This is a genomic window from Desulfohalovibrio reitneri (genome assembly GCF_000711295.1).
Classification (GTDB): domain Bacteria; phylum Desulfobacterota; class Desulfovibrionia; order Desulfovibrionales; family Desulfovibrionaceae; genus Desulfohalovibrio; species Desulfohalovibrio reitneri.
In genome coordinates this window covers 2370755-2480308 of sequence record NZ_JOMJ01000003.1, presented here as the reverse complement: position 1 = coordinate 2480308, position 109554 = coordinate 2370755, and the positions used below count along the sequence as shown (strand labels likewise).

113 protein-coding genes and 1 tRNA gene (2 of these 114 only partly in view) are annotated in these 109554 nt (G+C 65.4%); 46 read left to right on the top strand and 68 right to left on the bottom strand.

The annotated features are described in order from the left end of the window. Window positions 1-1056, bottom strand: partial view of a PP2C family protein-serine/threonine phosphatase gene (locus N911_RS17660; protein ID WP_138774400.1) — the 5' portion only. 261 nt of this gene lie to the left of the window's left edge; 1056 of the gene's 1317 nt are visible here — the first part of the coding sequence; the start codon lies at window positions 1054-1056; its stop codon lies beyond the left edge, outside the window. Window positions 1057-1200: 144 nt separating this feature from the next. Here N911_RS17660 and N911_RS0112355 point away from each other — a divergent pair, with 144 nt between their 5' ends. From N911_RS0112355 to N911_RS0112345, 3 genes are all read left to right on the top strand, one after another. After that, the gene (locus N911_RS0112355) at window positions 1201-2043 is read left to right on the top strand and encodes a DUF1848 domain-containing protein (RefSeq protein WP_029897565.1); all 843 of its coding nucleotides are present in this window, start codon (window positions 1201-1203) and stop codon (window positions 2041-2043) included. An 87-nt stretch (window positions 2044-2130) separates the two neighbouring features. Then, window positions 2131-2574 carry a DsrE/DsrF/DrsH-like family protein gene (locus tag N911_RS0112350; RefSeq protein ID WP_029897563.1) on the top strand — a complete coding sequence of 148 codons (444 nt, stop codon included), beginning with the start codon at window positions 2131-2133 and terminating at the stop codon, window positions 2572-2574. Window positions 2575-2590: 16 nt separating this feature from the next. After that, the gene (locus N911_RS0112345; protein WP_029897561.1) at window positions 2591-2935 is read left to right on the top strand and encodes a DsrE family protein; all 345 of its coding nucleotides are present in this window, start codon (window positions 2591-2593) and stop codon (window positions 2933-2935) included. A gap of 353 nt (window positions 2936-3288) precedes the next feature. Here N911_RS0112345 and cobM read toward each other — a convergent pair whose 3' ends face one another. From cobM to N911_RS0112325, 4 genes are all read right to left on the bottom strand, one after another. Then, window positions 3289-4041 carry a precorrin-4 C(11)-methyltransferase gene (gene cobM / locus N911_RS18895; RefSeq protein ID WP_029897559.1) on the bottom strand — a complete coding sequence of 251 codons (753 nt, stop codon included), beginning with the start codon at window positions 4039-4041 and terminating at the stop codon, window positions 3289-3291. Further along, window positions 4038-4688, bottom strand: a complete 651-nt coding sequence (locus tag N911_RS18890; protein ID WP_029897557.1) for a precorrin-8X methylmutase — start codon at window positions 4686-4688, stop codon at window positions 4038-4040. The genes cobM and N911_RS18890 overlap by 4 nt, the downstream gene beginning before the upstream one ends. A gap of 10 nt (window positions 4689-4698) precedes the next feature. Next, entirely contained in the window at window positions 4699-6168 is a 1470-nt protein-coding gene (locus N911_RS0112330) for a PAS domain-containing sensor histidine kinase (RefSeq protein ID WP_029897556.1), read from the bottom strand. Window positions 6169-6242: 74 nt separating this feature from the next. Next, window positions 6243-6635, bottom strand: coding sequence for a MerR family transcriptional regulator (locus tag N911_RS0112325; protein WP_081859191.1), 393 nt, complete (start codon window positions 6633-6635; stop codon window positions 6243-6245). 160 nt (window positions 6636-6795) lie between these two features. Here N911_RS0112325 and N911_RS0112320 point away from each other — a divergent pair, with 160 nt between their 5' ends. Then, a complete protein-coding gene (locus tag N911_RS0112320) occupies window positions 6796-7248 on the top strand; it encodes an arsenate reductase ArsC (RefSeq protein ID WP_029897551.1) in 453 nt (150 codons plus the stop codon). Window positions 7249-7544: 296 nt separating this feature from the next. Here the strand turns inward: N911_RS0112320 and pheT are convergent, their stop codons facing one another. From pheT to N911_RS18885, 15 genes are all read right to left on the bottom strand, one after another. Further along, window positions 7545-9944, bottom strand: coding sequence for a phenylalanine--tRNA ligase subunit beta (gene pheT / locus N911_RS0112315; RefSeq protein ID WP_029897549.1), 2400 nt, complete (start codon window positions 9942-9944; stop codon window positions 7545-7547). 51 nt (window positions 9945-9995) lie between these two features. Beyond that, a complete protein-coding gene (gene pheS / locus N911_RS0112310; protein WP_029897548.1) occupies window positions 9996-11045 on the bottom strand; it encodes a phenylalanine--tRNA ligase subunit alpha in 1050 nt (349 codons plus the stop codon). Between the two features lie 10 nt (window positions 11046-11055). After that, on the bottom strand, window positions 11056-11409 hold the full coding sequence (gene rplT, locus N911_RS0112305; protein WP_029897546.1) for a 50S ribosomal protein L20: 354 nt from the start codon (window positions 11407-11409) through the stop codon (window positions 11056-11058). A 97-nt stretch (window positions 11410-11506) separates the two neighbouring features. Beyond that, the gene (gene rpmI / locus N911_RS0112300) at window positions 11507-11704 is read right to left on the bottom strand and encodes a 50S ribosomal protein L35 (protein ID WP_029897544.1); all 198 of its coding nucleotides are present in this window, start codon (window positions 11702-11704) and stop codon (window positions 11507-11509) included. A 49-nt stretch (window positions 11705-11753) separates the two neighbouring features. After that, window positions 11754-12302 carry a translation initiation factor IF-3 gene (infC, locus tag N911_RS0112295; RefSeq protein WP_029897542.1) on the bottom strand — a complete coding sequence of 183 codons (549 nt, stop codon included), beginning with the start codon at window positions 12300-12302 and terminating at the stop codon, window positions 11754-11756. Then, window positions 12265-14232 (bottom strand): threonine--tRNA ligase, encoded by a 1968-nt coding sequence (gene thrS / locus N911_RS0112290; protein WP_029897540.1) that lies wholly within the window; start codon window positions 14230-14232, stop codon window positions 12265-12267. Before thrS ends, infC begins: the two co-directional genes overlap by 38 nt. Window positions 14233-14294: 62 nt before the next feature. Then, window positions 14295-14369 (bottom strand) — tRNA-Val (locus N911_RS0112285). Window positions 14370-14457: 88 nt separating this feature from the next. Next, a complete protein-coding gene (locus N911_RS0112280) occupies window positions 14458-15183 on the bottom strand; it encodes a tetratricopeptide repeat protein (RefSeq protein WP_029897538.1) in 726 nt (241 codons plus the stop codon). Between the two features lie 109 nt (window positions 15184-15292). After that, entirely contained in the window at window positions 15293-15982 is a 690-nt protein-coding gene (locus N911_RS0112275) for a tetratricopeptide repeat protein (RefSeq protein ID WP_029897536.1), read from the bottom strand. Between the two features lie 42 nt (window positions 15983-16024). Beyond that, window positions 16025-16696 (bottom strand): flagellar brake protein, encoded by a 672-nt coding sequence (locus N911_RS0112270; RefSeq protein WP_029897534.1) that lies wholly within the window; start codon window positions 16694-16696, stop codon window positions 16025-16027. Between the two features lie 152 nt (window positions 16697-16848). Continuing rightward, window positions 16849-17526 carry a PilZ domain-containing protein gene (locus N911_RS0112265; protein ID WP_029897532.1) on the bottom strand — a complete coding sequence of 226 codons (678 nt, stop codon included), beginning with the start codon at window positions 17524-17526 and terminating at the stop codon, window positions 16849-16851. A 117-nt stretch (window positions 17527-17643) separates the two neighbouring features. Continuing rightward, on the bottom strand, window positions 17644-18048 hold the full coding sequence (locus N911_RS0112260) for a hypothetical protein (protein WP_029897531.1): 405 nt from the start codon (window positions 18046-18048) through the stop codon (window positions 17644-17646). After that, a complete protein-coding gene (locus N911_RS0112255) occupies window positions 18045-18926 on the bottom strand; it encodes a hypothetical protein (RefSeq protein ID WP_029897529.1) in 882 nt (293 codons plus the stop codon). The genes N911_RS0112260 and N911_RS0112255 overlap by 4 nt, the downstream gene beginning before the upstream one ends. A gap of 46 nt (window positions 18927-18972) precedes the next feature. Continuing rightward, window positions 18973-19482: a tRNA (N6-threonylcarbamoyladenosine(37)-N6)-methyltransferase TrmO gene (gene tsaA, locus N911_RS0112250; RefSeq protein ID WP_029897527.1), complete on the bottom strand. Its 510-nt coding sequence runs from the start codon at window positions 19480-19482 to the stop codon at window positions 18973-18975. Then, window positions 19479-19751, bottom strand: a complete 273-nt coding sequence (locus N911_RS18885) for a hypothetical protein (RefSeq protein ID WP_029897525.1) — start codon at window positions 19749-19751, stop codon at window positions 19479-19481. The genes tsaA and N911_RS18885 overlap by 4 nt, the downstream gene beginning before the upstream one ends. A gap of 207 nt (window positions 19752-19958) precedes the next feature. Here N911_RS18885 and N911_RS0112240 point away from each other — a divergent pair, with 207 nt between their 5' ends. Both N911_RS0112240 and N911_RS0112235 read left to right on the top strand, forming a co-directional pair. Then, window positions 19959-22379, top strand: coding sequence for a tetratricopeptide repeat-containing diguanylate cyclase (locus N911_RS0112240; protein WP_029897523.1), 2421 nt, complete (start codon window positions 19959-19961; stop codon window positions 22377-22379). A gap of 46 nt (window positions 22380-22425) precedes the next feature. After that, window positions 22426-22689: a hypothetical protein gene (locus N911_RS0112235; protein WP_029897522.1), complete on the top strand. Its 264-nt coding sequence runs from the start codon at window positions 22426-22428 to the stop codon at window positions 22687-22689. Window positions 22690-23205: 516 nt separating this feature from the next. Here the strand turns inward: N911_RS0112235 and N911_RS0112230 are convergent. The 12 genes from N911_RS0112230 to N911_RS0112170 form a co-directional block, all read right to left on the bottom strand. Next, window positions 23206-24066 carry a choice-of-anchor L family PEP-CTERM protein gene (locus N911_RS0112230; protein WP_035104778.1) on the bottom strand — a complete coding sequence of 287 codons (861 nt, stop codon included), beginning with the start codon at window positions 24064-24066 and terminating at the stop codon, window positions 23206-23208. 752 nt (window positions 24067-24818) lie between these two features. Next, on the bottom strand, window positions 24819-25595 hold the full coding sequence (locus N911_RS0112225) for an IS3 family transposase (RefSeq protein ID WP_051693969.1): 777 nt from the start codon (window positions 25593-25595) through the stop codon (window positions 24819-24821). Then, on the bottom strand, window positions 25592-25864 hold the full coding sequence (locus N911_RS0112220; protein ID WP_029895442.1) for a transposase: 273 nt from the start codon (window positions 25862-25864) through the stop codon (window positions 25592-25594). Before N911_RS0112220 ends, N911_RS0112225 begins: the two co-directional genes overlap by 4 nt. Before the next feature lie 401 nt (window positions 25865-26265). Beyond that, a complete protein-coding gene (locus tag N911_RS0112215; protein WP_035104774.1) occupies window positions 26266-27096 on the bottom strand; it encodes a transposase in 831 nt (276 codons plus the stop codon). Between the two features lie 173 nt (window positions 27097-27269). Next, the gene (locus tag N911_RS0112210) at window positions 27270-27611 is read right to left on the bottom strand and encodes a winged helix-turn-helix domain-containing protein (protein ID WP_237559956.1); all 342 of its coding nucleotides are present in this window, start codon (window positions 27609-27611) and stop codon (window positions 27270-27272) included. A gap of 100 nt (window positions 27612-27711) precedes the next feature. Then, window positions 27712-29376: an FmdE family protein gene (locus tag N911_RS0112205; RefSeq protein ID WP_051694260.1), complete on the bottom strand. Its 1665-nt coding sequence runs from the start codon at window positions 29374-29376 to the stop codon at window positions 27712-27714. A 204-nt stretch (window positions 29377-29580) separates the two neighbouring features. Continuing rightward, window positions 29581-30342, bottom strand: coding sequence for a formate dehydrogenase accessory sulfurtransferase FdhD (locus tag N911_RS0112200; protein WP_035104771.1), 762 nt, complete (start codon window positions 30340-30342; stop codon window positions 29581-29583). Further along, window positions 30339-31289, bottom strand: coding sequence for a formate dehydrogenase accessory protein FdhE (locus tag N911_RS0112195; RefSeq protein WP_051694259.1), 951 nt, complete (start codon window positions 31287-31289; stop codon window positions 30339-30341). Before N911_RS0112195 ends, N911_RS0112200 begins: the two co-directional genes overlap by 4 nt. 106 nt (window positions 31290-31395) lie before the next feature. Next, on the bottom strand, window positions 31396-32142 hold the full coding sequence (locus N911_RS0112190) for a 4Fe-4S dicluster domain-containing protein (RefSeq protein ID WP_029897506.1): 747 nt from the start codon (window positions 32140-32142) through the stop codon (window positions 31396-31398). 56 nt (window positions 32143-32198) lie between these two features. Further along, window positions 32199-35243, bottom strand: a complete 3045-nt coding sequence (gene fdnG / locus N911_RS0112185; RefSeq protein WP_138774398.1) for a formate dehydrogenase-N subunit alpha — start codon at window positions 35241-35243, stop codon at window positions 32199-32201. A 569-nt stretch (window positions 35244-35812) separates the two neighbouring features. Further along, on the bottom strand, window positions 35813-37963 hold the full coding sequence (locus N911_RS0112175) for a mechanosensitive ion channel family protein (RefSeq protein ID WP_237559955.1): 2151 nt from the start codon (window positions 37961-37963) through the stop codon (window positions 35813-35815). A gap of 166 nt (window positions 37964-38129) precedes the next feature. Next, a complete protein-coding gene (locus N911_RS0112170) occupies window positions 38130-40562 on the bottom strand; it encodes an efflux RND transporter permease subunit (protein WP_051694258.1) in 2433 nt (810 codons plus the stop codon). A gap of 113 nt (window positions 40563-40675) precedes the next feature. Here N911_RS0112170 and N911_RS0112165 point away from each other — a divergent pair, with 113 nt between their 5' ends. After that, entirely contained in the window at window positions 40676-41971 is a 1296-nt protein-coding gene (locus N911_RS0112165; RefSeq protein ID WP_237559957.1) for an IS5 family transposase, read from the top strand. 1 nt (window position 41972) lies between these two features. Here the strand turns inward: N911_RS0112165 and N911_RS0112160 are convergent, their stop codons facing one another. After that, on the bottom strand, window positions 41973-42695 hold the full coding sequence (locus N911_RS0112160; RefSeq protein ID WP_029897496.1) for an efflux RND transporter permease subunit: 723 nt from the start codon (window positions 42693-42695) through the stop codon (window positions 41973-41975). A gap of 7 nt (window positions 42696-42702) precedes the next feature. After that, window positions 42703-43836 (bottom strand): efflux RND transporter periplasmic adaptor subunit, encoded by a 1134-nt coding sequence (locus N911_RS0112155; RefSeq protein ID WP_029897495.1) that lies wholly within the window; start codon window positions 43834-43836, stop codon window positions 42703-42705. Between the two features lie 827 nt (window positions 43837-44663). On the opposite strand from N911_RS0112155, the gene N911_RS0112150 reads away from it, so the two are divergent. Next, the gene (locus N911_RS0112150; protein ID WP_029897493.1) at window positions 44664-45071 is read left to right on the top strand and encodes a tyrosine-type recombinase/integrase; all 408 of its coding nucleotides are present in this window, start codon (window positions 44664-44666) and stop codon (window positions 45069-45071) included. Between the two features lie 241 nt (window positions 45072-45312). Here the strand turns inward: N911_RS0112150 and N911_RS0112145 are convergent, their stop codons facing one another. The 11 genes from N911_RS0112145 to N911_RS0112095 all read right to left on the bottom strand — a co-directional run bounded on the left by N911_RS0112145 (window position 45313) and on the right by N911_RS0112095 (window position 62713). Continuing rightward, a complete protein-coding gene (locus tag N911_RS0112145) occupies window positions 45313-48117 on the bottom strand; it encodes a M16 family metallopeptidase (protein ID WP_035104767.1) in 2805 nt (934 codons plus the stop codon). A gap of 117 nt (window positions 48118-48234) precedes the next feature. Further along, window positions 48235-48504, bottom strand: a complete 270-nt coding sequence (locus N911_RS0112140) for a hypothetical protein (protein WP_029897489.1) — start codon at window positions 48502-48504, stop codon at window positions 48235-48237. Window positions 48505-48596: 92 nt separating this feature from the next. Beyond that, entirely contained in the window at window positions 48597-51152 is a 2556-nt protein-coding gene (locus N911_RS0112135) for a TIGR03960 family B12-binding radical SAM protein (RefSeq protein WP_029897487.1), read from the bottom strand. Window positions 51153-51216: 64 nt separating this feature from the next. After that, on the bottom strand, window positions 51217-51582 hold the full coding sequence (locus tag N911_RS0112130) for a hypothetical protein (protein WP_029897486.1): 366 nt from the start codon (window positions 51580-51582) through the stop codon (window positions 51217-51219). 59 nt (window positions 51583-51641) lie between these two features. Then, window positions 51642-52859, bottom strand: coding sequence for an MFS transporter (locus N911_RS0112125; RefSeq protein ID WP_035104764.1), 1218 nt, complete (start codon window positions 52857-52859; stop codon window positions 51642-51644). Beyond that, window positions 52856-55774, bottom strand: coding sequence for a response regulator (locus N911_RS17015; RefSeq protein ID WP_035104761.1), 2919 nt, complete (start codon window positions 55772-55774; stop codon window positions 52856-52858). Before N911_RS17015 ends, N911_RS0112125 begins: the two co-directional genes overlap by 4 nt. A 78-nt stretch (window positions 55775-55852) precedes the next feature. Continuing rightward, on the bottom strand, window positions 55853-57802 hold the full coding sequence (locus tag N911_RS17655; protein WP_161781630.1) for an ATP-binding protein: 1950 nt from the start codon (window positions 57800-57802) through the stop codon (window positions 55853-55855). Between the two features lie 121 nt (window positions 57803-57923). Further along, window positions 57924-58589, bottom strand: coding sequence for a 3'-5' exonuclease (locus tag N911_RS0112110; RefSeq protein ID WP_237559954.1), 666 nt, complete (start codon window positions 58587-58589; stop codon window positions 57924-57926). Between the two features lie 85 nt (window positions 58590-58674). Continuing rightward, window positions 58675-60591 (bottom strand): putative nucleotidyltransferase substrate binding domain-containing protein, encoded by a 1917-nt coding sequence (locus tag N911_RS0112105; RefSeq protein WP_029897476.1) that lies wholly within the window; start codon window positions 60589-60591, stop codon window positions 58675-58677. Between the two features lie 79 nt (window positions 60592-60670). After that, a complete protein-coding gene (locus N911_RS0112100; protein WP_029897475.1) occupies window positions 60671-62449 on the bottom strand; it encodes a sodium:solute symporter family protein in 1779 nt (592 codons plus the stop codon). 12 nt (window positions 62450-62461) lie between these two features. After that, window positions 62462-62713: a DUF4212 domain-containing protein gene (locus N911_RS0112095; RefSeq protein ID WP_029897472.1), complete on the bottom strand. Its 252-nt coding sequence runs from the start codon at window positions 62711-62713 to the stop codon at window positions 62462-62464. Window positions 62714-62993: 280 nt separating this feature from the next. Here N911_RS0112095 and N911_RS0112090 point away from each other — a divergent pair, with 280 nt between their 5' ends. Next, a complete protein-coding gene (locus N911_RS0112090) occupies window positions 62994-63530 on the top strand; it encodes a CvpA family protein (protein WP_035104758.1) in 537 nt (178 codons plus the stop codon). A 172-nt stretch (window positions 63531-63702) separates the two neighbouring features. Here the strand turns inward: N911_RS0112090 and N911_RS18500 are convergent, their stop codons facing one another. Further along, entirely contained in the window at window positions 63703-63861 is a 159-nt protein-coding gene (locus N911_RS18500) for a hypothetical protein (protein WP_161781629.1), read from the bottom strand. On the opposite strand from N911_RS18500, the gene N911_RS0112080 reads away from it, so the two are divergent. The 3 genes from N911_RS0112080 to N911_RS0112070 all read left to right on the top strand — a co-directional run bounded on the left by N911_RS0112080 (window position 63850) and on the right by N911_RS0112070 (window position 65429). After that, window positions 63850-64227 (top strand): hypothetical protein, encoded by a 378-nt coding sequence (locus N911_RS0112080; protein WP_138774397.1) that lies wholly within the window; start codon window positions 63850-63852, stop codon window positions 64225-64227. The two genes, N911_RS18500 and N911_RS0112080, sit on opposite strands and share 12 nt — an antisense overlap. Window positions 64228-64248: 21 nt before the next feature. Beyond that, a complete protein-coding gene (gene mazG / locus N911_RS0112075; RefSeq protein ID WP_029897465.1) occupies window positions 64249-65049 on the top strand; it encodes a nucleoside triphosphate pyrophosphohydrolase in 801 nt (266 codons plus the stop codon). A gap of 71 nt (window positions 65050-65120) precedes the next feature. Next, window positions 65121-65429, top strand: a complete 309-nt coding sequence (locus N911_RS0112070) for a ferritin family protein (RefSeq protein ID WP_029897463.1) — start codon at window positions 65121-65123, stop codon at window positions 65427-65429. A gap of 61 nt (window positions 65430-65490) precedes the next feature. Here the strand turns inward: N911_RS0112070 and N911_RS0112065 are convergent, their stop codons facing one another. Beyond that, a complete protein-coding gene (locus N911_RS0112065) occupies window positions 65491-66456 on the bottom strand; it encodes a rhomboid family intramembrane serine protease (protein ID WP_138774396.1) in 966 nt (321 codons plus the stop codon). A gap of 60 nt (window positions 66457-66516) precedes the next feature. On the opposite strand from N911_RS0112065, the gene N911_RS0112060 reads away from it, so the two are divergent. Next, window positions 66517-66861 (top strand): hypothetical protein, encoded by a 345-nt coding sequence (locus N911_RS0112060; protein WP_029897458.1) that lies wholly within the window; start codon window positions 66517-66519, stop codon window positions 66859-66861. A 6-nt stretch (window positions 66862-66867) separates the two neighbouring features. On the opposite strand, the gene trmFO is transcribed toward N911_RS0112060, so the two are convergent. After that, a complete protein-coding gene (gene trmFO / locus N911_RS0112055) occupies window positions 66868-68229 on the bottom strand; it encodes a methylenetetrahydrofolate--tRNA-(uracil(54)-C(5))-methyltransferase (FADH(2)-oxidizing) TrmFO (protein ID WP_029897457.1) in 1362 nt (453 codons plus the stop codon). A gap of 52 nt (window positions 68230-68281) precedes the next feature. Here trmFO and N911_RS0112050 point away from each other — a divergent pair, with 52 nt between their 5' ends. Further along, on the top strand, window positions 68282-68671 hold the full coding sequence (locus N911_RS0112050) for a cytidine deaminase (RefSeq protein WP_029897455.1): 390 nt from the start codon (window positions 68282-68284) through the stop codon (window positions 68669-68671). A gap of 1 nt (window position 68672) precedes the next feature. On the opposite strand, the gene N911_RS0112045 is transcribed toward N911_RS0112050, so the two are convergent. From N911_RS0112045 to N911_RS0112020, 6 genes are read right to left on the bottom strand one after another with little or no spacing between them, the layout of a single operon-like run. Next, window positions 68673-69995, bottom strand: coding sequence for a thymidine phosphorylase (locus N911_RS0112045; protein ID WP_029897453.1), 1323 nt, complete (start codon window positions 69993-69995; stop codon window positions 68673-68675). 22 nt (window positions 69996-70017) lie between these two features. After that, window positions 70018-70974 (bottom strand): MlaA family lipoprotein, encoded by a 957-nt coding sequence (locus tag N911_RS0112040; RefSeq protein ID WP_051694252.1) that lies wholly within the window; start codon window positions 70972-70974, stop codon window positions 70018-70020. Continuing rightward, a complete protein-coding gene (locus N911_RS0112035) occupies window positions 70971-71612 on the bottom strand; it encodes an MlaC/ttg2D family ABC transporter substrate-binding protein (protein ID WP_138774395.1) in 642 nt (213 codons plus the stop codon). Before N911_RS0112035 ends, N911_RS0112040 begins: the two co-directional genes overlap by 4 nt. Beyond that, window positions 71609-72061 carry an outer membrane lipid asymmetry maintenance protein MlaD gene (mlaD, locus tag N911_RS0112030; protein WP_029897447.1) on the bottom strand — a complete coding sequence of 151 codons (453 nt, stop codon included), beginning with the start codon at window positions 72059-72061 and terminating at the stop codon, window positions 71609-71611. Before mlaD ends, N911_RS0112035 begins: the two co-directional genes overlap by 4 nt. Next, window positions 72058-73272, bottom strand: coding sequence for an ATP-binding cassette domain-containing protein (locus N911_RS18100; protein ID WP_081859184.1), 1215 nt, complete (start codon window positions 73270-73272; stop codon window positions 72058-72060). The genes mlaD and N911_RS18100 overlap by 4 nt, the downstream gene beginning before the upstream one ends. Before the next feature lie 2 nt (window positions 73273-73274). After that, a complete protein-coding gene (locus N911_RS0112020) occupies window positions 73275-74081 on the bottom strand; it encodes an MlaE family ABC transporter permease (RefSeq protein ID WP_029897443.1) in 807 nt (268 codons plus the stop codon). A 337-nt stretch (window positions 74082-74418) separates the two neighbouring features. On the opposite strand from N911_RS0112020, the gene thiM reads away from it, so the two are divergent. The 7 genes from thiM to N911_RS18495 all read left to right on the top strand — a co-directional run bounded on the left by thiM (window position 74419) and on the right by N911_RS18495 (window position 79929). Next, entirely contained in the window at window positions 74419-75240 is an 822-nt protein-coding gene (gene thiM, locus N911_RS0112015) for a hydroxyethylthiazole kinase (protein ID WP_029897441.1), read from the top strand. 79 nt (window positions 75241-75319) lie between these two features. Further along, window positions 75320-75766, top strand: a complete 447-nt coding sequence (locus tag N911_RS0112010; protein ID WP_029897439.1) for a flavodoxin — start codon at window positions 75320-75322, stop codon at window positions 75764-75766. 83 nt (window positions 75767-75849) lie between these two features. Further along, window positions 75850-76995: a DNA cytosine methyltransferase gene (locus tag N911_RS18095; protein ID WP_138774394.1), complete on the top strand. Its 1146-nt coding sequence runs from the start codon at window positions 75850-75852 to the stop codon at window positions 76993-76995. 4 nt (window positions 76996-76999) lie between these two features. Further along, window positions 77000-77932, top strand: a complete 933-nt coding sequence (locus N911_RS0112005) for a DUF4928 family protein (RefSeq protein WP_029897437.1) — start codon at window positions 77000-77002, stop codon at window positions 77930-77932. Then, complete coding sequence (locus tag N911_RS19200; protein WP_081859182.1) at window positions 77932-78333, top strand: very short patch repair endonuclease; 402 nt, start codon at window positions 77932-77934, stop codon at window positions 78331-78333. The genes N911_RS0112005 and N911_RS19200 overlap by 1 nt, the downstream gene beginning before the upstream one ends. Before the next feature lie 172 nt (window positions 78334-78505). Continuing rightward, a complete protein-coding gene (locus tag N911_RS0112000; protein ID WP_029893407.1) occupies window positions 78506-79756 on the top strand; it encodes an ISL3 family transposase in 1251 nt (416 codons plus the stop codon). Between the two features lie 26 nt (window positions 79757-79782). Continuing rightward, window positions 79783-79929 carry an NADPH-dependent FMN reductase family protein gene (locus N911_RS18495; RefSeq protein WP_161781628.1) on the top strand — a complete coding sequence of 49 codons (147 nt, stop codon included), beginning with the start codon at window positions 79783-79785 and terminating at the stop codon, window positions 79927-79929. Window positions 79930-80008: 79 nt separating this feature from the next. Here the strand turns inward: N911_RS18495 and N911_RS0111990 are convergent, their stop codons facing one another. Together N911_RS0111990 and N911_RS0111985 are read right to left on the bottom strand one after the other, a co-directional pair. Continuing rightward, a complete protein-coding gene (locus N911_RS0111990; RefSeq protein ID WP_161781627.1) occupies window positions 80009-80683 on the bottom strand; it encodes a DUF1194 domain-containing protein in 675 nt (224 codons plus the stop codon). A 357-nt stretch (window positions 80684-81040) separates the two neighbouring features. After that, window positions 81041-81778 carry a PEP-CTERM sorting domain-containing protein gene (locus N911_RS0111985; protein WP_029897433.1) on the bottom strand — a complete coding sequence of 246 codons (738 nt, stop codon included), beginning with the start codon at window positions 81776-81778 and terminating at the stop codon, window positions 81041-81043. Window positions 81779-82144: 366 nt separating this feature from the next. On the opposite strand from N911_RS0111985, the gene N911_RS0111980 reads away from it, so the two are divergent. Together N911_RS0111980 and N911_RS0111975 are read left to right on the top strand one after the other, a co-directional pair. Beyond that, complete coding sequence (locus N911_RS0111980; protein WP_029897432.1) at window positions 82145-82657, top strand: nitroreductase family protein; 513 nt, start codon at window positions 82145-82147, stop codon at window positions 82655-82657. Between the two features lie 22 nt (window positions 82658-82679). Continuing rightward, entirely contained in the window at window positions 82680-83252 is a 573-nt protein-coding gene (locus N911_RS0111975; RefSeq protein WP_029897430.1) for a flavin reductase family protein, read from the top strand. Window positions 83253-83308: 56 nt separating this feature from the next. Here the strand turns inward: N911_RS0111975 and N911_RS0111970 are convergent, their stop codons facing one another. The 3 genes from N911_RS0111970 to rnd all read right to left on the bottom strand — a co-directional run bounded on the left by N911_RS0111970 (window position 83309) and on the right by rnd (window position 86316). Next, entirely contained in the window at window positions 83309-83815 is a 507-nt protein-coding gene (locus N911_RS0111970; protein WP_029897428.1) for a hypothetical protein, read from the bottom strand. Window positions 83816-84304: 489 nt separating this feature from the next. Next, on the bottom strand, window positions 84305-85099 hold the full coding sequence (locus N911_RS0111960; protein ID WP_029897426.1) for a hypothetical protein: 795 nt from the start codon (window positions 85097-85099) through the stop codon (window positions 84305-84307). 83 nt (window positions 85100-85182) lie between these two features. After that, window positions 85183-86316 (bottom strand): ribonuclease D, encoded by a 1134-nt coding sequence (gene rnd, locus N911_RS0111955; RefSeq protein WP_051694354.1) that lies wholly within the window; start codon window positions 86314-86316, stop codon window positions 85183-85185. Window positions 86317-86489: 173 nt separating this feature from the next. On the opposite strand from rnd, the gene N911_RS0111950 reads away from it, so the two are divergent. From N911_RS0111950 to N911_RS0111915, 7 genes are all read left to right on the top strand, one after another. After that, complete coding sequence (locus N911_RS0111950; protein ID WP_029897423.1) at window positions 86490-87056, top strand: hypothetical protein; 567 nt, start codon at window positions 86490-86492, stop codon at window positions 87054-87056. 27 nt (window positions 87057-87083) lie between these two features. Beyond that, entirely contained in the window at window positions 87084-87212 is a 129-nt protein-coding gene (locus N911_RS19030; RefSeq protein ID WP_272913354.1) for a hypothetical protein, read from the top strand. 508 nt (window positions 87213-87720) lie between these two features. Continuing rightward, window positions 87721-88197 (top strand): hypothetical protein, encoded by a 477-nt coding sequence (locus tag N911_RS0111935; protein WP_029897420.1) that lies wholly within the window; start codon window positions 87721-87723, stop codon window positions 88195-88197. Continuing rightward, the gene (locus tag N911_RS0111930) at window positions 88197-88967 is read left to right on the top strand and encodes an MBL fold metallo-hydrolase (protein WP_237559953.1); all 771 of its coding nucleotides are present in this window, start codon (window positions 88197-88199) and stop codon (window positions 88965-88967) included. Before N911_RS0111935 ends, N911_RS0111930 begins: the two co-directional genes overlap by 1 nt. Next, entirely contained in the window at window positions 88964-89803 is an 840-nt protein-coding gene (locus N911_RS0111925; RefSeq protein WP_035104752.1) for an AraC family transcriptional regulator, read from the top strand. Before N911_RS0111930 ends, N911_RS0111925 begins: the two co-directional genes overlap by 4 nt. Before the next feature lie 9 nt (window positions 89804-89812). Next, a complete protein-coding gene (locus N911_RS0111920; RefSeq protein WP_035104750.1) occupies window positions 89813-90520 on the top strand; it encodes an AzlC family ABC transporter permease in 708 nt (235 codons plus the stop codon). Continuing rightward, window positions 90517-90819: an AzlD family protein gene (locus tag N911_RS0111915; protein ID WP_029897412.1), complete on the top strand. Its 303-nt coding sequence runs from the start codon at window positions 90517-90519 to the stop codon at window positions 90817-90819. Before N911_RS0111920 ends, N911_RS0111915 begins: the two co-directional genes overlap by 4 nt. Before the next feature lie 531 nt (window positions 90820-91350). Here the strand turns inward: N911_RS0111915 and uxx1 are convergent. After that, window positions 91351-91551, bottom strand: coding sequence for a UXX-star selenoprotein family 1 (gene uxx1 / locus N911_RS19025; protein ID WP_081859178.1), 201 nt, complete (start codon window positions 91549-91551; stop codon window positions 91351-91353). Between the two features lie 148 nt (window positions 91552-91699). Here uxx1 and N911_RS0111905 point away from each other — a divergent pair, with 148 nt between their 5' ends. Then, window positions 91700-92557 carry a tetratricopeptide repeat protein gene (locus N911_RS0111905; protein ID WP_029897410.1) on the top strand — a complete coding sequence of 286 codons (858 nt, stop codon included), beginning with the start codon at window positions 91700-91702 and terminating at the stop codon, window positions 92555-92557. Window positions 92558-92871: 314 nt separating this feature from the next. Here the strand turns inward: N911_RS0111905 and N911_RS0111900 are convergent, their stop codons facing one another. The 5 genes from N911_RS0111900 to N911_RS0111880 all read right to left on the bottom strand — a co-directional run bounded on the left by N911_RS0111900 (window position 92872) and on the right by N911_RS0111880 (window position 97021). Beyond that, window positions 92872-93438, bottom strand: coding sequence for a phosphate-starvation-inducible PsiE family protein (locus N911_RS0111900; RefSeq protein ID WP_081859177.1), 567 nt, complete (start codon window positions 93436-93438; stop codon window positions 92872-92874). 119 nt (window positions 93439-93557) lie between these two features. Further along, the gene (locus tag N911_RS0111895) at window positions 93558-94502 is read right to left on the bottom strand and encodes a UDP-glucose 4-epimerase family protein (protein WP_029897406.1); all 945 of its coding nucleotides are present in this window, start codon (window positions 94500-94502) and stop codon (window positions 93558-93560) included. Continuing rightward, window positions 94499-95629: a glycosyltransferase family 4 protein gene (locus N911_RS0111890; RefSeq protein WP_029897404.1), complete on the bottom strand. Its 1131-nt coding sequence runs from the start codon at window positions 95627-95629 to the stop codon at window positions 94499-94501. The genes N911_RS0111895 and N911_RS0111890 overlap by 4 nt, the downstream gene beginning before the upstream one ends. Next, window positions 95622-96344, bottom strand: coding sequence for a TIGR04282 family arsenosugar biosynthesis glycosyltransferase (locus N911_RS0111885; RefSeq protein ID WP_051694248.1), 723 nt, complete (start codon window positions 96342-96344; stop codon window positions 95622-95624). Before N911_RS0111885 ends, N911_RS0111890 begins: the two co-directional genes overlap by 8 nt. Then, window positions 96344-97021 (bottom strand): TIGR04283 family arsenosugar biosynthesis glycosyltransferase, encoded by a 678-nt coding sequence (locus tag N911_RS0111880; protein WP_029897402.1) that lies wholly within the window; start codon window positions 97019-97021, stop codon window positions 96344-96346. Before N911_RS0111880 ends, N911_RS0111885 begins: the two co-directional genes overlap by 1 nt. A 95-nt stretch (window positions 97022-97116) precedes the next feature. On the opposite strand from N911_RS0111880, the gene N911_RS0111875 reads away from it, so the two are divergent. Genes N911_RS0111875 through N911_RS0111860 form a run of 4 tightly spaced genes read left to right on the top strand, consistent with a single transcriptional unit; the run spans window position 97117 to window position 99879 of the window. After that, entirely contained in the window at window positions 97117-97596 is a 480-nt protein-coding gene (locus tag N911_RS0111875) for a pyridoxamine 5'-phosphate oxidase family protein (protein WP_029897401.1), read from the top strand. Between the two features lie 8 nt (window positions 97597-97604). Continuing rightward, window positions 97605-98231 (top strand): LysE family transporter, encoded by a 627-nt coding sequence (locus tag N911_RS0111870; RefSeq protein WP_237559951.1) that lies wholly within the window; start codon window positions 97605-97607, stop codon window positions 98229-98231. Window positions 98232-98249: 18 nt separating this feature from the next. After that, complete coding sequence (locus tag N911_RS0111865) at window positions 98250-98834, top strand: GDSL-type esterase/lipase family protein (protein WP_029897399.1); 585 nt, start codon at window positions 98250-98252, stop codon at window positions 98832-98834. 13 nt (window positions 98835-98847) lie between these two features. Beyond that, the gene (locus N911_RS0111860) at window positions 98848-99879 is read left to right on the top strand and encodes a threonine aldolase family protein (RefSeq protein ID WP_029897398.1); all 1032 of its coding nucleotides are present in this window, start codon (window positions 98848-98850) and stop codon (window positions 99877-99879) included. Here N911_RS0111860 and N911_RS0111855 read toward each other — a convergent pair. Next, on the bottom strand, window positions 99876-100931 hold the full coding sequence (locus N911_RS0111855) for a sigma 54-interacting transcriptional regulator (protein ID WP_029897397.1): 1056 nt from the start codon (window positions 100929-100931) through the stop codon (window positions 99876-99878). The genes N911_RS0111860 and N911_RS0111855 overlap by 4 nt on opposite strands. Before the next feature lie 148 nt (window positions 100932-101079). Between N911_RS0111855 and N911_RS0111850 the strand changes: the two genes are divergently transcribed. The 4 genes from N911_RS0111850 to N911_RS0111835 all read left to right on the top strand — a co-directional run bounded on the left by N911_RS0111850 (window position 101080) and on the right by N911_RS0111835 (window position 103521). Further along, window positions 101080-101742: a PspA/IM30 family protein gene (locus N911_RS0111850; protein ID WP_029897395.1), complete on the top strand. Its 663-nt coding sequence runs from the start codon at window positions 101080-101082 to the stop codon at window positions 101740-101742. Window positions 101743-101776: 34 nt separating this feature from the next. Beyond that, window positions 101777-102022, top strand: a complete 246-nt coding sequence (locus tag N911_RS0111845; protein WP_029897393.1) for a hypothetical protein — start codon at window positions 101777-101779, stop codon at window positions 102020-102022. After that, window positions 102019-102405 carry a PspC domain-containing protein gene (locus N911_RS0111840; RefSeq protein WP_029897391.1) on the top strand — a complete coding sequence of 129 codons (387 nt, stop codon included), beginning with the start codon at window positions 102019-102021 and terminating at the stop codon, window positions 102403-102405. The genes N911_RS0111845 and N911_RS0111840 overlap by 4 nt, the downstream gene beginning before the upstream one ends. Before the next feature lie 138 nt (window positions 102406-102543). Then, window positions 102544-103521 (top strand): chemotaxis protein, encoded by a 978-nt coding sequence (locus tag N911_RS0111835; RefSeq protein WP_029897390.1) that lies wholly within the window; start codon window positions 102544-102546, stop codon window positions 103519-103521. Window positions 103522-103572: 51 nt separating this feature from the next. On the opposite strand, the gene N911_RS0111830 is transcribed toward N911_RS0111835, so the two are convergent. Beyond that, window positions 103573-103836, bottom strand: a complete 264-nt coding sequence (locus tag N911_RS0111830) for a hypothetical protein (RefSeq protein WP_029897388.1) — start codon at window positions 103834-103836, stop codon at window positions 103573-103575. Window positions 103837-103991: 155 nt separating this feature from the next. Here N911_RS0111830 and N911_RS18490 point away from each other — a divergent pair, with 155 nt between their 5' ends. The 3 genes from N911_RS18490 to N911_RS0111815 all read left to right on the top strand — a co-directional run bounded on the left by N911_RS18490 (window position 103992) and on the right by N911_RS0111815 (window position 105405). Beyond that, the gene (locus tag N911_RS18490) at window positions 103992-104162 is read left to right on the top strand and encodes a hypothetical protein (RefSeq protein WP_161781626.1); all 171 of its coding nucleotides are present in this window, start codon (window positions 103992-103994) and stop codon (window positions 104160-104162) included. A 68-nt stretch (window positions 104163-104230) separates the two neighbouring features. Beyond that, window positions 104231-104689, top strand: a complete 459-nt coding sequence (locus N911_RS0111820) for a hypothetical protein (protein WP_029897386.1) — start codon at window positions 104231-104233, stop codon at window positions 104687-104689. Further along, a complete protein-coding gene (locus N911_RS0111815; protein WP_029897384.1) occupies window positions 104686-105405 on the top strand; it encodes an SIMPL domain-containing protein in 720 nt (239 codons plus the stop codon). Before N911_RS0111820 ends, N911_RS0111815 begins: the two co-directional genes overlap by 4 nt. Here N911_RS0111815 and N911_RS19020 read toward each other — a convergent pair. Continuing rightward, window positions 105390-105521 carry a hypothetical protein gene (locus tag N911_RS19020; RefSeq protein WP_272913353.1) on the bottom strand — a complete coding sequence of 44 codons (132 nt, stop codon included), beginning with the start codon at window positions 105519-105521 and terminating at the stop codon, window positions 105390-105392. The genes N911_RS0111815 and N911_RS19020 overlap by 16 nt on opposite strands. Window positions 105522-105644: 123 nt before the next feature. On the opposite strand from N911_RS19020, the gene N911_RS0111810 reads away from it, so the two are divergent. The 4 genes from N911_RS0111810 to N911_RS0111795 all read left to right on the top strand — a co-directional run. Further along, a complete protein-coding gene (locus N911_RS0111810) occupies window positions 105645-105911 on the top strand; it encodes a hypothetical protein (protein ID WP_029897383.1) in 267 nt (88 codons plus the stop codon). A gap of 23 nt (window positions 105912-105934) precedes the next feature. Beyond that, window positions 105935-108034: an acetate--CoA ligase alpha subunit gene (gene acs, locus N911_RS0111805; RefSeq protein ID WP_029897381.1), complete on the top strand. Its 2100-nt coding sequence runs from the start codon at window positions 105935-105937 to the stop codon at window positions 108032-108034. Between the two features lie 54 nt (window positions 108035-108088). Continuing rightward, complete coding sequence (locus N911_RS0111800) at window positions 108089-109150, top strand: phosphotransacetylase family protein (protein ID WP_029897379.1); 1062 nt, start codon at window positions 108089-108091, stop codon at window positions 109148-109150. A gap of 271 nt (window positions 109151-109421) precedes the next feature. Beyond that, window positions 109422-109554 carry the beginning of an IS5 family transposase gene (locus N911_RS0111795; RefSeq protein ID WP_237559856.1) on the top strand. Its footprint extends 1163 nt past the window's final position, so only the first 133 of its 1296 coding nucleotides appear in the window; its start codon is at window positions 109422-109424; its stop codon lies off the right edge, out of view.

Here is a 109554-nt window from a genome sequence, read left to right as displayed (position 1 = left end):
GTCCGTGCAGCAACCTATGGGCGGGTCCGAGCCGGACAATTCATGGAAGGAGCCTTCACCCGGGTCGAATACCAGCCCGTAGGGGTGGCCGGCGCTGGCCCAGCGCATGCACCCCTCGGCCGTGTCCAGGGTCAGGAAGGACAGGGTGCAGAAGTGGCCGCCCCGGTAGGTGTCCGAGGTGAAAAGGCGGTTGACCTCGCCGAGCAGCCGGTGCGGTTCGCAGGAGAGGTGCGCGTTGGCCCGCACGTAGGCGCGCAGGGTGGTCATGAGCAGGGCAGAGGCCGTGCCGTGGCCGGAAATGTCGCCCAGGGCCAGGCAATAGGCGGTTTCCGGCCCGCAAGGCGGGGGAAAAAGGTCCAGGTAGTCCCCGCCGATGGCCTCGCACGGCCGGGAATGGGTGGCCACGTCCAGTCCCGGCGGTTCGGGCCGTTCCCCGGGCAGCAGCATGCGCTGCACCTCCGAGGCCCGGTCCATCTCCAGCCGCATGCGCTGGTGGCGCAGTTCCGACTCGTGCAGGAAGGAAAGGTGGATGGCCGAAGCGGCCTGCCCGCAGACGAACTCGAACACCTCCACGTCCTCGGCGTCGAAGGGGCGGCCGTCGCGGCGGTTGGTTATCTTGGCCACGCCCAGGATCCTGCCCCGGTGGATGAGCGGCACGGCCAGCATAGAGACCACATCCTTCCGCGCAACCTCGGGCGAGGCCAGCTCCCCCCGGCCGATGTCCTCCGGCGAGAGCAGCAGGGAGCGCCCCTCGGACCAGGCGCGGCCGGGCACTTTCTCCCCCCTGGCCAGCAGCTTGTCCCGGGGGATGGTGGAGCCCAGCGGCCCGCGCGACATGGCCAGGGAAAGCCGCTCGCGCTGGTCGTCCACAAGGTACAGCGAACAGTTCTCCGCGCCCAGAATGTCCATGACCGATTCCATGAGCCGCTCCAGAATCTCCCCCAGCGACAAGGAGCCGGAGATGTCCCCCATAGCCCGGATGCAGGCACGCAGCCGCTCCAGTTGACCACGGGGCGGTCCAGCCTCGGAAGGCGCGCCGTTCCCTTCCCCGCTCACACGCGGCCTCCGCGCGATTCGGGAATGATCAGTATATCCCGTAATATTGCAGTGTGTTGTCCGCTCGGCATGCCGGTTCCTCGGGGTCCTCTTTCCAGTCAGCCCTATTATGGGTAGTCCAGGGAGACTCACGGAGCAACCCCCATGATCGTTTCCGCCTCCCGCCGCACCGATCTGCCCGCCTTCCACGCCCGCTGGTTCCTCGACCGCCTGGGCAACGGCTTCGTGGACGTGGCCAACCCCTTCAACGCTGCCCAGGTGTCCCGGGTGGACCTGCGGCCGGAAGCGGTGGACGCCCTGGTCTTTTGGACCCGGCTGCCGTCCAGAACCATGCTGGACGCCCTGCCCTCCCTTGAACGCGAGTACCGATCGGTGTGGATGGTCACCATCACGGGTATGAACCGCGTCATGGAGCCCGGCCTCCCCGGCCTGGCCGAGCAGTCGGCGCGATTTCGCGAATTGGCCCGCCTCCTGGGCCCGGAACGCGTCATCTGGCGGTTCGACCCTGTTATCGCCGTCCAAGGGCACCTGGAGCGGCCGCTGGAGCTGTTCCGGCGGGTGGCCGGGGAACTGCGCGGACACACCTTCCGGGTGATCGTCAGCCTGTTGGACCCGGGGCGCTACAAGCGGGCGGTGAAGCGCACCCGCGCCGCCCTGGACGAACGCGGCGTGACCGCCCCCCTGCTGGACCTGGCCGCGCCCGAACACGCCGGGAAACTGGCGCGGCTGGCGGACGGGCTGGTGGGGCTCGCCCGGGAGCACCATTTGGAAATCCAGTCCTGCGCATCGCCCGTTGACCTCGCCCCCCACGGCATCCCGTCCGGGGCCTGCATCGACCCCGCCCTGCTGAACCGCCTCTTCGGACTCACTCTCCCCGAGACCCCCGACCCCGGCCAGCGCACCCACTGCAACTGCGCGCCGAGCAAGGACATCGGCTCCTACAACACCTGCTCCTTCGGCTGCCGCTATTGCTACGCCACCCGCTGAACTTGCCGGGGGCACCCCTTCGGTCTACAAGGGACAATGAGGCGAAACCCCAACCATCCGCCCCGGACCGGCGGCAAGGGAGGCGGCATGGCCGAGAAACGCGAAAAGGCCGGCTTCATCTGCGTCAAGGACACCCTGGACGGCGGGTATCCCGCGCTGGTACTGGGCATCAACGCCGCCAGGCAGGGCATGGAGAGCAAGATCTTCTACTCCTTCATGGGGCTGAACCTGGTCATGGAGGGCGGCGCGGAGCGCGCCAAGTACATCCCGCCCGGCCTCATGGGGGCCGTTCCCGGCATGTCAACCATCGCCACGGGGATGATGAAGAAGAAGATCGAGAAGGCCAACATCCCGTCCCTGGCCGACCTGCAGGAGATGGCCCAGATCGAGGGGGTGGAGCTCATCGCCTGCAAGATGACCGTGGACATGATGGAAATCGACGAGGACAAGCTGATCGAGGGCGCTGTGGTCTGGACCGCCGAGGACTTCCTGACCTACGCCCGCAAGTGCTCGGTTTGCCTGTTCACCTGAGACGAAGGGGTTCTTTGTGAACGACGAGGGGAAGCTGTGCGTCGTGTGGAGCACGGCGGACAGGGAGGTGGCCGAGCGGCTGGTGCTGCTCTACGTCACCAACGGATTGCGCAAACAATGGTGGAAACGGGTCCGGCTCATGATTTGGGGCCCGTCCCAGGAACTGCTGTGCGTGGACAGGCGGCTGCGCGATGGTCTGGCTGAGGCCCAAGAGGCGGGTGTGGAGTGCATGGCCTGCCGGAACTGCTCGGACCACTACGGCCTGACCGGGCAGTTGCGCGACCTCGGCGTGGAAGTGCTCTACACCGGCCAGCCGCTCTCGGAAATGCTGCAGAGCGACTGGAAGGTGCTCACCTTCTGAAGCCGTGGGATAAAGGCGGGGACCAGAAAAATGCCTCTGGCGGCCAGGGGGCTGACTCGGGCCAGCTCTGCTCTCTTCATCCCTAAGACCGAGCACGCTCGGCCCAAGGACTGAAGGTTCCTAGCCCTCGCCCTTCGGGCCAAGCGCTCCGCGCTTGCTCCAAATCGGCCTCCGGGCCGATTTAGTCCGCGCCCCCTGGACCCTGCGGCAAACTCAGCTTGCATGGGTATCGCGTGCTGGCGCGCGGTGGGCTCGTGCGCGGGAGCACCCCGGCGCATCGGCGATTGTGGGGCGCGTAAAGCTGGGAACACGTGAGCGCATGAGCGCGGCCGGGTATGTTCAGGTCCAGCGCATCAGGAAAGCTTTCTGAAGCCGTGGGCGAAGTCCGGGTTGTAGAGGCTGGAGCGGGTTTCCCCGCCGGTTTCGCCCGGCAACACGAGAAAGAGGGTCTGCCGCGTGAACGGGGCGGCCGCCTCGGGAAGGTTCTCCAACGTGGTCCGAGAGGTCGCCTGCCCGGGCCAGCCCACCTTGTGGGCCACCACCACGGCCGTTTCCGGCGGCAGTCCGGCTGCCAGCAGCTCGTCCCGGATGCCCTCCGCCATGGGCGCTGAGAGGTAGATCGCCAGGCAGGCCCCGGTTGCGGCCAGTTGGCGAAGCGACTCCGGCACCGGAGTTCGGCCCCCCGCCCGGGTGAAAACCACGCTCTGCACGCGGCCGGGCACGGTCAGGCTGGCCCGGGCCTCAGCCGCCGCGGCGAAGGCGGCTGTCACGCCGGGCACCACGCCGTACTCCACGCCCTCCCCGTCCAGCAGGCGCATTTGCTCGCGCACCGCGCCGTACAGCGAAGGGTCGCCCGTGTGCAGGCGAACGGCCGTGCCGCCCGCCCGCACGCACTCCATGAGCAGGGCGTGGGTCTGCTGCAGGTCCAGCGGCGCGGAATCCTCCACCCGCGCCCCCTCCTTGGCCTCCTCGGCCAGTTCGCGCGGCACCAGGGAACCGGCGTACAGCACCAGGTCCGCCGAGCGGATGAGCCGCAGCCCCTTGACCGTGACCAACTCCGGGTCGCCCGGCCCGGCGCCGACGAACCAGACGCGCGGCTGGCTCACTCGCTCTCCAGGGCGGCCTGGGCCAGGGCGTTGACTACGCAGGCCGCCAGGGCGGAACCGCCTTTGCGGCCGGAGATGGTGACGTACGGCGCGGGGCAGTGGGACTCCAGCCAGGCCTTGGACTCGGCCGCGTTGACGAAGCCCACCGGCATGCCCACCACAAGGCGCGGTTCGGCCTGCCCGGCAAGCATGTGCTCCATGAGACGGATGAGGGCGGTGGGCGCGTTGCCGATGACCACCACGTCCAGCATCCCCCGGCCCAGGGCCACGTCCACGGCCGCGGCCGCGCGGGTGACGCCCAGCACCGAGGCCAGGCGGTAGGTCTCCGGGTCCTCCATGAGGCAGACTGCGTTGCAGCCCAATGGCTCCAACCGCCGGGAGGGAATGCCGCACAGGGCCATGCGGGTATCCGTGAGCACCGTGGCCCCGGAGGCCAGGGCGTTGCGCCCCGCCTCGGCCGCGCCGGGTGAGAAGCGTATCAGGTCCAGCAGTTCGAAGTCGGCCGTGGTGTGGACCATGCGCCGGGCCACCAGCCATTCCAGCCCCTGGAAGGGGCGCGGCTCGGGGACTTCGGCCTCGATGCGGGCCATGGACTCGCGCTCGATGGCCTGGGGATCGGAGATGAGAGTGAACGGTGGCTTGCCCATCCCCTCTTTGTTACCGGGGTTGGAGAGGAGAGGCAAGCGGGTCGTCCCCTTGCCACTGGGGAAGCTTCACCGTGACCCGGGTTCCCTGCTCGTCGCCTGTGTCCAGTTCGATGCCCCCGTGGTGGGCGTCGGCGATGAGCCTGGCCCAGTAGGTGCCCAGTCCAGTGCCGTGGCTCTTGCCGTAGGTGGCGTACTTGTCGAAGAAACAGTCGCGCAACGATTCCGGCACTGGTGTCGGGTTGGCCACTGTGACCAGCGCCAGCCCCTCCTCATCCCCGGCCTCCACCCGCACTTCCCTTCCAGGTTCCGAGGCCTCCACGGCGTTGCGCAGCAGGTTCTCGAACAGGCAGAACAGCAGGGTGCGGTCGCCGGACACGCTGAGCCGGCAATCTTCCGGCAGCTTGACCTCCACCCCGAAGCAGGACTCCGCGGCGCACTCGGCCGCCTCCCCCACCAGGTCGGAAAGGTCCACGGCCTCGCTATTCAACCGAAACTCGCCGCGCTCCATCTTGCCCACGTCCCTGGACAGATCCAGAAGCCGCAGCATCTGGTCGCAGTTGCGCTCCAGGTGATCCAGCACCTCGCCCTTGTCCAGGCGCGCGTCATCCGAGCGCAGAAGCCGCAGGCCAGCCTGGAAGGAGACTACCGGGCTGCGCAGGTCGTGACGGACGAGTCGGTCCACGTCCTCCCGCTGCCGCTCCAGTTCGCGGCGCTTGGTGACGTCCTGCACGAATCCCTTGAGCCGGGTTATGCGGCCGTTCTCCCGTATGGCCCGCACCGCCCGCTGGGCGATGAAGGTGGAGCCGTCGCGCCGTTTGGCCACGGACTCGAATTCCAGAACGGAGTCCTCCTCCTCCAGAATCTCCAGCATCTCAAGGCGCTGGGCGGGGTCTAAGTAAAGATTCTCGGCGTTCTTCACTTCCTCCAGCAGCTGCCGGGGAGAGGAGTAGCCGAACAACTCCGCGAACTTCGGGTTCACCAGCCGGTACTCCCCTTCGGGCGTGGACTGGTAGATGCCCAGTGGGGCGTAATCGAAGATGGCGTGGAAGCGTTCTTCGGACTCGCGCAAATCCGCCAGTGCCTGCTCGAGCTCGGTGACGTCCTCAATGGTGCCGATGAGGAAGGGCCGCCCATCCTCGTCCCGGCTCAGGGACAGATTGAGGTGGGCCTGGAAGCGGCTGCCGTCGCGGCGGCGGTAGACGTGGCTGAAGCGCGCGTGCTTGGGATTTTGCCGGACAGCTTCAACGACCCCCTCGCGGAGCGCTGGGTCGTCGTAGATATCCTCGGCGATGTTGGTGACGTTGGCGAGCACGGCGTCAGGGGAGTCGTAGCCGAATATTTCGGCAAGGGCGCGGTTGACCCAGAGAAAGCGTCCATCCGTTGTGGAAAGGAACATCCCCACCGGAGCGAGATCGGTGAAGAGCTTGTAGTCCTCGCTATGGGCCCCGGGCCCTTCCCGGACGAGTCTGCGTGGCGGCATAGCAGCACCTCCGGTTGCACTGTTGCCTCCTCCTTATTTATGACGCTACCCATGCCCATAGAAAATAGCAATGCTTATTTCCCCCCTGGACCGTTCCACAAGGTAAGCTGTCCGCCCTCGGCTGGGGTGCCCCCGGAAGCGTCCTCCCCTGGCGACTCCCCGGCCAGCATGGCCCGGATACCCCGCAGCTCGGCTTCCACCTCGGCCAGCACCCCGGCCCGGTCGTCCTCCTCCAGCCGCTTGCGCGCGCCTTCAATGGTAAGTCCTTCATCGTACAGCAGATATTTGACCCGGCGCACGACGTGCAGGGAGTCGTCGTCGTAGACGCGCTGGCCGGTGGAACTGCGGCGGGGCTGGATTTGCGGAAACTCCGACTCCCAGAAGCGCAGGACGTACGGCTTCACACCAAGCAGCTCCGCCGCCTGGCCTATCTTGTAATTGCCGCCGTGACCGCCGGAATCGGACATGCCCGGCATCCTAGCCGTGCCCGGGACGGGAGTAAACAGGCTGTTACGGCATGGTTGATTTCCGCTCTCGCTCCAGACGGCGGCGACCCGGTTTTCCTTGCCGGGTTCACATGCCGCGGGTACCATCCATCATCGCACTCCATCCCTTCGGAGGGATGCCATGACCCCCACACGCGTCCTTTTCGTGGGCTCGCGGCACGGTTCGCGATCCCGCATGGCCGAGGCCATCCTCTCGGCGCTCGCGCCGGGCGAATTCGAGGCGCAAAGCGCGGGATTCGAAACCGCGCCGCTCGACCCGCTGTGCGCCCTGGTCCTCGAGGAAACCGGGCTGCCGCCGCCCACCGTGGAGTCGGCCACCGCCTTCTCCCTGTTCTCCTCCGGCCGCATCTTCGACCACATCATCACCCTCTGCGACGACACCACAGGCGAACGCTGCCCCATCTACCCCGGCCATGCCAACTACCTCCACTGGCCCACCCCGGACCCGGACGCGGTGCAGGGCAACGAGGACACGCGCCTCACCGCCCTGCGAGCCTGCCGAGACCAGCTTGCGGGCCGCATCCGAGGATGGCTGCGGGAACAAAACAGCCTGAAAGAATCGGTTGAAGCGTAGCCCCGCACCGCAAATCATCTCCCGTGCACCCACCTCCCGCCTCGTTCCGGTTCCGCCCCTTCTCCCTTTTCCTCATGCCGCCCCCCCTGATTCGCCCCTTCGCCGTGGCGCTCCCTCCCCGCCACTCCACCACCTCCCATCCCGCGAAACACATGCAAAGTTAGTTTGCCGCGGGTCCAGGGCCGCGCAGGCCCTGGTCGCCCGCAGGGCGAAATCCTTCTTCTTTCCCCTTCTCCAAAATAAAAGGCCCGGACGCTTCAAGCGCCCGGGCCTTTTCATCGGTATCTGTTGCCCGCCTATTCCTGCGCCTTGACGGGCAGGGCGTTCAGGACGGCCTTGATGACGGCGTCGTGGGCCTTGTCCACTTCGGCGTCCTTGAGGGTCTTCTTGGGGGAGCGGTAGGTGAGGCGGAAGGAGAGGTTGCGCTCGGCCGCGCCTTCGGGGCGGTAGGCGTTGACCATGCGCACGGACTCCATGAGGGGGTGGTTGGCCCCGCGCATGGCTTCCTCGATGCCCCCGGCCTGGACGCCGTCCGGCACGACCAGGGTGACGTCGCGCCAGGAGGCCGGGTAGACGGGCAGCTGCTGGAAGTGGCGGGTGTCGGAGCGGTCCAGTTCGCGCAGGGCGGTGGCGTCCAGTTCGGCCAGCCAGGCGTCGGTGCGGGCCTTGGCCTCGGCCGCGGGGTCGGCCCGCAGGCGGCCCAGCGCGCCCAGGGGGCGACCGGCCAGGGAGACCTGGACGGCGGGCTCCATGAAGGGGTGGTCCTCCTCCAGCGTGAAGCACAGGGACGGCAGATTGAGGTAGCGGGCCAGATCCTCGACGATGCCCTTGAGGTCGGCGTAGCCCACGGGCTCGTCGCCGTACGGGAAACCGCCGGGATGGGCGCGGCCGTGCAGCAGGACGGCCAGCCGGGGCTCCTCGCGCACGGTGGTCTCGGAGTCCGGGTCGGCGAAGAAGGCCTTGGCCAGCTCGAAGAGGCGGAGGTCGGCCTGGCCATGGGCCAGGTTGTGGCCCAGGTTGCGCACCAGCCCGGAGCAGACCGCGGTGCGCATGGCCCCCTGCTCCTCGGAGAGGGGGTTGGCCACGTCCACGCGGTTGTCCGAGGGCAGGCCCAGCAGGTCCAGCTCGCGGTGGGAGAGGAAGGCGTAGTTGATGCACTCGCGCAACCCCGCGCCGCGCGCCCAGCGCTTGAGGCGCAGCTCGAAGTCGTACTCGCTCTCGGGCTTGGCCGCATCCTCCAGGGACTTGCGCACGCGCGGCAGGGTGGTGGGAATGTTGTCCATGCCGTAGACGCGGGCGACCTCTTCCACCAGATCGATCTCGCGCTCCAGGTCCAGCCGGTGGGAGGGCGGCACCACGGACCACTCGGCGGATTCGTCGCCGGAGACCTCGCAGCCCAGGCCGCGCAGGGTGTCGCGGCAAAAACCGTGGTCGAATTCGATGCCCACCACCTCGGAGGCGCGGGCGGGGCGGAAGCCCAGGGTGGGGGCTTGCCAGGGCTTGGGCTCGGAGCGGGCCACGCCGGAGAGCACCCTGCCCCCGGCCGTGGCCTGGATGAGCTGGGCGGCCCGGTCGCAGGCCTTGCGCGCCCCGGCCTGGTCCACGCCGCGCTCGAAGCGGTGGGAGGCCTCGGAGGGAAGGGCTTGGCGGCGGGCTGTGCGGCGGATGCTGGCGGGCTTGAACACGGCGCACTCCAGCAGCACGTTGGCGGACCGGCCGTGCATCTCGGTGTCCGCGCCGCCCATGACCCCGGCCAGGGCCACCGGCCGCTCGTTGTCCCAAATGAGCAGGTCGTCCGGCTCCAGGCGGCGGATCTGGCCGTCCAGGGTGGTGAAATCGCGCGGCTCGCCGGAAGGGGCCACGCGCACCACGCCGCCGCGCAGCAGGTCCTCGTCAAAGGCGTGCAGGGGGTGGCCCATTTCCAGAAGCACGTAGTTGGTCACGTCCACCACGTTGTTCACCGGCCGCTGCCCCACGGCCAGCAGCCGCTTGCGCAGCCACAGCGGGGAGGGGCCCACGGAGACGCCGCGAATGACGCGGGCCATGTAGAGGGGGCACAGCTCGGGGTCGTCGATGTCGATGCGCCAATCCGCGTCCGCTGCTTCGGAAATCTCCTCGGGAAAGGACAGGGGCGGGGTGAGGGGCAGGCCGAAGGCCAGGGCCGCCTCGCGGGCCACGCCAAGGTGGGAGAGGCAGTCGGCGCGGTTGGGCGTGAGGTCGATGTCGAGGACGGTGTCGTCCAGGCCCAGGGCGTCCATGAAGCGCTGGCCGGGGGTGAAATCGCCCTCAAGGGCCAGGATGCCCTCGTGGCCCTCGCCCAGGGACAGCTCCCGCTCGGAGCAGATCATGCCGTGGGAGGCCTGGCCGCGGATCTTGGCCTTCTTGATCTTCAGGCCGTCGGGGAGGGTGGTGCCCACCTTGGCCACGGCCACGGTCTGGCCCTTGGCCACGTTGGGCGCGCCGCAGACGATGTCCAGGGTCTCGTCGCCCACGTCCACGCGGGTCACGGAGAGCTTGTCCGCGTCCGGGTGGGGGCCGCACTCGACGACATGGCCGATGACCACGCCCTCCAGCCCGGCGAAGGGGCGGGCGATCTCGTCCACTTCCAGGCCGAGCATGGTCAGCTGGTCCGCCAACCGCTCGGGCGTGCCATCAAAGGGCGTCATTTCCCGAAGCCACTGCAAACTCACGCGCATAGGAAGCTGCTCCCGCGAATCATCGGCCCCCCGGGGGAGGCCCGGAGCCCCCTAGGCGAACTGGCCCAGGAAGCGGAGGTCGTTTTCGAAGTACATGCGGATGTCGCCGATGCCGTACTTGAGCATGGCCACCCGCTCGATGCCCAGGCCGAAGGCCCAGCCGGTGTACCGCTCGGGGTCGTAGCCCACGTGGCGGAACACCTCGGGGTCCACCATGCCCGCGCCCAGAATCTCGATCCAGCCCGACTCCTTGCAGGTGCGGCAGGGGTCCTGCCCCACGCCGCCGTGCCCGCCGCAGATGGAGCAGGAGATGTCCACCTCCACGCTGGGCTCGGTGAAGGGGAAGAAGGAGGGACGGAAGCGGAGCTTGGTGTCCGGGCCGAATAACTGGCGGCAGAGCGAGGAGAGGACGCCGCGCAGGTCGGCCAGGGAGGACGCGGTGTCCACCAAAAGCCCCTCGATCTGGTGGAACATGGGGGTGTGGGTCAGGTCCGAGTCGCGCCGGAAAACGCGGCCCGGGGCGATGACCGCCACCGGCGGCTCCGTGGCCAGCATGGAGCGGATCTGCAGGGGCGAGGTGTGGGTGCGCAGCACCACCGAGTCGGTCACGTAGAGGGTGTCCTGCATGTCGCGCGCCGGGTGGTCGGGCGGCATGTTCAGGGCCTCGAAGTTGTGCCAGTCGGTCTCGATCTCCGGGCCGGAGACCACGTCGAAACCCAGCCGCTGGAGCACGGAGCACAGCTCCTCCATGACAAGGGTGACCGGATGGAGGGAGCCGGGGGCCGGGGCGCGGCCGGGCATGGTGGGGTCGAACCCGGCGGAGGCGGCCTTGGCCTTTTCCCGGGCGAGGCGCTGCTTGGCCTCGTCCAGCAGGGTGTTCAGCTCGGCCTTGGCCTGGTTGGCGGCCTGCCCCACGGCCGGACGCTCGGAGGCGTCCAGCCCCGGCATGGCGGCCATGCACTGCGCCAAGCGGCCCTTGCGCCCCAGATAGCGGACGCGGGCCTCTTCCACCTCGTCTTCGGAGGTCGCCTTGGACAGGGCGTCCCTCGCCTCGATGGCCAGGGACGCCAGTTCGTCGCGGATCGCCTGGGCGTCGGCCATGGACGCCCCGCTAGGTCAGGGAGGACTTGGCCACTTCAGCCAGTTTGGCGAAGCTTTCCTTTTCCCGCACGGCCATGTCGGCCAGCATCTTGCGGTCGATGCCCACGCCGGCGTTCTTCAGTCCGGCCATCAGGCGGGAATAGCTCAGGCCGTGCTCGCGGGCGGCGGCGTTGATGCGCACGATCCACAGCTTGCGGAACTCGCGCTTCTTGTTCTTGCGGTCGCGGTAGGCATAGGCCATGGACCGTTCAACGGTCTCGCGGGCGGTGCGGTACAGCTTGGAGCGGGCGCCGTAGTAGCCCTTGGCCTGCTTGAGATACTTCTTGTGCTTCTTGTGGGCTGTTACGCCCCTTTTGACACGCATCGTTCACTCCTTGTTGTTTGGGGTCCGCCGGGGGCCATGCGTCCGCCGCCCGTACGCAACCCGTCCGCCCGGAAACGGGCGGGGGAAAACCTCTCCCCTACAGGTAGGGGCACATGCGCTTGACGCGCTTCACGTCGTCGCCGTCCAGGACCACTTCGCCGTTCAGGCGGCGCTGCCGCTTGGAGCTCATCTTGGTCAGGATGTGGCGCATGTTGCGCTGCCGGCGCATGAACTTGCCGGAACCGGTCTTCTTGAACCGCTTGGCCGCGGCCCGGTTGGTCTTGATCTTGGGCATATCCTCGACTCCTTGATCTCAATCCCCGCCCGGATGGCGGGGTAAACGCCTATTCGTTGGCACCCTGCTGCTTTTTTTCCGGCTGCTTCTTGTCCGGAGCCAGCAGGATGAACATGGTGCGGCCCTCGCTGCGGGCCGACTGTTCCACCTTGGCCTCGTCGGCCAGGTCCTCGGCCACGCGTTCCAGGATCATGTTGCCGCGATCCTTGTGCACGATCTCGCGTCCGCGGAAGAAGATTGTGACCTTGACGCGGTCTCCGCCGTCGAGAAAGCGGCGGATATGCTTCATCTTGGTCTGGTAGTCGTGCTCGTCCGTCTTCGGCCGGAACTTGATCTCTTTGATCTGGACCTGGGACTGCTTCTTGCGGGCCGACTGCTGCTTCTTCTGCTGCTCGTACTTGTACTTGCCGTAATCCATGATCCGGCAGACCGGCGGGTCGGCGTTGGGCGCCACCTCCACCAGGTCCAGGCCCTTTTCCTGGGCCATGGCCATCGCCTGGTCGGTGGGAATCACCCCGACCTGCTCGCCGTCCTCGGCGATGACTCTGACCTGCGGAACCCTAATCTGCCGGTTCGTTCGGGCATGCTTCGAAGCTATAGCTCATTCCTCCGCGTTTGAACGGTTCGGCCGCGTCGTCGCGGATGAGGCCGACTGCCTCCTCCACGCTCTTGAGCCCAAGGTTTTCGCCGCCGCGCAACCGCACGTTGACGCCGCCCTCCTCCATCTCCTTGTCTCCGATGACAAGCATGAAGGGGACCTTTTCCAACTGGGCCTCGCGCACCTTGTAGCCCAGCTTTTCGTTGCGCAGGTCCGCTTCAACGCGAACACCGGCGGCACCGAGCCGCCGTTCGACCTGCGCCGCGTATTCCGCCTGGTCGTCGGTCACGGTCAGGATCTTGGCCTGGACCGGAGCCAGCCAGGTGGGGAACTTCCCGGAGCAATGCTCGATGAGCACCCCCAGGAACCGTTCCAGCGATCCCAGGATGACCCGGTGCAGCATGACCGGGCGGTGCCGTTCCCCGTCCTCCCCCACATACGTGAGATCGAACCGTTCGGGCAACGTGAAATCGCATTGGCAGGTGGCGCACTGCCACCGGCGATCTAAGGCATCCTTGATAAGTATGTCAATCTTGGGGCCGTAGAAAGCGCCGTCGCCCTCGTTGACCCCGTAGTCGTAGCCCCCGGCCTCCAGGGCGCTCTTCAGCGCGTCGGTGGCCCGGTCCCAGTCCTCCTGGGAGCCGATGGACTTCTCCGGGCGGGTGGACAGCTCCGCCTCGAACTCGAAGCCGAAGAGGCGCATGACGTCGGTGACGAAGGTGATGACGCCGAGAATCTCGTCCTGCAGCTGGTCCGGGCGGCAGAGGATGTGGGCGTCGTCCTGGGTGAACTGGCGCACCCGGGTCAGCCCGTGCAGCACGCCGGACTTCTCGTGGCGGTGCACCTGGCCCAGCTCGAAGAGGCGCACGGGCAGGTCGCGGTAGGAGCGGATCCTGGAGCGGTACACGAGCATGTGCGAGAGGCAGTTCATGGGCTTGATGCCGTATTCCTGCTCCTCGATCTCGGTGAAGTACATGTTCTCGCGGTAGTTGTCGTAGTGCCCGCTCTTCTCCCACAGGTCGCGCTTGAGGATGAGGGGGCCCTGCACGATCTTGTAGCCGCGCTTGAGGTGCTCCTTGCGCTCGAAGTCCTCCAGGATGGTGCGCACCAGCGCGCCCTTGGGATGCCACAGGACCATGCCCGCCCCGATCTCGTCGTGGAAGGAGAACAGGTCCAGCTGGCGGCCCAGCTTGCGGTGGTCGCGCTTGGCGGCCTCTTCAAGGCGCTGCAGGTGCTTCTTGAGATCCTTGGGGTTGGCGTAGGCCGTGCCGTAGATGCGCGAGAGCATGCGGTTGTTCTCGTCCCCGCGCCAGTAGGCCCCGCCGGTGGAAAGCAGCTTGAAGGCCTTGATGCGGCCGGAGGAGGGAACGTGGGGACCCCGGCAGAGGTCGGTGAAGCCGCCCTGGGAGTAGACGGAGAAGCTCTCCTCCCCCAGGTCGCGCATGATCTCCAGCTTGTAGTCCTCGCCCTGCTCGCGGAAGAGGCGCTCGGCCTCCTCGCGGGGCATCACCCTGCACTCGAAGGGCTCGTCGCGGCCCGCCAGGCGGACCATCTCGGCCTCGATGGCTTCCAGGTCCTCGGGGGTGAAGGGGCGGTGGTAGTCGAAATCGTAGTAAAAGCCGGACTCGATGGCCGGGCCGATGGTCACCTTGGCCTCGGGGAAGAGGTTCTTGACCGCCTCGGCCATGAGGTGGGCGGCGGAGTGGCGGATGACCTCGAGCCCGTCCGGCTCGCTCTCCAGCACGGGGGCCACGCCGCCGTCGGAAAGGGCGCACTCCGGCACGGAAGCGGTCAGGTCGTGCACCCGCCCGCAGGCCCGGGCGGCCACCACCTGCTTCATCCGCTTCTTGGAAAGAGCCTGGCCCAGGACCTCGGCGAAGGTCGCCCCGGACTCGGCTTCCACTTCGACGCCGTCGACATCCAAACGCATGCTGTACCTTCCGGTGCCCCAAACAGGAAAGGGAGGCGAGGAGCCTCCCTTTCACGAAAATGTGGTAGGCGCGAGGAGATTTGAACTCCTGACCCCTTGCGCGTCAAGCAAGTGCTCTCCCCCTGAGCTACGCGCCTCCAGTGCTCGCAAAGGACGAACTATGTATCGGCGCGGCGGGGACTTGTCAACCCTCGATTCGCACTTTTTCCAGCAGCCCCGTCCGGCTCAGAAGGAGAAGGACTCGTCCGCCCTGAACCGCCCTCCCCGGCCGCCGTCCTGGATGTACTCCAGAAAGGCCCTGGCCTCGCGCAGGTCCGGGTTCAGCTTCAGCGCCCTGCGCAAACACTCCAGGCTCTTTTCCACGTCGCCCTGGAGGTGGTGGCAGCGGGCCATGTTGAAGTAGGCGTGGTCGTCGTGGGGGTTGAGCTTGAGCACCCGCTCGTACTGGCGCAGCGCCTCGGCCGGGTCGGCGTTGCGGCGGGCCTCTATGCCCGCCCTGCCCAGCCGGGCGGCCTGCTCCGCGATCCAGGCCGAGCCGCCGGGGCGGGCCGTGCGCAACAGCTCCAGCACCGTGCGCGGGGAGCTTTTGGCCGCCCCCTTGATGTTCACCCGCAGGGACTTGAAGAGGGACAGCTCCTTGCGGGTCAGCCCGGCGGGCAGCACCTCGCCGCCGGTCTCCTCCAGCTTGGCGCGGAGGCTGTTGGCCACAGGAGCCACGTTTTCCATGTAGGCGTCCGGCTCCGGGGTGAACTGTTCGTCGAAGTCCTCCTCGTCGCGAAACTCGCGCATGCCCGTGGGCAGTCCGTCCCCGCCCAGCGGCATGACCTGATAGGAGCTGCCGAGCCGCATCACGAACCACGACAGCCTTTCCTTGCGCCTGGTGGACGTGGTGCCCGCCCCCAGCCTGCGGGTTGATTCGGAGGAATAGATTCCCAGGATTTCCGCGTCCATCCGCTCGCCGTCCTCGTTGCCTGAATATGGCCGACCCCGCATTCCCTCTACCCCCGGGGGGCGGGCGATGGAAATGGGGAAAAACCCTACTTGCTGCGAAAAGCGCGGGTCAGTCCTGTCCCACGGCCTCCAGGAAGGCGAGAAACTCCCTGGAATGGCGCAACTCCGGATTGAGGCTGAGGGAGCGGCGCAAAGCCTGGCGGCAGGTGTCCATCTCGCCCATGTCGTACAGGGCGCGGGCCATGTTGAAATAGAGATGGTCGTCGTGCGGGTTGAGGCGCAGGGCCTCGCGGTAGTTCTTCACCGCGGCCACGGGGTCCGAGGACTTGCGGGCGGCCACGGCCATGCCGCTGAGCCGCATGGCCTGCTCGCTGCTCCAGGCGTGCCTCTCGCGCTCCGCCCGGCGCAGCAGCTCCCGGGCCACGGACATGCGCGAGGAGGAGCCGCCCTTGATGGATATCTGCAGCGCCTTGAACAGGCTGCGCTCCTCGCGGGTCATGCCCGGGAGGTCGGACTCCTCGTCCGTCTCGCCCAGCTTGTCCAGCACGCCGGGAAAATGGGGCCGGATGGACTCCAGGTAGACGTCTGGCTCGGGCCGGTAGGCCTCGAAGTCCTTCCCCGGCACCATCTTGCGGATGCCCGAGGGCATGCGGTTGTCCGCCAGGGCGCTGGTCTGGAAGGACTCGCCCACCCGGACCACGAACCACAGCAGACGCTCGTCCATGACCCTGGACGTGGTGCCGTCCCCCTGACGGCGCTCGCGCGACGTGGAGAATACTCCCTTGATTTCAGCGTCCATGCCTCACCCCCCTTGCTGCATCGGACGTTGCGGTGAAAAACGTTAGTTGACGTCGAGGAATCCGGCAAGCCTGTCGAGAAACTCGTTCAGAGCCTCGGTCTCCATCTCGTCCAGATCCTCGAACTCCAGTCCCAGTTTGACCTTCTCGCTGCCCACGTTCTCCATGCGGCGGACCTTGACCCCGGCCATGACCTCCCCGTGCTCGCCCAGGGAGAAGTTCAGAACCGCCGGGTCGCCGGACTGGAACTTGCGCAGGCTGGCGTCGTTTTCCAGGCGGCAGACCACGGAGGCCCCGTGCAGGCTGAGGTCGGTGAGCAGCCCGTCGTGCTCGCCGAAGCGGCCCTGCAGCAGGCAGGGCAGGCTGCACCGCACCCGCGTGGAGCGGCGGAACCCCTGGCAGGCGATGGTCTCCGGGTAGGAGATGAAAAAGAGCGGGCAGGGGGAGTGGACGTACTTGATGACGTGCGAATTGAAAAGGCAGACGTCGCCCTTCTGCTGGTAGCGGACGACCACCCCGTTGTCCCGCAGCAGCTTCTCCCGCACGCTCTGGATGTGCGGGATGCGGAGCAGGATGTACTGGTTGTCGATCTGCCCCACGTACTCCGCGCGGAAGTCCTGGTTCAGGGCAAGCAACCGCAGGCTGACCACGGCGTTGCTTTCTATGCCGAAATTGATTCCGGGTATGCGCCGGACGGATTTTTCCTCTGCTGCCATGGTGCCCCTTTCACCGCCGCTCCCCCCGGCGGGAGGACGAAGCTAGACCAGCTGGAATTCGCTGTGAATGGGGTGAAACCCTACCCCGTTCACGTAACATCTCGCAATGGTGAGCTATTTTCGTTTTGCGGGCTCGACCGGCCCCGGTCATGTCAGACAACGTCGGCGAAATCCAGCAGCTCGTCCAGAAAGCCCCCCACCGCCTCGGACTCCACCTCGCCCAGCTCCTCGAACTCCACGCCCAGGCGGATCTTGTCCGTGCCCAGATCGTCCTTCCGCCGGATGCGCACCCCGGCGGAAACGCTGCCGCGCCCGCCCAGGTCCAGCAGCAGGGTGGCGGCGTCGCCCGGCGCGGCGCGGCGCAGTTTGGCGTCGGTCTCCAGGCGGCAGACCACGGCCGCCCCGCTGCGGCTGAGGTCGGTGAGCAGCCCCCGGTACTCGCCGAACTCCCCGCGCAGCTTGCAGGGCAGGTTGCTGGCCACGCGCGTCTCCCCGCGCAGCCCCTGACAGGCGATGTTCACCGGAAACTCCGCCAGCAGAAGCGGCACCGGGCTGGGGAAATACTTCACCGCCTGGGAGGAGAAAACGCAGACCTCGCCCTGCTGGTGGTAGCGCAGCTCCAGGCCGTTGTCCCGCAGCAGCTTTTCCCGCATGCCCTGCAGCCTGGGGATGCGCAGCAGAATGTACTGGTTGTCCGCCTGGCCCACGTACTCGGCGTGCAGGTCCTCGCCCGTGGCCAAAAGCCGAAGCCAGACCGCGCTGCGGCCGTCCATGTCGAACAAGAACCCCGGGACCCTGCGCGCCTTTCCTCTGGTTCCCTTCTCCTGCATGGCTCCCCCTCTCACGTCGCCATATGCGGACGCGGAATGTTTCATTCCATGTTCGCATAGTGTTCCTTCGCCGCCGAGCTGTAAAGCAGAAATGGCGGCGAAAGGGACGCGGGAGGATCAGACGTAGAGGAAGTACCAGGTGAGCAGGCCAAGGAAGGCGGCCCAGCCTAGCAGGGCGAAGAGTTTCAGGGCGCAGGAGGCCCCCGGCTGCGGCGGCGGCCCGGCCAGAAAGACGGTGTTCACCGCGGGCGGGCCCTCGATGTCGTCGCGGTCCATGTCCAGGGAGAGGCGCACCTCCCCCTCCTTGTCCGCGATGGAGGCCAGGGTCTCGTACTCCAGCTCGATGGACAGGCCGCCCCCCCGCCCCAGAAGCCGCCGCACCACGCCCTGCTCCACGGTGATGGACAGGTCGCGCACGTGCCTGGGCACCTCGGCCACGGGCGCGGCATCCCCGGATTCCCCATGGGAATTCGCCTTGGCGCGCGCCTGCTTGCCGCTCTTCTTGCGCTTCTTGGCGCTCATCGCTCGCTCCTTGCGGCCAGGCCGCGCAGCTCCACGGCCAGCCATTCCAGTACCAGGGCGGGCCGGGCCATGGCGTCCAGGGCCTGCTTGGCCTGGTCCAGGGTCAGGTCCAGGGAGCGCAGGGCCGCCGGGTCCATCCCGGCCAGCAGCCGCGCCCCATCGCCCTCCGCCCGGCCGGACAGGGCCTGCGCCAGGTCGCGGGAAAGGACAACGGTGACCCGCTCCACCAGCCCCCGCTCCATCTTGCCCTTGCCGGTCAGGGGGAACAGCCCCCTGCCGCTGGAGGCGAAGCCGTAGACCGCCCGCGCCCAGCCCTCTGGGTCCTCGCCCTCCTCCCCTTCGGGGGTGGACAGCGCCTCCCCTCCCGGCTCGGGCCAGGGCAGGGTCAGGACCATGGAGCGGGAGACCAGGGTGGGCAGCACGCGCTCGCGCTGGGGGCTGGTGAGGACGAAATGGTTGCCCGCGCGGGGCTCCTCGATGGACTTGAGCAGGGTGTTGGCCTGCTCGGCGCGCATGCCGTGCGCCTCGAACAGGATGATGACCCGGGCCCGGCCGTCGCGCGGCGGCTCGCCCATTATCCGGCGGGCCTCGCGCAGCTCCTCCACAGAGCCCTTCCAGGGGCCGCCGCGCCAGTCGAAGCGCAGCACGTCCCGGCTGGCCCCCTCCTCGATGCGGCGGCAGGCGGCGCAGACCCCGCAGGGCCGCTCCTCCGGCGCGCCTTCGCAGTTCAGCAGCATGGCCCAGCGGGTGGCCATGCCCTCGCGGTCCGCCTCGCTCCCCCCTTCCAGCAGCAGGGAGCCGGGCGGGGCTTCGGCCAGGCGGCGCAGACGGGTCAGGACGGGATCGAAACGGCCGGACATGGGGCGGGTGTAGCGCATCCTTCAAACGCGCGCCACCCCCGGCGGGCAGTCCCGATCGGCCGCGTCAGGCGGAGCGTTTCACCCGGCGGCCGGACTCGCGGAAGCGGCCGTCCGCCCGCACGCTGTCCGCGTTGCCGCTCTTGCCGGCGAACCAGCCGATGCGGTCCGCGGGCCAGACGTCGAAATCCGGCACGTAGGGCTTGATGTCCAGCACCGGGGTGCGGTCCAGCATGTCCACCCGGCCCAGCCGCACCGTGTTGCCGCGCACCTGAAGCACCTCCAGCACGCTCAGGCCGATGGGCGCGGGGCGGCTGGGGGAGCGGGTGGCGAAGATGCCGTGCTCCGCGTCGTCCAGAAAGGGCTTCACCGTCAACTCGTACCCCTCGACCTTGTGCAGCAGGTAGATGAGGTGGACGTGGGAGAAGCCGTCCAGGTCGCGCAGCCCCTCGGCCAACTCGGGCCGCAGGTGCAGAGTGCCCTCGAACTCACCGGCTCCTGGCGGCTGGATGGGCATGCCCTCGATGTCCCGGTGCGGGGTGCGCATGATTCCGATGGGATTGAGCGACAGGCTCACGAGAAGCTCCCGTGGCTGATCTCCGGCCCGCGCAGAATGCGGCCCAAAAGCAACAGCGAGGCGGCCAGGAAGAGGCAGGCCGCGCCCTGGGCCGGATGGGCGGGGGCCAGGGGCAGCCCGGCCCCGGCCAGGGCCAGCGGAGCCAGCCGGAAGGCGAACTCCCTCGGCGGCAGGCGGCGGGAGGCCCGGCGGCCGGGCAACAGCCCCAGCAGGCATTCCAGCAGAAAATGCAGGGCCAGGGCGGCGATGAGCAGAATGGCGATGTGCATGGCGTGTCCTCCGTGCCTCTTCTTGAGCAAGGCGAGTGCCAAACACCATCCAATTGAAATCGCTGCGTTTCAACGCATTTCGGCCCTTTCGTTTTTGTAACTCCCCGCCCGATTGTCTACAAAAACGAAGACCCGGTGGATTTCCCCTCCCGGCCAGCCCGCGCCACGGATTGCGCCGCGCCCGCGCCTGTCGTATACCCCCGGCTCATGAACGAGGCCGATTCCCCGGCGCGACTCACTCCACGCGACTGCATCCTGCTGGAGGCGGAGATCGCCGAACAGCTTTCCCGCTTCCTCCGCTTCGGCGGACACTCCCTGTATTTCCCGGACACGCGCCAGCCCGGCGGGTTCGATCCCGAGTCCGGCGAGCCGCTGCACCTGCCCGACGAAAAGCGGCTGCTGCTGCCGCTCATCCACCACGGCCGCTGCCTGGCGGTCTTCGTGGCCAAGGACGTGCGCCTGCAGGCGCCCCGCACCCAGACGGAGGCGCTGCCCCAGGCCGCCTCCCTCATCCTGGACAACCTGGCCCTGGCCAAGGCCGCCCGGCGCGACCCGGCCACCGGCCTGCTGGCCGGGCACACCCTGGAGGCGGACCTCACCCGCGAGATCGAACAGGCCCAGTCCTGCCTGCTGCCCTCCTCCCAGGCCTGCCTGGACCCTGGACTGTCCAGCGTCTCCGGGCGGCTGGCCGTGCTCTCCTTCCGCCTGGAGGGGCTGGATGCCGCCGAGGAGCGGCACGGCGCGGACGCGGCCGAGGCCCTGTTGCGCGAGGCCGCCGACACCCTGCGCCGGGCCTGCCCAGAGCAGGTGGCCTGCGCCCAGGTGGGGGACAACCGGCTGGCAGCCCTGTGGCCCGGCGGATCGCGCAAGGAGGGGCTGAAGCTGGCCCGCTACTGCCGCCGCGCCCTGGTCAAGGCCCAGGTGCAGCCCAAGGGCGCCGCGCCCACCGACCCGCCCCTGACCCTGACCGCATCCGGCGGAGTGGCCGTCTTTCCCGCGGACCTCTCCGGACCGCAGATCACCCTCTCCCCGCGCGACATGGCCCGCACCCTGCTTTCCAAGGCCGCCCTGGCGGCGGACGCCGCGGCCGAGGACGCGGCCACGGCGGGCGAGGCCGACCCCGACGGCGTGACAGCCTTCGACGGCGTGCTTTCCGAAGGCGGACGGGTGCTGGAGTGCCTGCCCCTGTCCCGCTTCTCCTGCTCCCTGGGCAGGCGGGTGGACGCCCAGGAGGGCATGCGTTTCGCCGTCTCCCCGGCCAAGGCCCTGGCCGAGGCCGACTACAGGCCCGCCACGGGCCAGGGACGCTACCAGGGCCGCTACCCGGCCATGCCCAAGGGCGAGGCCGTGCTGGTGGAAGTGCAGGAGGAGATCGCCATCGCCGAGGTGCTGCACCTGGCCGACCCCGCCTGGACCATCGAGCCGGGCGACCGGCTGGTGCTGCTGGACGAGGCCGAGACCCCCATGGACCATGAGGAAAAAGCCGCCCCGCGCCGCGACATGGTCACCGGCCTCTACTCCTACCGCGACTTCCTCTCCCGCTTCGCCCGCGAGCGCGGCGGGCTGGACCGTTTCGGCCTGGTGCTGGCCCGGCTGCTCAACGGCTCCCGCCGGGCCGACGCCGGGGCGCGCAAGCTGGCCGAGCTGGCCCGCGAGACCCTGGGCCGCGACATCACCGGCGGCCGCTACTCCCTGGGCTCCCTCTGCCTGCTGGTGCCGGACGCCGATCCCGGCGACCTGCGCCAAGGCTGCCTGGAGCTGGCCGAGCGCGCCCGCGACGCCCTGGGGGCCTCCGTGGCCATCGGCGCGGCCGCCTATCCCTTTCTGGACGCCTCGCGGGCGGACCTGCTGGAGAACTGCCGCAAGGCCCTGGACCACGCCCAGCTCCTGGACGAGCCCAAGGTGGCCCTGTTCGACTCCGTCTCCCTGAACATCTCCGCCGACCGCCTCTTCACCCACGGCGACCACTACGGGGCCATGGAGGAGTACAAGCGCGCCCTGCTGGCGGACGAGAACAACAACCTGGCCCGCAACTCCCTGGCCGTGTGCCTGGCCCGCCTGGGACGCCTGGACCAGGCCCGCGCCCTCTTCCACCAGGTCTGCGAACTGGACCCGGACGACCTCTCCGCCCGCTACAACCTGGGCTGCGCCTGCCTGCGCCTGGGCGAACACCGCGAGGCGGCCGAGGCCTTCGCCGACTGCCTGCGCATCGACCCCGGCCACGTCTACTCCCTCATCCGGCTGGGCCAGCTGGCCGAACAGGCGGGCGAACCGGAACAGGCCGAGGACCTCTACCAGAAAGCCGCCGCCCGGCCCGGCGGGCTGCCCACGGCCCACCGCTTCCTGGCCCGGGCCGCCCTGGCCCGCGACGGCCGCGAGGAAGCCCGCCACCACCTGCACCAGGCCGTGACCCACAACCCCCACGACGCCGGAGCCATCGCCATGCTGGCCCGGCTCTACCTGGACGAGGGCGAGGACCCGGCCATCGCCACCACCCTGGCCCGGCAGGCGGCCGAGATAAAGCCCAAGGCCCGCTACCTCTCCCTGTGGGCCGAAGCCCTCGAACGCCAGGGCAAGTCCGCCGAGGCCCAGTCCGTCCGCGCCCGGGCCGAATCCGCCCGCGCTTGACATCCCCCACGCCAGGGGGCATCCCGACCCACCGGAGGTGCCGACAGTGAAAGACGACAAGGGACGCTTCTACTACCCCTTCCCGGAAAACAAGTCCGTGCGCATGTACGTCAAGAAAGACGAGGACACCATCTGGTTCCGCATGGACGACGCCAACGACCCCAGCCTCTGGGAACAACACGGCTGGGTGCCCTGGGGCGCGCTGCAAAAAGCCATTTCCATGCACAAGGAAGAAGGCAAAAACAAAGCCTTCGACCCCACCAAAGCCTACGACATCAACGTCGCCCGCAAGATTCTGGAAGAGAAATAGGCGGAACGGGTTTTTCTTTTTGAAGAGGCGGCCGCCTCTTCAAAAAGACCCTCTGCATGGGTTTGGGGGAATGAAAGGCGGTCGGTGGGGGTGATTGTTCAGGGCAGTGGGGAGGAAGGAGAAAACCCCTTTGTCGCCAGAAAAAAGGTTTTCTCCTTCCTCCCCACACCCCACCATCCTCTTTCCCCAAATTCGCTTACCGCTCGCTTCGCTCGGGGGCGTGGTACCGGCGCGTTGCAGCCGGGGGATTCCCGCTCAATTTCGCGTTCAATGCATGTGACCCCTTGCGGACGGTGCGGGATTATACCGAACGGCCCCCCAGAATTGAGGGTTCGCCGGGGTACTCCCTTCCCGCGATCCGCCGCGCGCTATCCCGCGAATACACATGCAAAGTTACTTTGCCGCAGGGTCCAGGGGGCGCGCAGCCCCCTGGTCGCCCGCCAGGGCGAAATCTTTCTCCCACGCAAAAAGGGGCGGCCTTAGCCGCCCCTTTTTGCGTGGTCGGTTGTTCTTCGCTCATCCGCGATTGCGGTTGCGGTAGCGGTTGAGACCGAGGAGTCCCAGGCCGCCGATCAGCAGGGCGAGGGTGCCGGGTTCGGGGATGGCGTTCTGGCCGTTGCTGGGATCCTGGCCGGAGAAGGAGCCGCCGGCGATGAACACGGCGGAGTCGAGGGTCGTGTCGCCGGCGTCGGCGATTTGCAGGGAGAGGGTGTGCGTTCCGGCGGAGAGGCCGAGTTGCTGGGCGGTGAGGACGGTGGTGAAGCCGTCGTACTCGATGGCGAAGGGAGTCGAGCCGCCGAAGTCGCCGAAGTCATTGTCATTGTAATAGGCCGAGTTGGCGCCGTTGTTGACGTTGTTGATGGACACGGGGTTGGACGTGCCGGGGATGAGGGCGATGTTGGTGCCGTCGAGGAAGAAGGCGAATACGTCGTTGAAGGAGGAGTTGACGTACTCGTTGTATTCTTCCGAGGCGAAGACGTACTGGAAGAAAATGTCGCCTGTGGTGGTGGTGAAGTCTATGTTGAGGATGTTGGCGTCGTTGGTGGACTGCGGAATGAGGGCGTCCAGGGCAGCCGACCCGGCGCTGCCGATGTTGGTGGCCGTGCCGTCGGAGTCGTTGGGCGTGGCCGCTCCGGCGGCGGAGCCGGAGGTGAGGATGATGCCGGTGTCGATGCCGATGCCCGCGCCCAGGCCGCCCGAGAAGAAGCCCTGCTGGGTGGACGTGCCGACGAGGCTGACGCTGTTGACGGTGATGCCGCTGCCCACCAGCGCTCCTGCCAGGGCGTTGGCGTCGGCGCTTGGTGTGACGGTGAAGCCGAAGGCTTGGGCCGGGAGCAAGGCGAGAACCAGAGCCAAAGCGAGAAAATGAGTCTTCATGGCTTTATCCCCTTCTAGATTGTCCTGCCCGCCTGGCTTGCCTCCAGATTCACGGCGGGCCCCATATCACCCCAATCCCGAAGCCCTTTCCACAAGCCATAGCAAAATCCATTCCCTATTTTTTACCTTTTTATGCCGAGCAATTATGAGCACCTCGTGAACACATGCCACGGAACATGTCAGGTCCGGCTACACACATGTGTAAAATTTGTTGACAGCGGCGCGTCACCCAGCAGGGCCACAGACAGACCAGGTAGCGCGACGCAGCCCACGCGCTCCGTCTCGCCCGCTGCGCCAATCAGCGGAGCGCGGCGTACCGGCCAAACGCACTCCCGATCGCAACAGCGCCGGGGCGCTCCCCGGCCGCGATTCCACCTCGCGCCTTCGCGCTAGTACACATGCAGATTATCTTGCCGCAGGGCCCAGGGGACGCGAGACGAAATCGGCCCGGAGGCCGATAACCAGAAAAACATGGCCGCCTAACCTACTTTTTCATTCGATTGAAAAATATTTGCTTCAGTCTCTCACTCAGGAATGAGGCACAAAGGATACGCAAGGGACGCGTTGGACGTTTGCAACATTCTACTATGAAAAAAGGAATAGACTAGCAGCAGTGCATCTTTCCGGCAAAAGGTTAAGTATGCCGGTGAACCGGGTGTGAACATTTTCCCATGGGAAGCATTTTTCCCTTTGGCAATAGCTAATTTGTTCATATTGTAGGTAATGGTGGTTCTGAATGTACTGCCCCCGGTTTAGCAAGCCTTTTTTAAGAGAGTCCGCGAGTTGATCAGTTCCTGCTCGGTTGTCACCGGGGTTTTATACCCCAGCGCCGAGTGCAGGTAGCCTTGGTTGTATTCTTCGATCCAGGAGCCCAAGGCTTGGCAAAAGGCCGTCGGGCTACGCCATTCATTAATCCAGACCAGCTCTTCCTTCATGGTGCGCATGAAGCGCTCGGTGTCGGCATTGCCTTTTGGGTTGTTGTAGCTGGTGAAGGCGAGTTTGATGTCCATGACGCGGCAAGCCTTCATGAAGCTCGCCGAGGTCGGCTGGCAGCCGTTGTCGGCCATGAGATGAAGACCGCCGTCGCGCACGCCTTCGGGGAACTGCCTGCCGACAGCCGCGTTGAGCGCCGAGAGCCAATGCCACGCCTTGGCCTGGTCGCCGGCGTAATGGCCGACGACCTTCTTGGTGCGCCAATCAAGCACAATGACCACGTACAGCCAGCCGTAGCCGTCAATCTTGATTTTGGTCATGTCGATACCCCACCACTCGTTGGGTCGCGTGGGCCGGGGCTTGACGCCGGTCGGCCTGCGTTTGGCCTTGAGTCGCAGGTTGGGCTTCACCGTGAGGTCATGCTCGCTCATGAGCCGGTAGACGCGATTTTTGCCGACGACTACGCCGTCCACGAAGCGCAGAAACGCCCAGACCCGACGGTATCCCCAGAACGGATGGTCGGCCTTGATGCCGCGAATGCGGGCCAGGAGGTCGGCGTTGCGCTCGGCGACCTTTGCATATGGTCCACGCTTCATCCGAACGGCCCGCTTTTTTTTAGCTCAATGGTCAACTCACCGATCAGGCTTTTGAGCTTCATGTTCTCGCGCTCAAGCTTGGCCGTACGCTGTGCGCCGTGCTCGGTCTCGAACGCTTTGTGCGCCTGGGCAAGGAATTGATCGCGCCACTTGTAGTACTGGTTCTGCGAGATGGCGTACTCGGCGCACACTTCGCCCACGGGTCGTCCTCGAAGGCCTTCGAGGACGACCCGAGTCTTCTGCTCCGGGGTCCACTTCCGTCGCTTCATGGCAAACCTCCTGCCTGTTGAGAAGCCACGGACTTCCACTTAAATCAAGGCTGTTTCAAACTGGGGGCAGGATATGAACATTTGAGCCTGTCCACCTTGCAAACGCCGCTCATTGGTCCGAAGAATCGAGGGCACCTCTGAGGGAGCTTTCCAAGTCGTCTATAGTCTAAGGAAGATCCGAGGAATGGACGGGGGATTACACCACTCGACAAAACACTACGCCGACGAATGGAAAAACACAGAGCCCTTGGCGACCAAAAACCAGCGAACGAAGTGAAAGCGGAAGGTCTCGCAGCTATGTGGGGGGCCCGCCTGGAACCTTCCACTTCGGTCGCCGTAACCGCGATAGTTTGAAAAAATGCGACAAGTCGTCTCCCTGTGATTCCATAGCAGTCTTCGATTTAACTTTTTGGCACGAAGCCGCACAGAGCGGCCGCCAAGACCGGGACGAGGCTCTCACCGCGGTTGTTGAACCGCAACTCCCACTCCTTGAGGTATAAGGGGAAGGTGGTCGGGTTAACCCCGCGCACAGAGCGCAGGCGCGCCTTGACGTCACGCCAAAAATCCGTTGCATCCACCGGGATGCGCGTGTCCCCGTGGCGTATGAAGTTCGTAGTCCATAGGTCCGGACCGCAGGCCGTCAGGGCGGTGTATTTCTGGTAGGGTGAGGTATATACCAGTTGCCCCAAATGCGATGTCTTCAAACAGAAATTGAGCTTGAAATGGAGTATGTTCTCCACGGTTAAGTCCGACATGAGGTCGCAGATGACGTACCCTCCCAGATCCAGCACGCCGAAGACTGGGGAGTTGCGCATGGTTGGCCGGCCCTTTCTCCGCCCCGAGCCTGGGCGAATGCCCAGGCGATAGTAACTATTTGCATCCAGAGCCTGCGCCAAGATGGCCCTGCGTGTGATGTCCCTTGCCTTGAGCACGGTGACGTAGGACACTTTGAGTTGCCTGGCCATCTCCTTGCTGGGCACGTTCAGCTCATACAGTTTCAGAAACCAAAGCCACTGCCGAAAGGTGAAGTTGCATCCTTTGATGAAACGTCTGCTAAAGTCGTGGAAAGTATACATGCAGCGAGAGCACCGCCTGCGGTCACCCACGCGGTAAAGCTTGCGCTCACGGCATCGCGGACAAAACCGTTGATGGTTTTTCCAGCAAAATCCCAAAAAGAATCTGCGCGCGCGATTCTCGCTGGATATCAATTGGTTGAAGCTGCTTACGTCCATACGCCTTTGTTTAGTTATGTCAAAACAGACATAAGAACAAAATAGAAAATTTTCCCTTTCCGCTTGGTCTCGCGGTCAACGGCTGCCGGACCTCCCAGGCCTCCGGGAGCTTGGGAGTGCGGCCGGAAAACTATTTGGAATCGAAAATGGTTACGAAGCGAGGGCGTAACGATTCATTCGACGCACAGAAATCTCGTGGGCCGCTGTTCCTGCTCAGCCTTAAGGGACGCGGAAGGAACCTGATCGCAATAGCTCCGCACACGCCATGGGAAAATCCGCGCGGCGTGGTCCAAAGCATCCCGCTCCACCGCGTCGAACCACTCCCTAAACATGTCGCGCAGCCTGCGTCCTTCCTCGGTCAGCCTACACCCCTTCCGCTTGCAGCTGCGCGTCTCCACCAACTGCGTGCCAAGAACCTTTTCCGTGGCCTTCAGTTTGCCCCAGGCTGCGCGGTAGGACATGCCCAGGTCGCTCGCGGCTTTCTTGAGGGAACCATGCCGTTCGATTCGGTCCAACAGAAGTACACGCCCGGTACCAAATACGACCTCCTGACCGTCCTGCAGCCAAAGTTTCAGCCGCACGGTGGGATAATGAGACTTCATGGCCTCCTCCAGGTCATTTAGCGAAGCCGCACTTGGGATAAGTGCAGTTCTTGCAGTTGTGGCAGAGGCCGCCGTGGCCCAGAGCGGCCAGATCGCTGCGGGTTATCTCCAGATCGGCCAGGACGCGCGGCAGCAGAACGTCGAAGCCCGTGGTGCGGAAATACAGAGCGCAGGCGGGTACGCCAATGATGCGGCTCTCCTCCACCTTGGCCACCAGGCTCATTGCGCCCGGCAACACCGGCAGTCCGTAGAGCATGTCCCTTGCACCGGCATCCTCCAGCCCCTTTCGTGTCACGTCTTCGGGATCCACAGACAGCCCCGCGGTGGTCACGATCAACTCCGCTCCCCGTTCCAGCATTGAGCGCACCGCGCCCGCGATGCAATTCCTGTCATCCGGGGCAATCTCGGTTGCCACCACCCTGCAGCCCATGGCTTCAACCTTGGCTCGCACGATGGGCGCGAACCTGTCGTTGACCAGCCCCTGAAAGACCTCGGTTCCCGTGACCAGCACTCCCACGCCGCGTGGTCGCAACGCGGCCACCCGCACAGCCGGACCGTCCAGACTCTCCACGGCTCGCTCCAACTGCTCGCGCTCCAGGTAGAGGGGAATGGCCCGGGCGGCCGCAACCTCCTGCCCGGCGTTCACCAAAGAGCCGGTCTGCCTGCTGGCGCATATGACCCCTGGGGTTCGGTTGAACCGTTCCAGTCCGACGACATCCACCAGCAACAGTCCATCCATCCCGGCTCGGAGCACAGCCTTGCCCTCGCGGACTTCTGGGGCTATGTCCACACCGTCTCCCGCCAACGTTCCGGCCATGGCACGGGCGGCCTCGTCCTCGTGAATCCAGTCCGGGTCCAGTCTCTGCCCTTCCTCCACATACACGCTGTATCGACCTAGCCGCTGCAGTTGGCAGACGTCCTCCACCTCCACTCGCTGCTTGCGCTTGAAAACAGCCCCTTTACTCCGCCCCGGCTCGATGCCGGTCATATCGTGGAGCAGGGTCTTGCCGATGGCTTCGCCGGCTTCCATGACGCGAAGCTTGGGGCCTTCGGGAAAACGCTCCTCCCGCGCGGCCAAAAAATCGTCGTATGGCGACTCCCCTTGGCAGGCGCGGCAGACCGCTCCGTCGCGACAGGGATAGGGCTGGCCGCAGTTGCGGCAGGTGCCTATGTGCCCCTTCCCCCGGGGCCGCATGACATCCGGCTTGACCGTGATGCGACGGAAGTCGCAGATGGTGTGCCCGGCCAAGCGCATCTCTTCGCGCAGCCTGGCGCTGTCCTGCTCCTTTTTGGGCTTGAGTTTGTATAACCACTCACCGATGGCCGGGTACGGACCAATTCTGGATGGGTCCACCGCGGCCCGCACGCCCTCTCCCGTGGCCTTGTCGTACAAGCAGAGAGCGTACAGGCCGAGGTTGAATACTTTCAGCCAGCCGTTGCCGATGGTGCAGGGGGTGAGCATCTGGATGGCGTCCGGCATGCACCAGGCGGTCTCTGAGATCGCGTCGTAGAGAATGCTCTCCGGCAGCCTACGCCGCACCTCGGCAACCATGAAGCCGCCCAGGATGAGTCCCGGGGCGGCGTAGCCGTGGAACTGTTCTGCCATGTGGATGTATTCCTCGAAGGCATGGGGACCGATGCGGGGTAGCGACGCGTGGTCATTTGTGATGGAATCCATGGGCGCTCCGTTTGATTCGTTCACGCCCGGGCCTTCCGTGATGGCGGCACCCCGGGCATTTCAGTCGTGTTGCCTGAACTTACCCAAAGGCGAATTCCGTGGACAATCACACTGCGGAGAACTGTTAAACGCTTTGGCAAAAAAATGCCGCCCCGGGCTACTGCCCGAGGCGGGGTAAGGGAGTGGAGGTGCCGGAAATGCAGGTCAGGAGGCGGAGTCGCAGAGTCGACCGCCGGGTTCGGCGTGCTGTTGCGGCCAAAGAACCCGTTCTCTGTGGGAGTAGACGTTCATGCGGCCGTCCCGAACCCTGCCAGCCAGGGTGATGCCCTTCTCCGCGGCAAGGTCCACGGCCAACCCTGTGGCCACGGAAAGGCCGCACAGGAAGGTCAGCCCAGCGGCCGCGGCCTTGCAAACAAGCTCGCAGCTTAGGCGGGAACTCATGGTGGCCACCAGCGCCCGGTCCAGTAGACCGTCGCGCAGCGCCGAGCCAATGACTTTGTCAAGGGCGTTGTGTCGTCCGATATCCTCGGCCATGGACAGGATGCGACCGCCCTTGTCAAAGAGCGCAGCGCAATGGGTCGCCCCAGTGCGACGAAAGACGGCCTGCATTGATTCCATCTTCCGCATCAGCCGAAATATCTCCCCGGCATCAAGACAGGCGCCACTTGGTAGCGAAACCGGTCGACCGTCACCAGCTTCCGGGGCCAGTTCCACCTCGGCAACCGTTCTCCCTTTGCCAGGGTAGTGGAAGCGCATGGAGCGCACGTCCCTGGGACGACGTATGCGTCCCTCTGTGAACAGATGACCGAGCACCAACTCCTCGTCCTCGCCCGGCGTACTCATGGTGCGCACTGACTCGGCATCATCAACCACGACCGCCAGGCAGTGCTCCTCGGCCAGGGTGTCCTCCACCGGCTCAACGGCGTTGCGGTAATGGCGCAACACGGTCCGTATGCACGTGGTCATGCCCCTTCCGCCTCCCTGGCGGGGAAGGTGTTCCAAGGGGCCGGGGCCAGGGGCCTATACCCTTTGCCCGAGGCGATGATATCAAGATGCATAAGAGCCAGGGGGGCGACGGACAGGTCAGGGTCCTCGGCATACTCCCGCAGGTCGATACACAGGAAGTAGGCACCGCACTTGGTGCAGGCCTCGATTCGTTCCTGCCGCGCCTTGACCGCGTGGTGCATCTCTCTTGTTCCCGGGTCGGCGTTTTCGCAGGCCGGACACGCGTCGCGGCGGTATCGCCAGTCGTGGCCGCACAGCGAACAGTGCAGGTACTTTTGTCCACCGCCGCCAACCAGGGAGTCCAGCTCCACCGTTTCCGGCCTGCCCAGGCAAGCCACTGAGGGGAAGGAACCGCAGACCGGACAGACGCCTTGCCGCCAAGAGGCCTCATGCAATTTCTCCTGAAGCTGGTCCGTCAGCGACGCCAATGGGGCCGCCAGGATTTCGGCCAGCGTGAACTCCAACATGGCCGGGGATACACCGAAGACTTCCGCCTCGCGCTCCAGGGAGGCGCGGTCGCCGTCCAGAAGCATGCGGCCGCAGGCCTTCAGGTCCAGGCCTTTCCCGGATGCGGCCTCGGCGATGCGGTCAAGCTCCTGGCTGTCCGGCATGGCACGCTGCAACAGCGGCAGCAGGGCCGAGGCCGAACGCTCGATCCATCTGGCGAGGAAAGCCAGATCCACCCCGGCCAAAAGCGGTGCGCCCGTATCGCCCCCTACCAGCCGGGAACAGTCGATGCCGGAGAGATCCAGGGAATCCCGAGCAAACTCTTCCCGTAACTTGGCGCGTTCGCGCAGAGGGGACTCGAAGGCACGCAGGATGGGCTCCATTTGCGGGCGTTGTGAAGCGTATCGTTCGATGGTTTGGCTGACGGTCTCGGGGCCGGAAATGACGGGGGTCTCGGTCATGGGGCGGCTGCCTCCCGTGGCTGGTGCGTTCGCGGCCCTGGGGGGCGCCGGGCCTGTTGCCCGGCGCTCCCTGGGCCAAGTGCGGACTTTTCCTTTCCTCAAGAACCTAGCCGCGCGAGGGGATCACCCTGCGTAGCGGTTCGGTCAGTCCGGCCAGGAATCGCTTGCGGTTCAAACCGCGCGGGGAGGCGCTGGCCACGCTGTTCTTCCAATAGTTCTCGGGCTTGTCCGTCAGCAGGAATATCACGTTCACATCCCTGGCGTCCGCCAGCATGGCTTCGGGATACTTCCTTCTGGCGATCTTCAGGCGTTCGTCCGCCAGGTCCAGCATCTTGTCGCGCTCACCGAAGTTCATGGCTCCGGTTGGACAAACCTTGACGCAAGCGGGCAGCATGCCGGCGCGTACCCGGTCGATGCACATGGTGCACTTGCTGAGCATGCCCGAGGCGATGTCGCGGCGGGGAATGTCGTAGGGGCAGGCGTCGCGCACCACCTCGTAAGCTTCGCGCGAGAGCATGGACGTTTTGCCGGTGAAGAGCACCGCGCCCGTCTTATCGTCCTTGATGATCGCCCCTTCCATGTACATGTCGGCCGCGTCCTTGCACGGGGGCATGACGCAATGGCGGCACTGGTCGGGGAAGAAATTCCACCGCACCACGCCGTCGCCGTCCATGTGCTCGATGAAGCGGACCAACTTGTAATTGTTGGGGTTGAGGTCCTTGGGATTCTGGTGGCTGCCCCAGCCGTACTGGTAGGTCGTATTCGGCTCGAGCTCGTGCCACTCCTTGCAGGCCAACTGGCACCCGCGGCAAGCGGTGCAGCGGGACGTGTCAATCAGGAACACCTTCGGCATGGGATCCTCCTTGCTTCACCCGCGAAGAGACCTATCCCCCCGCGGGTGGCGGGTCATCAGGTGGCAAGCTCGGTCAGCTTGTCCGCCTTGCGAATATTCACGCAACAGGCCTTGAACTCCGGAATGGTGGTGTTGGGATCAGCCACCGATGGCGTGAGCCTGTTGGTGGAGTCGCCGACTCCGGGGGTTTTCCAGCCGAAGCAGTAGGGCATCCCGATCTCATGGATGACCCGGCCGTGCACCTGCAGTGGACGCATGCGCACCGTAACCATGGCAATGGCTTCGACCTCGGCGCGCGCACTCTGCACGATGACGCCCTCGCCGTTCTTGATGCCTTTCTCCTTGGCCAGCTCGGGGCTGATTTCCACATAGAGCTGGGGTTCGGTCTCCAGCAGGTTGGGCACGTTGCGGGTCTCGCCACCACCGCACCAGTGCTCGCACACGTTGTAAGTGGTGAGTACGATGGGGTAATTGGGGTCACCCGCCTTGGCCAGCTTGTCCATGTCGCTGTTCACGGACTTGAACACCGGGCTGCTGAGTTGCTTGGAGAACGGATTGGAGTCCACCGGGGTCTCCACTGGCTCGTAGTGCTCGGGGAAGGGGCCGTCGGCCCGTCCCGGCCCGTATTGCTGCCCAAAGCCGTGCACAGTCATGATGAAGGGGTACCTGCCCTTGCCGGAGGCCATGGGCGGCCAACCGCCGTCGGGTACGTCGCCCGCCCAGGAGTCGCCGGTCCAGGAGATTGTGGGCTGTTCCTTGTTCAGCGGGTTGCCCTGCAGATCCACCGAGGCGCGGTTGTAGAGGATGCGCCGGTTAACAGGCCAGCACCAGCTCCAGTTGGGGAACAGGCCGATCTTCTTTTGCATGGCGGTCTGGGAGGGGTCGCGCCGCTTGGACTTGTTGCCTTCCTCCTCGGTGTAGCTGCCGGTGTAGAGCCAGTTCAGGCTCATGGTGGATCCGTCGTCCTTGAGGGCGGTGAAGGAAGGCACCAACTGCCCCTTCCTGTACACCTTGCCGCCCACATTGGTGTCCTTGGTGAAGACGCCATTGATTTTACGGGTAACGGCTTCGGGGTCGTAGGTGCGCGGCCAGTCGAGCTCGGTCACGGCCTGGTGCAGGGCGCCGCCCTCCAGCTTGTACATCTCCCTGAGCTTGTTCATGATGCCCACGAACATCTCGCCGAAGGTTCTAGCCTGCCCCGGAGGATCAATGGCCTTGTAGTGCCACAGAAGCCAGCGGCCGGAGTTGGTCACAGTGCCTTCCTTCTCCACCCGGTGGGCGGAAGGAAGCAGGAACACCTCGGTCTTGACGTCCTTGGGGTCCACGCCTGGTCGGTTCCAGTTGTCCGTAGTTTCGGAATGGTGCAGTTCCGAAGTCACCAGCCAGTCAAGTTTATCCAGCGCGGCCCGAATCTTGTTGGAATTGGGCACGCTCTGCATTGGGTTGAGGCCGATGATGAAGCCGCCTTCTATCTCGCCATTGTACATACGGTCGAACAGCGGCAGGTAAGAGTAGTCACCGCCCTTCTCGATCTTTGGCAACCAGTCGTAGCCGTAGCCGTTGTCCGGGGTGGCGGCATCGCCGTACCAGGCCTTGAGCAGGCTCACGAAGTACTTGGGCTTGTGCTGCCACCAGTTGGCGCTTGTGGGGTCGTTGCTGACCGGCGTGTTGGCCTTGAGGTAATCGTCCAGAGTCCGCCACTCGTCATGCGGCATGGCCATGTAGCCAGGCACGATGTGGTAGAGCAGAGTGTGGTCCGTGGACCCCTGCACGTTGGGCTCGCCGCGCAGGGCGTTGATGCCGCCTCCGGCGATGCCGATGTTGCCCAGCAGGAGCTGGATGATGGCCGCGCAACGGATGTTCTGGACGCCCACGGTATGCTGGGTCCATCCCAGGGCGTACATGATGGTGCCCGCCTTGGAGCCGTTCCCCGTTTTGGCGTAGGCCTCGTATACCCGCATGAGGTTGTCCTTGGAGACACCGGTGACGGACGAGACTGTGTCCAGGTCGTAGCGGGAGTAGTGCTTCTTCATGAGCTGGAACACGCAGCGGGGGTGTCCAAGGCTCTTGTCTCGCTTTGGCACGCCATCGGAGTCCATCTCGAAGGCCCACTTTGACTTGTCGTAGGAGCGCGTTTTCGGGTCAAACCCGCTGAACAAGCCGTCCTCGAAGGCGTAGTCCTCGCCCACAATGAGGGAAGCGTTTGTGTACTCCTTGACGTAGAAGTCGTAGTATTTTTGCTCGTTGAGCAGGTAGTTTACCATCCCCCCGAGAAAGGCGACGTCCGTGCCGGAACGCAAGGGCACGTGGAAGTCGGAGCGCGCCGAAGTACGCGAGAACTTGGGGTCGACATGCATGACCGTGGCGTTCTTGTTGTACTTGGCGTCGAGCACCCACTTGAAGGAAATGGGGTGGTGTTCGGCAGCATTGCTGCCCATGATCAGGATCGCATCGGCATTCTTGATGTCGATCCAGTGGTTTGTCATCGCGCCGCGTCCGAACGACTCTCCCAGAGCCGCAACAGTGGCGCTGTGTCAGATACGTGCCTGGTGGTCCATGTGGACGACACCCAGGCTTCTCATGGCTTGGTGCGCCAGGGCGCATTCCTCGTTGTCGGCATGGGACGTGCCGAGCAGGAACATGGCGTCCAGGCGGTTTACGGTGTTGCCTTTCTCATTCTTGAAGACCAGTCGGCTGTCGCGAGTTTTTTTCACCCGCTTGGCGATCTCGGTCAGGGTCCACTCCCAGGACTTTTCTTCCCATTTGTCCGAGTGGGGGGCGCGATAGAGAGGCATGGTCAGACGGTGCTTGTTGCGGGTCATGGTCAGCATGGCCGCGCCTTTGGAGCACAGCGCCCCTTGGTTGATGGGATAGTCCGGGTCGCCTTCGGTGCTCACGAGCTTGCCATTCTTGACGTAGGCCACGATGTGGCAACTCACCGAGCAGAAGGGGCATACGGTGATCACTTCTTTGGCGCCCTCGATCTTCAGCCCGGCAGCGTATGCCTCAACCGGCCTGATATCGAAGCCGAGGTGGGCCAAGCTCAGGCCTGCCACGCCTGTGCCCACCAGCTTGAGGAAATCCCTTCGATTGCAATCCATACCTGCCTCCTCCGTTCACTGGTTTGTGCGCCACCAGCTCGATTGGCTGGATCGGCGTTCTCCCAGAGCGTTCGGAACCACGTTCCTCGGCTTGCTTCAGCACATGATTCCTTCATGGCAGGAGGGACAAGGCCGGTCAATTAAAACAGAGCAATTTCAATATGTTAAAAATAGCATGTTCGGTTTTTCAGATCGTTTTCGGCGACATGCCAATGATTTGCCCCCTAAAAGTACATAAACCCAAGTTCGCTACCCAACTCGAAGAGGTGGCCTCGGGAAACTGGACCACTTGCGAGGGTGGGCATACAAGAGTCAAAGTGGACTTAGGCATGCTTAAGAAGAAAGGCGCTCAGCGACACGTCATTATGTGTTCTTCATGTGTCCCATACGATCAATTTTCTGTGTCATATGAGTTTTGCCTGAAAGTTTTGTTACATTAAATAAACAGGTTAGGCGGCCATGTTTTTCTGATTTCCGCCCCTCAAGGCCGCTTGTGATAGAATCAGAATCCCTGCGGGAAAATTGACGAGAAAGCGGTGTGCTTTCACGTTGGTCGTTGCGTCCCGGGCTCAGCCCTGGTTGTTTTCCTGGCCGTTATTGACAAGCTCACCAGCGGCTGCGGCCGCTCCGGCCTTTGTCGCCTCGTCCGTGGGAGGCTGTCCAGGGGCGGGCTCCGGCAAATGAACAATGACCTTGCGCGGGGCAAATTGAATGCCGTTGGCTGCGAAAGCCTCTTGGATACGACGGTAGACCTCCCGCCGCAGGACAAACTGCTCACCAGGAACGGTCTTAAACTTGACTCGGGTTACCAGGGCCGAGTCATCGATCTCCCGCACGCCTTGGGATTTGACAGGAGCAAGCAGCTTGTCCCCGTGTTCTTCATCCTTCATCAACTTCTTTCCCACCTTCTTGACGATCTTGCGCACCTTTTCGATGTCCGTCTCAAAGGGAACCCGGATGTCCAGCTTCATGATGACCCAGTCCCGGGAATAGTTGCTCACCGAACTCAGTTCGCCGTAAGGGATGGTGTGCACCATGCCTCTGGGGTGGCGCAGTTGCAGGGAGCGGATAGTGAGATGCTCCACAGTGCCTGTTAGGCTGCCGGTCTCCACATAGTCGCCAATGCGAAATGCGTCGTCCAACAGAAAGAATAGGCCGGAAAAAACGTCCCTCACCAGGGTCTGTGCGCCGAATCCAATGGCCAGGCCGAAGATGCCCGCGCCTGCCAGAAGGGGGCCGAGGTTCACGCCCATGGCCGAAAGCACGGTGAAGCATGAGACCAGCACCACGGCAATAAGGATGACCTTGCGCAACAGAGTCAGCAAGGTGCCCTTACGAGATCCGCCAGCCCCAGCTTCGGCCTCGTCCAGGTCCATATCCTGGCTCTCTTCCTCCAAGCGGACGTCGATGGCCGCCCTCGCCCACTCCCACAGCCCGTAGCCCACAGCCAAGGTAGCCAAGATGGTCAAACCAGTGCGAACCAGCACTTGGCCGCGGCCGATGTCTACGCCCCATATCTCCATGAGGACCAGAACCAGGATGACCAGCAGGCCCATCCGCATCACGCGCCGCGCGAAGAAGAGATACGGGCCAGGCCCGCGGGGTTCGGGCGCTTCTCGGTAATCATCATCGTCGAAACCTTCCACCACCTCCACATCGGGCGGTTCAGGTGGCGACTCGTTCGTGGGCAGGGCCTCGCCCTGCACGTCCACCTCTGGACGGTTTGGGTTCGGCCCGGCCTGCCTGCGGGCCAAGAAGGTGCGCAGCAGGTTACAGGCCAATCTGTCGATGGCATAGATTCCCGGCAGGCAGAGCAGACTCAGTCCCATTGCCAGGGCCATGTCATGCCCGCCCAGAAGCAGCTCGCCCTCCCAGGCCAATCCTATAAGCAGGACGAAGGCGATAAACAGGACGTGCCACCAGCGGCCAATCCAGCGCCGGACACGCATCTCCGACTCGGGGACTTCCGGATCTGGCCGACTTATGAGTTCAGCCACATCGCGCCGCGTAGACAGGCTGAGCAGGACGAGGACGAGGACTTGCGCCATTCCCGCCAGGGCATAGAGCAGCAGGAAAGTCTGCTCGCGCATGGGGCCGATCTGGCGCAGGTAGAGTATGGTTTCGGAGAGAAGGATGCCTGTGGCCAAGGAGAGGGTCAGCCAGGACATTAGTCGCTTCGCAGCGGAGTCGCCCAAAGGGATAAGGCGTACGGTCGGGGCACGGGCCGCCAGAAGCAAATCTGCGGTTAAAACCAGCAGACGGACCAACCCCACTGCCCGGAGCCAGACCCCTGCCAAGGCAGGCTCCCCGGCGGGGGGGCCGACGAAGAAAACCAACAGGAGCAGGCCCAGGGCGTAGAACAGGCCGACGTCCATAAGGCCGAAGAAACCCCGGAAGATCAGCCGCGACAGTTTGACGAGCGCAGTGTGGGCGGGCTTGGTCTCCAACTTCCTTCTGGGCCGTCGGTAGAGGCGCCGGAATAGCCGCTCCAGAAGATAGGCGGCAAGCAGAATGGCCGCGGAGAGGGCCACATGGGCCATTCCTCCCCCCGTTTCGTCCATGGCCTTCCAGACCCCCGCCAGGTCCCCGGGCGCGGTGTCCAGCCCGGAGAGGAGGAAGTTCAACCGTTCGGCCACTTGGGCCGCTTCCTGGTGCAGGAAGATGGCTCCTTGGCCGGGTGAGTCCAGGGTGATTTCATCCCCAATCGGCTCGTCGGCCAAGGCGTACGAACCGAGTAACAGGATCCAAACGGCCAAAAGTGTCGGGATTAGTCGAGCCATGGAAAGAGTCCTTGTCATCGTTGCGAGAGTGGAGACGCTTATTTCACGGCCCCTAGCGGCGACAATGTCACGGCGGAATGGACGACACCGGGAGATGTTGCCGGAATCACCCCGCCTGGAACTGCTCGTCTGCGTCCGAGGCGGAGAGGGAGGTGCCTTCCGGCCTCAGATCATTGGCCAGAAAACTGTAGACTACGGGCACGACGACGAGGATGACCATAGAGCCGAAAAGCATCCCTGAGAAGAGGACAAGGCCGATGTCGAAACGTGAGTGCGCTCCTGCACCATCCGCCAGAAGAAGGGGAACGACCCCGGCGGTCATGGCCGCAGTGGTCATGAGGAAGGGGCGCAGGCGCACCATACCCCCTTTGAAAGCAGCCTCGATCTTGCTTTTGCCTTCGCTGCGCTGCGCCTCGTTGGCCATGACAACCAACAGGATGGAGTGCTTGGCGATGAGTCCGGTGAGGGTGAGAAGACCCACCTGGGTATATATGTTGATAGTAGCAAATCCCATGTAGAGAGGAATAAGTGCGCCGCAGAGGGCCCCGGGGACGCTGAGAAGGATGATCAAGGGTTCTCGAAAGCTGTTGAATTGTGCGGTCAGAGCCAGATAGATGGCTATGATGGCCACCAGAAAGGCTACTAACAGCCGGTTTCCCTGCTGCATGTACTGGCGGGACTGGCCTGTGTAGTCGATCTGGAAATCCTTGGGCAGGACCTGCTTGGCCACGTTTTGCAGATGGTCAAGGGCTTGGCCCAGGGTCACTCCAGGCGCTAGCGAGCCGGAGATGGTGGCGGAGTTGAGTTGGTCAAACTGTGTCAGAGCGTCAGGCGAGGTGTGGCGGGAGGCCTCGGCGAAGTTGGACAGAGGGGTCATGGCCCCAAAGGCGGTCTTGACTTGGCTCTCCAGGATGCGGTCGCTTTCCTGGTTAAGCCGCCGCGCACGCGGGATGACTTGGTAGGCCAAACCCCTGTCCGTGAAGCGGTTGACGTAGTCGTTGTTGTAGAAGATCCCGAATGCCTCGCCGATGTTGGCCATGGTCACCCCCAACTCCGCTGCCTTGAGCCGGTCGATGCGGATGTCCGTGACCGGGGTGTCATACTGCAGAGAGCCCTTGAGGTAGGTGAAGAGCCCGCTTCGCATGGCCTTCTGGACCATCTTCTCCTGGTAGGTATGGAGCAGGGGAAAGTCTTTGGAGGTAGCCAGGACAAACTGCACCGGCAGGCCGTAGCCGCCGGGCAACGGGGGCATGCCAAAGGTGTAGCTCTGCAGTCCGGCGATGTCCCGAATGGCCGGGGCCACGGAACGCATGATCTCCTTTTGGCTTCGCTGGCGCTCGTCCCAGGGAACCAGACTGTATATGCCGAACACCGCCTCCCGGTTGGGATACCCGTTGCAAACGAAATACTTGGACAGTTCCGGAATGCTGGCCGCAATTTTGTCCAGCCGGGAGGAAAACAGGTGCAGATAGTCCACGTTGGCGTAGGCTGGCCCTTTGCCTTGGACCACGAACAGGGACTGGTCCTCGCTGGGAGACAGTTCTTTGGGCGTACCCGAATAGAGGAAGCCGCAACAGACCAGAAGCGTCGCGCCGATGAGCAGCGCCCCTGCCCGGTAGGTCAGGAAATCGCGCAGTACCTTGCCGTAGACCCATTGAATACCGGCAATGACCGCGTCCAGCCACCGGGCCAGGAGGTTTTTCCTCTCCACGGAGCGCAGGACCCTGGAGGCCAGCACAGGGGTGATAAAGAGGGCTACCACGGCAGAGGCGGCCACGGCCCCCACCAAAGTAAGGGCGAACTCGCTAAACAACGAGCCGGTAAGGCCGCCCATGTAGGCCAGCGGAGAGAAAACAGCAGCCAGGGTCACGGTCATGCCGATGATGGCCAGGGAAACTTCCCTTGTGCCGATGATGGAGGCACGCAGGGGGGACTTGCCGTTTTCTATGTGTCGGGTGGCGTTCTCTGTGATGAGGATGGCATCGTCCACCACCAGTCCGATGGCCAGAACTATGGCCAACATTGTCAGGATGTTCAAGGAAAAGCCCATAACCAGCATCAGGGTGAAGACGCCCACGATTGAGAGTGGGACGGCTGCCATGGGCGCAAGGGAGGAGCGGAAGGATGCCAGGAAAAGTACAACCACCAGCAGCACGATGCCAATGGTTTTGCCCAGGGTGCCGATGACTTCCTTGATCGAGGCCTGGATGAAAAGAGTGGCGTCGTATGCCTTGGTGGCCTCGACTCCAGGGGGAAGCAACGGGCGGATGTCCTGTTCCAGGGCCTTTTCCAGGCGCTTGGCCATGCGCAGGGGGTTGGCCCCGGGCGCATTTGTCACGGTGAGGAAAACGCCCGGTGAACCATTGATGGCCATGCGCACATCGTCGTTCCTCGGTCCTAACTTGACCTCGGCTAGCTCCCCGAGCCGGATCAGTCCATCCCCCTCCTTCTTGACCACCAATTGGCGAAAGGCTTTTGGGTTACTCAGCCCCGTCTCCAGGCGAATGTTGGAAAGGACGTAGTCGGCCCTGAAAAACATCCATGCCACTGAAAAAAATTAACAAAGTGTAGCATTCAATGTATCATTCTCGACCAGGAACTGTAGTGATTCTGCAAGAAACCGGTCGCGCCGTCACCGGTTCGGGAGTGATGATGAAGGCCAAGCCAGCCAAAAGCGATCAGGGCAATTTCCTCTACGAGGACCTCATCGATCAGCTCAATCCCAAGGACCCGCTGCTCAAGCTTGCAGCGAACATCCCCTGGGAAAGGTTCGAGCAGGAGTTTTCTAGCCTCTATAGTGAGTATGGTCGTCCAGCAAAGCCCATAAGACTCATGGTCGGGCTCATGATCCTCAAGCAGCTTGAAAATCTGAGCGACGAGCGTGTCATTGAGGCTTGGGTCCGGAACCCCTACTATCAGGCCTTCTGCGGTGAGACGCATTTCCGGTGGAGGCTTCCTTGTGACCCCACGGACTTGGTTTATTTCCGCAAACGCATCGGCGAGGGTGGGGCGCGTTTGATCTTCGAGGTCTCGGTGGGTCTGCACGGCGACGACGCCATGGAGCGGGAGATCGCCGTGGACACCACGGTCCAGGAGAAGAACATCACCTTCCCCACTGACGTGAAGCTTCTGACCAAGGTCATCAAGCGATGCAGGGCCATCGCCGAGTTCGAAGGAATCAGCTTGCGCCGCAGTTTCCGCCGTGAATTGCCAGGCCTCCTGCGCCAGCGATTCAAGAGTCGCAAGATCATCAAACGCATTCGGACCATGGCTGGCGTCCTGATCCGCGAACTTGAGCGCAAACTGCCCAAGGATTCGTTGGCCAGGCACAGGGAAGCTATGCAGCTCTTCCGCCGGGTCCATGACCAGAAACGTACCGACAAGAACAAGACCTACAGCCTGCACGAACCGGACGTGCTTTGCATCGGCAAGGGCAAAGAGCACAAAAAGTACGAGTTCGGACGCAAGGCCTCCATCGCCTGGACCAAGACCACCGGTGTGATCGTAGGAGCCATGTCCTTCAAGGAGAACGTTTTCGACGGTCACACCCTGCCGGATGTTCTGGAGCAAGTTTCGCAAATCACGGAATCCTGCCCCGAGGCGGCCATCTGTGACCGGGGTTACAGGGGGCGCAAAAAAGTCGGTGACACGAGCATTCTGATTCCGGGCCGGCCGAAGAAAAGCGACACGCCCTACCAGAGACGAAAGGCCAGGCAACGTTTTCGCAGACGCGCTGGCATCGAGCCGGTGATCGGACATCTCAAACACGACTTCCGCATGGCCAAAAACTTCCTGAAAGGGGCCCTCGGTGATGCGATCAACCTGCTGATGGCCGCAGCCGCGTTCAACTTCAAGAAGTGGATGCGGGGACTGAAGCACTTTTTGTCTCTTTTCGCCCCTTGGCTCTGCTTCGGAACCTGGAGTCGGGGCAGACTAAAGTACGCCTGATTCAATCTGAAAGGCCTTTTTCAGGACCGACGACGTAGGTTCCCTGGGAACGGCCGGGTGAGGCGATACAGTCGTTCTCGCGCAGAGCCCGGCTCACCTCCTGGGGAGAGACGCCAAGAGCGGCCATCTTGTCCGGGTCAAGGTCCACCCGCATGGCGTACGAGCCAGGTCCTTGAACGCCAACGTTCGCCGTCCCCCGCAGGGCAGAGACTCGCGGCAGGACCTCACGCTGCAGGAAGTCGGTGATGGCCTCAGTGGGCACGGTGTCGCTGCTGAAGCCGAGATAAAACAGTGGGAAGGCGCCGGTGGTCTTCTTGCTTACCTGCGGGGCGAAGACATCGGGCGGCAACAGGTACTTGACCCTGTCCACTTTGCTCATGACTTCGGTCAGGGCCGTGTCGGCATCCGCGCCCAGCTTGAGCACGGCTGTGACAGTGCTTTTGCCCTGTACACTCTTGCTTTTGACGTAGGCTAGGTGGTTCACTCCTCCCACGGCCTTTGAAATGGTCCGGGTGACGTATCCCTGGACCACCTCGGAACTGGCACCGGGGTACTCGGTGGTGACCGCGATCTGCTTGCTGTCGATCTTGGGGTAGAGGCGCACCGGGAGCTTGAATACGCAAAAAGCCCCGATCAAGAACAGACTCAGGGCCAGGACAACGGCCAGGACAGGCCGTTCAATAAAGAAGTCGGTGAACTTCGGGGGCGGCGAGGTCCGCGCCATGCCACCCTCACTTCCCGGCCTTAGCTGGATTCACTGAATTGTCGATCTTAACGTTACTGCCGTTGTAAAGCTTGTTTTGTCCGGATGTGACCAACAAGTCCCCTTCGGAGATGCTGCCGCCGATCACTGTGCGGCCCTTTCGGGTTGGCCCGGCCTTCACCAGCACCTCCTTGGCGGTGTAGATCGTGTCGGGTTTGCTTTCCTTTCCTTTCTTGTCGGTGTTGGTTTTCTTGGGTTTGAGCAGGTAAACGGTGTTTCCGGACATGCGGTAAGTCACTGAAGTGGTCGGGGCTGTGAACACTTCGCGCCTATCTGGCATTACCAGAGAGACGCTACAGAACATGCCCGGCAGAAGCTTGCCCTGCTTGTTGTCGAAGGTTGCTCGGGCATGGATGCGGCGGGTTTTTTTGGAGAGGAACGGATTGATGGAAGTGAGCTCACCGTGGAACGTTTCACCAGGCCAGGCATCCACCTTGGCCTTGACTATCTGTCCCGTGGAAACTTTGGACAAGTCCTGCTGGCGGATAGCGAAATCGATGTAGATTGGGGACAACTTGGTCAAGCGGAGCAGTGGCTGCCCCGCGTCAACAAAATCTCCCATCTCAATGTTGCAGATGCCCACTGTGCCAGAGAAGGGGGCCTTGACCGAGTTGCGCTCGATGCGGGCCGTCTGGGCGTGAACCTGAGAGCGGGCATCCTCAAAGGCGGTCCTGTACTTGTCCAGAGTGGCTTTTGCCACCACGCCGCGCTGGTAGAGATCCTTATAGCGTTGGTAGTCCTTCCGCGCTTCACGCTCGTTGGCCTTAAGCTTGCCCATGGAGGTGGTCTCAACCCGGTGGCTGACGTCAACCAGGGGCTGCCCCGCCTCGACTCGCTCCCCGGATTCGAAGCGGATGGCCGTGACCTTGCCTGAGGCCTCCGGGCTCAGCTCCGAACTGCTCAGAGAGAAAACCTCCCCAACGGCGTGGATGTGCTCCACCCATGCTTGTTTCTTCACCTTGGCGGCCGTGACCACGGTGGGAGGTGGGGTGTAGTCGGCCATGGCTTTGTCCTCGGCCCGCTCAATGTAGCCATGATACCAGAATACGCCCCCGAAGAGGCCCCCAAGCAGAATGGAGATGATGAAGAGGCGTTTGAACATTAGAGTCCTGCTTCAGGAGGGAAATAACTCTGAGGTTGGTCTGCACGGAAGTAGGAACATGTTGTTCACCATGTATTATTGTTCATAGCCTCGGGCTTTTGCAGACTGTAGTTGTATAGAAACATATCTCCCATGTAGGCTGAGGTTACCCTATAGCCGGCCGTGCTGTCGTGTCAACGAGACCACCTCTCGGGTCTTCGCCACCAAGACCAAGACCTGGCGCAGCATTCCGATCCGACCTGAGTTTCTGGAAAAGCTCCGTGGAAAGAAGGCCAAAAGGCAAAGACCAACTTCCTCGTGGAATACCATGGACGGTCGATCAAAAGCTTCCACAAAGCATTCAGAAACGCCTGCCGCCGCTCCGGAATCAGAGACGACATCATCAGCTATGATGTCCGCCACCTCTTCTGCTCCAAGCATGCTGCCACAGAGGGCGTCTCCCAACGCTGTATCCCGCCTCATGGGGCAGCCAGCCCGAAGATGACCTTGGACCGATACGGCCATGTCATGCCGGGTGACGAGGGCAGAGCTAATGAGTTGCTGTCAGTGATTGAGTAGGAGCGCGAGAGAGATAAGGAAATTTGGGATGTTAGAAATGGCGTCCCCTTCCTCTTTTTGAGATCAGTGAAGAAAGGACAGCTCTGGTGGCGACCACAGATGCATATTGTCCACAAGAATCCTGCATCACCTCATCCACTGTCATTTCCGTGGAGAAAGATGATTCTCGATGGGGCAATGTTCACCCCCGGTTCACCGGCAGGGTCACCGCAAAAGAAAAGGCCTAATCATCTTGAAGGAACGGTGACTGGGTCAAGGAGTGGGTGGCGATGGCCGATCCCCTTGCCAAGATTCTCCAGGAGTACAGGGAGAAACGTCATCCGAACCTGGAGTACGTGTTCTACCTCAAGCCCGAGGAAGGACGTCGCTGGAAAAGCTACCCACAGTTCCTGAATCGGCTCTGCAAAAAGGCCGGGGTGAAGAGTTTCACCTTCCATGGGATTCGCCATCTGGCGGGAAGTGTATGCATCGACAGCCTTGCGACGCTGCTGGATGTCAAAGACTTCATGCGCCACAGCAGCGTGGCTGTGACCCAGGGGCACATCTCAAGGGTCAGGGCGAGTTCGGGGACTCCAGGGCTTTTGGAGGAGGCTTTGAAACGGACACACGTTGGGGACACGAAATTTGGCAAGCTCCCGGGAGGAAGTTCGCAAGTAGCCGAAATAAATAGACTCTAAGAAGAGCTGGAGAAAGGAAACACATCCGCCCCGGAGGCCGATTTGGAGCAAGTGCGGAGCGCTTGACCCGAAGGGCACGGGCCAGGAACCTTCAGCCCTAAGGCCGAGCTTGCTCGCCCTTAGGGCTGAAGAGAGCAGAGTTGGCCCGTGTCTGCCCCCTGGTCGCCCGCAGGGCGAAAATCTTCCCTCTTCACGCCTCCCTTGCGGCGGGCTTAAGCCCGCCGCAAGGGAGGCCGGGAAGCTAGTCCGTCTGCCCGCTCTCTTCAGGCGAGACGGTGACGAGGTAGGATTCTTCGGATTCCAGGTACTTGCTTGCCAAGTCCTGAAGCTGGGCTGGGGTGATTTCCCTGGCCTTGGCGATGAGTTCCTCGGGGTGGTCCAGGCCCAGGCCGCGCAGGGTGAGTCCGGCCGCTGCCGAGGCGCGGGAGCGCAGGGTCTGGTGGTTGCGGTAGTACTCGCCCTGCATGAGGTTGGCCGCACGCTCCAGTTCCGCCTTGTCCAGCGGCTTGGACTTGATGTCCTCGGCGATGCGGTCGAAGGAGTCCAGGGCCTGCTGCTTCTTGTCCGGGTCGGTGCCGATGTAGAAGGCCAGGAAGCCGGTCTCCGGAGCCTGCCAGAGGAAGGCGGTGACGGAGTAGCCCAGGCCCTGCTTGTCGCGCAGCTGGGTGAAGAGCAGGCCGGACTGCCCGGCCAGGATGTCGCGCATGAGGGACAGCCCGGCGGTGTCCTCGTCCTTTTCGCCGGGCACGGGATAGACGCGCACCAGGTGGGTCTGGTTGCGGCCCGGCATGGTCAGGGTGAGTTCCTTGTCCTCGCCCCACACCGGCGGCTGGAATTCGGCCAGCTCCGCGCCCGGCTCATGTTCCAGGTCGGCGGCCAGGGTGCGGGCCAGGTCCAGGATTTCATCGCGGTCGAAGGTGCCGCAGGCGGTGAACACGAAGGGCCGGGCCTGCTGGGTTTGCCAGAAGGAGGCCACCTGTTCCGTGGTGTACCCGGAGACCTGTTCCGGCTCGCCCAGGTGCAGCCAGCCGTAGCCGGGGCTTTGGTAGAGGAAGGGGAAGAGGCGGCGGAAGGCCAGCCCCAGGGGCTGGTCCTGCTTGCGCTTGATGGAGGCGATCTGCTCGCGCTTGGCGCGGTCCATCTCCTCCGGGGCGAAGCGCGGGGACAGCACGGTCTGGCGGAAGACGGGCAGCACCTCGTCGCTGAAGCGCGAGGGGAAGCGCGCGGCCAGGCCGAAGGTGTCCCGGCGCGAGCGGGCGGAGACGCTGGCGGCGCGGTTGGCCAGATAGTCCTGGTACGCGGTGGCGCTCATGTCGCCCGCGCCCCGGCCGAGCATGGAGGCGGTCAGGGCGGCCAGGCCCTGCTCGTCCTTGTCCAGCAGGCGGTCGCCGCCCGCGAAGAGCATGTCCACGGCGGCGTAGGGCAGGGTCTCGTCGGGCAGCAGCACCACGGTGTCGCCGGACTCCAGGGTGACGACCTCCGGCTCGCCCCTGGCTCCGCCGGTCTCGCCGTGCTCGGGCATGGCCTTGGCCGTGGTTCTGGCCCCGGTTTCGGCCCGCCAGGCCTCGCCGATGGTCCCGCGCAGGGCCTCGGCGTCCGGCCCCTTGCCTTCCGGGGTCAGGGCGGCCAGTGCCAGCCGGTCCGGGTCGAGGTAGGTCTCGGCCAGTCCCTGCAGGTCGCTCTCGTCCACGGTGCGCAGGGAGTAGAGGTAGTTCTCCTCGGCCTCCACTCCGCCCTCGAAGAACTGGAAGTAGCCGAGCTTGGAGGCCAGCCCGGAGAAGGTCTCCTTGGTGCGGTAGAGGGAGTCCTCCAGATTGAGGCGGGCCCGTTCCAGCTCTTCCTTGCTGAAGTCGGCGGCGTCGAAGGTGGACAGATCACCGGCCAGGGAGCGCACGAAGGGGTCCACGTCGTCCGGGTCGCAGACGGCCTGGATGACCAGCACCCCGGCGCGCTCCAGGGTCAGGGCGCTGGCGGAGATGGAGTCCACCATCTGTTTTTCGTACTTGTATTCGCGGTACAGGCGGGAGGTCCTGTCGCCGCCCAGCAGGTGGGCCAGCACCTCCAGCCCGGCCACCTCCTGCGAGCGCTGCCCGGGAATGGGGAAGGCCAGGGAGACGTAGGCCTTGTTCCAGTCGCCCTCCTCCACCCGCACGGCGGGCCCGGACGGCGAGCCGCCGTCGGCCCCGGAGAGCTTCTTGATCGGAATCTCCCGCGGGGGATGGACCTCGCGGTCGTTTCGCAGGTCGCCGAAGAGGCGGTCGGCCTCGGCCAGCACCTCGGCCTCGTCCACGTCGCCCACCACCACCAGCAGCATGGACTGCGGCTGGTAGAGACGCACCACGTAGTCCAGGATGTCCTGGCGGGTGATGGCCGGGACGGTCTCGCGGAAGCCGATGATGGGACGCTCGTACGGGGTGTCTGCGAATACCAGCTTCTGCAGCATCTTGAACTGGCGCTGGGAGGGGTTGTCCTCGCCGCGCTCCAGCTCGGACAGGACCACCTGCTGCTCGCTCTTGAGCTCCTCCGGGTCCACGCTCAGGCCGAAGGCCATGTCGTTGACCACGTCCAGGCCCAGTTTCCACTCCGTGCTGGGCACGTCCACGTAGTAGACGGTGTAGTCGAAGGAGGTCCCGGCGTTGAGGTTGCCCCCCACGGACTCGACCTTGCGGGCGATGGCCCCGGACGGCCCCTCGCCCTCCCCCTTGAAGACCATGTGCTCCAGGAGGTGCGAGATGCCCGCCTGTTCCGGGTCCTCGTAGGCGGACCCGGCGTGGACGTAGAGCCGCATGGAGGCCAGGGGGAAGCGGTCGTCCTGGAGGGTGAGCACGGTCAGGCCGTTCTCCAGCACCGTGACCTTGGGCCCCTCGCCCTGGCGCGGGACCGGGGGTTGCTTTTCGCGCTCCTCTGCGGAAGCGGTGGTTGCCGTCTTGTTCGCGCCGGCCTCAGCCTCGTAGCCTTCGATGGTGCCCATGTACTCACAACCTACCGCGGCCAGCAGCATGATGGCCGCCAGGGTGATCGCCCGGAGGGCGGATTGGGGATGCATGCGGGGGGTCCTCCGCTCTCGGATGTCGTGACCGGTGGAAAAAAGAGAGCGGGGGCCCTCCCCCGCTCCCGTGTTGTCGACACGGACGGCGCTGCGCCCGCCGGCCCGCGCGGGCCGTCAGGTGGTGCAGGAGTCGCCGCCTTCGCAATAGACGCGAACGAACTGCCCGATCTGGTGGGAAAGGTAAACGCACTCCACCCCTTCCAGGCACTTCTCCGCGTCAGCCTTCTCAATGTGCGTGACCAGCTCGTGTTCGTCCTTCTTCAACTCCAGCATCCAGGCGTCCTTCTGGTCGTCGAAGCTGAGGGAGGCCTGGAGGCCGTACTTGTCGATCTCGGGGTACATTTCCTTGATCTTGGCCATGACTTGCTGCTGATCCACGCTCATTGCGACTGCTCCTCGGGGAAAAGTTCAACTGCTCGAATAGTGGATTTTCCGATTCGTCCTTTTACCACCCGGCAGGAACCGGCGCAACCGGATCAGCCGGTTTTTTCGGTCCCCTCGAAGCGCTGGGCCGTCTTTTTCAGCCGGAAATCCGTGGCCTCCACGTCCGGCTGCACCGCCCGCACCAGGGTCAGCGGGCTGACATAGCCGTTCGACCAGTCCAGCACCAGGCGCAGGCCGTCCGTCCCAGTGAACTCGCCCTCCGCCGCGTAGGCCCGGGCGTCGTCCTCCTTGTCCCCGCGTTTGGAGCGCCGCACGAAAGGGAAGGACCCCGAGGCCAGGAAGGCCTCCCAGGCCCGCCGCCAGCCTTCGGGGTCCGGGCCTGTGTAACGCAGGGAGTATTCCTCGCGCGGGGCCTGGGCCTGCTTGCGGCCCATGGACAGCGGTTCGGCCAGCAGCACGCGGATGCCCTCCACCGCCTGTTCGTTCAGGCGGCGGGCCAGCTCGGCCGGGTCGTACTCCTCGCGGGTGAAGAGGTCCACGTACTCGGCCCGGCTCTCCACGCCCACGGGCAGGGCGCGGTGCTGGGAAATCTGCGGCATGGGATGGAAGCCCTTGGAGAAGGTGGGCTTGATGCCCGCCCGGCGCATGGCCCGCTCCCAGAATGCGCCCATCTCCAGGGTGGAGAGGTAGGCCGCTGGTCCTTCCTTGGTGTACCACAAACGGTAGTGGGCGGCCTTGCGGGTCAGGTCCTCGGACAACACGGGCGGGGCCTCGCGAGAGGACGCGGGCGGACCCGCCCCGGGGTCCGGGTCCTCGGGCACCTGGTCGCGCTCGGGCAGCACCACGCGGGGACGCAGGCCGTCGCCGCCGGAGCGCGCGGCCGCCATGTCGCAGGCTCCGCAGCCCTGGCAGTCATTGTAACGGCAGTCCGGGGTGGTGCTCTCGGACAGGGCGCGCCTGCGCTCCAGCAGCAGAAATTCCCGGCTCACCCCGACGTTCAGGTGGTCCCAGGGCAGGGGCTTCCCCGGGTCGCGGGCGGCCAGGTAGGCGCGGGGGTCGATGCCCAGGTCGTCGAACAACTCCAGCCACGGCCCCATGCGGAAGTGGTCCGTCCAGGAGGCGAAGAGCAGCCCGCGCCGGGCGGCCTCCTCCACCACCACGGCCAGTTCGCGGCCGCCCCGGGAGAAGACCCCCTCCAGGAAGTTCATCTCCGGCTCGTGCCAGCGCAGTTTGAGCCGCTTGTCCCTGCCGAACAGCTCCCGCAGCATCTCAACCTTGCGGGTGGTCTCCTCGGGCGCGTCCTGCCGCTCCCACTGGAAGGGGGTGTGCGGCTTGGGCACGAAGGGCGAGACCGAGGCCGTGACCTGCAGCCGCTTGCGCCCCTTCGGCGCGATGTCCGCCACCTCGCGGCACAGCTCGTAGATGGCTCGCACGTCCTCGTCCGTCTCCGTGGGCAGGCCGATCATGAAATACAGCTTCACCTGGCTCCAGCCGCGCGAGAACAGCGCCCGCACGTGGCGCATGAGGTCCTCGCGTCCGATGCCCTTGTTGATGACGTCGCGCAGCCGCTGGCTGCCCGCCTCCGGGGCCACGGTGGCGCCGGTGCGGCGGATGGAGGCCATGCGCTCCCAGATGGCCGAGGACACGGTGCCCGCCCGCAGGGAGGGCAGGGAGAAGGATACCTGCTCGGCGGCGCAGCGGTCGAAGCTGCGGGTGAAGAGGTCCTCCAGGGCGGAGTAGTCGCCCGTGGACAGGGAGAGGAAGGAGACTTCCTCGTAGCCCTGTTCATGCAGGCCCCGGTCCAGTGCCCGCAGCACGGTTTCCTGGGAACGCTCGCGCACCGGGCGGTAGGTCATGCCCGCGTGGCAGAAGCGGCAGCCACGGGTGCAGCCACGGGCAATCTCCACGGAGAGGCGGTCGTGCACCGCCTTGGCGTGGGGCAGCACCAGGTCCGTGGGGCACTCCAGGCGGTCCAGGTCCTCCACCACGGCGCGGGCGGGCCTGTCCGGGCCGGGCCCCTCGTGCGCCACGACCCCGACCCGCTCCGGGAAAAAGGCGGGCACGTAGATGCCGGGCAGCTCCGCCAGGGCGGCCAGGGTCTCCGCCTTGCTCCGCGAGCGGGAGGCGGCCAGCTCGTCCAGCAGGGCGTCCAGCACGGCTTCGCCGTCGCCCAGCACGAAGGCGTCGATGAAGGGGGCCACCGGCTCCGCGGCCAGGGCGCAGCCGCCACCGGCCAGCACCAGCGGGTCGCCCTCCCCGCGCTCGGCCGAGCGGACGGGAATGCCGCCCAGCTCCAGCATGGCCAGCACGTTGGCGTAGCACAGCTCGTGGGTCAGGTGGAACGCCACGGCGTCCAGGGAGGACAGCGGGGTGTCCGTCTCCAGGGTGGCCAGGGGGACGCCGCGCTCCCGCAGGATGTCCATGGTCGCCAGGCAGGGGGAGAAGACCCGCTCCGCCAGGGCGCCGTCGTGGCGGTTGGCCCGGTCCAGCAGGATGCGCTGGCCAAGATAGGACATGCCCACCTCGTAGAGGTCGGGGAAGGCGAAGGCCAAGTGGACGCGGGCCGATGCGGGGTCGCCGCGCGGGGCGCCCCATTCGGTGCCCAGATAGCGGCTGGGCTTGGGAAGGATGGGCAGAAGCTCTTTCATGGGGGTAAAAAAAGGCGGCCCCGCGGGGCCGCCCTGGTATTCGGATGAGTTCGCGGGAGGTGGGCTACTTCTTCAGCAGGTCGGAGATGGAGCCGCCTCCACCGCCGCCGCCCATGCCGCCGCCCATGCCCTGGAGGTTGTCCAGGTCGCCGGCGCCGGCCAGGGTGAGGTTGGAGGCCGCCTCGGTGTACTTGCTTTTCACTTCCTCGGGGAAGTTGCGGTAGAAATAGATGACGTGCTCGCCCTTGATCTCGCCGCCGATCTCGGTCTCGAAGGGATAGCCGAAGGGCAGCATCATCATTTGCACGCCCTGCTGAGAGGGTACGGTCTGCAACGCGGCGACCTCGATCAGCTTCTGTCCTTCCTCGTCCCACTTGCCCACAACGGTGTCGCCGTTGATGAGCTTGGCGAGTTTGATTTCATGCGCCATGAAAATAGCTCCTTGCTTGATTTCGTGAACGGGGAGGGTAGGTCCCGCCAGGGGGCCTGTCAAGAAACCCCGCCGGTTTCCGCCCGGTCTTGGCCGCGCGGCAGCAGCCGCAGAAGCGCCAGCGCCGCCAGCATCACTCCGCCCAACCCGGCGAAGCCGATGCCGAAGCCCACGGTGTCGCCCAGCCCCCCCAGGGCGGCCGGGACCATGGACGCGCCCACCAGCGCGCCCGCCGGAGTGACCAGGGAGACGGCCACGTTGCGTTCCTCCCAGGAGAAGGCGCGGGATATGGCCGCGAACCCCGCGGGGAAGAAGCAGGCCGAAACCAGGGGCTGGGCGATGACCGCCCCGGCCAGGGCCGGGCCTTCCAGCAGTCCCAGGCAGGCGGTGAGTCCTCCGCACAGGAGGAGATAGAGCCGGATGGTCTGCACCGCGCCCAGACGGTCCACCAGCCAGCCGCCAGCGAATACCATGACCAGCCCGGACACCCGCGACACGGCCAGCAGCTGGTTGGCCGTCTCCCGGGCGTAGCCGTGCTCTTCCGTCAGGTAGAGGGGCAGCATGGTGAAGGGGCCCACCGTGGCCCCTACGGCCAGGCCGAACAGCACGGCCATGACCCAGAACAGCGGTTTGGACATGATGGAGCGCAGCAGTCTTGGCCCCGGAGCCTGGCCCTTCTGCCCCCTCCCCGGACCGAAGGCCGCCAGCAGCGCGCCCGCGCCCAGCAGGGCCCAGGCCAGAAGCCGCAAAGCCAGCCGCCAGTCCCCGTGGGACAGGCAGAGTTCGGCCCACAGCGGGGCCAGGACGAAGGAGAAATTGGGAGCAAGTTCGTGCACCGAAAGCGCCTTGCCCCAGTCCCGTTCGCGGGTCAGACCGGTGATGACCGCCACCCCGGAGGGCAGGTACAGTCCCGCCCCCAGCCCTAGAAACCACATGCCCGCCAGCAGCCCGGCGTAGTCCGAAGAGAGGGAGGCGCCCAGGGCTCCCGAGCCGCAGAGCAAAAGCGCGCCCGCTGCGGCCATGCGGTGGGAAAAGGCCTTGGCCAGGAAGCCGGAGGACACGAGCCCCAGCATGACGCCCAGGCCCATGGTGGAGATGACCATGCCAGCCTGGGAGTTGCTCAGCCCCAGATCCGCCCGCACCGGCACCATGAGCGGCCCGATGACGTTGCGGGCCATGAACAGCAGAAAGAACGCCCCGGTGAGGCAGGCCAGGGTGGGCAGCGCCCGGCCGAAGGAAAGCCCCTCGCTCCCGGGCCCGGAAGCTGGACCGCTCACCGGTCCAGCTTCTCCCGGCCGCGCTCCACGGCCCGCTCCACCTCGCGGCGCAGGCCGCGGAGGTATTCCCCGGCATCGCCGCCGCTCTCGGCCAGGTCTTCCATTTCCCTGGCCGCCGATTCCACGGCCACCGCCCCCACGGCCGAGGCCGCGCCCTTGAGGGCGTGGGCCGCCTCGCGGACGGCCTCGGGCCGCCCCTGGCGCACCGCCTCGTCGAGCTTCTCGACCTTGGCCGGGGCATCGCCGATGAATACCTCCAGCAGCTCGTCAAGAAAAGCCTGGTCGCCGCCCAGACGCGCCAGCGCGTCCCTGGTCTCAAACACCGCCTCGCCGGATGCCTGATCCGCCGAGCCGCCTCCGGGGGACTCCCGGAGGCGGCCATCCCCCCCGCGCGAACGCTCCCGCAGCACCGAGACCATGGTCCGCCGCAGGACCTCGAAATCAACCGGCTTGGGCACGTAGGCGTCCATGCCCGCCTCCAGAAAACGCTCCCTGTCGCCCGCGTGGCCGTGGGCGGTCAGGGCGATGACCGGCACTTCCGGGTCGGAACGCTCCGGCCGGGCCGAACGGATGGCCCGGGTGGCCTCCAGCCCGTCCATGGCGGGCAGACCGACGTCCATGAGCACCAAGTCAACCGGTTCGGAAGCCAGCGCGTCAAGCCCCTCCTCCGCTGTGGCGGCCATGCGGACCGAGTTGTTCCGACGCTCCAGCAGGGTGCGCAGCATGCGCTGGTTGACCGGGTTGTCCTCCACCACCAGCACGCGCAGGCCCGAGGGCCAGCTTCCGTCGTCGTTGCCTCCCCGCTTGCCATCCACCTGGGCGAAGCTGGCGGAGAAGTGGAAGGCGCTGCCCCCGCTTGGTTCGTCCTCCACCCAGATTGTCCCATCCAGCATGTCCACCAGCTTGCGCGCCAGGGCCAGCCCCAGGCCGGTTCCTCCGTGGCGGCGGGTGGCCGAGCCGTCGCCCTGCACAAAACTCTCGAACACGCGCTCGCGGATATTTTCCGGCACCCCTGGCCCGGTGTCCCGCACTGTGAAACGCAACCGCTCCACGCCGTTCGCTGCCGCCTCCGCCCGCGCCTCCACCACGACGGCGCCAGAGTCCGTGAACTTGACCGCGTTGTCCAGCAACGCGGCCAGAACCCGCCGCAGCCTGCCCGGGTCTCCGCGCACTGCCGGGGGAAGGTTGCCGGGGACCTCCAGCCGCAGTTCCAGCCCCTTTCGCCGCGCCCCGGGCCGGTATTCCTCCGTCACCCCGCGCAGCACCCCGGCCGGGGAGAACTCCTCATCCTCCATGCGCAGCCCACCGAACTCCAGCCGGGCCAGGTCCAGGATGTCGTTGAGAAGGCTCAGCAGGGACCTGGCCGAATCGTGGACGGAACGCAGGTGCCCCGCCATCTCCTCGTCCGGCCCGCTTTCCAGCATGAGCTGGGAGAGGCCGATGATGGCGTTCATGGGAGTGCGCAGCTCGTGGCTCATGGTGGCCAGAAACTCGGATTTGGCCGTGTCAGCGGCCCGCGCCTCGTCGCGGGTGCGGCGCAGTTCCTCCTCCATGCCCCGCCGCTCGGTGATGTCGTGCACCACGGCCACCAGCACGGTCTCGCCGTTGAGGGGCAGGGTCAGGGCGGCCTTCCTCACCGACAGGTGGCGGCGCTCACCGTCCGGCAGGACAAGGGAGTTGTCGTATTCCACCGAACCGCCCGAGGCCAGTATCGCGTCCTCCTTCTCCCAAATGTACTCGGCCGTCTCCGGGGTGAAGAAGTCCGTGTCCGTGCGCCCCACCAACTCATCCGGGCTCTTGTGCATCAGCTCGGCGAAGGCGTTGTTGACCATCACCCAACGGTGATCGCGGTTCTTGACGAATACCGGGGCGGGCACGGCCTCCAACACCCGGTGGAGGAAGTCGTGGGCCTGCTTCTCCTGCTCCTCGGCCAGCTTGCGCTGTGTGACGTCCGCCAAGGCCATAAGCACCCGGGAGAGGTCCGCCCGGTTGGGCTCCGGCACGAAAATGCGCGCCTGGCAGCACATGTTCCGGCCATCCAGACCCTTGCAGGGCAACTCCACCTGCATCGCCCCGCCCTTGCCCGTGCGCCGCACCTCGGCCAGCCAGTCCAGCACCCTGGCGCGCACCGCCCTGGAATCCGGCAGGATGGCCTCGATGTTGCGCAGCAGGGAGCTCTTGTCCCCGGCCCGGAAAAGCTTCAGGGAGTGGGTGTTGACCGCCACCACCCGCATGCCCGCCAGGCTGCGGTCCAGGTCGTCCGGGTTGTCCAGCAGATGAGTGCGCAGGTCCTCCACGCCCCGGGCGGCCAACTCGTCCAGCACGGCCCGCGCTCCGGAGAAGTCCGCCTCCCACAGGGAGACGGGGCTCTCCTCGAACAGGTCGCGGTAACGGCGGCGCGTGTGGCGCAGGCTGTCTTCGGCCGCCCTGCGGCCGGAGGCCTCGGCTTCGCGGCCGGTGCGCACCTCGGCCAGTTCCCGGCCGCGCTCCAGAACCTTCTCCTCCAGGTGGTCCAGATACTCGCGGCGCTGTCGGAGCTCGGCCGAACGGACCAAGGCCTTGTCCAGGGTCAGAGGCAACAGCTCGTCGAACTCCAGGGTCTTTTCCAGCCAGTCCCAGGCCCCGCGTCGCAGGGCCTCCACCGCATCGCTCCGGCGGCCCTGTCCGGTGATGATGATGACCGGCATCTCCGGGGCGTCGCGGGTGAAGGTGGACAGCACGTCCAGCCCGCTCAGGTCCGGCAGGCGCAGGTCCACCAGGACGGCGTCCGGTCTGGCCCGCATGAACAGGTCCATGGCCTCGGACGCGCTGGCCGCCCCCCATACGCCGTAGTCCGGCGCCAGGCACTCGGCCACGGTCTCGCGGGTGTCCGGGTCGTCATCCACCACAAGTATGTTCGGCTTGCTCTCGGCCATCCGCCTCCCCCTGGAGACTTCCGCGGGCGCGGAAGTCGCATGGTCCCCCACATACAAGGATACGGACGGGCTGTCCAATCAATGCGCGCGGATAAGGCGGTTCAGGGCCTCGGCCAGGATCTCGGGCCGCACGGGCTTGGGCAGGTGCTCGTCCATGCCCGCCTGCAGCATGCGCTCACGGTCCCCGTCCATGGCGTAGGCGGTCAGGGCGATGACCGGGATGTCCGGGGGGAGGGCCCCGGCCCGGCCGTCCCGGATGAGGCGGCAACACTGCAGCCCGTCCCTGCCGGGCATGTTCACGTCCAGCAGCACGGCCTCCGGCGGCGGATCGGTGTCCGCCAGGCGGAGCAGGTCGTCCCCGTCGTGAGCCAGTCGCACCTCGTGCCCCGCCCCGCTGAGGATGTCCTCCAGGTAGATACGGATGAGCTCGTTGTCCTCGGCCACCAGCAGGGTCATGGGGGGCAGGTCGGCCAGGGAGAGGGGCTCGGTCCTCCCCGCGGCCGGGGTGGCCGGGGCCGAGCGGCGCGGCGGCAGCATCGGAATGGTGAAGGAAAAGGTACTGCCCGCGCCAGGACGGGATTCCACCCACAGCGAACCACCCATATGCTCCACCAGCTGGCGGGAGATGGCCAGCCCCAGCCCCGTGCCGGAGTGGCGGGCCGCCTCCTCCAGCCGCGAGAAATTCTGGAAGAGGCGGGGCATCTTCTCCCGGGGAATGCCGGGCCCGGTGTCGCGCACCGCCACCCGCAGCCGCTCCTCCTCCCCGATGCGGCGGCCCACGGTCATGGACACGGTGCCCTCCTCGGTGAACTTGACGGCGTTTGAGAGCAGATTGCGCAGCACCTGCCCCAGCCTGGCCGGATCACCCCTGGCCTCGTCCGGCACCTCGCCGTCCACCTCCAGGTCCATGCGCAGCCCCTTGCGCCGGGCCATGGCCTGGAAGGGCGCGGCCGTCTCGTACAGCAGCTCCCGCAGGTCGAAGTCCTCGTCGCGCAGCTCCATGCGCCCGGCCTCGATGCGGGAGAGGTCCAGCACGTCGTCCACCAGTTCCAGCAGCACGTTGCCCGCGCTCTCGATCATGCCCAGGTACTCGTCCACCTTGGCCTTGTCCCCGGCGCGCCTGGCCATTTCCGACATGGCCAGAATGCCGGAAATAGGCGTGCGGATCTCGTGGCTCATGCGGGCCAGAAAATCGCTCTTGACCCGGTTGGCCTCCTCGGCCTCGGCCCGGGCGCGAACCAGTTCATTCTCCATGCGCTTGCGGCGGGTGATGTCCAGGAACATGAGCTGGATGATGCCCTGCCCGATGGCCGTGGCCGAGACGTCCACCACGATCCAGGAGCCCGTGCCCGTGGCCAGCCTGCGTTCGATGCGCACCGTCTCCCCGGCCAGCACGGCTTGGTGGCGCACCGGCACGGCCGCCAGGTCGTCGGGGTGGATGAGGTCGCGGTAGGGACGACCCAGCAGGTGGACGGGCCGGCAGTCCAGAAGCTCCATGGCGCGGGGGTTGGCCTCGCGGACGACCATCTCGTGGTCCAGCAGCAGGATGCCCTCGGCCCCGCCCTCGTAGATCATGCGGTACTTGCGCTCGGACTCGGTCAGGGCGTCCAGGGCCAGCTTGCGCTCGGTGATGTCGCGGGAGAGGGTGACAACGCCGGTGACGGCTCCGGTGCGGTCCACCTGGGGGGAGTAGTGCACGGCCCGGAAAGTGCGGCCCAGGGCGGGATGGTGGAACCAGTCCTCGAAAACCACCTCCTCGCCGTCGATGGCGCGGTCCAGGCGGGGCTTGATGGTCTTTTCGAAGACCTCCTCGCCCAGGAGTTCGGGAATGGTGCGGCCCACGATCTGCTCGCGCAGCAGCCCGTAGGCCTGGCAACAAACTTCGTTGGCCGCGTAGAAGACGTAATCCGGGCCGACCAGCACCATGAGGTCCGAACTGCGCCGCCGCAGCCCGCGCCCGCCCTGTACGCCCGCTCCGCCGCCGGTGGCGTTTTCCGGCTCGCCAACCATCCGCGTGTTCCTCGTCACAGCCCCTCCGGCGCGGCCGCCCGGCATGAGTTTGAACGCCTGTTCACGGCAAGCTATCCGCAGGCGAAAGGGCTGTCAAAAGCGTATTTTTCCGATGGAGAAGGTGGGAAAAGCGTCTTCCTCAAAAATACCAGCGCCACGACCGTCCCGCCTCGAAGAGGTCGCGCAGGGTCTCGATGCCGCCGTCCTTGAGCTTGCGCACCAGAAAGAGGAAGAGGTAGGCGCACTGCATGGCGTCGGCCAGGGCGTCGTGCTCCGGGAAGCGCGGCAGTCCGTAGGACTCGGCCAAGTCGGCCAGGGCGTAGGAGACGCGGCCGTCGAAGCGGTCGTAGTAGTCCGCCTTGAAGGCCTCCTCGCGGTGGATCATGGCCATGCGCAGGGTGTCCAGGCAGGGATTGGCCGGGCTCGCCCCGAACAGCTTCCGGCAGGCGCGGCGCAGGAAATTCATGTCCAGCCCCACGTGGTGGCCCACCACAAACCGCCCGTCCAGGAACTCCAGAAAGTCCGGCAGCACCTCCTCCAGCCTGGGCATGGACTCCACTTGCTGCGGGGTGATGCGGTGGACCAGGGTGGAGGCCTTCTTCAACCCGCCCTCGGGGCGCACCGTGGCCCGGAAGGTATCGTCCGCCTTGATGGACAGGCCGTCCAGATGGACCCCGCCCAGGGAGACGATCTCGTCGCGACCGGGGTCCAGGCCGGTCATCTCCAGGTCGATGACCGCGAAGCGGCAGTCCGTCAGTCTGGCCTCCATGTCCACCTCGCGGAAGGCGTCGTGGTTGGCGGCCATGAGGGGATGCGAGGGCGGACGGCGAAAAAGCCCGGCCATCCTGCGCGCCAGGCGGGCGGGGAGCGGCGATGCCAGGGACACGGCCCTACCCCCGCGCCGCCAGGTGGAAGTCGTCGCGCACCAGCTGCTGCAAGCCGCTTATCACGGAAAAGGCCTCCTTGAGGGTCCTGCGCTCCAGGTCGGTGAGGCCGGCCGGGTCCACGAAGTTGTCCGGCTCGCCGCCCCGCTCCATGCGCCGCATCTGGTGGATGAGCCGCACTTGGGAGATGAACTCGTAGGCCTCGCGCGCCTCGGAGTGCAGCCCGGCGGACATGGCCCCGGCCGCCCGCGCGCCGTCCAGCCGGGCCAGGGTGTTGGTCTCGGCCAGTCCCAGCCGCAGGGCGTACAGCCGGGCGAAGTCCACGAAGGGGGCCACCCCGCGCGTCTTGATGTCCAAGCGGTTCTTGTGCTCGCCGCTCTTCTCCACCAACAGCCCCCGGAAGAAGGACAGCGGCGGCCGGGCACGCAGAAAGTCGCGGGCCATGAAGCCCAGAAAGACCTGGTTTTCCCTGGCCAGGGCCATGACCCGCTCGCGCAGGCTCTCGCCCAGTTCGGCGTAGCCGAAGCCGGGGCGGAAGTCGAAGAAGATGGTGGCCTTGAGCACCTGTTCCGGCTCCGGGCGGCGCACCAGCCCCTCGAAGAAGGCCCACCAGGAGGCCTCGCCGCGGTTCAGGGCGGGGTTGGAGGCCATGACGTCGAAGGGACAGCGCGGGTACCCCAGGTCCACCAGCTTTTCCACCGCCGCCCGCCCCAACCGCAGGAAGTAGTCGCGGGCCCGCTCCGCCTGGCCGGGCTCCTCGGGCGGGCGATATAGCAGGGCGTTGTCCTGGTCCGTGCGGAAGGTCTGCTCCCTTCGGCCCTCGCTGCCCAGGTACAGCCAGCAGAAGGGCGAGGGCGGCGGGCCCAGCTCCTCCTGGAGCATGGTCAGCACGCGGTCCAGCAGGGCGTCCGAGAGCACCGAGACCATGCGCCCCACCGAGGACGCCTTGGCCCCTTCCTCCACCAGGGGCCGCACCACCAGCGGCACCTTGGCCGCCAGGTCCACCAGCCCCGCGAAGGTGCGCTCCCCCTCGATCTCCCGGTACAGCGCGAAGGGCGAGCGTCCCTGCAGGACCATGATGTCGTGGGAGGTGACCACCCCGATGACCCGGCCGTCCCGCTCCACGGGCAGATGGTGGATCTGGTGGCGCATCATGGCCAAAAGCGCCTCGAAGCAGTCCCGCCCCGCCTCGATGGTGCGCACCGGGCTGTTCATGATCTCGCGCACCGGCCAGTTGTAGTTCAGCCCCTGGGCCACCACCTTGTAGCGCAGATCCTTGTCCGTGATGATGCCCAGAAGCGGCGCGTCCTCGCTCTCGCGCACCAGCAGCGACCCCACGCCCTCCTCCGCCATGATCCCCCCGGCGGAGCGGATGTCCGCCCCGGGGGGAGTCCAGACCGGGGCGCGACGCACCACGTCCCCCACGGTGGAGGCGAACAGCGGCAGGGAGGCCTCCTGGCGCGGGGCCAGGCGGTCGCGCCGCAACTCGGCGAAGGCCTTGGTGAGGTAGGACTCGGTGAAGGACTTGAGAAAATGGGTGGAGAGCGCGGGCTCCGCCTCCACCAGTTCCAGAAAGAGCGCGGCGGGCAGGCGGAAGACGAAGGTGTCCTCCACGCACTCCACGTTCATGCTGGCGCGCGTGGAGCGCACCACGGCCAGCGCGCCCACGATGCCCCCCTCGCCCCGGAAGTCGGTCAGGACCTCCCCCTCCTCCGGGGTGTCCAGGAAGAGCTTCATGCCGCCGGACTGGATGACCAGCACGTCGGTCACTTCGGTCTCGCCCCGGGTCATGACCCGGGTGCCCTTGGGCAGAAAGTCGATGCTGGCCGCCCGGGCCAGACGATCCAGGGACCGCATGGTCAGCTCGGAAAAGGGCAGCACCCTGGAGAGGAAATCGGCTGCGGTGTTGACCGGATCGGCCATGTACCCTCCACGGCTGTGTCGGCGACGGTGAAAGGGGCGGCGGGTCTTACCCGCCGCCCCATGGTAGCCGCTGTCTCGGTTAGTGGTCCACCGCGCCGCTCGCGCCGCGGGGGTAGCGGACCGATTCCACCAGTTCGCGGATTTCCTTGGGCGGCGCGGGCGTGGCCGCGGAGACCGCCAGCGTGACCACGAAGTTGATGGCCATGCCCACCGCGCCGATGCCTTCCGGACTGATGCCGTAGAACCATGGATCGACGCCGAGGAACTTGGTCTGGACGATGTAGAGCATGGTGAAGCCGATGCCCGTTATCATGCCGGAGATGGCTCCCGCGCGGTTGACCCGCTTGGAGAAGATGCCCAGCACCAGGACGGGGAAGAAGCTGGACGCCGCCAAGCCGAAGGCCAGCGCGACCACCTGGGCCACGAAGCCGGGCGGGTTGATGCCGAAATACCCGGCCACGACCACCGCCGCCGCGATCATGATGCGGCCGATGGTCAATCGCTGCCGCTCCGTGGCGTTGCGGTTGATGACCCGGTAGTAGAGGTCATGTGATATTGACGACGCGATGACAAGCAGCAGCCCCGATGCCGTGGACAAGGCCGCGGCCAAACCTCCCGCCCCGACCAGGGCCACGACCCAGGCGGGCAGATTGGCTATCTGCGGGTTGGCCAGGACCATGATGTCGCGGTCGACGTACAGCTCGTTTGGCCCCTCCGCCGGGGGATTGGCGTAGATGGGCTGACCGTGCATGCCCGTCTGGTCGGACAGCTCCGGCTTGCCCTGGAAGGCGTCGCCCGCCCGGTACTGGATGATGCCGTCCTCGTTCTTGTCCAGCCAGGCCACAAGCCCCGTCTGCTGCCAGTCCTTGAACCACTTGGGCGCGGCCGCGTAGGGGGTGTTGTTTAACGTGTCGATCATGTTGTAGCGCGCGAAGACCGCCACCGAGGGGGCCGTGGTGTACAGGATGGCGATGAAAAGCAGGGCGTAGAAGGCGGACATGCGCGCCGCCCGCACCGTGGGCACGGTATAGAAGCGGACGATGACGTGCGGCAGCCCGGCCGTGCCCACCATGAGCGCCAGGGTGATGGCCAGCACGTCGATCATGGACTTCTGCCCCGGGCCGAAGGCCCCGGTATACTCCGCGAAGCCGAGGTCCTGGTTGATTTCGTTGAGGGTTTCCAGCAGAAACCGCCCGGCGTTCTGGCCCTCGGCGATGGTGCCGCCGAAGCCCAGCTGCGGGATGGGGTTGCCGGTGATCTTCTGCGAGATGGCGCAGGCCGGGATGAGGAAGGCCAGGATCATGACCACGTACTGGGCCACCTGGGTCCAGGTGATGCCCTTCATGCCGCCCAGGCCCGCGTAGAAGAAGACGATGACCATGCCGATGATCACGCCGGTGTTGACGTCCACTTCCAGGAAGCGGGAAAAGACGATGCCCACGCCGCGCATCTGCCCGGCCACGTAAGTCAGCGAGGCGAAGATGGCGCAGACCAGCGCCACGATGCGCGCCGTGGACGAGTAGTAGCGGTCGCCCACGAAGTCCGGCACGGTGAACTTGCCGAACTTGCGCAGATACGGCGCCAGCAGAAGCGCCAGCAGCACGTAGCCGCCTGTCCAGCCCATGAGGTAGACGCTGCCGGTGTAGCCGGAGAAGGAGACGATGCCCGCCATGGAGATGAACGAGGCCGCGCTCATCCAGTCCGCGCCGGTGGCCATGCCGTTGGCCAGGGCGGGCACGCCGCCCCCGGCCACGTAGAAGCCCTTGGTGTCCTTCACCCGGCTCATCCAGGCGATGAAGAGGTAGATGCCGAAGGTGATGCCGACGAGTATGTACGTCCAGAGCAGTATCTTGTCCATGTCGTCCTCCCGCTACTCGTGGACGTCGAATTCGCGGTCCAGCTTGCGCATCCTGAGCACGTAGACCAGGATGAGGATCACGAAGGTGAAGATGGAGCCCTGCTGGGCGAACCAAAAGCCCAAGGGAAACCCGCCGATGCGCACGGCGTTGAGTTGTTCCACCAGCAGGATGCCGAAGACGTAGGAGACCAGCGCCCAGATGGACAGAAGCACCACCATCAGGCGCACATTTCTCCGCCAGTATTCCTCCAGGTTTCCTTTCATGGTTCGTCCTCCCGCTGCTTGTGGTTGGCCCGTTCGGCCCGCGCCGTCCGGGGCGAATCCTGCCTCCATTCCCTTGTATGCGCGCCTTGGGAACAGCGCACCGTTTTTTCGGTGAACGGTACACCCGATGGACCCGTTTTCCGGCCCGCCGCCCACCCGCGCGGCCTGACCGTTCATCCCCCGCCGCCCTCCCTTCGGCCCCGCGCCCCCGGCCCTCCGCTGTTTCCTTTTGCCCGGCCATCTGGTAGCTACCTGCCCAAAACCCCCGGACGGCTCCCCAATGAACGTGCTCGACATCGTCTTTCTGGCCGTTTTGGCCTTCTTCCTGGTGCACGGCTTCTTCCGCGGCATCATCCGCGAAACGGCCTCCATCGCCGGGCTGGTGCTCGGCTTCTGGGCGGCCAACACCTACTTCGAGAAGGTCGTGCCCTGGCTGGAGCCCTACCTGGCCGACCCGGGCGAGGTGCGCACCGCTGCCTATCTGGCGGTCTTCGCCGGGGTGATGCTGGCCGTGTGGGTGGTGCTGCAGATTCTGGCCGGGGCGCTGAAGCTGAAGATGCTGGCCGCGGCCGACCATCTGCTCGGCGGGCTCATGGGCTTCGCCAAGGGCGCGGTCATCTGCGCCGTGGCCGTGCTGGTCATGGCGGCCTTCGTGCCGGATTCCGGCTACCTGGCCGACTCCAGCCTGGTTCCCTATCTAGCCAAGGTGGCCGATTTCCTTGAAGGCTTCCTGCCTGAAGAGATGCGGCAGGGCGTGCGCGACGGGCTGCAGGGCCTGGGTGAAGTGGAACTGCCCCTGCCCGACAAGCCGGACTAGCCGCCGTGTGCCCCGCGCTCATCCCCCTGCGCGAGACCCTGGCGGCCGCCGCACGCTTCGGCGCGGACGCTGCCGGGGTGGCGGACACCGCCCGCCTGGCCTCCCCACCCGTCTCGCCGCCCGACCTGCTATCCCATTACACCCGGGCCGTCGTCCTGGGCATCCGCCTGGACTACCTCTCCCCGGCCGAGCCCGAGGCCCGTTTCCGGGCGGACTGCGCCCGGCTGGACGAGGCCGCCCTGGCCATGGCCTGCTGGGTCCAGGCGCGCGGCGGGATGGCCCTGCCCGTGCCCGCCTCCCTGCGGCCGGAGCACCAGGGATGCGGCCTCATCTCCCACAAGGAGGCCGCTGCCGCCGCCGGACTGGGCTGGATTTCCCCCACCGGGCTGCTGGCCACCCACGCCTTCGGCCCCGCCTGCGGCTGGTCACGGTGCTGGCCGCGCTGGACCTGGAAGCCGGGAGCCCTGTGGAGGACAGCTGCGGCGACTGCCGCGCCTGCGCCCGGGCCTGCCCGGCCGGGGTCTTCGACAAGCCCGGTGCGGTCTCGGCCAGGCTGCGGCGCAAGCCTGGCGGTTTCGCCCGCTGCCGCAACCGCCCCCGGCCCGACCTGCCCAACGCCTCGGACCCTCTGCTGGCCCCCTTGGCCTGCGGGGCCTGCCTGGCCGCCTGCTCCATGGGCCGCGCCGCCAGGGTCTGAGCAAACCCCACGCACGCACCCATGAACGACACCGACGCTTTCGCTTCCCTGCTGGACGTCATCCAGACCCTCATCGGCCCGGACGGCTGCCCCTGGGACCGCGACCAGACCCCGCAGAGCCTCTGCGACTATGTCATTGAGGAATCCTTCGAACTGGTGGAGGCCGTGCGCTCCGGCGACATGGACGAGGCCTGCGAGGAAGTTGGCGACGTATTCTTCCTGATGGCCTTCATGTCGCTGCTCGCCCGGCGCGACGGCCACTTCGGCCCAAACGACGCCCTCTCCGGCATCGCCGCCAAGATGGTCCGCCGCCATCCCCACGTCTTCGCCGACACCAGCGTGCGCGATCAGGACGAGCTGCTCAAGAATTGGGAGGCCATCAAACGCGACGAGAAGTCGGACGGGAAAGGCCGCCCCAAAGGGGTCTTCGACTCCCTGCCCAAGGGGCTGCCGCCGCTTCTGCGCGCCTACCGCATCCACTCCAAGGCGGCCCGCAACAATTTCACCTGGGAGTCGGACGAGGACCTGGCCGAGCAGCTTTCCGCCGAGCGGCGGGAGCTGGACGAGGCCGTGGCCTCGGGGGACCGGGACCGCATCGAGGAGGAGTACGGCGACCTGCTTTTCACCCTGGTGGAGCACGGCCGCCGCCTGGGCGTGAAGGCCAACGCCGCCCTGGACCGGGCCAACCGCAAGTTCCTGGGCCGCTTCGAGGCCATGGAGGAGATGTGCCGGGAAAAGGGGCTGGAGCTGCCCGAACAGAGCATGGAGACCCTGGACGCCCTGTGGCGGGAGGCCAAGAAGTCCGACCACGGCGGGAGTTGACACCCGGGCCGGGTTTTCGGGATACACTTGGCATCACCTGAAACCAGCAGTCAGCCCATAAGGAGACTCCCATGCCAGAATTCGCCAATCCCTTCGCCGGCAACGTCCCGGACCGCAAGGTCAGCCACACCGAGCTGGTGCGGGCCATCCGCTATTCCATCGCGGCCGAGTACGAGGCCATCCAGCTGTACATGCAGCTGGCCGAGTCCACGGACAACGAGCTGGCCAAGACCGTGCTGGTGGACATCGCCAACGAGGAGCGCGAGCACGCCGGGGAGTTCCTGCGGCTGCTCAAGGAGTTGGATCCCACCGAGGAGAAATACTACCAGAACGGCTACGAAGAAGTGGAAGAGATGATCGAGGAGGCCAAGAAGAAGTAGCCTCAGCCCTTCTTCCGACCCGTTCGCCCCGTCTTGGCCGCGTGCCCGGGCGGGGCTTTTTTCAGCCCAGGGCCACGAACCAGGCCCAGACAGGCAAGGCCACGGCGCAGACCGTCAGCCAGCCGTCCACCGCCGGGCCGGGTCGGCCCAGGCGGGTGAGCAGCCAGCCCAGCCCCGCGCCCAGGGCCAGCCCAGCGGCGAAGCCGAATACGTGCGCGCCCAGGTCGGTGCGCTCGCCGCCAACGCCCAGCAGGCCCAAAAGCCCCAGCCCCGCGGCCACCGAGGCCATGGGTGAGCGGTGGCCGCCCCAGAAGCCCAGCGCACCCAAAAGCCCGGCCGCGCCGAAGACCGCCGTGGAGAAGCCGATGGACAGGTGTCCCGGCCCGCGCATCCAGGCGTTGAGCAGATTGCCCAGCATGCCGGACAGCACCAGGGCCAGCATGCCCGGGCCGGTTCCGGCGCGGCGGCAGAGCAGGGCCGCGAAGACCGCGCCCACCACCACGTTGCCCAACAGGTGGGCCGCGTCGCCGTGCAGGGTCAGGGCGGTCAGGGCGCGGAACGCCTCCCCTGTCAGCATGGCCCCGGAGTCCGCCTGTCCTGCGGCGTACAATTCGTGAGGGTAGACGCCCCATCTGGGCCATGGGCGGGTGGCCAGGACGTGGAACGGAACCAGCAGGCAGACCAGCAGCGCGGGCACCACGGGCGCGGCCCCGGTGTCAGGCAGGGGCTGGGGCCGCCCGCCGCCCATGTTCTCGCTGTGGTAGGCGGCAAGCTCCGCCCGGGCGCGCTCCGCCTCCTCCTCCGGCGCCAGGAGCCGCCAGCCGGAAAACTCCCGCCGCAGGTCGAACTCCACATCCCTCGCCTCCAGCACCAGGGCCAGCTCCCTGGCCCGGTGGCGGGACAGCCCCCAGTGCAGGGTGGCGTACCGCTCATCGCCGGGAGGGGTCGGCCGGGGCCGTTCCCTTCGCCGCTCTCCGGACTCGGGACGCCGCCTGGGCCGTGGCGGAACGCGCCAGCCCGGACTCACCACGCCACCCTTTGCAAGCCGGATGTTTTGGGGTAAGAGTGCCCCCTTCGGGAGCGCACCATGAAGAGCATTCTGACCATCCTGGCGGTCCTCGCCTACATCGCCCTCATCGCCAGCGACTTCTACTGGCAGCCCGAGCTGTTGCTCATTCCGGCCACCCTGGTCCTGTCCGCCCTGCTCATGCTGGGCGTGCCCACGCTGGTCCGCCGGAAGGCCTCCAGCGGCCCGCTGCCTTTGCCTGCCACCTTCATCACCGCCACGGCCCTGCTGGCCGTCCTCTTCTTCGCCCTCCGCGCCACGCTGCCGGAGAACCTGCACGCCTACGGCTTCATTTCCCTGGTGGGCCTCAACGGCGTATTCTACCTGGTGGCCCTGCTCATCCTGCGCAAGGAAAAGCAGGGCTAACCCGGCTCACTCCGCCCGGTCCCGGCCAACCAGCCCCAGGTCCGGCAATCCCCCCGTCCACGCGGAAAAGGCTTCGGCCGCGCGCTCGGCGTAGGCCTCCTTGCGCTTGCGCTTGGGCATCTTGCGCCCCAGCGCGGGCATGAGGCCGAAATTGACGTTGGAGGGCTGGAAGTCCTTGGCCTCGGTGCGCAGGTGTCCCATGAGCGCGCCCAGGGCGGTCTCCGCCGGGGGCCGGGGAATCTCCAGCCCGCGCGCCTCCGAGGCCGCCAGCATGCCCGCCCACAGTCCGCAGGCGGCCGACTCCAGATAGCCTTCCACCCCGGTGATCTGCCCGGCCAGCCGCACTTCCGGCCTGGCCAGAAGCCGCAGCCGCCCGTCCAGCACGCGGGGGGCGTTCACGAAGGTGTTGCGGTGGATGGAGCCGAGGCGCAGAAACTCCGCCTCGCGCAGGGCGGGGATCAGGGAAAAGACGCGCTTCTGCTCCGGGTAGGTCAGCTTGGTCTGGAAGCCCACCAGGTTGAAGGCGGTGCGCTCCAGGTTCTCCGCCCGCAGCTGCACCACGGCGTAGGGCCGCTCCCCGGTGCGGGGGTCGGTCAGCCCCACCGGCTTCAGCGGGCCGAAGGCCAGGGTCATCTCCCCCCGGTCGGCCATCTCCTCCACCGGCAGACAGGCCTCGAAATGGCGCTCGAACTCTTTGCTGGGCACCCGTCCGGCGGTGCGCAGCTCCTCCACCAGGGCGTGGTACTCCGCCTCGTTCAATGGACAGTTGAGGTAGTCGTCGTCCTCGGGCCGCCAGCGCGAGCCCCAGAAGGCGTGTTCCATGTCGATGGAGTCGAAGGAGACGATGGGCGCGATGGCGTCGAAAAAGGCCAGATGGCCCACGCCGATGACGCGGGCGAGGTCGGCCGCCAGGGGATCGGAGGCCAGCGGCCCGGCGGCCACCACGATGCCCGCCCCGCCTTGCAGCTCCGGGTCGTCCAGGGATGTGACCTCGCGGCGGACCACCTCCACCAGGGGATGATTCTCCAGCCGGTCGGTTATCTCCCCGGCGAAGCGGGCGCGGTCCACTGCCAGGGCTTTGCCCGCGGGCACGGCCGTGGCCCTGGCGGTCTCCATGACCAGGGAGCCGAGTCCCTCCATCTCCCGCTTGAGCAGGCCCACGGCGGTGGCCTCCTCGTCGGAGCGGAAGGAGTTGGAGCAGACCAGTTCGGCCAGCCGCCCGGTCTCGTGGGCCGGGGTGGTTGTCTGGGGGCGCATCTCGTAGAGGCGCGCGGGCAGCCCGGCGCGGGCCAGGGCCCAGGCGCATTCGCACCCGGCCAGGCCGCCGCCGACGATATGAAGTGGGGAAGATGTCTTGACGTCGCTCACGGTGGGGAGGGACCATACCCCAGTCCCGCCCGCCAGTAAACGAGGAGAAGCCATGACCGACGCCCAGCGAAGCCTGCTGGAAAAGGCCCGCCAAGCCGCCCGCAACGCCTACGCCCCCTACTCCGGCTTCCGGGTGGGCGCGGCCGTGCTGGCGGGAGGAACCGTCTACACCGGGGTCAACGTGGAGAACGCCTGCTACGGCCTGGGGCTGTGCGCCGAACGCAGCGCCCTGGCCGCGGCCGTGACCGCCGGAGAGCATCAGGTGACTGGCGTGGCCGTGGCCTGCCCGGACGCCGTGGGCGAGGACCCGTCCGCCACCACGCCCTGCGGGGCCTGCCGCCAGTGGCTGGCCGAGTTGGCCCCGGGGGCCTGGGTGGTTACGGAAAGCGGGGTCTACACCCCGGAAGACCTGCTTCCCCACGCCTTCGGGCTGAACGGGTAGATCAGGCCAGTGTGGAGAACACGCCCTGGATGAGCATGGGCTGCGCCGCCGGGGATTCGCTCACGGCGAAGGCCTCGCGCAGCAGCGGCAGGGCGCGGTCCAGGCTGGCCTCGTCGCGGTAGTGGACCTGGCAGAGCGTCTCGCCCGCCTCCACCTCGTCGCCAACCTTGCGCTCCAGCACCACGCCCACGGCCGGGTCCACGTCGTCCTCCTTGCGGCTCCTGCCCGCGCCCAGCCGCACACAGGCCCGGCCCACAGCCAGGGCGTCGGCCCGCTCCAGCCAGCCCGAGGACTCCGCCTCCAGGTGATGGATGTACGGCGCGGCGGGCAGCGGGCCGCCCGGGTCCAGGGCCGCCTCCACGCCACCCTGGACGCGCAGGGTCTTGCGGAAAACGTCCAGGGCCGCGCCGGACTCCAGGGCGCGTTCGCACTTGGCGCGGGCCTCGTCCAGATCCCAGGCCGCGCCGGTGAGCAGGACGAGGTGGGCGGACAGTTCCAGGGAGAGGGAGCGCAGGTCCTCGGAAGCGGCGTGGCGCGCCCCGCGCAGCAGGGAGGCGGCCTCGGCCACCTCCACCCCGTTGCCGCAGGCCGCGCCCAGGGGCTGGTCCATGCTGGAGATGAGGGCGGTCACCGGAAGGCCCAGCCGCCGCCCCAGCCCCACCAGACGCGAGGCCAGCTCCTCGGCCTCGTCCAGGGTTCGCATGAAGGCACCGGACCCGCATTTGACGTCCATGACCAGCCCGGTCAGCCCTTCGGCCAGCTTCTTGGAAAGGATGGAGGAGGTGATGAGCCCGGCCTCGGCCACGGTGGCGGTGGCGTCGCGCAGGGCGTACAGCTTGCGGTCCGCCGGGGCGATCTCCTTGGTCTGGCCGGTGATGCACAGCCCGGTTTCCTCCATCACTCGTCGCATCTCCTGAAGGGAGAGGTCGGCGCGGTAGCCGGGCACGGCCTCCAGCTTGTCCAGGGTACCGCCGGTGTGGCCCAAACCGCGCCCGGCCACCATGGGCACCCGCACGCCCAGGGCGGCGCAGATGGGGCCCACCAGAAAGGAAGTCTTGTCCCCCACCCCGCCGGTGGAGTGCTTGTCGCCCACGCGCCAGCCGTCCGGCCAGGAGAGCGTCTCCCCGGAGGCGAGCATGGCCCGGGTCAAGGCGAAGGTGTCGTCGAAATCAAGTCCGTGGATGCGGGCGGCCATGAGCCAGGCCGCCATCTGGTAGTCGGGGACGTCACCCCGGACGTAACCGCCAATGAGATCGTCAAGGGGCCCGCCGCCCAGGCGTTCGCCCCGGGCGGCCCGGTCCAGGATTTCCAGCACGTCGGGCATGGCTTCCCCCGGCCCGGCCGGTCTAGAAACCGGGCACCTCTTCGGCCTGTTTGGCGGTGGCGTTGCCGTCGTCCCTCCAGGGGTCGATCTCCTTGGCCTCGCGGGACTGGAAGTAGAGGCTGCGCAAGGCCACGTAGGGGTCCAGGGAGGACTCCTTGAACTTGCCGTAGTCGCCCAGCCGCAGGGAGGTCTGGTTGACCCGGTCGTGGGCGTGCAGCACGTACGGCCAGTAGTAGGGGCGCACGTAGTTCACCGGGTCCAGGAAGCCGTCGCCCACGTCGCCCACGGTATTGCGGATGGTGGAGGGGCCGAGCACGGGCCAGACCACATAAGGGCCGGTTTCCGCGCCCCAGACGCGGAAGGTCTTGCCCAGGTCCTGCTCCGGGGGGTTGAGGAAAGCCTTGTCGCGGGTGACCTCCACCAGGCCCAGGAAGCCGAACACGGTGTTGGAGAGGAATTTCAGCGTCTCGCGTCCGGCGTTCTCCAGCTTGCCCTGCAGCAGGTTGTTGACCAGCCGGATTGGGTAGCGGACGTTGTCGTAGGCGTTGCTGATGCCGTGGCGGAACAGCTCCGGGATGACCACGGCGTAGACCGTGGAGGTGGGTTCCAGCAGGTACATGTAGAAAAAGTCGTTGAACTCGAACATGGCCCTGTTGAACCCCTCCCAGGGGTCCTCGCGGGTCGTGGCGGGCGCTTCCCCCTCCTCCGGCGTCCACTCCGAGGCCAGCTCGTCCTCGCTGAACAGCTCCTCGTCGGCCTGGGCCAGCAGGAGCAGTTCGCGCACCTCCGCCCGCCGGGCCAGCTCCGCCTCGGAGGCGGGCCGGTAGGCGCGGGCCACCATGACCGGCTCGTCGGCCCGATCGGCCGGGACGCCCCGGTAGCCCTCGTCCTGCCAATAGGGCTGGGCGGCCAGGGCGGTTCCGGCCAGCAGCACGACCAGCGCGGCGGCCAGCAGGGGGAAGCGCGCGGCGCGGATCATTGGGCCTCCGCCTTGTCCTTGGCTATCTTCCGGCGCAGGTCGGCCAGCATTTCGTCAGGGCTCTTGTCCACCAGGATGTCGTTGAACTGGGAGCGGTAGTTCTGCACCAGGCTGACGCCCTCGACCTTGATGTCGTAGACCTTCCAGTCGCCCTTGCGGTTGATGAGGCGATAGAAGACCGGGACGTCCTTGGAGGCGGTGCGGATGGTGGTGCGCACCTCGGTCTGGTCGTCGTCCAGGGGAATCTCCCGGCCGTAGACCACGGTCTCGTCGGAATAGCCGGTGATGTTGTCCAGGTAGGTCTTGGCCAGCAGGTCGCGGTAGAGGTGGACGAACTCCTTCTTCTGCTCCATGTCCAGGCGGTTCCAGTGCCTGGCCAGGGTGCGGCGGGAAAGCTCCACGTAATCGAAATACTCGTCCGCCACGTCCTTGATGCGGCTGCGCTGCTCGCTGTCGGAGTAGTCGGGGTTGGTCAGGATGGACAGGGTCTTGTCCATGGCCTTTTGGACCACGTCCATGGGTTCGCCCGCGCTGACGGGGGCGGCGAGGCAAAGGGACGCCAGCAGGGCGAACAGAGGCAAAAGAGTTGGGCGACGGGTGATGCGTTTCATGCGGTACTGGCCCGGGTTGGGGTTCATTCTTCCACGCTGCCGAAGGCGTACTTGCTGATAAGGCCCTCGATGTCCACGGCGGACTCGGTCTCGGTGAGGGTCCCTCCGGGCTCCACGAAATCCGGGGAGCCGCCGGGGGAAATATTGAGGTACTTGTCCCCGATGAGGCCCTGGGTCTTGACAGAGACGATTGAATCCTGACTGAGCTTGACCTCGTTGTCCACACTCATGACCACCTCGGCCAAGTAGTAGTCCTGGTTGAGGCTGATGTCTCTGACCTGTCCGATTTGCACCCCGGCAAGCTCCACGGAGCTGCCCTCCTTGAGCCCGGCCACCGAGGTGAACCGCGCCTGTACGGTGTAGGTGTCTCCGCCCATGAGCTGCATCTGCCCCAGCCTGACCGTGAGGTACCCCACACAGAGCAGGCAGATGAGCACGAAGACCCCCACGGCGGTTTCCACGCTCGATTTGTTCATGTCGCATCCTCCTTTGCGCAATCCTCCCCCGCGACCTCGCGCAGGTCGCCGGCCGCGCGCTCAACCAGCTTCCCCACCGGCTCGTCCCCGGCGCGGGCGGCGGCCCCGGCCAGAACCCGGAAAGACGCGCACTCGGCCAGGGCGTGACGGCCGCTGAAAATCTCCTCCGCGGCGAGCTCGTCCGGCATCGCTTCAATAACACCGTCCGCCGTGTCCCCGGGCAGCAGGCAGACAAGTTCGTCCGCCCCCCAGCGCCCGGCCAGGAACCGGTCCCCCGCCCGGCGGCGCACGGCATCGAGAATCCTGTCAAGCAGGCGGTGGGCTGCCAGTTCACCTGCGGTGCGCCGCAGTTCGGCCATACCCTCCACCCGCGCGTAAAGCAGAGAGCAGTCCAGCCCCCACTCGTCAGCCTTCTCCTTGAAGCGGTCGGCCAGCCTGGGCTTGTCCTCCATGCCCAAAAGCTCGTTCTCCAGGCTCTCGAGCGAGCCCATGAATTCGGCCGCCACCTCGTTGCCGCTGCGCTCCAGCTCCAGGGGCGAGCCCTCGAAGAGGATGCGGCCCTGGTCCAGGATGGCGATGCGGTTGGAGACGTAGAAGACGTCGGGCACGTCGTGGCTGACCATGATGGCGGTGAAGCCGAACTGCCGCTGGTAGCGGGCCACCATGGCCAGCACGGCGTTCTTGCGCAGGGGGTCCAGCCCGGTGGTGGGCTCGTCGAAAAGCACGATCTCCGGGTTCTTGATGAGGGCCCGGGCCAGAGCCACGCGCTTCTGCATGCCCCCGGAGAGCTGGGAGGGATATTTCCCCCCCACTTCGCCCAGCTCCAGGGTGGCGATCATGTCCCCGACCTTCTTTTCGATCTCCCCCTTGGCCATCTTCGTCTTTTCGCGCAGGGGCAGGGCGATGTTCTCGAAGACGGTCATGGAGTCGAACAGGGCGTTGTTCTGGAACATGTAGCTGACGCGGCTCTTGAAGTCGTGCCGCTCGGCCGAGTCCATGGAGCGGATGTCGCGGCCCTTGAAAAGGATCTCGCCGCCGTCCGGCTCCAGAAGCCCCACGATGTGCTTGATCATGACGCTTTTGCCAACGCCGGACTTGCCGATGATGGAGGTGACCTCGCCCTGGTACATGCGCAGGTCCACCCTATCGAGGACGGGATTGCTCCCAAAGCTCTTGGTGAGTCCCTTGAACTGGATGAGTGGCTCGGCCATGGCTACATGAAGAAGGTCGTGACCACGTAGTCCGTGACCAGCACCAGAATGCAGGACAGGACCACCGCGGTGGTTGTGGACAGGGAGACGCCGACGGCGCCGAAGCCTCGTGACCGCAGGTGGGTCGTGTACCCCTGGTAGCAGCACATGGTGGCCACCACCAGGGCGAAAATGAGTGATTTGATGAAGCCGCCGGTGACGTCCATCATCCCCACGCTGGACTCGATGCGGTGGAAGTAGATGCCGGAGTTGACCCCCAGCATGGCCACGCCCGTGAGCCAGCCGCCGATGATGCCCACCACGTCGAACAAGGCGGTGAGCAGGGGGAAGGCGATGATGGACCCGGCCACCTTGGGGCTGACCAAAAAGCGGATGGGGTCGATGTCCATGGTGTCCAGGGCGTCGATCTGCTCGGAGATGCGCATGATGCCTATCTCCGCGGACATGGCCGAACCAGCCCTGCCGATGACCATGATGGCCGTGAGCACCGGCCCCAGCTCGCGGATGAGGGACAGGGCCACGGCCGCGCCGAGCAGCCCTTCCGTGCCGAACTTGATGAGGGTGTAGTAGCCCTGCAGGCCCAGGACCATGCCGGTGAACAGGGCGATGAGCAGGATGACCGTGAGCGAGCGAACGCCAACGAAGTAGACCTGCTCAATGATCTTGAAGAATTGGAACGGGGGCTTGAACACGTAGGCAAGGGACTTGCCCGCGAACAGCGCGTACCGCCCCATTTCCCGCAGAACGGAGATGCTTCTCCCGCCGAGCCACGCCAGCGGCGCGGCGGCTCCGGAACCGTATTCAGCCATCCTTCCTGTTCCCGCCGGTCGATGAAAAAAGAATCCGAAGGGCGGAAAACGCCGCCTTCCCCCCTCTGGAGCCCCACTCCGCACAACCCCAACTTTCGGAGTATTGTGGTCTATACTCCCCTCCCGGGGAGGCCGTCAAATCGTGATTTCCCACCCCGTTTGGAGGGCATGCCCTTGTCCCGGCCTGCCGCCTGCCCTATACTGAATCTTTGCCAAACCGGAACGGTGCGCGAGGCCGCGCTGAAATGCAACCGGGGGGATGAACGGCCGCCTCCCCGGTTGGTTACGGAAACGATTCAAACGCCCACAGGGCCGCGCTTCATACACGGGAGACGCCATGCACGACAGCCGCGCCGTCCAGCAGAGCCTGGCCGCCATCCGCGGAAAAGGCCCCCTGGTCCACAACATCACCAATTTCGTGGTCATGAACTCCACGGCCAACGCCCTGCTCTCCCTGGGCGCCTCGCCCATCATGGCCCATGCCGTGGAGGAGGTGGAGGAGCTGGCCGCCATCTCCCAGGCGCTGGTCATCAACATCGGCACCCTCTCCCCCCGCTGGGTGGAGTCCATGCGCAGGGCGGGCTACGCCGCCCGCGAGCGCGGCGTGCCCATCGTCCTGGACCCCGTGGGCGCCGGAGCCTCGGTGCTGCGCACCGAGTCCTGCCTGGCGCTACTTCGCGAGGTGGGACCGGGCATCGTGCGGGGCAACGGCGCGGAGATCGCCGCCCTGGCCAGCGAAGCCGTGGGCTTCACGGGCGAGGCCCAGGGTCGCGGCGTGGACAGCCTCTCCGGCCCTGAGGCCGCGGTGGAGGCGGCCACCGCCCTGGCCGAGCACTTCGCCTGCGTGGTGGTGGTCTCCGGGGCCTTCGATCTCATCACCGACGGCACCCGCCAGATCCGTGTGCTCAATGGCGACCCCCTCATGCCCCGGGTGACGGGCATGGGCTGCTCGGCCACGGCCGTCATCGGCGCCTTCGCCGCGGTGGGCTCCTCCAACCTGGAGGCCGCGGCCAACGGCATGGCCGTCATGGGCGTGGCCGGGGAGATGGCCGCCCAGAGCGCCCGGGGCCCCGGCACCTTCCAGGCCGCCTTCCTGGACGCCCTCTACCTGATGACCCCGGAGGAGCTGGATTCCCGGCTGCGACTGGAGGAAGGCTGAGGGCTGACCAGCCCGGCGTTTCGTGCTATCAGGCCGGTACGTTTTTCCATCGGCAGGCCGTTCAGCTAAGGAGGAGTCCATGGCCCGCGCGCTCATCGTTTTCGGCAGCGAAACCGGAAATACCCGAAAAGCTTCGCAGATTATCGCCGAGGCCATCGAAGCCAAGGGACACGAAGTCAGGATGGAGGACGTGCAACGCGTCGACACGTCCATCCTGGACGAACCCTACGACCTGTACCTGCTCGGGGTCTCCACCTGGGGGGCTATCGACGAGGAAGTCACCGAGGACTTCAAGGACTTCCACGAAGAACTGGCCTCCAAGGACCTCTCCGGCAAGCCCATGGGGGTGTTCGGCTGCGGCGATTCCGGCTACGACCAATTCTGCAAGGCCGTGGACTTCGTGGCCGACCGGGTCGAGAAACAGGGTGCCAAACTGGTGCTGGACAAACTCAAAATCGACCTGGACCCGGCCAACTCGCGGGAGCAGGTGGAGGCCTGGGCGGCCCAGGCGGCCGCGGCCATGTAGGTAGAAATCTTTCACTCTTTGCTTCTTGCTGCTGTTTACTCTTAGCTTGCTGCTAACGAAACGTTGATTGAAGGAGAACAGTTGTGGGGCTCTACTACGAGTTTTTTGCAGGAGGAGGTATGGCTAGAGCCGGCTTAGGCCCTGGGTGGTCATGCCTTTTCGCGAACGACATAGACCCCAAGAAAGCATCTACCTATGCCCAAAACTGGGGAGCGGAAAATCTTAAGGTCGAAGATGTCAGCAACCTGAAATCATCCGATCTTCCAGGAACGGCAGACCTCGCATGGGCATCTTTTCCATGCCAAGACTTGTCGCTTGCAGGATCAGGCGCAGGGTTGAGCGGGAAAAGATCTGGAACCTTTTGGCCTTTTTGGAATTTGATAACTGATCTATCTAAAGAAGGCAGGGCACCTCCGATCATTGTTTTGGAGAACGTTCGAGGTGCTCTCACTTCGCATGATGGCAAGGATTTTACAGCAATTGGCTCAAAAATTTCCCATACAGGCTATAGGTTTGGAGCTCTTGTAATAGATGCAGTTCATTTTGTCCCGCAATCCAGACCCCGATTGTTTATTGTAGCAATAGACGAGAATTACCCCATTCCAAATCAACTAACGGAACACCGGCCACAGGAAATCACCTTTTACAAAACTTTACGAAAAGCGTTCACCAGACTGCCGAGTGATGTTGCCGGTAAATGGGTATGGTGGAAGCTCCCTCTACCGTCGGGGCGGAACACTTTATTGTCCGACATAATTGAAGATGAGCCTAAGGCGGTTGAATGGAACTCTTTTGAATATACTCAAAAAATATTGTCCTTAATGTCGCCTATTAATCTTGAGAAAGTCGAGAAAGCCAAACGAGCGCGTAGCCGCAGGATCGGCACCATTTACAAGCGAACTCGACCGGATGGCAAGGGAGGCAAAATTCAAAGGGCAGAAATTCGTTTTGATGACATTGCCGGGTGCCTCCGGACACCAGCAGGGGGCTCCAGCCGACAGACTATCATGGTTGTTGAGGATGGCATGATACGTACGCGTCTACTATCTCCACGGGAGGCAGCGCGACTTATGGGACTTCCAGACGACTACCAATTGCCATGCAAATACAACGACGCATATCACTTAGCTGGTGACGGAGTCGTTGTCCCTGTAGTGCGCCACCTCTCTGAACAGATTTTAGAATCTCTTCTTGCCGTCGTAATGTCTAACCAAGAAGAAGCGGCCTAATCATATGAATAAGAAGCTTGTGGCGTCTCTAAACACATTTGCCAAGGAAAGAAATTTTAAGGGCAAAGGTCCTTTGTGTGTTGCCCTTGTCATCACTCAACACGCCCGAGACAAAGGATTACCATTAAACCCTGATGATTTGCTAACCGTAGGAAAGGGGCAAGTCCTCGGCCTGGGAAAAGGTGCAGTACAAAATATACTCAACAAGCATGGAATCAATAGAGTACTTGCAGCAGAAGGAGGGCGCACAAGCAGGGGGAGCATAAATAACATGCGCACTTATGTATCTTTCCTAAATGACTTATGTGAACAAGGATCGGTTGACTTGGATGTCATTGAAAGGTTTTGGATAGATCGTGTGCTTGATTTTTTTGCTGGTAAACCTTTTGTGGTTAAGCTCGACACCTCTCGCAGCTTGCGTCATGTGGTAAGAGACATTCTCCAGCAAGCGATTGATAGGCAAAAAAGCTCCCCGGGAATGTATTATTCTGGAGCCGTTCTTCAACATTTGGTAGGGGCAAAACTCGAATGTGCAATTGGCACAAAAAAAATTGAGCATAATAGCTTTTCTACAGCTGATGCCCCCGGAAATCGTGCAGGTGATTTTTTAATCGAAGATGTTGCCATTCATGTGACCACATCGCCTAGTGAATCCGTCATTGAGCGATGCAAAGAGAACTTAGATGCTGGTTATAAACCTATACTCGTCACTCTTCAAAAAGGAATCTCAGTGGCCGATGGCTTAGCCGAAAACATGAATCTTTCTGACCGTATCGACATTTTCGAGATAGAACAGTTTATAGCTCTTAACATATATGAGTTTGGTCAATTCGCCGAACAAGGTCGCAAGACAGCTGTAAATGACATAGTCACTAGCTACAATAGGATAATTTGCGAGGTAGAAACTGACCCTAGTTTAAAGATAAGTGTCAAATAATGATCATTTCAAAAAACGAACGCAGCAGGATAATGAAGTCTATTAAAGGACAAAACACAAATACAGAACTCATAGTCAGACGTCTTATTCATTCCCTTGGTTATCGTTATCGCCTTCATCGTAATGACCTTCCTGGAAAGCCAGATATCGTTTTTCCATCTAGAAAAAAAATTATCTTCGTGCATGGATGCTTTTGGCATCAGCATGACTGTCCACGAGGAGCAAGATCACCAAAGACTCACCAAGATTATTGGCTACCTAAACTTGAAAAGAACAAACAAAGAGACGTCTCAAATCAACATAGATTGCAAAAACTTGGATGGAAAACGATGGTTATTTGGGAATGTGAGCTGAAAGACATTAGTAAACTTGAAGAAAAAGTCACATCTTTTCTTGGTTAAAGCTTGCCTTCTATCAGCAATTTTTTGTTATATCTTGAACATTTCGGCTATTCTTCATTTTACTACTATCTTCACCCGATGAGGGAATTTCTCGCTCCTCAGATTAGGTTCTTCCGGAATTGTCGTGGGTAGCAGCCTGAGGTAGTCCTCTGTTCTAGAGGAGACATTGCTCATGAGGGACATCGATTTCTATGCTCAGATTCTTGGCATTGACCACCCCTGGCATGTGGATGACGTGAAGCTCCAGACTGGGGCTGGGCGAGTGGATGTGTGGATCGATCATGAGCCTGGCGCTCTTTGGTCTTGCCCAGAGTGCGGGCGAGAGTTGGCTTGCCGGGATCATGCCGAAGAACGGACATGGAGACATCTAGATACCTGCCAGTTCAAGACATTTCTTCATGCACGTATTCCACGAGTTAACTGTCCTGATCACGGCGTACGCCAAGCACAGGTCCCCTGGGCCGCTCCCCATTCTCGTTTCACCCTGCTCATGGAGCGCATGGCCATTGACGTGATTACGGCCTGTTCGACCATCGAAGGTGCACGCAGGCTGTTGCGTATTTCCTGGGACGAGACCTGGGGGATCATGGAACGAGCCGTCAAAAGAGGCTTGAGCCGCAAGGAACAGCGCAATATCCACTACCTCGGGGTGGACGAGAAGGCTTTCCGCAAGGGACACAAGTACATGACCGTCGTCTGCGATCTGATGAGGGGCACAGTTGAGCATGTTGCTGAAGATCGCCGAACGGCGAGCCTCGAGGCGTATTATCAAAGCCTGAGTAGCGAGCAGCTGGAAGCAGTGCGGGCCGTGAGCATGGACATGTGGCAGCCGTATTTTTCGGCCACTATGAAGTGGATCCCTGAGGCAAGCCGGAAAATCGTCTTTGACCGTTTCCACGTCATGCAACACGTGGGGAAAGCGGTGGACACTGTCCGGCGTCAGGAACACAAGGCCCTGATGGCCGAAGGGGAGTCAATCCTCAAGGGCACCAGATACCTGTGGCTTTACGGCGAAAGCCGTCTGCCGGATAAGCACAGACCTCGGTTCGATGACCTCAAGCAGGCCAACCTGAAGACGGCCAAAGCCTGGGCCATGAAGGAAAGCCTGCAGGATCTGTGGGGCTACATGAGCCCTGGCTGGGCAAAGAGGTTCCTGGAGAAATGGTGCGGTTGGGCCACGCGATCCCGGATCACGCCGATGAAGAAGGTGGCCCAGACCTTGAGAGCTCACATGGACAACGTGGTGACCTTTTGCCGGCATCGAATCACCAACGCCGTGGCCGAGGGACTGAACAGCAAGATCATGGCAATCAAACGCCGAGCTTGCGGCTACAGGAACAAAGAGCACTTCAAGACGGCGATCTACTTCTTCTGTGGTGGATTGGACCTCTATCCGGCCTGCAAAACCGGAGCCACCCACTGAAATCCCGGAAGGACCAGGATTCGAGCATGGGCAAGGCCGTGGACTTCGTGGCCGACCGGGTCGAGAAACAGGGCGCCAAACTGGTGCTGGACAAACTCAAGATCGACCTGGACCCGGAGAACTCACGGGAGCAGGTGGAAGCCTGGGCGGCCCAGGCGGCCGAGGCCATGTAGCCCGCTTCGCCCCTTTCCGCCAACGAAAAAGGCCCCTTCCTTGGAAGGGGCCTTTTCTTTCGGTTTTTGGCCGTTGCGACTACTTCTTGAAGCGCTTGCGCAGGCGGCTGAAGCCCAGGGGGATGGCGCCCGCGGCCAGCAGGGCCATGGAAGTGGGCTCGGGAATGGGGTTGGGGTCAATCACTTCCTGCTGCAGCTTCTGGGTGATGGCATCACCGAAGTCCTCGAAACTTTCCGCACTGATGACAAACCCGTCGGAGGTGATGAGGTTGTTGGTGTACCAGTCTGAGATACTCGATGAGCCGATGGCCAGCCCGTTGACGGTGATGCCCAGAGACTCGGCGAAGTCCCGCTCGAGTTGCGTGCTGGTGCTGCTTCCGGTCCCGTCGCCGGAGATGTCGATGATCCTCCGGGTGCCCTCGTAGTTGTTGTTCTGGATGAGATCCACGCCGTAGTCGATGGCGATGTCCGGGTCGGTGAACGTGCCGCCGCCCCGCGCGATGTTGTCGATGGCCGTGGCGAAGGACATCGCCTCGGAGACGTTGCTGATCATGGTCCAGCCAACCTGCGGGGTGATCACGTCGCTCCACTCGAAGTAGGTAGCGACGAAGGGCTCGAACGAACCGAACGATCCCAGATTGTTGAAGGCGTTGACGTAGCCTTGCTTCTGCAGCTCGTACTCCGTGCTGTCCACGCTGCCGGACACATCGACGCCGAGAGCCAACTCCAAGCCGATGGGAATGGAATGGCTCACGCCCGGCAGACTCAGGCAAAGAGCCAGGGCTAAAGTTGTGATGCAGAGAAACTGTTTCATGGCGGTGCTCCAGGGGTTATATTGTCCCATGAACTCCACTAGCGGCTGCCTTTTATCTGTTCAATATCCACGCCAAACAGAAAGACTAGATATTTCTGGATAATGAAGTGACTGGCGCTTCGCTTGTCCGATGCGGTTGTAAACAATACCGACAGCCGACTGTACCGGACACCGACAAGCAATGCGCCTCAACAATTATATGCCATCCCGGCCCCACCTCCTCCCTTTCTGCGCTGCGCCGCACGAAAAGGCCCCTTCCGAGGAAGGGGCCTTTTCGTTGGCGCTTCGTCGCCGGGGCTACTTCTTGAACCGCTTGCGCAGGCGGCTGAAGCCCAGGGGAATGGCACCCGCGGCCAGCAGGGCCATTGAGGTCGGCTCGGGCACGGGATTGGGGCCGACCTGCTCCAGGGAGCCGATGGTCATGTCGTCGAAGGCGAAGACGTCCACTCCGGCCTCGGTGTTGCCGAAGGTGACGCTGGTGAACGGGTTGTCCGTGTCGATGAGCCCCCAGAAGAGGACCGAACCGCCGGGGCCGCTGATGGTGTTGGGCACGGTGTAGGTGTTGGACACGCCGTTTTCCACGGTGGCGGTGAGCTGGCCGTCGAAGTCGCCGATGTCGATGCCCCAGAAGCCGAAGGCGGCTATGGGGGTGTCGAACGAGATGCTGAACTCCGAGCTGCTGTTCCAGAAATTGTCTCCGGAAACCGCGTAGCGGCCGAAGCCGTTGGTACCGCTGGCCACGGTCTCGATGTCGCCGTTGCCCAGCATGGTGGCGGTGCCGGCGCCGGGGAAGGTGATGTCCACCGGCGGACCGGTGCCGGAGGCGTAACTCTCGAAATCCTCCGTGCCCACGCCGGTGAGATTGGCCAGGAAGCTGGATTCGGCCGAGGCGGCGTTGGGGTAGGAGGTCAGGCGCGTGTTCTCTCCGAGGCCGGTGTCCTCGCCGAAGTATGTCTGGGAAAAGGCGAACGCGCCGGAGGCGAGAAAGAGGGTCAGAGCCAGTGTCAGCAGGGGGATGGGCAGAATTTTCAGCATGGACAACTCCCGGTCCTGGTTACAATTTCCATGAACAATGACCGGAACCCTTCAATATCCAAGCCAATTTTTTACAACATCATTTCAGGTGCTTACATGGAGATGCCGCGTCCATCCACCCCATCTGTAAACGACTTCGACATCCGGCTGTACCGGACACCGACACTCTGTCCGCCTTCGGGAGAATCCGGAGATCGTGGGGAAATGCAGGACGGCCGCAAGGCTTCCCCGGCCGCCACTCCACCGCTCTTGCGCATCCCCGGGCCGTGAAGGTCTTTTCTTGCATTTTTTCCCCCATTGCCCGAGACAATGGAGGGAACGCCACCAACAAGGCAACCCCGCTTGCCGCACACCCCGGAGGACACCATGGACGCCCTGGAAGCCATCCGCACGCGCCGCTCCATCCGCTCCTTTACGGACGACCCCGTGAGCCCCGAGCAGGTACGGGCCATGCTGGAGGCGGCCATGCTCGCGCCGAGCGCGGGCAACGCCCAGCCCTGGCGGTTCACGGTCATCGACGACCCCCAGCTGCTGGCCAAGGTTCCGGCCATCAACCCCTACGCCAAGATGGCCGCCAAGGCCCCGGTGGCCATCCTGGTCTCAGGCGACACCGCGGCCGAGAAATTCCCCGGCTACTGGCCGCAGGACTGCGCCGCGGCCGTGGAAAACATGCTGCTGGCGGCCCACGCGCTGGGACTGGGCGCGGTCTGGACCGGCATTCACCCGGTGGAGGAACGGGTAACGGCCTTCCAGGACCTTTGCTCCCTGCCCGCCACCCACGTTCCCATGGCCCTGGTGGTAGCCGGGGTCCCGGAAAATCCGGGCAAACCCGCCGACCGCTACGACGAGGGCAAGGTCCGGCGCAACACCTGGGCCTGAGCCCGGCAAACGGAGAATCCCCATGCACAGGCGACTCGGGGCGGTCAACGCCCTCTATCCATCACTGACAACCATCGTGGGCGCGGACGTGGACGGCAAGCCCAACTTCCTGGCCGTCGCCCACGTGGGCATCCTCAACCACGGCACGCCGCAGTATCTCTCCTTCGGCGTGTTCAACAAGCACCACACCAATCAGGGCATCCGCGAGCACAGGCAGTTCTCCGCCTGCATCCCCGGCCGCAACCTCATGGAGCAAACCGACTACGTGGGGCTTGTGTCCGGCAGGAAAACGGACAAGTCCGGGGTCTTCGACGTCTTCCGGGGCGACCTGGAGCACGCTCCCCTCATCCGCGAATGCCCGGTCTGCATGGAGCTGAAGCTCCACGACATCCACGAGTTCCCCACCCACGACATCTTCATCGGCGAAATCCACGCCACCCACGCCAGCGAGGACGTCATCACCGCGGAGGACAAGCTGGACGTGCGGCGGGTGGATCCGTTGCTCTTCGACATGGCCAGCGTCCACTACTACGCCCTGGGCGACCCCCTTGGCCCCTGCTGGAACGTGGGCAAAAAGCTCAAGCGCGGCGAATAAAAAACGGCGGCCGGGAGAACCCGGCCGCCGTTTTTCAACCCATTGAAGGGAAACGGTTACTGCGTGGCCGTGGACGAGGGCGCGCCCTTGGTCATGACCAGCTTGGAGACGTAGTTGGCCACCTCCTCGCTCTTGCGCCACTCCTTGTACATACGCTCCCACTCGTCGAAATCCACCGGCTCGTCGTCCAGCAGCGCCTCGTGGGTCTGGTTCCACAGGCCGAACAGGTACGATTCCAGCTTGAAGGTGTTGCTGTTCATCACCTGCTCCACCATGCCCTCCTTGTACTTCCGGCCGTCCAGGCGGGAAGCGATGAAGGAACACAGGTTCTCCTGCGACTTCTGCTGGTCGATCTCCTCGTTGTTGACCATGTCCACCAACTCGGCGAACTCCTGCCTGCGCGACCTGATGTCCTCCACCTTTTCATCGGGAACCTCGATGAAAAGCTTCTCGTCGCGCTCCTTGACGTAATAAAAACGGACCCAGTGCTCGAAACGCATGATTTCCAGCACATCCTCCGTGGCCTGCCGGGCCTTGGACACCAACTTCTGCTTATCGCTCATACATATCTCCTTAAACCCGCTCGCCGGGCACCGGAATATGCGACCCCCATCCCGCCCCGTCAAGTCGTGGAGGAAAAGAGGGGTGGAGGAAGGGAATGGAAGATGGCTGGCGGGGGAGTGGGTTCAGGGCAGCGGGAGAAGGAGGAAACCCCTTTTAAAAAAGCGGTTTCCTCCTTCTCCCGCACCCTCATCCTCCTTCCGCCAAACCTTTTACCGCTCGCTTCGCTCGGGGGCGTGGTGCTGGCGGGGGTTGGCAGGGAATAGCAGCCCAATTCCGCGTTGAACGCATCTGGAGCCAAACGGCCGGGCGAGGTTTTACTGGCTTGGCAATCACCACAATCGCGGGGTCGCCGGAGTGCTCCCGCGTATGCCCCTGACGCGCTCAATCCCTCGAATACACATGCAAAGTTACTTTGCCGCAGGGTCCAGGGGGCGCGCAGCCCCCTGGTCGCCCGCAGGGCGAAATCTTCCCTCTTCCCTCTTTCCCCTTCACCCGTCGTTTTGCCCATTCTCGTTCACGGCCGTGGCGTTGTCGCTGGTGGTTGTCCGGGCGGTGACGGGGTGGGCGATGTAGCAGGTCTGGACCACGTAGGCTTCCAGGAAGGGGTCGGCTTCGTCCACGTATTGGCGGTAGCCGTCCACGTATTCCTTAGCGGCCACGTTCACGGCGCTGCGTCCAGGCTGTGGTGCGCCGCGCCGGTGGGCGTCTTCGGAGGCCCGGGCTCGCTGGGATTCGCTTTGGGCGCTTTCCGCAAGGAAGAATACAGGCGAGAGGGGAACGGGCGAGAGAAAGGAGAGGGCACCGCCGACCACGTCGAGCCCCTGGCTTTGCCGCCGCAGTTCGCGCCGGCGGCGGAGTTCGCCCGTGGAGAGCTTTCGGAAGGAGAGGACGAAGCGGTAGCCCTGGTAGCGGTGGAAGTCGCCGTCGAGGTCGTGAAATTTGAGGTGTTGTTTGAAGAGGTCGTCCACGTGCTGAACGAGGACGTTGGGTGGAAGGTCCACGGTGCCGGAGCCGTTTTGTTCGGCGCGGTCCAGGCAGTCCAGCAGGGAGGCGGCGTCCTCGTGGCAGACCACGTCCACGCGGCCGGACGGCAGGCGGGTGGCCTGGGAGCCGGTGGCCCCGTCGGGCAGGGAGTCGTCCGGCGGTTTGTGGCGGGCACTGGCGGTGCGGCTGGAATAGCCTTCCAGGCGTTGTTTCTGGGCCTGGGCCGGTGCGGGAGCCACGGCAAAAACGGCCAGGCAGGCCAGGAGCGTAAGGACGATGGTGCAAGCGGGGCGCGGCATGCGTCTCCAAAGCGCCACCCTGCATGGCGGCGCACTTTGGACCTAAATCAGCCCCGGGGATTTGGCAAGCGATGCCGGGGGGATCAGGGCAGCAGCGGGTCGAGCTTGTCCGCCAGTGCGTCGCGCCGCCAGCCGGAGAGTTCGTTCGGCCAGGGGTCGGGCAGGCCGCGCAGGGCGTTCTGGGCGAGGTCGGTGAGGGCGCGCTTGGTGGCCAGCAGTTCGGGCGGCAGGCGGAGCTTTTCCGCCTGCTCCGCGGCCACTGGCCGCAGCTTGTCCACCAGGGCCCCGACCTTGCGGGGGTTGGGCGGCTTGCGCACTGGTTCGGGCAGTTCTTTTTCCGGCGTCTTTTCCGCCCGCTTGAGGATAGACAGCAGGGCGCGTCCGTGGCGGCGCACGTCCGAGGGCCGTATGCCCTCCACCTCGGCGAGTTCCTTGCGGGAGGCGGGCTTGTCTATGGCCAGCCGCCGCAACACCTTGTCCTGCATGACGAAGCCGCGCGGCAGGTCGCGTGTCATGGCCCGGTTTTCGCGCCAGGCGAAGAGGTCGCGCAGCAGGCCCAGGTCGCGCTGTGTGAACTGCCACAGCCCGCCCAGGCGGAGGTAATATTCCTCGGGCTCGGGATCCGAGCAAGCGTTTTCCCGCAGTTTCTCGAACTCCTGCCTGGCCCAGCCCAGCATGCCCTTCTTGCGCAGCATGCGGACCAGCTCGCTGCGCAGGGGCAGCAGGCAGGCCACGTCCATGGCCGCGTAGCAGACCTGCTCGTCGCTTAGGGGGCGGCGCAACCAGTCGGAGCGGGTGGCCCCCTTGCCCATCTCCACGCCCAGCACCTCCTTGGCCAGGGCCTGGTAGCCCACCTGATAGCCATACTCCAGGAAGGAGGCGGCCACCTGGGTGTCAACTACCGGGGCCAGGGGCTCGGTGGAAAGGTAGCTCAGGACTTCCAGGTCCTCGGAGCAGGAATGGAAGATTTTCAGCACGGAGCGGTCGGTGAGCACGCGGGCGAAGGGGGAGAGGTCGGAGAGCGCCAGGGGGTCGATGAGGTAGACGTGCTTCTTGTCCGCCACCTGGATGAGCCCCAGCATGGGGAAGAAGGTGCGCACGCGCACGAACTCGGTGTCCACGCCGATGGCTCCGGCCTTACGGAATCCTTCGCAGATCTCCCGCAGGGCGGAGTCCTCGCGGACGTGGAATACGGGCAGGTCCTCTTCCGTGGGCACGGAGGAGGACGAAGGGGCAAGGGCACGGACGGATTGGCCGACGCGGCGGCAGAAGTCGAAAGCGTTCACGCGGGGGGATTGTAGACGAAAGCGCGCCGCGAGGCCAGCGATTTGACCCGCGCCGCGCGAAACCGTATAAAATGGAGTGAATCCCCAACCCATCCGGAGAAACCATGCGTACCGTTTTCCTGCTTCTTCTCCTGGCCCTGACTGCCGCGCCGGTCCAGGCTGCGGACCTGCCCATGCACTGGACCTTCGACGGCGCCCCCGGCGAGGAGTGGAGCGCCCACGACACCATCAAGGTGGACGGCGACCCCGCCCTGGGCGTTTTCAACAGCCGCCATGTCCGGGCGGACGACGAGGCTGTGCTTGAAGTCGCCGGGCTGCCTTCCCGCGACCTGGTCCTTCGTTTCGACCTCATCCTCATCGGCAGCTGGGACTCTTTCGGCGAGTTGGCCGACACCTTCAGCGTTCAGGCAAACGGCGACCCCCTGCTGCTGCTTTCGGCCTTCCCCTGCCAGATCGAGGGGGACGACGAGGCCAAGCCCATCGGTAACGACGGACTGGTGCGCACCCCGCTCAGCAGGCGCGACCTGGGCTACTGGATTCTTCGGCAGGAGCTGGACATCCCCGCCGATCTGGTGCGCGACGGCGGGCTGACCGTGCGTTTCCAGGGCGAAACCTCGGCCAGACGGGTGGAGTCCTGGGCCCTGGACAACGTGCGGCTGGAACCCCGCTGATACCGGGGGCTTGCCCCCCGGGCCGCCATGCGCTACATGGTGGTCGTTCACGGCAACCTCAAGGAGTGCGTTATGTCCTACTTCTGGTTCTTCCTGGGCCTTCTCAGCGTCATCATGGTGCTGCGCCACATCTCCAATACCTACGGCAGCGACTAGCCAGCCGGACCCGACCGTTTTTCAGGCAGCCGCGTCCCCGTGCGGGGGCGCGGCCGCTTTTGTTGTTCCCGCCTCCCACCGTCTCCGCGCCAGCTTGGGCCTTTCGCTGTGCCGAACACGCCCGGCCCAGGCGGCCGCCCTTTCGCTCATGCCCCGCCGCTTCACTTTTGCCCTTCCCGCCAAAAAGCCAAACATTGACAAAATGGTAATGGACAGCTCGTCCATGTAGCCACTTTTGTCAGACGGGCCGCGGAATGCATCGCTCATCTTGCGCCGCATATCCGGCGCAAGGCCCTGCCAGGAAGCAACTTTCCTCATTTCGCATCGCATTGGCACGCGCCCTGCTACTCAATAAACAGGTCCGGCAGACCCACACACCTCCATTCACATCCCACCCTTTGCGGGGGCCCGTCCGGGCCCCCGCATCCTTTTTCAGCCCCGCGTCCCGCGACCCGCCTCGTTTACATCAGCGCCCGAAGCGGCTACTCCTGGAATCGGAGCAAGCACCTTGTCAGCCCTGGTATTCTTCTTCATCAGCCTGGCCGTATTCATCCTCCTGGCCGGAATCTCCTACGCGCAGATCAAGCGCGTCTACGGCCGCCGTCTGCGCGAATTGGAAAACCGCTTCCGCTCCCTGGAAAAGAGCTACGAGGAAACCCACCAGAGCCTGGAGACGGAACGCGCCCGTTCGACGGAATTGGAAGTCCGGGTGGCCGAACTGGAAGCCCTGCTTCGCGAACGCGACGGGCTGGTCCGCACCCTGGCCCCGCACAAGCGCCGCATGGAACCGCTGGACGTGCTGCGCGCCAAGCACCTGGTCATGGACTCGGACATCCAGTCCGCCAAGGACCAGCTCATGGCCACCGGCGAACTCAAGAGCCTTGAAGAGGTACTGAAGGGCCGCAAGGTCATCTCCCAAGAACAACTCGATGAGGCAGTGGAGACCGCCGGAAAGATCAACTCCATCCTGGCGGGAGGCATCTGATGGCGCGACCGGAAGGCATGCGGGTCCGCTTTGTCGGCGTTGGCGAGGCCGTGGACGAGAACTACGGCAACACCTCCATCCTGCTGGAGTCCGCCAAGGGCGACATCCTGCTGGACTGCGGCTTCACCGCCGGGCACGACTTCTTCCGCCACGCCCCGGACCCGGACAACCTGGACGGCGTCTGGATAAGCCACTTCCACGGCGACCACTTCATGGGGCTGCCCGCCCTGTGCCTGCGCCTGCGCGTGGCCGGGCGCACCCGCCCCCTGACAATCGCCGGAGGCCCCGGCGCGGCGGACAAGGTCCACCGCGCCCTGGAGCTGGCCTACGAGTCCCTGCTCAAGCGGCCGCCCTTCGCCATAGAAGTCAAGGAGGCCGCGCCCGGCGACGTGCTGGAGCTCGGCCCCTACACCCTGCGCACCACCCTGGGCGGCCACCCCGAACCCTGCCTGGCCGTGCTGGCCGAACTGGACGGCCGCTCCGCGTTCTACTCCGGCGACGGCCACCCCACGCCCGAAACCGTTGAACTGGCCGCGGGCTGCGATCTGGCCATTCAAGAGGCCTACGGCCTGGATGAATCCACCGAGGGCCACGGCAGCCTGGACATGGCCCTGGACTTCGCCTCCCGCGCCTCGGCCGCCCGGCTGGCCGTGGTGCACATGCGCCGCGAGGACCGCGCGCTCCGCGCCGACGAGGCCCGCGCCCGGCTGGCCGCCGCCTCCGTGCCCGCCATGCTTCCCGAACCCGGCGACGTAATCGACCTGCCATGACCCGCGACCGCGCCCTGTTCTGGCGGCCGCCCCAGCTGCCGGAATCCGACCTGCTGGCGGCGGACTTCTACCGCCACCGCTTCGCCCCCCACATCCACCGGGAGTACGCCATCGGCGTCTGCCTGCGCGGGGCGGAACGGTTCCGGCTGGGAGCGCGGGAATTCGTCCTGCCGCCGGGCCGCGTCTGCGCGGTCAACCCCGGCGAGGTGCACACCGGCGAGGCCGCCGACGGCCAGGGCTGGAGCTACCGCATGTTCTACCCCTCGCCCGGGCTGCTGGCCGCCGCCCTGGGCCTGCCGCCCGACGCCGAGCCGCCCCGCTTCCCACGCCCCGTGCTGGACGATCCCGAGTGCGCCGCCCTGCTGCTGCGCGCCCACGTGGCCCTGCAACAGGGCCTGCCCGGCGGGCGCGACCTGGCCGTGCTGGCCCTGGGCAGTCTGGCCCGCAACCACGCCCTGCCCGCCTCCGCCGTCATCCACCGGCCGCCCGACTCCCGCGCGGCCGACCGCGCCCGGCGCATCCTGGAGGACGACCCCGCCCGCCACCTGCCCCTGGACCAGCTGGCCCGCCGGGTGGACCGCAGCCCGGAACACCTGGTCCGCAGCTTCAAACAGCGCTATGGCCTGCCGCCCCACGCCTGGCAGATCCAGCGCCGCGTGGCCCTGGCCGCCGACCTGCTCCGCCAAGGCACTCCCCCGGCCCAGGCCGCCCACGAAGCGGGCTTCACCGACCAGAGCCACCTCGGCCGCCACTTCAAGCGGGTCTACGGCGTGCCCCCCGCCCGCTTCGCCAAGGGCGTCAAAATCGTACAAGACTTCCCCGCGCATCCGGCCTAGTGCCGGAAGATGACCAACCCGTTCGAGACAGTCACCTTCACCCGCGCCGGGTTCCTGCGCGGCTTCCGCCAGACGTTCGCGCCCGCCCTGGGCGTGGGGGCCTACGGCCTGCTCTTCGGCGCGCTGGCCATGCAGGCCGGGCTGACCATCGCCCAGGCCCTGGTCATGAGCGCCACCGTCTTCGCCGGGGCCTCCCAGCTGGTGGCCGTGGAAGCCTGGTCCGCGCCGCCGGAAATCCTGGCCATCACCCTGGCCACCTTCGTCATCAACCTCCGCCACGTGCTCATGGGCGCGGCCCTGGCGCCCTGGTTCAGCCGCGTCTCCCCCGGCCGCGCCTACCTCTCCGTCTACTTCATGGCCGACGAAAACTGGGCCATGACCATGAAAGCGCGCGGCCAGGGCGAAACCGACGCCGCCCACCTCATCGGCGGCGGGGCCATGGTCTGGGTCGTCTGGTTCGCCACCACCTGGATAGGCGCGGCCGCCCTGGAAGCCATGGGCGACCCCCGCGCCATCGGCCTCGACTTCGCCTTCACCGCCGTATTCCTGGCCCTGCTCTGCGGCATGTGGCGCGGACGAACGGACCTCCTGCCCTGGCTGGCAGCGGCCGCCGCCGCCCTGCTCACCGAACGCCTCGCCCCGGGTAAATGGTACATCCTGGCCGGAGGACTGGCCGCCGGACTGGTCGGCGCGCTCGCCAAGGGAGACGAGTCGTGAGCGATACCGCCGCCGTCTACCTCACCATCGCCGGCATGGTCCTGGCCACCTACCTCACCCGCGTCCTGGGCCTTTTCCTGGCCACCCGGCTCCCCCTCTCGGGACGCGCCGGAGCCTTCCTCCAAGCCCTGCCCGGCGGCATCCTCATCGGCATCGTCGCCCCAGCCGCCCTCACCCAAGGCACCGCCGAAGCCGTCGCCTCCCTCATCACCATCATCACCGCCCGCGCCGCCGGCTCCCTCCCCCTGGCCATGCTCGCCGGAGTCGCGGCCGTCTGGGCGCTACGGCACGTTGTGTAGATTGTGGCAAAATCGGGCCGCCCCCGCGGGGCGGGTGTTTTTGCGAGGTGGAGGGGAATGGAAGGTGGCTGGCGGGGGTTGCGATTCAGGGCAGTGGGAGAAGGAGAAAACCCCTTTTAAAAAAGCGGTTTCCTCTTTCTCCCACGCCCTCATTCTCCTTCCGCAAAAATTTTACCGCTCGCTTCGCTCGAGGGCGTGGTGCGGGCATGTGGCGGCCGGAGGGACATCAGCCCAATTCCGCGTTGAACGCATCTGAAGCCAAACTGCCAGGGCGGCTTTTTACGGCTTTGAAATCACTACAATCGCAGGTTCGCCGGAGCGCTCCCACGCATACCCATGGCGCGCTCAATCCCGCGAATACAAATGCAAAATTATTTTGCCGCAGGGTCCAGGGGGCGCGCAGCCCCTTGGTCGCCCGAAGGGCGAAATCTTTCCTTTCTTGCGGCGGGTTGAACCCGCCGCAAGAAAGGACGAAGGTTTGATTACTTGTTTTTCTGCTAATCCGGCGCACGGCCGGGTTGATTAAACGCCTCAGGTGCCGCCGTAGCCGATGGTGGCTTTGCCGTCTTCGACGATGACGGGGACTTCGCGCCGTCCGTCGCTGTGTTCGAGCATTTCCTCCATGGCTTTGGGGTCTTCCTTGACGTCGCGGTACTCGGCGTCCGGGTGGGCCGACCTGGCCCGGGTGGTGTGGGGTCAGGCGGACTTGCCGTAGATGACGATTTTGGACATGAAGTTCCTCCCTTGTCTTCCAGTGCAGCGTGTAAACTATCATAGACCACATGGATGCGCCGTCGCAAACCAATTGGGCACCGGGGCGGCTGTTCTTGCAACCCCTTGCCTCTTTGCGTAGTGATTTCAATAATAGGGAACGGCGTTCATGAAAGCGGAAGTCAAGGAGATTAAGGAACATGTGGCCAGGGCCAAGGCGCACGTCACCAAGCATGACGTGGTGCGCACCCTGGACGCGCTCATCGACGCGCTCACCGGGCTGTCCAAGGCCAAGCAGATGTACGGCCGGGAAAAGTTCGAGGTGGAGATCCTCATCGACGAGGTGCTGCGGACTCTGAGCGCCCAGTCCCACATGAAGAACCTCTTTCCCAAGGGGCTGACCTTCAAGCGCGGGCAGGAGAAAAATCTCCTGGCCACCCTCACCAAGCTGCGCGACCGCATCAACTCGGCCATCGAAAAGGCCGAGCAGGAGAAGATGCGGGCCTACAAGCTGTCCATCGACGAGGCGGTGCTGGGCGCGCAGAAGCTGCTGGACGAGGGCAGCCAGGACGAGGCCAGGCGCGCCTTCCGCAAGGCCGCGGACAAGTTCGCCGACGAGCCCGGCCTGCTGCAGGACGTGGGCTCACGGCTGCTGCGCGGCAGGCTGGTGCAGGAATCCGTGGAGTACCTCAACGCGGCAATCGAACAGGACCCCCGCGACCCCAGGCCCTACACCCACTTGGTCAACGCCCTGGAACACCTGGGCGAACTGGAACGGGCCGAGGACGTCACCAAGAACGCCCTGCGCAACTTCGGGCCCAACGACCGCACCTACACCATCCTGGCCCGCATCCACATGAAAAAGAAAGAATGGGACGAGGCCTACGACATGGCCCAGGCCGCCATGGACATCAACCCCTTCGCCTCCGAAGCCGAAAAAATCGCTAAACAAGTCAAACCCCGCATCTTCGGACGCGACAAAAACGGCCAGTCCAAAGAAAAAAAGACCTACACCTTCGACTTGTAGGGATGGAATCATACCGAGAAAGGGCCGTTCAGCGCATTGCGCTGAACGGCCCTTTCTCGGTATGTGGGGGGAAAGGAAAGAAATCAAGATTTCGCCCATCGGGCGACCTAGGGGCTGCGCACCCCCTGGCCCCTGAGGCAAAACAACTTTGCATTTGTATTCGCGGGATGAAGTGCGTCAGAAAGGATGGAGGGGAGAAGCCCTCGACGTCTCGACTGTGGTGATTCGCCTCCCCGATAAAAAATGAACCATGACTGTTTGGCATCAGACGCTCTGCACGCTGGTTTCTTTCCTCACCAGCCCAGAATGATGCCTTATTTTATCGCGCCGCCTCTGTTTCCATCAACGTATTCACTCCCATCCAGTTCCAATTGGCTGCTTGTGCCGGAGGTGTTTACTCTGGAAACAAGCCAGAACGCCAACGCCAAAGCGAGTATCACTACGCCGAGTGCGTACACGAAGGGTGGTTCAACGGTCTTGAAGTCGAGTACGATGACCTTCCGAGCCGCGGCCATGAGTGCCGTCGCCAGCACCAGCCTCAAATGTATGACGTGGGACTGTAGATAGACAACAATGTTCGCGAAAATTTCGATGGCGATGAGAACGGCCATGAAGGCCCCGAACGTTGCCAATATGTCGCTTATGTTGAGGAGAAAATACGGAGGCACCCTGAGGCGCTGGTAGATGACCCAGCCAACGTCGAGCAAGCCCCACACGATGACCAGCGTCATGATGACGGCGAGTACACGCACCGCCCCACGCAAGATCTTTTGAAGAAAGCAGACCAGCGGATCGCCCGACCCCAGGATGTGGCATTCCTCAAGGTAATCGCGAGCTTTGCCGGATTCCGAGGCTTTTTGGTTATTTGAGGGGTCAAGCATACCATCGTGGGTATAAAGATTCACATGCCGTGTCAAGAAAGGAGGGCGAGGGGTTCATCCCGCTTCCCTGAACACTCACCCCCGCCGGCCGCCTTCCATTCCCCCTGCTGCCTTTCCCCCTACTCCGCCTCTTCCTCGAACCATTCGGCTGTTTGTTGCATCGCTTCTTCCGGGGTTTGGAGCGGGGTCCAGTCCAGGGTGGTTTGGAGGCGGGAGGGGTCGAGCTGGAGGTCGTTCAGCAGGCGGTCGGCCAGGGCGGACTTGCCCAGGGCGCGGGCGGCGAAGCGGAGGATAGCGGGGGGGATGGGGAGGAGGCGGCAGGGGCGGCCCATGTGGCGGGCCAGAATGCGGACGAGGTCGGCGGTGGAGAGATCGCGGCCGTCGGAGACGAGGAAGGTTCGGCCGGGTGCGGCCGGGTGGACGAGGCAGGTCAGGGCGGCGTCCGCGAGGTTGTCGACGGAAACCAGGGAACGCTTGTTGCGGGCCGCACCCAGGGGGAGCGGCAGGCCGGAGCGGGCCAGCTTGAGCAGGCGGAGGAAGTTGGCCCGCACGCCGGGCCCGTAGACCAAGGGCGGGCGGAGGACGACCGGTGCCAGGCCGGGGATGTCCGCCAGGGCGCGCTCCGCCTCCAGCTTGCTGATGGCGTAGGGATCCTCGGGCGCGGGGGCGTCGGTCTCGCGGAAGGGGCGGCCGTGGGTGGCCTCGCCGTGGACCTTGACGGTGGAGAGGAAAAGGAAGCGCGACACGCCGCACTCGGCAGTCCGCCGGGCGAGGGCGAGGGTGGCGTCGCGGTTGAGGCGGCGGTTGGCCGCCAGGGGATCTTCCGAGGAATCGCGCATGCGGTGGACGCGGGCGGCCAGATGGGCCACGGCGTCCATGCCCTGAAAATGCTCGGAACCGGGCGGCGCGGCGGCCAGATCGGGGACCACCACGCGTTCCGCCGCATCCGGCAGGCTGACGTCCCCGGCACGGACCACAGCCCGCACCGCATGCCCCTCGTCCAGCAGGCGGCGCACCAGGGCGCGCCCCACGAAGCCGGTGGCTCCCGTGACCAGAACCCTCACGGCACCTCCCGCAGCAGTTCGGCGTAGAGGTCCAGATGGGCCTGACGGATGATGGGCGCGGCGAAATGTTCCTCGGCCAGGCGGCGGGACTCGCGGCCCATGGCGGCGCGGCGCTCGGTGTCGGCCAGCAGATCGGCCAGGACGTCGGCCAGGGCGGCCGGGTCGCGCGGCGGGACCAGCAGGCCGTTGACCCCGTGGCGGACGACCTCGCGGCAGCCGGTGACGTCCGTGGCCACGATGGGCCGTCCCGCGGCGGCCGCCTCGATGAGGGAGAGGGGCAGCCCCTCGCGGTAGGAGGGCAGGCAGGCGATTTGGCAGCCAGCCAGCAGAGCCGGGATGTCCGCCCGGCGGCCCAGCCAGACCGCCTTGCCCTGGTCGTTCCAGGCGCGCAGGTCGGCCTCGGGGATGGTGGCGGGGTTGGCCGGGTCCGGCTCGCCCGCCAGGACGATCTCGGCTTCCAGGCCGCGCGCCCGCACCATATCCCCGGCCTCCACCAGTTCGGCGACGCCCTTGTCGCGCAGCATGCGGGAATGGCAGAGCACGCGCGGGTCGCCGGGTTCCGGGGCGGGAGCGAAGCGGTCCGTGTCCACGCCGGAGCCGGGAATGAGCCGGGTTTGTTCCGGCCGGACCATGCTCCGCCGCACAAGCTCCTCCCGGTCCTCCTCGTTTTGCAGGATGACCCGCGCCCCGGTGCGCCCGCGCACGCCGAAAAGGTAGCCCGCCCGCATGACCGCCCGCATGAGGGCGGCCTTGGCCCCGGTGGAGATGAAGGCGAAGCCCATTCCCGCCACGGCGCAGACCACCCGCCGCACCCCGGCCATGCGGGCGGCGGCCGCGCCGTAGAGCACCGGCTTCAGCGCCACCAGATGCACCACGTCGGGCCGAAGGCGGCGGAACAGGGAGGCGAGCTGGCGCAGGGTGGCCAGGTCGCGCGCCGGATTCATGCCGCCCCGGTCCAGGCGCAAGGGGTGGAAATCCAGTCCGGCGGCGCGGATGTCCCCGGCGCGGCCGGTGTCGCGGGCGGCCACGGCCACCGTGTGGCCCGCCTCCTTGGCGGCCAGGGCGATGTGCAGCCGGTGGGAGAGGAAGTACCAGTCCTCACTGACCACGAAGAGCAGGCTAGCCATGCCCTCCCCCGTCCACCTCGCGGGCGAAGAGGAAGGCGGCCGTGCGCGGGGCGATGTCGCCGGAGCCATTCTGGCCGTGGGCGGAAACGAGCCGGGACTTGAGTTCGGCCACCTCGGCCGGGGTGTCCACATCCGGCCAGCCGGGCAGGATTGCCCAGGCCACCCCGGCCCGGTCCAGGGCATCGGAGGTGGCCTGGAAGGTCTCGGGCGTGCTCCAGGGGATGCCGTCCAGCACGGAGCGGTCGAAGGCGTCGGCCCGGAAGCCGATGAGGAACCAACCGCCGTCCGCGGCCGGGGCCAGCACGGCGTCTGTGCGCTCCAATGTCTGGAAGGCGTGGGAGACGATCTCCGAGGGCAGGTCCGGCAGGTCCGCGCCCAGCAGCACGGCCCGCTCCGAGCCCTGCTCGAAGGCGTCGGCCAGGGCGGTGGCCATGCGGCGTCCCAGGTCCTCCCCGCGCTGGGGGAAGTAGGACGGCCCCTCGCCCAGCCATTTTCTAGCCCGGGAGAGATCCCTTTCCGGCTCCACGCTCACCAGAATGGGCGCGTCAAGGGTTCGCAGCATGGCCAGGGTGTCCTCGGCCATGGCCTTGGCCAGCCCCGCGGCCCCGTCCTCCCCCAGCAGGGGCACCAGGCGGGTTTTCACGGCTCCGGGGCGGGGCGTTTTCAAAAAGAGGATGACGCGGCGGTCGCCGTCGGGCGGGTAGGGTTCGTCCATCAGTACCAGCGGACAAGTTTTTGGGGCGGAACGCCCATGAAATACAAGCTCACAAGGGTCCAGTTGCGCAGGGTTCCGTAGGCTACGCCCTGCTTCTCCCACCGCCGCGGGGATGTCAACACCCGCTGGGGGGCCAGCTCCATCCGCGTGCCGCGCCGTTTCAGGCGGCGGCAGAACTCCACGTCCTCCATCAGGGGGATGTCGGCGAAGCCGTCCATGTCCTCGAACAGGCGGCGGCGCAAAAAGAGGCACTGGTCGCCGTAGGGCATGCGGGTGGCGCGGCTGCGGCGGTTGGCCATCCAGGCGATGAGCCGCAGGGCCGGGCGGGGGGAATCGATGGCCAGGTCGAAGGCCCCGGCCCCGTTGCCCTCCAGCACCCGCTCCATGACCTCGAAGGCCCCGCGCGGCAGGACGGTGTCGGCGTGAAGGAAGGCCAGCACCTCGCCGGACGCGGCCCGTGCCCCGGCGTTCATCTGCCGCGCCCGCCCCTTTCGGGCCAGCACACACACCACCTCGGGGTCGTCCACCGCCTCCAGGGTGGAGCCGTCCGGGTCGCCGTCCGCCACCACCACCTCCACGTCATGCCCCAGCGCCGTTTCACGCAGATGGCGCACGGCTCCGGCGATGGTCTCTGCCTCGCCGAGAACGGGGATGACGACGGAGAATCGTGGGGGCATGTTGTTCACCGGTGCCTTTCGGGGATGAATGGCGTATTGTGTATCCGTTACGCGGTCATGGCAAGCGCGGCCGCGACAAAAACCAGCGAGGAAGTATGCGACGCGACAAACTGGAAATCCGTGACCGTGAGATCATTGAGGAACTGCTGCGCGAGGGCGAATACCTGGTCTTGTCTCTCAACGACCCCGGCGCCGCCCCCTACGCCGTGCCCCTGAACTACGCCTACGAGGACGGCCGCATCTACCTGCACTCCGGGCTCAAGGGGCGCAAGGCGGAGCTTTTGCGGGCCGACCCGCGCGTGCGCTTCGTGGTTGTGCCCCGGGCCAGGATCGCCACCGGCCCCACCCCCTGCAAGCACACCGCCCACTTCCACAGCTTGTGCGGCTGCGGCACGGCCCGGCTGCTGGAGGGCGACTCCGAGAAGCGGCGCGGCCTGAGCGTGCTCAGCCGCCGCTTCGCCCCGGACCAGGAACCCGGATTTCCGGACAAGATCGTGGGCAAGACCATGGTTATAGAGATCGAGGTCACGGAGATCACCGGAAAGCGCAACCCGCCTCCTGACGAGAAGGAGTAGACGCGGACGTGCTTCAGGCCCTGCTCTTCTTCCTCAAGGGGGCGGCCGTGGGCGCTGCCATCGCCCTGCCCGCCGGGCCGGTGGGCATGTTCTGCATCCAGCGCTCCATGTCCTCCGGCGCGGTCGTGGGGCTGACCTGCGGCCTGGGCGCGGCCCTGGCCGACGCCTTCTACGGCGCGGTGGCCGCCTTCGGCCTGCGCTTCGTCTCCGCCTTCCTCACCGGGCACGAGCCCTACCTCAAGGCGGCCGGGGGGCTTCTGCTGCTCTTTTTGGCCTGGCGCATGTTCCGCGAGACGGCGGGAACTCCGCGCCTGGAGGTCAGGGGCGGCCGCATGGCCGGGGACATGGCCTCCACCTTCCTCATCACCATGACCAACCCTATGACCATCCTGGCCTTCGCGGTGATATTCGCCGGGCTGGGGCTGGCGGACAACGCGGACTACAGGCTGGCCGCCGCCCTGGTGCTGGGGGTCTTCGCCGGGTCCTGCGCCTGGTGGTTCTCCATCGCCTTCGGCGGGGCCTTTTTGCGGCGGCGGCTGACCCGCCACCTGCCCCGCATCCGCAAGGCGGCCGCCCTGGTCATCGGCGGCTTCGGCCTGGCCGCCCTTGTTTCGCTGGCCGCGGGTGGTATCTAGAGGACAAAGGAGGCGCGCATGTACATTTGCTGTTTTGGCGATTCCCTCACCCTCGGCGTGGGCGACCAGGAGTTTCTGGGCTGGCCAGGGCGGGTTGCCCGCCGCCTGGTCCGCGAGGACATGGACGCGACCTTGTACAACCTGGGCGTGCGCCGCGACTTCACTTGCCGCGTCCGGGATCGCTGGGAACAGGAGACGGACCGCCGCCTGAGCGATTTGCCCGAAGGCGAATCCACCCTGCTGCTCTTCTCCTTCGGCGCGGTGGACGCCCTGCGGGGGGCGGACCCGGACGAGACCCTGCGGGCCGCCGGGGACGTGCTGGGCCTGGCGCGGAAGAAGCACCCCGCCCTGTTCATCAGCCCCCCGCCTGTGCGGGACAAGGCGGCCAACGAGCGCGTGGCCGGTCTTTCCGGAGCGCTGGCGGGGGTCTGCGCGGACCTGGACCTGCCCTGCCTGGACGTGTATACCCCCCTCGCTTCAAGCTTTGAGTACATCAACAGCCTGCGGGCCTCGGACGGCGTCCACCCCACCGGCGACGGCCACGGCCTCATCGCCGACCTCGTCTGGGACTGGAGCGCCTTCAGGGAGCGTCTCGCGGGCTGACCCGGAGACGCGCATGCAACGATCCTTCGCCTCGGACAACACCGCCCCGGTCCATCCCCGCGTCATGCGGGCCCTGGAGGAAGCCAACCAGGGCCGGGCCGCGCCCTACGGCAACGACTCCCTCAGCCAGCGGGCGGCCGAGGCCATGCAAGAGGCCTTCGGGCCCGACGCCCATCCCTTCCTGGTCTTTCTGGGCACCGGGGCCAACGTGCTCTGCCTGGAGTCCCTCATCCGGCCGCACCAATCGGTGCTTTGCGCCACCACGGCCCACATCAACCGCGACGAGTGCGGCGCGCCGCAGCGCTACACCGGCAGCAAGCTGGTCACGGTGGAGGGCAGCGACGGCAAGATCACCCCGGACGAGCTGGCCCCCCACCTGCACTCCCTGGGCTTCGAGCACCACGCCCAGCCCGGCGCGGTCTCCATCACCCAATGCACCGAGCTGGGCACCCTGTACTCGCCCAAGGAAATCCGCGTCCTGGCGGACTTCGCCCACCAGCACGGCATGAAGCTGCACATGGACGGCGCGCGGTTGGCCAACGCCTGCGCCGCCCTGGGCTGTTCCCTCAAGGAGCTGACCGCGGACTGCGGTGTGGACGCCCTGTCCTTCGGCGGCACCAAGAACGGGCTAATGTTCGGCGAGGCCGTGGTGCTCTTCGGCGACGAGGCGGCGCGGGACTTCGTCTACCGCCGCAAGCAGGCCATGCAACTCTACTCCAAGATGCGCTACACCGCTGCCCAGTTCCTGGCCCTGCTCGAGGACGACCTGTGGCTGGAGAACGCCGTCCACGCCAACGCCATGGCCGTGCGGCTGGCCGAGGCGGTGCGGGACGCGCCCGGTGTGGAGATCACCCGGCCGGTGGAGACCAACCACGTCTTCGCCCGCCTGCCCCTGGAGGCCACCCGGAAGCTGCAGGAGGACTGGACCTTCTACCTCTGGGACCCCGAGGACGGCATCGTGCGCTGGATGACCTCCTTCGACACCACCGAGGAAGAAGTGGACAACTTCGCCGAGGCCATCCGCCAGGCGGTGGCGGCGGCCTAAGCTCCCTCGATGCGCTGGCGGTGCTTGCGGTACAGCGCCCGGAACTGGTGGTAAGTCAGGCCCAGCAGTTCGGCCGCCCGGCGCTGGTTGTGGCGCGCCCGGGCCAGCGCCTCGCGCACCAGGGCGACTTGCAGGTCGGCCACCCGCTCCGGCAAGGGCGTTTCAAGGGAAACGGCTTGCGCCTCGACATGCGCCTTCCTTCGCTCCCCGGCTGATTTTCCTGGCCGCTCCGCCTCCCCCGGCCGCTCCTGACGGTAGGGCGAGGCGAAGGGATCCAGGTCCAGGGCGGGAATTTCCCCCTCCCCGGCGTGGGCGAAAACCGCCCGCTCCACCGCGTTCTTCAGTTCCCGCACGTTGCCCGGCCAGGGGTGGTCGGCCATCTGCTCCAGGCAGCGTGGTGAGAAGGCGGGCGGCGCATCCAGCCCAAGCTCCACCGCCATGGAGGCGGCGAAGTGCCCGGCCAGAAGCCCCGCGTCGCCCTCCCGCGCCCGCAGGGGCGGCAGGGTCAGCACGCAGAAGGCCAGACGGTCCAGCAGGTCGAGCTTGAAGCGGCCCTCCTCGGCCAGCCCGGGCAGGTCGGCGTTGGTTGCCCCCACGAGGCGCACGTCCACCCGCGCCTCGGAGCCGCCCACCCGCTCGAACACCCCGTACTCCACCGCCCGCAGCACCTTTTCCTGGGCGGCAAGGGAGAGCGCGCCGATCTCGTCCAGAAAGAGGCTGCCGCCGTGGGCCTGCTCGAACCGGCCCGGACGGCGGCGGCTGCCCGCGCCGGTGTAGGCTCCGGGGTCCGCGCCGAAGAGTTCCGCTTCCAAAAGGCTTTCGGCCAGGGCGGCGCAGTTCACCGTGCGCAGCGGGCCGCCCCAGCGGTGGGAGAGGTAGTGCAGCCGGGCCGCAGCCAGCTCTTTGCCGGTGCCGCGCTCGCCGATGAGCAACACCGGCCGCTCCACCGGGGCCACGCGGGCCAGCTCGTCCAGAAAGGAGAGGAAGGCGTCGGACTCGCCCAGCAGTTCCACCCCGGCGGCCGGGCTGGCGTATTCGGCTTCATTGACCATGATGCGGTCATTCAAACCATGTTTCGGCTTTCCTAGCAACACTCCTTTCCAGCCTCACCGCGCCGCATCCAATCATTCCGGCTTGTTACATTCGCCGCACCGTTTGGCACGGTCCATGCCTTGAAAAAGGCACACAAGGAGGAACGCAATGGGTATTTTTTCCCGCTTCAAGGACATCGTGTCCGCCAACATCTCCCACATGCTGGACCGCGCCGAGGATCCGGAGAAGATGATCCGCCTCATGATCCGCGAGATGGAGGAGACGCTGGTGGAGATAAAGGCCAACACCGCCAAGGCCATGGCCGACCGCGCCACCCTGGCCCGACGGGTGGAGGAGCTTTCCGGCCGCGCCGCCACCTGGGCGGAGCGCGCCAGGCTGGCCGTGGCCAAGGGCCGCGACGACCTGGCCCGCGAGGCCCTGGCCGAGAAGAAGCGGCTGAACCAGCGCCTGGAGGCCGTGCGCGAGGAACTGGACGAGGCCGACGCCCTGGTGGCCCAGGCGCAGGAGGACATCGCCCAGCTGGAGGACAAGCTGCGCACCGCCCGCGAGAAGCGCCGCAGCCTGGGCCAGCGCCACAAGCGGGCCACGGACCGCTCCCGCTGCCGCCGCGAGATGCGCAAGGCCGACTCCTCCCGCGCCGCCGAACGGTTCGAGCGCTACCAGCAGAACATCGAGCGCATGGAGGCGGACGCGGAAATGGCCGCGCCCCCCGCCGGGACCGACCTGGAGGACGCTTTCCGCGAGTTGGAGGACAGCGACGTGGAAGAGGAGTTGACCCGCCTCAAGGACGAGGTTTCCCAACAGGGCTGACCTGGGCTAGGCTCGGGCAAACCCAGGAGAACGCATGCTTCCGGAAATCTTCGTCGAGGAATTCTTCACCACCCTGCGCCTGCTCATCGTCTTCGCCTTTGTCTACGGCCTGGTCCGCCTGGCCAAGGGGCGGCGGAAAAAGCACTCCGGCCCGGACGACGCCGAGACCATGCAGGACCTTTATCACGGCATGGAGCGCATGGAGGAGCGGATAGAGAACCTGGAAACCCTGATGCTGGAGCGGGACTCCCGCTCCGGAAGAACGGAGGAAAACAAGTGAACCAGGAACAGAGCAACGGACTCTACCGCTCCCGCCACGGCCGCTTCCTGGGCGTGCTCAAGGGGCTGGCCGAGTACTTCGGCGTTTCGGCCTTCTGGATGCGGGTCATCTTCGTGGTCATCGCCCTGGCCAGCGGCGTGTGGCCTGCGGTGGGAGCCTACCTTATCGCCGCCCTGCTGCTCAAGCCCGCCCCGGCCGTGCAGCCCCGCGACGAGGGGGAACGGGATTTTTACGACACCTACGCCGCCTCCCCCCGGGCGGCCATGCAGCGCCTCAAGCGCAAGTTCGACTCCCTGGACCGCCGCCTGCGCCGCCTGGAGGACGTTGCCACCTCCCGCGAGTACGACTTCGACCGCCGCCTGAACGGCTCCGGCAGACATTGACCTCCCGGCCCAGAGAGGCAATGAAGGGAGGGAGCCCGCTTCAACCCGGCGCGCCCCCGAGCGCGCCGGGCCGAAACCAGGCCGTCACGGGCGTGGTGTAGAGGGGGGGCCGAGACACCTTCAGGGAGGGGGAAGCACATGGCGCAGACGACCAATATCCTGCTGGAATCCGGCACCAACGAACTGGAGATCGTGGTCTTCTTCATCAATGAACGGACCCCGGACGGCCGCGAGTACTGCGGCTACTACGGCGTCAACGTGGCCAAGGTGCTGGAGATCATCCGGCTGCCCCAGGTCACGGAAATGCCCGGGCAGACCAACGCCTCGGTGCGCGGCTCCTTCAACCTGCGCGGCCGCGTCATCCCCCTGGTGGACCTGGCCCGCTGGCTGGGCAAGACCTGCGACAACACGGAGGACGACAAGGTCATCGTCACCGAGTTCAACTCCATCGTGAACGCCTTCCGCGTTAGCGGCGTGACCCGCATCCACCGCCTTTCCTGGGACGCCATCGAAGCGCCCAACATCCACGTGCAGCGCTTCTCCCAGGAGTCCATCACCGGCGTGGTGCGCCTGGACGAGCGGGTAGTATTCATCCTGGACATGGAGATGATCGTGGGCGAGCTCAACCCCTCCCTGGCCCTGCAGAGCATCGACGAGGAGGAGGACCACGGGGACTCGCGACTCAAGACCCTCATCGCCGACGACTCCGCCACAATCCGCCACATGATGGGCTCGTCGCTGGAAAAGGGCGGCTTCGAAGTCACCCGCACCATCAACGGGCAGAAAGCCTGGGAACAACTTGAGGCCTGGCACCAGGAGGCCGAGGCCGCGAGCCGCCCCATGACCGACTACGTGCAGGTCATCGTCTCGGACATCGAGATGCCCGGCATGGACGGCCACTCCCTGACCCGCCGCATCAAGGAGGACCCGCGCTTCAAGAATCTGCCGGTCATCCTCTTCTCCTCGCTCATCACGGACAAGCTGCGCCACAAAGGCGAGGCCGTGGGTGCGGACGACCAGATTTCCAAGCCGGAGATGCGGGAACTGGCCGCGCGCGCCAGGGTCCTGGCGGACAAGGCCATGGCCAGCGAGCCGACGGCCCAGCCGACCGGCTGAAGGCCCGGCGCGAAAACCGTCCCGGAGGAATCCCAGGGCCGCCCGGGCGGGCTACTCCTTCTTCTTTTCCTCGTTTTCCCGCCACTCGTCCTCGGTTTCCATTTCTTCGATGATTTTCTCCCTGGTCACGGAGGGGTTGTCCCGCTCCTCGCGGTTGAGGCGCACCCCCTCGGGCACGGGTTCCTGTTCCCCGGTCACGGAACGGATGGACTCCCCCTCCTCCTTGCGCAGGGCCTCGTTGACCTCCTTGCGGCGCTCCCTCTCGCGGCGTTCCTCTTCCGTGTACTCGCCTCCGGGCTTGGTGTGCTCGGGCATGGCTGGCTCCCTTTCGCTCGTCTTCCCGGTTTTCAAGTCATCTCCGGCCATGCGCGCGGCCGGGAGGCGAATCCAGAGGAAGGAAGGGGGGCTTTTCGGTGAAGGAGTTGACCCCCCTCGGGCGGGCGGGCTACACCTCGGAAACGAGGAATGCCATGAGTTACATTTCCCTCGCTCCAGGCAACCGGCTCGTTCCGCGCGACCCGCAAGTCACGGCGGCGGAGAACTTCCGCGCCCTGCTGCGGGCGAAACCCGAGGCGCGCACCCTGCCCTCGGACAGCCGCTCCGTGACGGTCAAGGGCAGCCTGACCGACGTCCGCGCCTGAGCCGCTCTTTTTTCCAGGCCCCGCCCGAGCGCGCGGGCCGCCATCCCCAAATCACGCAAGGAGCACGCATGCCCATAACCCCGCAGGAATGCATTCAGCGCGACTGGCAGCGCGTGGCCGAGACCTTCACCCTGGGCTGGGTGGGTCCGCTGTCCACGGTCATGGCCAACTATCCGCCCATCGCCCAGGGCGCCAGCGACATCACGCACCTCTTGCCCGAGGACCTGCCCGCCCTCATTTTCGAAGCGCGGGAGAAGGACGGGCTGTTCGTCATGGCCCTGCCCTTCACCCAGAAGGGCGAGGAGGAGGAAGGCCCCGGCTGCCGCCTCATCGCCTCCGAAGAGATGGAGGACGACACCGCCACCCTGCTGACCACCTTCGCCCAGGCCATCTGGTGCGCCATGCGCGACAAGACCCTGCCCACCCCGCTTGAGGACGAAAGCTTCGAAATGCGCCTCATGGACCTCACCGGGCCGGAGCTGTTCCCCTTCGAGGTGCCGCCCGAGGCCCAGGGGACCACGCAATGAACCGCGAGGGCGCGTCGCACGCGCTGTTCATCCCCGGTGTGCTGCTGGCCGTGGCCGTCGCCCTGTGCGGCTGGTGGGTCTCCGAGTCGGTGGTGGACTTCAAGCGGCTCAACCGCCACGTCACCGTCAAGGGACTGGCCGAGCGGGAGGTCCGAGCGGACCTGGCCATGTGGCCCATCAGCTTCACCGTGGCCGCGGACGAGCTGGCCGAACTGCACGCCGAGCTGCGCGCCTCCCGCGAGGCGATCAAAGGGTACCTGACGGAACAGGGCTTCGACGGTGAGGCTGTCTCCCACGCCGCGCCCGAGATCACGGACACCTCCACCCGGGGCTACCCCCCGGGCAACGAGCCCCCCCACCGCTACCGGGCCAAACAGGTGGTGCTGGTGCGCTCCGGGGACATCACGCGGGTCAAGCAGGCCATGTCCCAGTCCGGCGATCTGGTGGCCAAGGGGGTGGTGCTGGCCCAGGACTACCAGCACCGGCCGCGCTTCGAGTTCACCAGCCTCAACGACATCAAGCCGGACATGATCCGCACGGCCACGGAAAACGCCCGCGAAGCCGCCCGCCAGTTCGCCGAGGACTCCGGCAGCAAGGTCGGCGCCATCCGCAACGCCCGCCAGGGCATCTTCACCATCCGCGACCGCGACCCCTACACCCCGGAAATCAAGGTCGTCCGGGTGGTTTCGACTATCGACTACTATTTGGAAGAGTAGGGCGCGGGCCGCCAAGGACGCTCCCTGGCTTCGTTGCTTCGGGGTGCGCCGGGCGCGGCCGCCAGCAGCGCGGCCACCAGGACCAGCGCGGCGGCGCACAGGCTGCGGTTGCGCATGAATCTTCCCCCTCGGCGTTTCTCTTGCGGGCTGTTTTCGTTTTTCTTTTTTCCGTGTAGCATGCGGCAAGTCAAGGATGAACAAAAGCCGCGCCAGCGCGGGCCATACCAGCAGAGGACGCCATGGCCGACGATTCCACCCCGGTTCCCTCCGGCGCAAGCCCGGCCGGTCCCTCCATGTCCGGTTTCACCACCAGGCGGATGTGGCGGGCGGTCACGGAGCGCGGCGAGTTCAGCGGCTCCCTTGCCTCCGGCATCCAGCGCGACATGGCCGCGTACTTCCGGCTCACCCGGAAATTCGGCCCCGGCGTCACAGAACTGCCCACACGGATCGAAGTGCGGCCGGTCATCGAAAAGGAATCCGGCCGGTTGCTCAACGACCCGGTCTAGACCGGTAGCGTCCCGTCCCCATCATGGACCTCGACGCCCTCTTCACCCCCTCCTCCGTGGCCGTGGTCGGCGCGTCCGCCACACCGGGCAAGATCGGCCACACCATCGTGGCCAACCTGCGCGAGGCGGGGTTCACCGGCGAGGTGTTCCCGGTCAACCCCAAGGGTGGGGAGATTGAGGGGCTGACGGCCTACGCCTCGGTGGGCGAGCTGCCCCGCGCCCCGGACCTGGGCGTGGTGGTTGTGCCGCGCCGCCTGGCCATCGACGCCCTGCGTGAGTTGGGCGAGAGCGGTTGCAAGGCGGCCATCGTCATTACCGCCGGGTTCAAGGAGGTTGGCAAGCGCGGCTACCACCTGGAGGAAGAGCTGATCCAGGTGGCCAGCGAGCACTCCATGGCCATGCTCGGCCCCAACTGCCTGGGGCTCATCAACACGGAAAACGGCCTCAACGCCTCCTTCGCCGCGGCCCGGCCGCCCAAGGGCAACATCGCCTTCTTCTCCCAGTCCGGCGCGCTGTGCGTGGCCATCCTGGACTGGGCCAGGGGCGAGAACATCGGCTTTTCCAAGTTCGTCTCCCTGGGCAACAAGGCGGTCATCTCCGAGACGGACATGCTGGACCACCTGGCCGACGACCCGGCCACGGACGTCATCCTTGGCTACGTGGAGAACATCGGCGACGGCATGCGCTTTCTGGAGACGGCGCAAATGGTGGCCCGGAAGAAACCGATCATCATGATCAAGTCCGGCACCACCACGGCCGGGGCCAAGGCGGCCTCCTCCCACACCGGGGCCATGGCGGGCTCGGACCAGGCGTACGAGACAGCCTTCCGCAAGGCGGGCATCATCCGGGTGCGGTCGGTGGAGCACCTGTTCAACCTGGCCCAGGCCTTCGCCAGCCAGCCCCTGCCCAAGGGGGCGAACCTGACCATCGTCACCAACTCCGGAGGCCCCGGCATCCTGGCCGCGGACGCCGCGGAAAAGGCCGGGCTGAACCTGCCCCGCCCCTCATCCGCCACCCTGGAGAAACTCGGGGAGTTCCTGCCCACCTACGCCTCCCTCTACAACCCCATCGACATCATCGGCGACGCGGACGCAGACCGCTACGAGCGGACCCTTGAGGCCGTGGCCGGGGACGAGTCGGTGCACTCCCTGCTGGTGGTGCTCACGCCCACGGCCTCGGTGGAGATTGAGGAAACGGCCCAAGCCGTGATCGACGTGGCGCGCGAATCCAGCAAGCCGGTGTTCGCCTGCTTCATGGGCAAGGACCGCGTGGCCAAGGGACAGAGAATGCTGGTGGAGGCCGGGGTGCCCTGCTACGCCTTTCCGGAGCCCGCCGTGGAGTCGGTGCGAGCCATGTTTTCCCATTTCCAGCGTATCCAGAAGCCGGAGCCGGTGGGGGTGTGCATCAACCGCGAGACGGAGGACGTGCGGCGGGTCATCGCCGACGCCAGGCGGTGGGGCGTGCACGAGATCGTGGAATTCCAGGCCCAGGACATCCTCAAGGCCTACAACCTGCCCCTGCCCCGCACCATCCTGGCCCGCTCGTCCGACGAGGCGGGCCAGGCCGCGGAGGAGATCGGCCTGCCCGTGGTGGTCAAGATCGCCTCGGCCCAGATCTCCCACAAGTCGGACGTGCAGGGGGTGAAGGCGGGGCTGAAGACGTCGGACGAGGTGCGCGCCGCCTTCCGCGAGATAACCAACCGCGCCCAGCGGCTGCGGCCGGAGGCGTACATCAACGGCTGCCTGGTGCAGGCCATGGCCCCGGAGGACTGCAAGGAGGTTATCGTGGGCTTCACCCGCGACGACCAGTTCGGCCCCTTGCTGCTCTTTGGGCTAGGCGGTATCTATGTGGAAATTCTCAAGGACGTGGCCTTCCGCCTGGCCCCCCTGGGCAAGGACGACGCCCGCGACATCATCCGCGAGGTGAAGGCCTACATGCTGCTGAAAGGGTTCCGGGGCGAACCGCCGGTGAATTTCGAGGCCCTGGAGCACATCATCCTCATCATGTCCCAACTGGCCATGGATTTTCCGGAGATCGTGGAAGCGGAGTTCAACCCCGTGCTGGTCAACGACCGCCAGGCCCTGGTGGCCGACGTGCGGCTCAGCCTCGGTTCGCGGGGATAGACGAAAGAAACAAGACGGGGTATCGCCCCGGTAAGAGCCAAAGCGGAGGACTACATGCCCGGCCTCTACATCGGAGCGACTTCCGGATACTCGGGAAAGAACATGATCGCCCTGGGCATCGGCCTGTGGATGCAGCGCCAGGGACTGAAGATCGGCTACCTCAAGCCCGTTGGCGCCCTGCCCATCGAAAAAGACGGCAAGATGGGGGACGAGGACGCCTTCTTCATGCAGCAGACCCTGGGCCTGGAGCAGGACCCGGAGACGGTCACGCCCGTGCTGGTCACGCAGGACTTCAAGGTCAAGGCCTTCACCGGCGAGTGTGAAGACCTCATGGCCAAAATCCACTCCTCCTACGACACCCTCTCCCAGGGCAAGGACCTCACCCTGGTGGCCGGGTCCGGCTCCATGTACTCGGGCAAGTACTGCAACGTGGACGGCGTCAGCGTGGTCAACGAGCTGAACCTGCCCACCATCGTCATCGACCGCTTCGACAAGGAATTCAAGTACGACTACCTTGCCATCATGCGGGAGACCCTGGGCGACAAGCTGCTGGGCGTCATCCTCAACGACGTGCCTCAGTCCTTCATGGACGAGCTCAACAACCTGCTCATGCCCTTCTTCAAGCGCAGCGGCATCGACGTGCTGGGCGTCATCCCCCGCGATCCCCTGCTGGGAGCCATCAAGGTCTCCGACTTGGCGGACCGGCTGGGCGGCAAGGTCATCTCCGCCCACGGCAAGTCCGACCGCGTGGTGGAAAACTTCCTCATCGGCACCATGCAGGTGGAAAACTTCCTCACCCACTTCAAAAAGCACCGCAACTCAGCGATCATCGTGGGCGGCGACCGCTCCGACGTGCAGCTGGTGGCCCTGGAAGGCGACTGCCCCTGCCTCATCCTGACAGGCAACCTCTACCCCAACGACATCATCCTCACCCGCTCCGAAGTACTGGAAATCCCCATCATCATCGTGCGGGAAGACACCTTCTCCGTGGCTAAGAAAATGGAAGCCCTGCTCTCCCGCCACAAGTTCCGCGACCAGGTGAAAATCAAGCAAGGCACCGACGTGGTCGGCCAGCACGTCAACCTGCCGCTGATTAAAGAACGTCTGGGATTGTAAGAGTCCATCGGCGAAGAATAAAACGCGGGGTCGGCGCGGCTCAAGCCGCGCCGACCCCGCGTCTTTTTTTGGGTTCAGGGGAATGGGAGGTGGCTGGTCGGGTATCCTGCCCCCGGTTTGAAACAGCCTTGATCTAAGTGGTCGGCCCTGAAAAACATCTATGACACTGAAAAGAATTAACAAAGTGTAGCATTCAATGTATCATTCTCGACCAGGAACTGTAGTGATTCTGCAAGAAACCGGTCGCGCCGTCACCGGTTCGGGAGTGATGATGAAGGCCAAGCCAGCCAAAAGCGATCAGGGCAATTTCCTCTACGAGGACCTCATCGATCAGCTCAATCCCAAGGACCCGCTGCTCAAGCTTGCAGCGAACATCCCCTGGGAAAGGTTCGAGCAGGAGTTTT

Coding starts and splice junctions, on each gene's coding strand:
- N911_RS0112355 (WP_029897565.1), top strand. CDS start 1,201: ATGATCGTTTCCGCCTCCCGCCGCACCGATCTGCCCGCCTTCCACGCC.
- N911_RS0112350 (WP_029897563.1), top strand. CDS start 2,131: ATGGCCGAGAAACGCGAAAAGGCCGGCTTCATCTGCGTCAAGGACACC.
- N911_RS18890 (WP_029897557.1), bottom strand. CDS start 4,688: ATGGGCAAGCCACCGTTCACTCTCATCTCCGATCCCCAGGCCATCGAG.
- N911_RS0112330 (WP_029897556.1), bottom strand. CDS start 6,168: ATGCCGCCACGCAGACTCGTCCGGGAAGGGCCCGGGGCCCATAGCGAG.
- N911_RS0112325 (WP_081859191.1), bottom strand. CDS start 6,635: ATGTCCGATTCCGGCGGTCACGGCGGCAATTACAAGATAGGCCAGGCG.
- N911_RS0112320 (WP_029897551.1), top strand. CDS start 6,796: ATGACCCCCACACGCGTCCTTTTCGTGGGCTCGCGGCACGGTTCGCGA.
- pheT (WP_029897549.1), bottom strand. CDS start 9,944: ATGCGCGTGAGTTTGCAGTGGCTTCGGGAAATGACGCCCTTTGATGGC.
- pheS (WP_029897548.1), bottom strand. CDS start 11,045: ATGGCCGACGCCCAGGCGATCCGCGACGAACTGGCGTCCCTGGCCATC.
- rplT (WP_029897546.1), bottom strand. CDS start 11,409: ATGCGTGTCAAAAGGGGCGTAACAGCCCACAAGAAGCACAAGAAGTAT.
- rpmI (WP_029897544.1), bottom strand. CDS start 11,704: ATGCCCAAGATCAAGACCAACCGGGCCGCGGCCAAGCGGTTCAAGAAG.
- thrS (WP_029897540.1), bottom strand. CDS start 14,232: ATGCGTTTGGATGTCGACGGCGTCGAAGTGGAAGCCGAGTCCGGGGCG.
- N911_RS0112280 (WP_029897538.1), bottom strand. CDS start 15,183: ATGGACGCGGAAATCCTGGGAATCTATTCCTCCGAATCAACCCGCAGG.
- N911_RS0112275 (WP_029897536.1), bottom strand. CDS start 15,982: ATGGACGCTGAAATCAAGGGAGTATTCTCCACGTCGCGCGAGCGCCGT.
- N911_RS0112270 (WP_029897534.1), bottom strand. CDS start 16,696: ATGGCAGCAGAGGAAAAATCCGTCCGGCGCATACCCGGAATCAATTTC.
- N911_RS0112265 (WP_029897532.1), bottom strand. CDS start 17,526: ATGCAGGAGAAGGGAACCAGAGGAAAGGCGCGCAGGGTCCCGGGGTTC.
- N911_RS0112260 (WP_029897531.1), bottom strand. CDS start 18,048: ATGAGCGCCAAGAAGCGCAAGAAGAGCGGCAAGCAGGCGCGCGCCAAG.
- N911_RS0112255 (WP_029897529.1), bottom strand. CDS start 18,926: ATGCGCTACACCCGCCCCATGTCCGGCCGTTTCGATCCCGTCCTGACC.
- N911_RS18885 (WP_029897525.1), bottom strand. CDS start 19,751: ATGCACATCGCCATTCTGCTCATCGCCGCCCTGGCCCTGCATTTTCTG.
- N911_RS0112240 (WP_029897523.1), top strand. CDS start 19,959: ATGAACGAGGCCGATTCCCCGGCGCGACTCACTCCACGCGACTGCATC.
- N911_RS0112230 (WP_035104778.1), bottom strand. CDS start 24,066: ATGAAGACTCATTTTCTCGCTTTGGCTCTGGTTCTCGCCTTGCTCCCG.
- N911_RS0112225 (WP_051693969.1), bottom strand. CDS start 25,595: ATGAAGCGTGGACCATATGCAAAGGTCGCCGAGCGCAACGCCGACCTC.
- N911_RS0112220 (WP_029895442.1), bottom strand. CDS start 25,864: ATGAAGCGACGGAAGTGGACCCCGGAGCAGAAGACTCGGGTCGTCCTC.
- N911_RS0112215 (WP_035104774.1), bottom strand. CDS start 27,096: ATGGACGTAAGCAGCTTCAACCAATTGATATCCAGCGAGAATCGCGCG.
- N911_RS0112205 (WP_051694260.1), bottom strand. CDS start 29,376: ATGGATTCCATCACAAATGACCACGCGTCGCTACCCCGCATCGGTCCC.
- N911_RS0112200 (WP_035104771.1), bottom strand. CDS start 30,342: ATGACCACGTGCATACGGACCGTGTTGCGCCATTACCGCAACGCCGTT.
- N911_RS0112195 (WP_051694259.1), bottom strand. CDS start 31,289: ATGACCGAGACCCCCGTCATTTCCGGCCCCGAGACCGTCAGCCAAACC.
- N911_RS0112190 (WP_029897506.1), bottom strand. CDS start 32,142: ATGCCGAAGGTGTTCCTGATTGACACGTCCCGCTGCACCGCTTGCCGC.
- N911_RS0112170 (WP_051694258.1), bottom strand. CDS start 40,562: ATGTTTTTCAGGGCCGACTACGTCCTTTCCAACATTCGCCTGGAGACG.
- N911_RS0112165 (WP_237559957.1), top strand. CDS start 40,676: ATGAAGGCCAAGCCAGCCAAAAGCGATCAGGGCAATTTCCTCTACGAG.
- N911_RS0112160 (WP_029897496.1), bottom strand. CDS start 42,695: ATGGCGCGGACCTCGCCGCCCCCGAAGTTCACCGACTTCTTTATTGAA.
- N911_RS0112155 (WP_029897495.1), bottom strand. CDS start 43,836: ATGTTCAAACGCCTCTTCATCATCTCCATTCTGCTTGGGGGCCTCTTC.
- N911_RS0112150 (WP_029897493.1), top strand. CDS start 44,664: ATGGCCGATCCCCTTGCCAAGATTCTCCAGGAGTACAGGGAGAAACGT.
- N911_RS0112145 (WP_035104767.1), bottom strand. CDS start 48,117: ATGCATCCCCAATCCGCCCTCCGGGCGATCACCCTGGCGGCCATCATG.
- N911_RS0112140 (WP_029897489.1), bottom strand. CDS start 48,504: ATGAGCGTGGATCAGCAGCAAGTCATGGCCAAGATCAAGGAAATGTAC.
- N911_RS0112135 (WP_029897487.1), bottom strand. CDS start 51,152: ATGAAAGAGCTTCTGCCCATCCTTCCCAAGCCCAGCCGCTATCTGGGC.
- N911_RS0112130 (WP_029897486.1), bottom strand. CDS start 51,582: ATGGCGCATGAAATCAAACTCGCCAAGCTCATCAACGGCGACACCGTT.
- N911_RS17015 (WP_035104761.1), bottom strand. CDS start 55,774: ATGGCCGAGAGCAAGCCGAACATACTTGTGGTGGATGACGACCCGGAC.
- N911_RS0112110 (WP_237559954.1), bottom strand. CDS start 58,589: ATGGCCGCCAACCACGACGCCTTCCGCGAGGTGGACATGGAGGCCAGA.
- N911_RS0112105 (WP_029897476.1), bottom strand. CDS start 60,591: ATGGCCGATCCGGTCAACACCGCAGCCGATTTCCTCTCCAGGGTGCTG.
- N911_RS0112100 (WP_029897475.1), bottom strand. CDS start 62,449: ATGGACAAGATACTGCTCTGGACGTACATACTCGTCGGCATCACCTTC.
- N911_RS0112095 (WP_029897472.1), bottom strand. CDS start 62,713: ATGAAAGGAAACCTGGAGGAATACTGGCGGAGAAATGTGCGCCTGATG.
- N911_RS0112090 (WP_035104758.1), top strand. CDS start 62,994: ATGAACGTGCTCGACATCGTCTTTCTGGCCGTTTTGGCCTTCTTCCTG.
- N911_RS0112080 (WP_138774397.1), top strand. CDS start 63,850: ATGCGGCCTCATCTCCCACAAGGAGGCCGCTGCCGCCGCCGGACTGGG.
- N911_RS18500 (WP_161781629.1), bottom strand. CDS start 63,861: ATGAGGCCGCATCCCTGGTGCTCCGGCCGCAGGGAGGCGGGCACGGGC.
- mazG (WP_029897465.1), top strand. CDS start 64,249: ATGAACGACACCGACGCTTTCGCTTCCCTGCTGGACGTCATCCAGACC.
- N911_RS0112070 (WP_029897463.1), top strand. CDS start 65,121: ATGCCAGAATTCGCCAATCCCTTCGCCGGCAACGTCCCGGACCGCAAG.
- N911_RS0112060 (WP_029897458.1), top strand. CDS start 66,517: ATGAAGAGCATTCTGACCATCCTGGCGGTCCTCGCCTACATCGCCCTC.
- N911_RS0112050 (WP_029897455.1), top strand. CDS start 68,282: ATGACCGACGCCCAGCGAAGCCTGCTGGAAAAGGCCCGCCAAGCCGCC.
- N911_RS0112045 (WP_029897453.1), bottom strand. CDS start 69,995: ATGCCCGACGTGCTGGAAATCCTGGACCGGGCCGCCCGGGGCGAACGC.
- N911_RS0112040 (WP_051694252.1), bottom strand. CDS start 70,974: ATGATCCGCGCCGCGCGCTTCCCCCTGCTGGCCGCCGCGCTGGTCGTG.
- N911_RS0112035 (WP_138774395.1), bottom strand. CDS start 71,612: ATGAACCCCAACCCGGGCCAGTACCGCATGAAACGCATCACCCGTCGC.
- mlaD (WP_029897447.1), bottom strand. CDS start 72,061: ATGAACAAATCGAGCGTGGAAACCGCCGTGGGGGTCTTCGTGCTCATC.
- N911_RS18100 (WP_081859184.1), bottom strand. CDS start 73,272: ATGGCCGAGCCACTCATCCAGTTCAAGGGACTCACCAAGAGCTTTGGG.
- N911_RS0112020 (WP_029897443.1), bottom strand. CDS start 74,081: ATGGCTGAATACGGTTCCGGAGCCGCCGCGCCGCTGGCGTGGCTCGGC.
- thiM (WP_029897441.1), top strand. CDS start 74,419: ATGCACGACAGCCGCGCCGTCCAGCAGAGCCTGGCCGCCATCCGCGGA.
- N911_RS0112010 (WP_029897439.1), top strand. CDS start 75,320: ATGGCCCGCGCGCTCATCGTTTTCGGCAGCGAAACCGGAAATACCCGA.
- N911_RS0112005 (WP_029897437.1), top strand. CDS start 77,000: ATGAATAAGAAGCTTGTGGCGTCTCTAAACACATTTGCCAAGGAAAGA.
- N911_RS19200 (WP_081859182.1), top strand. CDS start 77,932: ATGATCATTTCAAAAAACGAACGCAGCAGGATAATGAAGTCTATTAAA.
- N911_RS0112000 (WP_029893407.1), top strand. CDS start 78,506: ATGAGGGACATCGATTTCTATGCTCAGATTCTTGGCATTGACCACCCC.
- N911_RS18495 (WP_161781628.1), top strand. CDS start 79,783: ATGGGCAAGGCCGTGGACTTCGTGGCCGACCGGGTCGAGAAACAGGGC.
- N911_RS0111985 (WP_029897433.1), bottom strand. CDS start 81,778: ATGCTGAAAATTCTGCCCATCCCCCTGCTGACACTGGCTCTGACCCTC.
- N911_RS0111980 (WP_029897432.1), top strand. CDS start 82,145: ATGGACGCCCTGGAAGCCATCCGCACGCGCCGCTCCATCCGCTCCTTT.
- N911_RS0111975 (WP_029897430.1), top strand. CDS start 82,680: ATGCACAGGCGACTCGGGGCGGTCAACGCCCTCTATCCATCACTGACA.
- N911_RS0111970 (WP_029897428.1), bottom strand. CDS start 83,815: ATGAGCGATAAGCAGAAGTTGGTGTCCAAGGCCCGGCAGGCCACGGAG.
- N911_RS0111960 (WP_029897426.1), bottom strand. CDS start 85,099: ATGCCGCGCCCCGCTTGCACCATCGTCCTTACGCTCCTGGCCTGCCTG.
- N911_RS0111950 (WP_029897423.1), top strand. CDS start 86,490: ATGCGTACCGTTTTCCTGCTTCTTCTCCTGGCCCTGACTGCCGCGCCG.
- N911_RS19030 (WP_272913354.1), top strand. CDS start 87,084: ATGCGCTACATGGTGGTCGTTCACGGCAACCTCAAGGAGTGCGTTATG.
- N911_RS0111930 (WP_237559953.1), top strand. CDS start 88,197: ATGGCGCGACCGGAAGGCATGCGGGTCCGCTTTGTCGGCGTTGGCGAG.
- N911_RS0111925 (WP_035104752.1), top strand. CDS start 88,964: ATGACCCGCGACCGCGCCCTGTTCTGGCGGCCGCCCCAGCTGCCGGAA.
- N911_RS0111920 (WP_035104750.1), top strand. CDS start 89,813: ATGACCAACCCGTTCGAGACAGTCACCTTCACCCGCGCCGGGTTCCTG.
- N911_RS0111905 (WP_029897410.1), top strand. CDS start 91,700: ATGAAAGCGGAAGTCAAGGAGATTAAGGAACATGTGGCCAGGGCCAAG.
- N911_RS0111900 (WP_081859177.1), bottom strand. CDS start 93,438: ATGCTTGACCCCTCAAATAACCAAAAAGCCTCGGAATCCGGCAAAGCT.
- N911_RS0111890 (WP_029897404.1), bottom strand. CDS start 95,629: ATGGCTAGCCTGCTCTTCGTGGTCAGTGAGGACTGGTACTTCCTCTCC.
- N911_RS0111885 (WP_051694248.1), bottom strand. CDS start 96,344: ATGGACGAACCCTACCCGCCCGACGGCGACCGCCGCGTCATCCTCTTT.
- N911_RS0111880 (WP_029897402.1), bottom strand. CDS start 97,021: ATGCCCCCACGATTCTCCGTCGTCATCCCCGTTCTCGGCGAGGCAGAG.
- N911_RS0111875 (WP_029897401.1), top strand. CDS start 97,117: ATGCGACGCGACAAACTGGAAATCCGTGACCGTGAGATCATTGAGGAA.
- N911_RS0111865 (WP_029897399.1), top strand. CDS start 98,250: ATGTACATTTGCTGTTTTGGCGATTCCCTCACCCTCGGCGTGGGCGAC.
- N911_RS0111860 (WP_029897398.1), top strand. CDS start 98,848: ATGCAACGATCCTTCGCCTCGGACAACACCGCCCCGGTCCATCCCCGC.
- N911_RS0111855 (WP_029897397.1), bottom strand. CDS start 100,931: ATGGTCAATGAAGCCGAATACGCCAGCCCGGCCGCCGGGGTGGAACTG.
- N911_RS0111850 (WP_029897395.1), top strand. CDS start 101,080: ATGGGTATTTTTTCCCGCTTCAAGGACATCGTGTCCGCCAACATCTCC.
- N911_RS0111845 (WP_029897393.1), top strand. CDS start 101,777: ATGCTTCCGGAAATCTTCGTCGAGGAATTCTTCACCACCCTGCGCCTG.
- N911_RS0111835 (WP_029897390.1), top strand. CDS start 102,544: ATGGCGCAGACGACCAATATCCTGCTGGAATCCGGCACCAACGAACTG.
- N911_RS0111830 (WP_029897388.1), bottom strand. CDS start 103,836: ATGCCCGAGCACACCAAGCCCGGAGGCGAGTACACGGAAGAGGAACGC.
- N911_RS18490 (WP_161781626.1), top strand. CDS start 103,992: ATGAGTTACATTTCCCTCGCTCCAGGCAACCGGCTCGTTCCGCGCGAC.
- N911_RS0111820 (WP_029897386.1), top strand. CDS start 104,231: ATGCCCATAACCCCGCAGGAATGCATTCAGCGCGACTGGCAGCGCGTG.
- N911_RS0111815 (WP_029897384.1), top strand. CDS start 104,686: ATGAACCGCGAGGGCGCGTCGCACGCGCTGTTCATCCCCGGTGTGCTG.
- N911_RS19020 (WP_272913353.1), bottom strand. CDS start 105,521: ATGCGCAACCGCAGCCTGTGCGCCGCCGCGCTGGTCCTGGTGGCCGCG.
- N911_RS0111810 (WP_029897383.1), top strand. CDS start 105,645: ATGGCCGACGATTCCACCCCGGTTCCCTCCGGCGCAAGCCCGGCCGGT.
- acs (WP_029897381.1), top strand. CDS start 105,935: ATGGACCTCGACGCCCTCTTCACCCCCTCCTCCGTGGCCGTGGTCGGC.
- N911_RS0111800 (WP_029897379.1), top strand. CDS start 108,089: ATGCCCGGCCTCTACATCGGAGCGACTTCCGGATACTCGGGAAAGAAC.